Below are 99,442 nucleotides of genomic sequence, written 5' to 3'. Positions count from 1 at the left end.
CAGCCCGCCTCTTGACCGGCCGAGGGCCGGGTCGCGGAGCCCCCTTTTCGGGCCCCGGCCGCATGCTGGTGAGCCCGGACAACAGTGGAATCGACGGACACCAGCCACTCGATGTCGCCCGCCGCGTCCGCTTTCGTCTGAGCGGCCCGCAGCATGCGATCGAACGTGCCGTCCGCGGCCCACCTGCGGAAACGGGTATGCAGCGTGGCCCACGGACCATAGCGCTCGGGCACGTCCCGCCAGGCCGTCCCGGTCCGGAACTTCCACACGATCCCGTTCAGGACCCGGCGGTCGTCCAACCGCTTCCGCCCCCGCAACGACACGGGCAGCAACGGCCGAACGAACTCCCACTCGGCATCCGACAGTTCATGACGACGAATCACGACACCATGATCCACCACTGGTGATCTTTTGAAGACACTGCCTAGAGGGAGTGGAGGGCCTGTTCGAGGATCGCCGCGCCCTCCTCCGCCTCGGCGACCGTGAGCGAGAGCGGTGGCGCGATCCGCAGGGCGGTCGTGTTGTGGCCGCCGCCCTTGCCGATCAGCAGACCGCCCGCGCGGGCCGCCTCCAGGACGGCCGCCGCCGCGTCCGGGTTCGCCCGGTCGGTGCCGGGTTCGGTGAGTTCGATGGCGATCATCAGCCCCCGGCCGCGCACCTCGCGCACCGCGTCGACCCCGGCCGCCGCGGCCCGCAGCCGCTCGATGAGCAGGCCGCCGACCCGGCGGGCGTTGCCCTGGAGGTCGTGGTCGAGGAGGTAGGAGAGGTTGGCGAGCCCGGCGGCCATGGTGACCGGTGAACCACCGAAGGTCGAGATGGAGTTGGCGTCGAGACAGTTCATGATCTCGGCGCGGGCGACCACCCCGCCGATGGACATGCCGTTGCCGATGCCCTTGGCGAAGGTGAGGAGGTCCGGCGGTCCGGCCTGGCCGTGTGCCTGCCAGCCCCAGAAGTGGTCGCCGGTGCGGCCCCAGCCGGTCTGCACCTCGTCGGTGATCCACAGCACGCCGTGCCGGTCGAGGACCCGCCGGAAGGCCGCGTACAGCCCGTCGGGCGGCGAGGTGAACCCGCCGACGCCCTGGACGGGTTCGGCGATCAGCGCGGCGACGTCGCCGGTGTGCCCGAGCAGGTCCTCCAGGTCGGCGACGCACGCCTCGACGAACCGCTCGTCGGTGTACTGGGCGTACGGGCCGCGGCCCCGCACCCCGCCGTGCACGTACAGGGTGTGCAGCGGCGAGAGGCCGGTCGGCGACCAGGCGCGGTTGCCGGTGATGCCGACGGCGGAGAAGGACCGGCCGTGGTAGCTGTTGCGCATCGCGAGGATCCGGCCGGAGCGCCGGTAGCTGGTGGCCAGGAGCAGCGCGGTGTCGTTGGCCTCGGTGCCCGAGGTGGTGAAGAAGACCCGGGCGTCGGGGATGCCGGACAGCGCGGCGACCCGCTCGGCGAGCTCCACCATGGGGCGGTTGAGGTAGAGGGTGGAGGAGTGGATGATCCGCCCGGCCTGTTCGGCGACGGCCTTGGTGACCTCAGGCAGCGCGTGGGCGGTCATGGTGGTGAGGATGCCGCCGAAGAAGTCGAGGTAGCGGTTGCCGTCGGCGTCCCAGACGTACCGGCCCTCGCCGTGGGTGAGTTCGATGGGGTCGCGGTAGTAGAGGGCGACCCAGTCGGGGACGACCTTGCGGTGCCGCTCGTACAGATCGCGCATCGGCCCTGGCGCGGTCACGGCTCGACCAGCCCGTCGTACGCGTCGGGGCGCCGGTCGCGGTAGAACGCCCACTGCTGCCGTACCTGCTCGATGAGGCCGAAGTCGAGGTCGCGGACGACGAGTTCCTCGGTCTTGTCGGAGGCGACGTCGCCGACGAACCGGCCGCGCGGGTCGACGAAGTAGCTGGTGCCGTAGAAGTCGTTGTCGCCGTACTCCTCCTGGCCGACCCGGTTGATGGCGGCGACGTAGTAGCCGTTGGCGACGGCGGCCGCGGGCTGTTCCAGCTGCCAGAGGTGGCTGGACAGACTGCGCGAGGTGGCCGACGGGTTGTATACCAACTGGGCTCCGTTGAGGCCGAGTTGGCGCCAGCCCTCGGGGAAGTGGCGGTCGTAGCAGATGTAGACGCCGACCCTGCCGACGGCGGTCTCGAAGACCGGCCAGCCCGCGTTGCCCGGGCGGAAGTAGTACTTCTCCCAGAAGCCCTTGAGCTGCGGGATGTGGTGCTTGCGGTACTTGCCGAGGTACGAGCCGTCGGCGTCGATGACGGCCGCGGTGTTGTAGTAGAAGCCCGCGCCCTCGATCTCGAAGACCGGGACCACGATCACCATCCCGGTCTCCCGGGCGAGCGCGCTCATCCGGCGGACGGTCGGCCCGTCGGGCACCGGCTCGGCCCAGCGGTAGTGCTCGGGCTCCTGCACCTGGCAGAAGTAGGGGGCGTTGAACACCTCCTGGAACCCGATGACCTTCGCCCCCTGCCGGGCCGCCTCGCGGGCGTGTTCCTCATGTTTGGCGATCATCGATTCGGTGTCGCCGGTCCAGGTCGCCTGGACGAGCGCGGCGCGTACGACGGTGTTCATGAGCTGCTCCTTCGGCCCGGCGTCGATGAGCCTCTACGCCCGTAGACGCGGTGCGTAGGAGGAGAACGTAAGCCTCGTAACACCCCGGAGCAAGACCACTGCCGCGAAGCGGCGGAGTCGATCATGTTTCGTACCCGAGTGGTCCACGTCGGACACGTACCGACACGTCCGGGCGCCCGGTGGCGGGCCCGGCCCCGGCCACACCTGGCACCGGACGGCCCGCAACACCCGCAAGCGCGGCTGACCGGCCGACCGACCGGCGCCCCTCGGCCCCTCCCCCGCTTCTCAGCGCAGGCCCGCGACCCGCAGCGCGTGCAGCAGCTCGCGTTCCTTGTCCCGGGAGAGGGAGCGGGCCGCGGCGCGCAGCTCGGGGAGCAGGACCGCCGGGTCGGCGGCGGCGAGCCGGGCCGTGTCATCGGCCGTGCGGCTGCCGACGAAGGCGTCGAGCAGGGCGCGGACCTCGGCGTGCCGGGACTCCGCGCGCAGCGCCGCGCAGGCCGCCGCCAGTTCCCCGGCCGGTCGGGCCGCGCCCTGGCGGAGCAGCCGGTCGCGGTCCTCCGGGCGGCAGGCGGCGCCGAGCGCGGCCGCGACGGCGGCGAGGCGGGCGGGCGGCAGGTCGCCCGCCTCCCAGAGCAGGGTGGCCCAGTCGGCGCCGAGCCCGGCGGCGGCCAGTTCGTCGGCGAGCACCGGCAGCCAGCCGGGCGGTCCGGCGAGGGCCTCGCACAGCAGGGCGTGGGCGTCACCGCTGCGACCCTGGGCGCGCAGTCGGCGCAGCGCGTAGACGGCGTTCCCGGCGGCGCGCGCGGCCCTGGCGGCGTCCTCGGTCCCGAGCCCGCCGCCAGGACCTTCGGCGGCCGTGGCGGGGTCCGCGACCGCTCCCGCGTAGCGCGCCCCGCCGCCCCTGCGCCGCCGCACCCGCGATTCCGGCTCCCGCACCGGCTCCGGTCGCTCGGCGGCGGCTGCGGGACCGCCGTCGAGCTGGGCGAGCCGGGCGAGGCGCGCGGTCAGTTCGGCGATCCGGGCGGTGGCGCGGGCGTGGTCGTCGCGTGCCCAGGCGAGCCCCCCGTCGCCGTCGTGGGCGGGGTCCGGCCGGCCGGTGAGCTCGCGGATGCGGTCCTCGGCGTGCCGGACCTCCTCGGTCATCAGCTCGCGCCGCTCGACGAGCGCGGCGGCCCCGCCGGGCCCCCGGTCGTGGGCGGTGGCGGCGGCCTGGTGCAGGGCCCGGCCGCGTACCGCCCGCTCACCGTCCACGGGCTCGCCGAGGTCGTGGAGCAGCGACTCGGCGACGTCCCAGGGCAGGATCTCGGCGCCGTCGAAACAGGCCCGCATCCCGTCGGGGTCGCGGGCCGCGAACACGCCGTACCAGCCCTCGCCCGGTTCGAGCCGCCCGGCCAGCTCGCTGAGCCAGCCGGTGAAGGCGGCGACCGCCACCGGGAGTTGATGCACCGTCATGATCCAGCCCCTTCGCTACGGGGGCATTGGACCCTATCCGTGTTACGGGACGGCTACGTACGGTTTTCGGCCAGGGTTCTCGCCACCCGGCCGTCGGGCCCGGGTCCGGGCCCGACGGACCCCGGCTCAGCCGACGGCCGGGTCCGGGACCGGTCCCGCCGCCGGGGCGAAGTTCACCACGATGCCGGTGTGCGGGCGCTTGCCGAGCCGGGCGACCGTCGCGGGCCAGTCGATCAGCCAGTACTGCCAGGTGTACTTGCGGGACAGCAGCTTGCGCACCCGGCGCAGCTCCTCGCCGGTGACGAGCCGCGCGGTGCCCTCGGTCCGCACCGCCCCCTCGGTGATGTTGCCGCGCACGTCGCAGACGGCGGCGACCACCCGGGGGTCGCGGCGCAGCCGCTTCACCTTCCAGGAGTCGGTGCGGGTCCAGGCGTACAGCTCGGTGCCGTCGACCGCGTACCAGACCGGGGTGGCGACCCCGGTGCCGTTCTTGCGGAAGGTGGTCAGGCTGACGTAGCGGCCGTGCCGCAGTTCTTCGGGGATCGCGAGTTCTTCGGGCGTCACGAGCGCCGAGCTTACGCAGCGCTCGGATTGCTCGCGTGGGTCAGGGTCTCCCAGGCGACGAAGAGGTCGTCGGTGCCGCCGGGCCGCTGGCTGCGGGCGAGCTTCGCGGTCTGCGGCAGCTGCCGGTGCATCCGGCCCTGGAGGTGGTTGAGGGCGACCTCGACGTCCGGGCCCATGGTGCGGGTGATCCGGCCGCCGCACAGCCAGCGCGGCGGTGCCTCGCCGAGCTGGTAGCGGGAGTGGAACTCCAGGGTGGCGGCGAGCCGGTCGGCCTCCTCCTGGTAGAGGTCGAGGCCCTGGTGCCAGGCGGTCTCGGCGATGTGCGCGGTGGCGGCGAGCGAGTAGCCGATGTGCATGAGGTTGCGGCAGGTCTCCTGGCCGACGCCGTCGCGGTAGGTGCGCTGGCCGAACCAGTAGGTGGCGAGCTCGTCGGCGGTGTCGATGGTCCCGCCGGGCGGCCGTTTGGGCAGTGCGCCGTCGGAGGCGAGGTAGAAGTAGGCGGGCACCCGGGCGCGGTAGCGCCGTACCGAGTCCTCGAAGAGCGTGCGGTCCTCCAGGAACACCGCCATGCCGATGGCGGCGTCGGTCATCGCGAGTTCCCAATTGCCGTTGTAGTCGGGGACCTTGGCGGTGACGTCGGGCAGATAAGCCTTGCGCAGCATCCACTTGAAGCGCTGCACCTCGGGGCCCTTCCAGGCCGGGTAGCCCGCGTGCACGATCTCGGCGGCGCGCGCCCAGGAGGAGCCGGACCAGGCGGTCTGGAGGTCGGCGTCGTCGCGGGTGTGCTCCTTCACCGTCTTCGACCAGGCGTCCATGATCTCGACGGCCTTGTCGGCGTGCGCGCGCTCGCCGGTGACGGACCACATCAGGGCGTGGGTGTACGCGGCGATGGCGTCCTCGCGCTCGGCGACGCAGGCGTCGGTGCCCGCGTTGGAGGCGCAGGCGACGACCTTCGCGGGGTGCGGGGTGTAGTCGGGGTCCGCGTACTTGCTGGCGCTCATCTCGGCGAACGCCGACTTCCACGGTTCGCGCCCGGCGGCGACCTGGGTCCGTACGGTGGCGAGCTGGGCCCCGCCGACGACGACGCCCGGGTGCCGGAAGTGCTCGGGCGCGGTCCCGGCGGGCGGCGCGGCGGCCTGCGGCGTGCCGGACCCGCCGGAGCCGCAGCCGGTGGCGGCGGAGGCGAGCAGGAGGGTGGCGGCGAGGGCCGCGAGGGCCTTGGCCCGGCGGGGCGCGGTGCGCGCGGCCGGGGCGCCCGGGGCCCGGCGGGCGGGGGCGGGCTGCTGACGACGGTTCACGCGTCCACGGTGGGGCCGTGGGCGCGGCGCCGCATCCGGGGCTAGGCCGACGGGTCGGCGGTGCCGTACGCGTCGTACGCGTCGCGCGCCTCGCCGATCTCCTCGGTGTGGGCGCGGGCCCAGTCGCAGGCGGTGTCGAGCGGGCCGATCAGCGAGTGGCCGAGGGCGGTGAGCGCGTACTCGACGCGGGGCGGGTTCTCGTCGTGGACGGTGCGGGTGAGCAGTCCGTCGCGCTCCATGGTGCGCAGGGTCTCGGTGAGCACCTTGGGGGTGACCCGGTGCATCGGGACGCGCAGCTCGGAGAAGCGGCGCGAGCGGCCGTCCTGGAGGCAGCGCAGCACCATCGGGGTCCACTTGCCGCTGAAGACGCGGACCGGCTGCGGGCTGTCGACGCAGTCGGGGTCCGCGAAGAGGGCCGGGCTGAGCGGCGGGGCGGGGGCCTTGGCCGGTGCCGGGGCGGCGAGGAGCTGCTCGGTCATGGGTCTGACGCTAGCCCAGTACCGTTGAAGTAACCAGGGAGTCCCGTTCTACGGTCGCGCCATGGATGACACCAGGAACGACAGCGCGAACGACAGTGGGAACGACAGCGGCGAGAGCGCCGGGAACCTCAAGAACATCGTCGTCTTCGGGGCGGGCGGCCGGGTCGGCCGGGCCGCCGTGGCGGAGGCGGCGGCCCGTGGCCACCGGGTGACGGCGGTGGTCCGCGATCCGGCGCGCCACCCCGGTCTGGACGGGACGGGCTCGGGCGTGACGGTGGTACGGGGCGACGCCACGGACCCGGAATCGGTGGCCGCGCTCGCCGCCGGGCACGACGCGGCGGTGCACGCGGCGGCCCGGCTCGATCTGCCCTCCGAGGAGTACTTCACCGCCGCCGCCCGGGCGCTCGTCAGCGGCCTGACGGCGGCGGGCGTCGGCCGGCTGCTCACCCTCGGCATCGCGGCGACCCTGGAGACGGCGCCCGGGGTACGGGTGATGGACGCGCCCGAATTCCCGGCGGACTGGCGGGCGTTCGCGCAGGGGCACGTGGCCGAGTTCGCGTTGCTCACGGCCGAGGCGGGCCCGGGGCTCGACTGGCTGATGGTGGTCCCGCCGATGGATCTGAACGCGGCGGCGCCGGTGACCGGCGGCTACCGCACGGCGGTCGGCACCCTGCTGGACGGCGGGACGATCGCCCACGCCGATCTGGCCCGCGCCCTCGTGGACGAGATCGACCGGCCGCGGCACAGCCGGGTGCAGCTGGCGGTGGCGGCGGCCTGAGCCGCGTGCGGGGGGGCCGACCGCCGGCCCGGCCCGATCCGCGCGGGGGGTCGCGCGGGGAGCCTCAGGCCAGGGCGGGCGCTCAGGCCGGGGCGGGGACCAGGACGCACAGGGCCACCAGCTCGTCCATCGACAGGCCGAGGACGCCCGCGAGCGCGGCGACGGTGAAGAAGGCGGGGGTGGGGGCGCGGCCGGTCTCGATCTTGCGGAGGGTCTCCGCGGAGAGGCCGGCCGCCGCGGCGATCTCGGCCATCGAGCGTTCGCCGCGGGCCGTGCGGAGCAGCAGGCCGAGGCGTTCGCCGCGTTCGCGTTCTTCGGGGGTCAGGGGGGTGCGCACCATGGACACCATTGTAATACCGGTATAGTAATTGGCATGGTGGAGATCAAGACGGACACGGAACTGGCCCTCATGCGCGAAGCGGGCCGGGTGGTGGCGCGCGCCCTCGCGGCCGTACAGGACAAGGCGGCGCCGGGCATGACCCTGGCGGAACTGGACGACGTGGCCCGGGAGGTGCTCGACGCGGCCGGGGCCGGGTCGCCGTTCCTGGGCTACCGGCCGGACTGGGCCCCGGTGCCGTTCCCGGCCGTGGTCTGCGTCTCGGTGAACGACGCGATCGTGCACGGCGTCCCGGACCGCGGGACCCGGCTCGCCGACGGCGACCTGGTGAGCGTCGACTGCGGGGCGGTCCTGGACGGCTGGGTCGGCGACTCGGCGGTGAGCTTCACCGTCGGCCGGGCGCGGCCCGAGGACACCCGGCTGATCGGGACGGCGTACGAGGCCCTGGCGGCCGGGATCGCGGCGGCGGTGGTCGGCAACCGGATCGGCGACATCGCGCACGCCGTCGGCCGGGTCTGCCGCCGGGCGGGGTACGGCGTCGCCGACGGCTTCGGCGGCCACGGCGTGGGCCGCACCATGCACGAGGACCCGGGCGTCCCCAACGAGGGACGCCCGGGCCGGGGGATGCCGCTGCGGCACGGCATGGTGCTCGCGATCGAGCCGATGCTGCTCGGCGGTGGCCGCGACGACCACTACACGGCGCGGGACGGCTGGACCATCCGGACCCTGGACGGTTCGCGGGCCGCGCACACCGAGCACACGGTGGCGATCACGCACGACGGCCCGCGGATCCTCACCGCGCTGTAGGGCACCTACGGAATGCGCTCCCAGGGGGTGGCCGGGTGGACGACCATCGCCGAGCCGCCGCCCCTGCGGACGGTCTCGGCGGCGGCCGTCCAGCGGCCGTCGGGAAGCCGTTGCACGCCGGTCGCGGCGCCGATCTCCGGGTTCTGCCGGAAGCCGTGTCCGATGCCTTCGAGCTGGGCCCTCAACGGGCTGTTCCACAGCCCGGGTTCGAGTTCGGTGGTGGTCTGGTTGCGCTGGCTGGCGCGGGGCGCGGCGATGGCGTCGACCAGCGGCAGGCCCCGGTCGAGGAAGCCGGTGAGGGTCTGCAGGACGGTGGTGATGATGGTGGCGCCGCCCGGCGAGCCGAGCGCGAGGACCGGGCGGCCCGCCTTGTCGAGGACGATCGTCGGCGAGATCGACGAGCGCGGACGCTTGCCGGGGCCCGGCAGGTTGGGGTCGTGGACGGCCGGGCTGGCCGGGGCGAAGGAGAAGTCGGTCAGCTCGTTGTTGAGCAGGAAGCCGCGCCCGGGCACGGTGATGCCACTGCCGCCGGTGGACTCGATGGTGAGGGTGTAGGCGACGATGTTGCCCCACTTGTCGGCGACCGTCAGGTGGGTGGTGTTCTCGCCCTCGTACGTGGTGGGGGCCGCGGTCCCGCCGGTCGCGCAGCCGCCCGCCGGGCGGGCCGGGTGGCGCGGGTCGCCGGGCGCGAGCGGGCTGGTGAGCACGGCGTCGTCGCGGATCAGGCAGGCCCGCGAGTCGGCGTAGGCTTGCGAGAGCAGGCCCCGGGTGGGCACGTCCTCGAAGGCGGGGTCGCCGACCCAGCGGCCCCGGTCGGCGAACGCGATCCGGCTGGCCTCGATGTACCGGTGCAGATACCCGGCCTGCGAGGCAGCGGACAGGTCACTGCCCTCCAGGATGTTCAGCGCCTCGCCGACGCTGGTGCCGCCGGAGGACGACGGTGCCATGCCGTACACGTCCAGGCCCCGGTAGGACACCTTGGTGGGCTGGCGGCGGACGGTCCGGTACGTGGCGAGGTCGCGCTCGGTCAGATCGCCGGAGCGGACGTTGCGGGTGGCGCCGTCGCGGACCGGCGGCCGCTGCACGGTGCGCACGATGTCCCGGGCGAGCGGGCCCCGGTAGAGGGCGCCGACGCCTTCCCGGCCGAGGGTGCGGTAGGTGCGGGCCAGGTCGGGGTTCTTGAACACCGAGCCGACGACGGGCAGTTCACCCCCGGGCAGGAACAGTTCGGCCGAGGCCGGGAAGTCGCGGAACCGGGCCTCGTTGCCCGCGGTCTGCGCCCGGAAGGTGGCGTCCACGGTGAAGCCGTCGCGGGCGAGGCGCTCGGCGGGCTGGAGGAGCTGCCCGAGCGGCTTGCTGCCCCAGGCGTCGAGCGCGGCCGCCCAGGTGGCGGGGGTGCCGGGGGCGCCGACACTCCGTCCGCTGGTCATCCCCTCCTCGAACGGGATCGGCGCGCCGTTCTCCAGGAACAGTCCGGCGTCGGCGGAGGCGGGCGCGGTCTCGCGGCCGTCGATGGTCTGGACGGTACGGGTCCTGGCGTCGTAGTGGACGAAGTAACCGCCCCCGCCGATGCCGGCCGAGTAGGGCTCGGTGACGCCGAGCGCGGCGGCCACCGCCACGGCGGCGTCGACGGCGTTGCCGCCCTTGCGCAGCACCTCGATACCGGCGGCGGAGGCATCGGCGTCGACGCTGGCGACGGCCCCGCCCCAGCCGGTCGCGACCGGCACCTTCACCGGAGCCGGTGGCTTGGGTGCCGCCGTGGTGGGCGGGGCGGCGGCGACCACCGACAGCACCGTGGCGGCGACCGCCAGGACCGAGCCGTGCCGCACGGCGGAGCGCCGTAACAGAAAACGCATCCTCAACAACCTCCAGTCAACACCGGTCCGCGCAGCGTAACTTCCGCCCGCGTGATCCGTCAGGAGCGCCTTTCGATCGACCGGGTCCGTACGTCAGACGTCACCCGCATGGGCTCGAACAACCGGCCGGTCCCCCGCTAGCATGCGCGGCCATGAACGAAGACCTGCGCAATGTGGTGCTCGGGGTGCTCGCCACCGGGGTCAGCGGTGTGCTCGGCTGGCTGGCGCGCACCTATCTGTGGCGGCGTCGGCTCCGCAGGAAGCAGGCGTTCTTCGGGCTGCCCGCGCATTCCGAGTGTCTGCTGGTGGTGAACCGGGAGGCGGGCAGCGAGGGCGCGGTGCACCGCTTCGACGTGTCGGCGCTCCTGGAGCTTGCGGCGCTGGTGAAGGAGTGCGGGGCGCACGCGCAGATCGTGCAGCACGACCTGGCCCAGGTCGGCTTCGGCGACCGGACCGAGTTCTGCGTCGGCGGGCCCGGGTCGAACCGCCGGATGTCCGCCCATCTGGCGTCCCTGCTCCCGGGGTTGAGCATGAGCACGGCGCTCGAACCGGTCGAGGAACGGGGCGCGATACGGATCGGCGAGAACCGGTACGGGATGGAGCCGGGCATCAGCGAGTACGTGCTGCTGGCCCGGCTCACGGCCGGGGAGGGCGGCCGTCCGGTGTTCCTGTTCTGCGGGCAGCGGGCCATCACCAACCAGGCCGCCACCCGCTATCTGGCCCGCCATCACGAGCGGCTCGCCCGGCGCCACCGGGGCGGCTCCTTCGTCCTGCTGCTCCGGGTGGTCAACTCGCAGGCGTACGGCCCCGATGTGGTCGAGCTGGTCGCGGACGTCACCCGGCAGGCGCGGACGCCGATCGCTCCGGATGCTCACGCCAACGCGCCGACAGCGGAAGCGACTTGATGCCGTTGATGAAGTTGGACACGAGCCGTCGCGGTGGCCCGGCGAGCTCGATGTCCGTGCAGGCGTCGCGCAGTTCCTCGTGCAGCAGCCGGAGCTGGAGCCGGGCGAAATGGGCGCCGAGGCAGATGTGCGGCCCGTCGCCGAACGAGACGTGCGGGTTGGGGGTGCGGGCGAGGTCGAGCCGGTGCGGGTCGGCGAAGACGCGTTCGTCGTGGTTGGCGGAGGCGTGGAACACCACCACCTTGTCGCCCGCCCCGATGGCCTGACCGGCCAGTTCGGTGGCGTGGGCGGCGGTGCGGCGGAAGGAGAGCACCGGCGGGTGGACCCGGAGCAGTTCGTCGACGGCGCTGTCGACGCCGGTCTCGCCGCGCCACAGCGGGCCCCGCTGGTCGGGGCTCTGGGCCAGCGCGAGGACTCCGCCGGGGGCGGCGCTGCGTACCGTGTCGTTCCCGGCGACGGTCAGCAGGAAGAAGAACATCTCCAGCTCGGCGTCGTGGAGTTCGGAGGCGGCGAGCACGGTCATGATGTCGTCGGCCGGGTGGGCGCGCTTGTGGGCGGCGAGGTCGCGGGCGTAGCCGAACATCTCGGCCAGCATGGCGGGCGACCGGGGGTTGACGGGCCGGCCCTCGGCATCGAGGACGGGCGGCTCGTCGGGGTCCTGGTAGGCGATGACCCGTTCGGTCCAGGTGTGCAGCAGGCCCCGGTCGGCGGCGGGCACGCCGAGCAGGTCGGTGAGGTTGAGCAGGGCGTAGTCGTCGGTGACCGCCCGTACCAGATCGAACGCGGCGCCTGAGGGCGCCGACTCCCGTGCCGTGGCGAGGAGTTCGCGGGCGCGGACGCGGGCGGTGGCGGTGAAGCGCTCGATCCGGCCGGGGGTGAAGGCGCGGCTGACGAGCCGCCGCAGCCTGCCGTGCCCCGGCGGGTCCTGGTTGAGCATCATCCGCCGGATGAACGGCAGGTCGGCCGGGTCGGGGTCGCGGATCTGGGTGGCCCCGAGGTGCGAGGAGAACCCGGTCCCGTCCTTCAGGACCCGTACGACGTCGGCGTGCCGGGTCACCGCCCAGAAGCCGGGCCCGGCGGGCCAGCCGAGGACCGCGGGCTCGGGCTGCCAGGCGACGGGGTGGTGGTCACGGAGGACGCGGTAGCGGTCGTGCGGGACGCCGTCGGCGTAGATCCGCGGGTCGAAGACGTCGGGTGTGCCGCCCGCCTGCTCCACCGGCTCTCCCCTCGCGGAGTGAAGACGTCACCATCATGACAGGTCAGAGCCCGTTTTCGTAGGACGGAACGCACAGTTCGTACGCCTTGTCCGGGGTGGGCCGCGACTTCCAGAATCTCCCCTCGTGACGCGCTGCGGCGGCACGCCGAGGACAGGGAGACCATGCGGAAGACGGACGGGTGCACGGGGGACATGTACACGGGCGACGAGGGGAGCACGGGGGCCGAGGGTGTGGCGGACGGGTCCGTGGCGGAGGAGAGGGCCTACGGCCGGGACGCGGTGCTGCGGGCGCGGGTCCTGCTGCTCGGGTCGGGGCGGATCGGGGAGTGGCAGCGGCTCGAGGCGTACCGGGTGCTCGCGACGGTGAGTCCGAAGGCGTATCTGCCGAAGCTGGTCCACGCGCTGACCGAACACGGCTGGCTGGTGCCGCCCGGCGGGGCGAGGCTCGCGCTGCACGCGGAGGCAGCACGGGCGGCGCGGCGGCTCCCGGCACAGGCGCCGCACCGGGTGGAGCTGCTCGGACCGGCGATGGCCGCGTACGAGCAGACGCTGTCGCGGGCCGGGCGGCGGGCCGAAGCCCGGGCGCTGGCCGAGGAGTTGGCGTCGCACGGCTTCAGCGGGCGGCTCGCCGTGGTGCTCGCCGAGGAGGGGCGGTACGGGGAGGCGGCCGAGCTGACCGGGCGGGAGGCGCGGAAGGAGCTGCCGGAGCGGCCGTTCTGGGCGCTGGTGAAGTGGGCGGCGGACCTGGAAGGGGCGGGGCTGCGGGCGGAGGCCGCCGACGTGCTCGGGTCGCTGGTGGCGGAGACCCGGCGGAAGGCGGCCCAGGAGCGCACCTCCCTGTCGCTCCTGGTGTGGCTGCTCGTCCGGTCGGCCGCTCTCGACGAGGCGGCGGGCGAGGCCGGGCGCGCGGCGGCGGCCCGGCGGGAGGCGTTGGCGGTCCTCGACGAGCTGGCGGCGACGGGCGAGCCGAGGAACTGGAGCAACATCCTGTCCTGCTGGGTGACCCTGCTGCTGTGGTCGGGACGGGCGGACGAGCCGGCCCCGGCGCCGGACGCGCCGCGGCCGCCCCTCGGGCGCGACGTCCTCGACTGGTCGGACGACACATGGCGGGCCTACCAGGGCGAGCTGCCGGACCTGGCGGCGGAGGCGGAGCGGCTGCGCGCGACGGGTGCTGCTGGTGTGGCTGGTGTGGCTGGTGTGGCTGGTGTGGCACCAGGGTCGGGACGGGCGGATCTGTTCCGCCGGGTGACGCTGCGGGTCACGGCGCGCGAGGAGCGCCGGACGTACGACATCGAGAAGCCGCTGCGGCCGTACTTCGACGAGGGGGTGGCGCTGGCCCGCGCGCTGCCCGGCGACCGGCCGCGGCTGGCCCGTGCGCTTGCCGACCGGGCGATGTTCCGGGTGGCGCTGCGGACCTTCGGACCGGCGCGGGCGGACTTCGCCGAGGCGGTCGCGCTGCTCGACGCGCGGTGAACGCGGCGGGCGGCGCCCGGCCGGTGTCCCGGGCGCCGAACCGGGTGTCGGCACGGGCGTCGAACCGGGCCTCGAACCGGCCCGCGTCCCGGACGTCGCCCATGTCACACCGGACATCCCGGAAATAGTCCACATGTACGGAACCATCCGCGGCCGCGGGGACTCTCATCCCCCGTAAGAGATCGACATCGGAGGTCGTTTTTCCGTGAGCCGCATACCCGCGCCCGCCGCCCTGCTCGTCACCACGGCCCTCGCCCTCACGCTCGGCGCGTGCGGCGGCGGGGCCGCGAAGTCGGGCGGGGCCGGGGGCTCCGCCGAGGAGGCCCCGAAGACCCGGATCGCGGTCAACCTGACCGGTGAGAAGGCGAAGGCGGGCGCGCCGGTGGTGGTGACCCTGGCCGAGGGCCCGCGGCTCCAGCAGGTGACCGTGACCGACGACAAGGGCGGCACCCTGGCCGGGAAGGTCGGCGCCGACGGCAAGACGTGGACCTCCCAGCGCCCGGCCGCGCCGGGGACCTCGTACGCCGTGGAGGCGCGGGACAGCGACGGCGGCACCGCGAAGGCGGCGTTCGCGACGGCCGAGCCGGACAAGGTGAACAAGCTGAACCTCGCGCCGGGCAAGGCGTCCACGGTCGGCATCGGGCAGCCGCTGTCGATCGTCTTCGACCACCCGGTGAAGAACAAGGCCGCGGTGGAACGGCAGTTGAAGGTGACCACCTCGAACCACACCGAGGGGTCCTGGGGCTGGATGCAGGACTGGTCGGGCAAGGACCGGGTGGACTGGCGGCCCAAGGAGTACTGGAAGTCCGGCACCAAGGTGACGCTGACCGCGAACCTCAACGGGGTCGACTCGGGCGCGGCGGGCGGCTGGTTCGTGCGCGACTACGTCACGAACTTCACCGTGGGCAAGAACCAGATCGTCAAGGTGGACCTGGACAACCACCGGCTGAAGCTGGTGCGGGACGGCCAGGTGGTCAAGGACGTGGGGATGTCGGCCGGTACGCCGGGCGGCGAGAAGGCGTCCTGGCGCGGCAGGACGGTGCTGATGGCCAAGGAGGGCACGATCAACATGCGCTCCGAGACGGTCGGCCTGGGTGACGCGTACGACAAGATGGTCGACTACTCGATGCGGCTGACCTGGTCGGGGATGTACGCGCACGCGGCCCCGTGGAACGCGTCCTACTTCGGCAACGCCAACAAGAGCTCGGGCTGCATCGGCATGAGCGACGCGAACGCGAAGTGGGTGTACGACCAGGTGCAGATCGGCGACCCGTTCGAGGTCACGGGTGACGACGCCAAGGGCACCCAGGCCGTGAACAACGGGTACGGCGAGTGGAACCTGTCCTGGGACGCCTGGAAGGCGAAGAGCGCGCTGCGCTGACCCCACGGTCGCACGACTCCGCGCCGCCGCGACCGCGCGGCACCTCCGGCCCGGCCCGGCGGCCGGGGCCCGTGAGGCCCGTGCCACCACGCTTTCGCCAATCGTTACCCATGCGTAACTTACCGACCAGTTACCTCGGGTAAGCCGCTGCGCTTACCGTCGGGTCACTTTCACTGCCCCCCTTTCGCCGCTGCCCCCATCAGCGGCCCCCAGTGAGGAGTGACCCGTGCGCACAGCCCTGACCTACGCCGTCTCGGCGGCCCTCGTCGCCGGGGCGGCCTTCGGGCTCGCCCCGGCCGCCCACGCCGACACCGACGCCGACACCGCCTCCGCCTCCGGCGGCTCGCTCCGCTTCGTCGACATCGCCGGGGACGGCGGCACCGTCCTCAAGGCCAACGTCGTCACCCCGGCGGGCGCCGCCGCCGGTGCCCGCTTCCCGGTGATCGTGCTCCCCACCAGCTGGGCGGTGCCCCAGATCGAGTATCTGGCGCAGGCCAAGCAGCTCGCCGACTCCGGCTACGTCGTGGTGAGTTACAACTCGCGCGGCTTCTGGCAGTCCGGCGGCGAGATCGAGACCGCCGGCCCCAAGGACATCGCCGACGCGTCCCTCGTGATCGACTGGGCGCTCGCCCACACCCCCGCCGACCCCGACAAGGTGGGCATGGCCGGCGTCTCGTACGGGGCGGGCATCAGCCTGCTCGCGGCGGCGCACGACAAGCGGGTCAAGGCGGTCGCGGCGCTCAGCGGCTGGGCCGACCTGATCGAGTCGATCTACAGCGGCCGCACCCAGCACGTCCAGGCCGCCGGACTGCTCGGCGGCGCCGGGTACCTCACCGGCCGCCCCGGGCCCGAACTCCAGGAGATCCTGGGTGACTTCCTCTCCTCCAACCTGGACAAGGAGGACGAGATGATCGCCTGGGGGCGGGTGCGCTCCGCCGCCACCTACCTCGACGCGATCAACGCCAACAAGCCCGCGATCATGCTGGGCAACGCGTGGGGCGACACCATCTTCCCGCCCAACCAGTTCGCGAGCTTCTACGAGAAGCTGTCGGGCCCCAAGCGGCTTGAGTTCCGGCCCGGCGACCACGCCACGGCCGAGGCGACCGGTCTGCTCGGGCTGCCCAACGACACCTGGACCAGCGCCCACCGCTGGTTCGACCACTACCTCAAGGGCGCCGACAACGGCGTGGACCGCGAGCAGCCGGTCCGGCTCAAGCCGCGTTCGGACGGCGACTACGAGGGCTACCCGGACTGGAAGTCGGTCGGCGCCGACCGGCGGAAGTTCGCGCTCGCCGACACCGAACACGTCTGGGCGAACGTCGACTCGGGCGCCAACGGCGGCGTGGTGCTGCTCTCCAACCTCCTCGACCAGTTCTTCCAGGCGCCGCCCACCGCCTCCATCCCGCTGCTCCCCCGCGCCTTCGCGGCGGTCTGGCAGTCGGAGCGGTACGACACGGCGCAGCGGGTCCGCGGCACCGCGCGGCTGCACACCACGGTCACGCCGACCGCGGCGAGCGGCACCTTCGTCGCGTACGTCTACGACGTGGGCCCGCTCGGCGTCGGCAAGCTGGTCACCAACGCCCCGTACACCTTCCACGGGAAGCAGCCGGGGCGGTCGTTCGGGGTGGACCTCGATCTGTTCTCCACCGCCTACGACATCCCGGCCGGGCACCGCCTCGCGGTGGTCGTCGACACCGTCGACCCGCTGTACATCGAGCACAACCCGACCGGCGCGCAGCTGACCTTCTCCTCGCCCGCGGCCGACCCGAGTTATCTGTCGGTACCGCTGCGGACGGAGTGATCACGGCTGCTGCCGGGCGGGCAGGGCCCGTGCGGGCTGCCGCGGGGCGGGCATCGCCCCGCGGCCGTGCCGGGAGGCTACTCCCGCCCCGGCAGCAGCGTGGCCGGTTCGGCCGGAGCGACGTCGACGGCTCTTGTCTTGGGGCTGTGGCGCTCCCTTCTCGCCACCCAGGTGGCGAACCAGGACAGCAGGATGCACATGCCGATGTAGATCGGCGAGATCACCATCACCACGGGGATGAAGGGCAGGTCGTAATCGAGGTTGGAGGCGATGAGCTTGCCCGCGTGGAGGAACTCCTCGTAGGTGATGAGGTATCCGAGCGAGGTGTCCTTGAGCGCGACCACCAACTGGCTGATGATGGCCGGCAGCATGGCGCGCACCGCCTGCGGCACCAGGACGTAGGTCATCACCTGGGTCTTGCGCATCCCGAGCGCGTACGCCGCCTCCCGCTGGCCGCGGGCGACCGCGCCGATGCCGGTGCGGAAGACCTCGGCGAGCACCGAGCCGTTGTAGAGGGCGAGTCCGGCGACCAGCGCGGGCAGTGGCTGGACCTTCAGCGCCACGAAGATGAAGAAGATCATCACAAGCACGGGCATGGCGCGGAAGAACTCGACGAGCACGGTGCTGGTCCAGCGGAACACCCGGTGCTCGGAGAGCCGGCCGATGGCGAGGACGGCGCCGAGGGCGAGCGAGAGCACCGAGGCGTAGCCGAACGCCTTGAGGGTGTTGCCGAGTCCGCGGAGCAGCAGCTCCTGAATTCCCTTGTATTCGAAGGGAGTCCACTTGGTGGCGGTGAACTGGCCGGTGTCGAAGAGGAGATAGAGGACCCAGCCGACGATGCCGAGGATGACGACGGTCGAGGCGAGCCCGTAGAGCAGGTGGCGGCGGCGGGTGCGTGGTCCGGGGATGTCGTACAGCGCGGTGGAGGCGGTGGTCATCGGGCGACTCCATAGCGCTTCTCCAGGACGTGGAAGAGCGCGCTGATGGCGAGGGTGATGATGAGGTAGCCGACGGCGATCCAGACGAAGGTCCAGATGATGTTGTAGCCGAGCTCGCTCAACGTCTTGTAGGTGCCGAGGAGTTCGGTGACGCTGAACGCCCCGGCGATGGCGGAGTTCTTGGCGAGGGCGATCAGGGTGGAGCCGATCGGCGGGATCACCGAGCGGAACGCCTGCGGCAGCACCACGTCGCCGAGGGTCTGCCCGAAGGACATGCCGAGGCTGCGGGCGGCCTCGCCCTGGCCGAGCGGCACGGTGTTGATCCCGGCGCGCAGCACCTCGCAGATGAAGGCGGAGGTGTAGCAGCCGAGCGCGAGCACCGCGAACAGCTTGAAGGGCAGCACCAGTCCGAACCGGGGCAGGCCCAGCATCACCGCGAAGAACAGCAGGGTGAGCGGGGTGTTGCGGAGCACGTTGACCCAGACGGTGCCGAAGACCCGGAAGGAGCCGACCGGGGCGACCCGGAAGGAGGCCATGAGGAAGCCGAGCACCAGGGCCAGCAGGGAGGCGTAGACGGTGAGTTCGACGGTGCCGAGGAAACCCTCGCCGTAGGTGGAGAAGTTGTCGGTCAGGACGTCCATGGATGGTCGCGCTCCTTCCTCAGCTCGCCGGGTAGCGGTCGATGGCGGGCGGCGTCGGCGCGGGCACGCCGGACAGGCCGAGGGTCGCGTCGTAGGCCCGCTTCCAGTCGCCGTTCCTCTCGTGGGCGGCGATGGCGTCGTCGAGCGCGAAGCGCAGCGCGTTGTCGTCGTGCGGGACGCCGATCCCGTACGGCTCCTCGCTGAACGGCTTCCCGGCGAGCTTCAGTTCGTCGGGGACCTTGGCCGCGTACCCCATCAGGATGGTGTCGTCGGTGGTGACGGCGTCGACCTGGTAGGTGAGCAGGTTGTCGACGCAGACCGAGTAGGTGTCGTAGGCGACGAGTTCGGCCTTCGGGTAGTCCTTCTGGATGCGCTGGTACGGGGTGGAGCCCGCGGCCGAGCAGACCCGCTTGCCCGCCAGGTCCTGCGGCCCGTGGATGTCGTTCTCGTCGGTGCGGACGAGCAGCGACTGTCCGGCGAGGTAGTAGGGGCCCGCGAAGCCGACGAGCTTCTTGCGGTTGGCGTTGATGGTGTAGGTGCCGACGTAGTAGTCGATCTGGCCGTTCTGCAGGGCGGTCTCGCGGTTCGCGGAGGCGATGGTGCGGAAGCCGATCCCGGCCGGGTCGAAGCCGAGCGAGGCGGACATCATCCGGGCGATCTCGATGTCGAAGCCGGAGTAGCGGCCGGTCGCCGGGTCCTTCTCGCCCATGTAGGGCTGGTCCTCCTTCACGCCGACGACGAGGTGACCGCGGCTCTTGGCCCGCCGCCAGGTCGGCGAGTCGGGCAGGGTGAAGCCCGACTGGACCTGGTAGACGGGGAGTTGGCCGGGTTGTGGGCCCTTGACGGGCGGACTGCCCTCCTTGCCGCAGCCGGTGGCCGTGAGGGCGGCGGCGAGCAGCAGGGCGAGCGCGGCGAGGGTTCGTTTCGTTCGCTGCATGGCGTGTGCGCGGCTCCCGGTCCGGTCAGTGCTTGAGGATCTTGGACAGGAAGTCCTTGGCGCGTTCGCTGTTCGGGGCGGTGAAGAAGTCCTCGGGGGCGCGGTCCTCGACGATCTTTCCGTCGGCCATGAAGACGACCCGGTTGGCGGCGGAGCGGGCGAAGCCCATCTCGTGGGTGACGACCACCATGGTCATGCCGTCCCGGGCGAGTTGCTGCATCACCTCCAGGACCTCGTTGATCATCTCCGGGTCGAGGGCGGAGGTCGGCTCGTCGAAGAGCAGCGCCTTGGGGTCCATGGCGAGGGCGCGGGCGATGGCGACGCGCTGCTGCTGGCCGCCGGAGAGCTGGGCGGGGAACTTGTCGGCGTGGGCGGCGAGTCCGACCCGGTCGAGGAGTTCGCGGGAGCGCCGGTCGGCGTCCTCCCTCTTGCGTTTGCGGACCTTGATCTGTGCGAGGGAGACATTGGCGAGCACGGTCTTGTGCGCGAAGAGGTTGAACGACTGGAAGACCATGCCGACCTCGGCGCGGAGCCGGGCGAGGGCCTTGCCCTCCTCGGGGAGCGGCTGCCCGTCGATGCGGATGTCGCCGGACTCGACGGCCTCCAGGCGGTTCATCGCCCGGCAGAGGGTGGATTTGCCGGAGCCGGAGGGTCCGATGACCACGACGACCTCGCCTCGTCCGACGGTGAGGTCGATGTCCTGGAGGACGTGCAACGAGCCGTAGTGCTTGTTGACGCCACGCAGTTCGATCAACGGGTCGACGCCGGCCATACGCTCCCCTGCCCCTTGGGTGTCTTCGTGTGTCTTCGTGTGTCTTCGTGTGTCTTCGCTGCTGTCGAGGTCAGCGCAAACTATCCGTCCCGAAAAGGGACTTCACACCCGACACGCATGAAAGGGGGATAAGCCGTATTTACTGCCGAGGGCCGGGCAGGGTCCAGGGCGGGGGCGCGGAGCGCCGGGGCCGGGTCCGGGCCCGGGTCAGACCTCGGCGCACTCCGCGTACAGCTGGGAGAGCTCGGGCGCGCCGGTGGCGGCCCAGTCGAGCCCGGCCCCGACCACGTCGATCTCCCGGCCCGAGGGCAGCAGGACCACCGGCTGCCCGTCCGGCCGCAGCCGCCATCCGGCGCCCGGCACGGTCCGCACCAGGACGGTGCCCAGATACAGTCCGGCGTCGTTGCCGACCCAGGGCAGTTCCTCCGGGTCGTCCCGCCAGCGCGGCGGCAGCTGGTCGAGCGCCGCGAGCGAGCGCGGCGTGTCGTCGAGCGCCACCCCGGCCTCCTGGGCACGGGCGCGCAGCAGCTCGCACTCGGCGAGCAGTTCGGCGGCACCCTCCGGGTCCCGGTCGAAGACCGAGACCAGCGGGGAACGTACCGTTTCGTGCCGCTTGCGCCAGTTGTCCAGAAAAGGAATGTTCATCCGAACAGCGTCGCACCGCACCCCGGGGAGGCACCACCCGGCGCGCGGAGATCACCGGGTCGCGGCGGGGACGCCTGGGATTCCTGGGACTGGTGGGGAGAACTCAGACGTCCAGGTCGACGACGACCGGGGCATGGTCGGACGCGCCCTTGCCCTTGCGCTCCTCGCGGTCGACGTAGCTGTCCTTGACGGCGTCGGCGAACGGCTTGTTCCCGTACACCAGGTCGATGCGCATGCCCTTGTTCTTCGGGAAGCGCAGCTGGCGGTAGTCCCAGTACGTGTAGGGGTGGGCGTACTTCAGCGGGCGCGGCACCACGTCGCCGAGGCCGGTCTCACGGAGCGCGGCGAGCGCGGCCCGCTCGGGCTCGGTGACATGGGTGAGGCCCTCGAACTCGGCGATGTCCCAGACGTCGTCGTCGGTGGGCGCGATGTTGTAGTCGCCGAGGACCGCGAAGGGGCGCTCGCCCGCCGCGTCGTCGGTGACGGCCGCCCGCAGGGCGTCGAGCCACCGCAGCTTGTAGCCGTAGTGGTCGTGCTCGACCTCCCGGCCGTTCGGCACGTACACCGACCAGACGCGGACCGGGCCGCAGGTCGCCGAGATGGCGCGGGGCTCCTGCACGCCCTCGTAGTCGGGGCCGCCGGGCAGACCGGTGACGACGTCCGCGAGGCCGACCCGGGAGAGCAGGGCGACCCCGTTCCACCGGCCGGTGGCGTTGACCGCGGACTCGTAGCCCAGCTCCCGCAGGGCTTCGGCGGGGAACTGCTCGGCGGTGCACTTGGTCTCCTGGATGCACAGCACGTCGGTGCCGCTGCTCTCCAGCCAGGCCAGCAGCCGGGGCAGCCGCGCGGTGATCGAATTGACGTTCCAGGTGGCGATGCGCATGACCGCAAGCCTAGCCAAAGGGTCCGACAACGGGCCGCCACGGCGTCTCGGCGGGCCCGGTCCCCGGCGCTCGGGCGTCCCCCGCGCTCAGAATTCGGCGCTCAGCGCTCGGCGCTCAGAGTTCGGCGGTGCCGCCCGGGGCCAGCCTGCGGTGGTCGGTGCCGCCGAGCGCGCCGATCTGCCGGTCGTAGATCGGCCGGGCCAGATCGGTGAGGAGCGCGTCGTGGATGTCGTACGCGCGCACCGGCTTCACCTCGCGGACGTACTCGATCACCTCGGAGATCTTGTTCCACGGCGCCATGACCGGCAGGAACAGCGTCTCCACCGGGTGCTCGGGCACGGTCAGCGCGTCGCCGGGGTGGAAGACGGTGCCGTCGACGAGATAGCCGACGTTGGTGATCCGCGGGATGTCGGGGTGGATCACGGCGTGCAGTTCGCCGTGCACCTGGACGTCGAACCCGGCGGCGCTGAAGGTGTCGCCGTGCCCGACCGTGTGCACCCGGCCGGGGAACGCCGCCGCCAGCCGCTCGGCGACGCTCCGCAGCGTCCACACCTCGGCCGCCGGGTTCGCGTCGAGCGCGGCCCGCAGCCGACCCTCGTCGAAGTGGTCGGGGTGCTCGTGGGTGACGAGGAGGACGTCCGCGCCGAGCGCGGCGTCCTCCTCGGTGAACATCCCGGGGTCGATGACGAGCGCGCGCCCGTCCTTCTCCAGGCGGACGCAGGCGTGGGTGTTCTTCGTCAGCTTCACGCCCAGCAGCCTAGGCGGTGCGGCCTAGGGAGTGGTGTCCTCCTCGATCACCCGGGCGACGACCCCGAGGGCCCGCTCGGCGGCGGGCAGCCCGCAGTAGACCGCGGTCTGGAGCAGGATCTCGCGCAGCTCGTCGGGGCTGAGGCCGTTGCGCAGCGCGGCCCTGGTGTGGTCGGCGAGCGCCTCGTGGTGGCCGCCCGCGATCAGCACGGCGAGCGTGACGGCGCTGCGGGTGCGCCGGTCGAGGCCGTCCCTGCGCCACACCTCGCCCCAGGCGAAGCCGGTGACCAGACGCTGGAACTCGGCGCCGAACGGATCCCCGAGCGCTTCGTCGACCTGGGCGTCGCCCAGCACCTCGCGGCGCAGCTTGAGCCCGTCCTCGTACGGGTCGGTGCGCGGCTCCGGCTCCTCGGCGGGCGCCGCGGGGGCGATCTCGGCGACCGGTACGACGGGCGCGGAGACCTGCGGGACGCCGGGCGGCGGGGTGAGGGAGCCGGTGGCGTCCTGCGCGAGGGGCGCGAAGTGGTCGGCGAGCAGTTCGGTGACGGCGGCCGGCTGTTCGACCGGCGCGAGGTGGGAGGCGCCGGGGACGACGGCGAGCCGCGCGTCCGCGATCCCGGCGACCAGGGTGCGGGCCTCGGCGGGCCCGGTGACCTGGTCGTCGGCGCCGACCAGGACGAGCGCCGGGACGCCGATCCGGCCGAGGGCCTCGCGGACGTCGAAGACGGCGAGGGCTTCGCAGGCGGCGATGTAGCAGCCGGGGTCGGTGGTGCGGACCATCTGGACGGCCCAGTCGACGATGGCGGGCTGGGCGCCCGCGAAGGCCGGGGTGAACCACTGCTCGGGGGCGGTGCGGGCCATCGGCTCCAGGCCGTTGGTCCGTACGATCACCCCGCGCTGGCGGAACTCGTCGGGCGTCCCGAACCGCGGCGAGGTCGCGACGAGGGCGAGCGACGCGACCCGGTGCGGGGCCCGCAGCGCCAGATCCAGCCCGACGGCCCCACCGAGCGCGCACCCGGCGTACCCGAACCGCTGCACCCCCAGCTCGTCGAGGGTGGCGAGCAGCCGGTCCCCGAGCTCGGCGACGGACTCGGCGGACTGGGCGGGCGCGCCGCCGTGCCCCGGCAGATCGAACCGGACGACGCGCCAGGTGCGGGTCAGCTCGGGTATCTGCCGGTCCCACATGTGCCAGGTGGTCCCGAGCGAGGGCCCGAGCACCAGGACCGGTGCGTCGTCTCGCCCGTCTACGCGGTATTGGAGGGTGTTGGTCGGTGTCTCGCTCACCCGCCCACGCTCTCATACGTGGACCGCGGCCAGGGGCGGGGGTGCGTGGGCGGCCCTGGCCGTACGCTCCGGGCCGAGCGGCGCCATGTCTGTGGGGCCCGGCCGCGGCGGCCGGGCCCCACAGGGAAGGGTGGTGCCTATCCGAATGCCTTGATGGCGTTCCAGTTCAGGCCGAGGACGGTCTTGGCCGCGGCGTTGGTGTTGGTGGTCGAGGGGTAGTAGACGCTGAAGTGTCCGTCGGACGCGAAACGGGCCCAGATGTCGGGGACACCGTCCTTGTTGGTGTCCGGAATTCCGATCGCCGCCGAGATGTACCCCTCGGTCCATCCCGCGCCGTAGGCGACATCGCCGTTGAGCGAGTTGGCCGCCAGCATGAGCGAGGTCAGCTCGACACTTCCGGGGCCACCTGCGCCGGGCTTGCCGTGCCGGACGTTCATCGCGCCGCCGTCGAGGTCGCGCCAGAGCAGGTCCGGGGTGCCGTCCTTGTTGATGTCGCCGACGTTGACGATGTCACGGCGCGCCCATGCGCCGCTGTTCATGAGGGTCGCCTGCTGGAAGGTTCCACCCGTGTATCCGGACAGGAACCAGAGGGCGTTGCCCGAGCGCAGGAACAGATCAGGGAGCTTGTCACCGGTGACGTCGCCGACGGCCTTGATCTGCGTCCAGGTCGACGGAGCGGGTGCGTCGGCGGGCAGCTCGATCTCGATACGGCTGTCGACGTTGAAGGTTCCGTAGCCGTCGCCGGGGTAGAGCCAGAAGCCCCCGTCCGGGGTACGCGCGAAGAGATCGGTCGAACCATCGCCGGGGTAGACGTCCTGGTGGTGGGAGATCAGGGCCGCCTTTCCGGTGACCGGGTCGTACCAGTGCCCCGCCGGGTTGATCTTCTTGTTCTTGCCTCCGTACGAACCGGCCATACCCGCGTACAGTTCGCCACCCTCCGCCCCGGACAGGGTCTCCAGTACCCCGTTGGCGTTGATGATCACGAGATCGACGATGCCGTCGCCACCGAGGTCTCCGGGCCCGTCGGCCCGATCGCGCGGCTGGACATAGAAGATGTAGTCCGCACGGATGCTCTGATTACCGACCGCGTCGAGCGCGTACACCTGGAGGCCGTTGGGTCCGGCGTGCGGCGGCTTCAGATCCGGCACCGTGGCCACACCCTTGACCGCGTCGACGTAGCTGAAGCTCAGGCCCTCGAAGCCGTACTTGAACCGGGTGGCCTCAGGGGACGAGAACGTGATCGCCCCGACTCCTCCGAACTTCACCTCCGCCCAGGTCGCGCCGTCGGCTGTGGCGGCGGGGAACACGGCGCTCTCGACCTGAGGCTGCGACGGCGCGGACGCGTCGATGTTGATCCGGCAGGGCTCGGTGCCCGCCGGGAACCAGGTGGACACGCTGCCGGAGCTGTCCTCGGCACGCACATCCCAGGAATACGTCGCCTTGTCCACCAGTGTGGTCGACGCGATGGTGAAGGTGGCCCTGCCGCTCGAAAGACTGGTCACGAGCACACCTGCCGGTACCGCGGTGCCGGTCTTCCAGAAACGGAAGCGCAGACCCTTGAGATTCCCGTCGGCGTCGGTGGCCGAGGCGGCCAGCGTGATGTTGGTCTTGCCGACGGTCACCCCGGCGTCCGGACCGGGGTTGCACGCACCGCCGGGCGACGACGTACCACCGGTGGGCTCCTTCGGCGGCCGGTTGTAATCCACCTCCAGGGTCGCGGAGTTCGCCTTGAACTTCCGCCAGGTCTGTACATCGGACTCGCTACTGGCCCGCATGCCGAACGTGAGCGACGACCAGCCGCTGTCGGCACCCTTCTGCGCCGCGGCCCTCACGTCGAACGCTTCGTACTCGTCCGGACACGAGGTCGACCAGCCGTGGGCGAACGACTTCTTCTGGAGCAGGGTCGACCAGCTCGGCTGCGAGTTCCACGTGGTGCCGGAGGTGATGGAGCCGGTCAGATAGAACTGGAACTCCCGGGCCGTGCAGGACCAGGAATGGTTGTTCAGGACCTTGAACGCGGCACGGCTGATGGTGGCGCCCTTGAGGCTGCTGGAATAGCCCATGCGCCAGAAGGCACGCGCGGTGCCTCCGGTCGTGCTCTCATGGCCCACGCGGGCGTCGGAGGTGCCCTCGCTGAAGTTGGTGCCGTTGTAGAAACTGGTGTTCGGGTACGGCTTGTACGCGGTGGTCCACGCCTGCCAGCCGCTGGTGAGGGTCGGGTCGACGAAGACGGGGAACTGTGTTCCCGGATCGGTCAGGAGGCCCGCGGCCGCGATGTTCATGTCGATGCGTGCGGCACCGGAGCCGTCACCTTCGAGGCGCAGGTCCATCGGCTCCTGCCGGGCACCCGGCTCCATTCCGGCGAGACCGGGCAGGCTCAGCACGTCTTCGGGTGTGGCCACCGAGGACTTCGCCCGTGGCGCCTCGGACTCTGGGTCGCGGCCGCTGGAGTCCCAGGCGAACGGGGTCGGGACGGAGCCGATCTGTCGTCCTTCCTTGTCCTCGACGACGACGCGATCGACGGAGCTGTCATGGCGGAAGGTCGCGGTGGCGGAGGTCAGGCCGTACGACACCGTGCGCAGGACCGGGCTCTTGGCCGCCTCGGGAGTCTTGACGATGAGGAGCTGGGCGAAGCCGCCCTCTTCCCTGGCGACGACGAGCAGGTCCACACCGGGAAGAACCTCGGAGTAGAGCGCGCGGGGGCCGTCGAGCACGGGCACCGGCAGCGGCCCCGGCCATGAGTAGGTGATGCGGTGTCCGGAGAGCTCCACCTCGGCGAGGACGCTGTCGTCGTTCGGAATTCCCTCGGCCGACGGAGTCAGCGTCGTTCGCGCGTAGGAGCGTGCGGCACGGGAGGACGCCTGAGTTCCGTCGGCGAACCGCACGGGGTGGACCGCGTTGACCGGCGCGATGCCCAGCCCCTCGGCACCCTTGGAGCGCTTCAACGTGGTGTCGATCGGAGCCCATCGGCCGTCGGCCGTCCTCGCCCGCTGCGGCAGGGCGTGGATCTGGGTGCGCAGTTGACCGTCGGGCAGAGCCCAGGTCGTCTCGGTCGCGGTGGTGGCCGTCTCCACCAGGACCTTCTTGCCGGTGCGCATCGCCACGGCCATGGCCGAGACCTCGTCACGAGGTGCGGTGGACGCCTGCTCGGCATCGACCGGCGCCTTACCTGCGGCCGACGGTACGTCAGTGGGCCGCCAGGGCAGCAGGGCGGTGATGAGGACAGCCAGCAACAGGCCTATGGAGAGGGACAGTCGTGTGCGGGTGCGCACGAAGAAGCTGAGAGAACGAGGCACGGACACGGCGGTCTACTCCCGTGGAAACCGGTCGGATTGACGACGGCGCGGACGGCCCCGCTCGGCGAACCACGGGGCAGACGCGCCCACACGATCACATGTCCCGCACAGAACATCCACAGAGAAAGAGGTTGTGAACTCGTTACCTTGCGAAGCAGAGCGAGTGCCCATAGCCACCTTTCGGGTCGACTTCGCAACCTTTGCGCCGTCCGATTCGCGACTATCACGCATCATCACCCAAAAGCACCGAAAGATCTGCTCACGCATCTTGTCCAGTTTTATTCCGTGAGCATCATCACGGATTCTCTACATTGTCAACTCATACGTGGTTGAACAAAGCAACGCCCGTGACGGACAGTTCACGCGCGTTCGCCCGCGGTCGGGCGCGCTCAGCGGTGCCTTCGCACCGTTCTTGAGCTTTCTGTGTTCGCTTTGGGGTGGGAGTCGCCGCGTATGCGTGCTTCAGGTCCACAGTCATGGCTCGGGCGTGGGCGCCTGGTCATGACTGAGTCAGTTCGACGGCGCCGGCGGCGAAGCCGCACGGCGACCGTCCTCTTGCTGTCATCGGTTTTGACCGTTTCGACCCTCACCGGGCAAGGGTGGGCCGTCCCTGGTGACGGAATGAGCCGGACGGAATCGACAGCCCAGGTTGATCTTCCCGAGCTTCCGAAAACGAAGCCGGCGCCGCCTGACGAAGCCGGCGAAACGGATCTGATCACTCAGCCGGAGCAGGAGATCGACACCTACCAGGCGGGTGCGGTCGCCCAGTGGCCCTCAGGGCCGGGCACCGCGACCCTGAAGCCTGATATGGAGGCCGGTACCTCAGTCCCGGTGACGAATGGTCTGCCGATCGCGCTGGGTGTGCCGGAGGGTGCTGATCCGGCGTCGGTGGCCGGTGACTGGAAGGTCGACCTCGCGCCGCCGGCCACCTCGCAGGACGCGGGTGTGTCGGGTCTGGTCATGAAGGTCACGCCGCCGACGACGGTGGACCCGGCCGCCGAGGTCGCGCTGACCGTCGACACGACCGGCTTCGCCGACCTCTACGGCCCGCAGGCCGCCGACCGTTTCGGTCTGGTGCTGCTGCCGGAGTGCGTCTACTCCTCCCCGACGTCCGGTGACTGCGCCGACGACGCGGGCGCGACGACCATGTCGGGCACCGACGAGACGGCCAAGGTCGAGCGGCTGAGCTCGACCGTGGAGACCGTCCCGGCCAAGGACGCGCCGACGGACACCACCGCGGCGAAGAACTCCCCGACCCGAAAGGTCGTCACGGGCACCGTCCCGGTCGCCGGCCTGCTCGGCGAGGGCTTCACCGCCTCGTCCGGCGCGACGAAGGCGTCCTACCGTGACGGTGTGCAGCCGGTCGCGAACGCGGCGGGCGGCTCGGCGGTCGGCATGCTCGACACCGGTTCCTCGGTGCAGGGCGACTTCACGGCCTCGCCGCTGCTGTCGTCCGGTTCCTGGTCCTCCGGCTCCTCGTCGGGCGCGTTCACGTACTCGTACCAGGTGCAGACCCCGGAGACGGCCGGCGGCCTGATGCCGAAGGTCAACCTCTCCTACTCCTCGCAGTCGGTGGACGGCCGTACGTCGTCGACGAACAACCAGGCTTCGTGGATCGGTGACGGCTGGGACTACAACGCGGGTTCCATCACCCGTACCTACGCCAACTGCCGCCAGGACTCCAAGAAGGCCGGGTCCAACAACAAGGACCACAAGACCGCCGACCTGTGCTGGGGCTCGGACAACGCCACCCTCTCGCTCGGCGGCATGACCACCGAGCTGGTGTGGGACGCGGCCAAGAAGGACTGGTTCACCGCCAACGGTGACGGCTCCAAGGTCGAGCGGATCCTCGGCAAGGCCACCGGCAACGGCGCCAAGGACGGCGAGTACTGGGTCGTCACCACCAAGGACGGCACCAAGTACCACTTCGGCCTGAACAAGCTGCCGAACTGGTCCGACAACGGCACCGCCGCCGACGACCCGACCACCGACTCCGTCCTGACGGTCCCGGTCTACGGCAACCACGCGGGCGAGGACTGCTACAAGGGTCCGACCACCAACGACTGGAAGAACTCCTTCTGCACCCAGGGCTGGCGCTGGGGCCTGGACTACGTCGAGGACGTCCACGGCAACGCCATGTCGCTGTGGTGGAAGAAGGACCAGAACTTCTACGCCCGCAACTTCAACTTCAAGGACCCGGTCGTCTACGACCGCGACGGGTACCTGTCGCACATCTACTACGGCCAGCGCAAGGACAACATCTTCAGCGCCACGGCCCCGGCCCGCATCGGCTTCACCGTCGCCGAGCGCTGCTACACCGTCGGCTCGGTCACCTGCACCGACGACAACTTCAAGTCCAAGGACCCCGGCCAGTACCGGCCCTGGTTCGACACCCCGGCCGACCTGCGCTGCGAAGCGAAGAAGAAGTGCTGGAACGCGGGCCCGTCCTTCTGGACCCGCAAGCGCCTGGACAAGATCACCACCTCCGCCCAGCGCCGCACCGACACCGAAGCCCGCCAGGTCGTCGACGAGTACCAGCTCAAGCAGTCCTTCGCCGAGCTCAAGACCGGCCCCAACACCGCCCTGTGGCTGGAGTCCATCCAGCGCACCGGCTACGCCCGCAACGGCTCCACCGACGCGAGCGTGTCCCTGAACCCGGTCCGGTTCGAACCCAACATCGACGACATGCCGAACCGCGTCAAGGCGGTCAACCCGCAGCGCCCGGGCTTCTCCCGGCTGCGCATCGCGCGGGTCATCAACGAGTACGGCGGCGAGACCGCCGTCAGCTACAAGCCGATCACCGGCAAGTGCCTGTCCGGCGCGGGTCTCCCCAAGAAGACCGAGACGGCGGCCCTGAAGGCCAACTCCGAGCTGTGCTACCCGTCGTTCTGGAACCCGGACCCCGAGGTCGAGGACATCGACTGGTTCCACAAGTACGTCGTCGACAGCATCGAAGAGCTGCCCAACATCGACGGCACCTCAGGGACCCGCACCGGCTACCAGTACAAGAACGCCGGCTGGAAGCTCGCCGAGTCCGAGTTCACCAAGAAGTCGACCCGGACGTACTCGCAGTTCGCCGGCTTCGAGCAGACGACCGTCATCACGGGAGAGGACAACCAGAAGTTCTCCGCAAAGCGGACCAAGGCCGTGACGCGCTACTTCCGCGGCATGGGCGACGACGTGCCGGTGAAGGACGTCCACGGCAACGTCATCAAGACATCGGACGGCACCACCGTCTACGACCGCGAGCCCTTCGCCGGCCGCATCGCCGAAGAGCTCAGCTACACCAACGCGACGGACGCCGACACCGACTGGCTCACCCGCAGCATCACGATCCCCGAGGCCACCGAACTGGCCAAGCGGAACCGCGACGACGGCCTGACGGCGCTGAAGGCATGGCGCGTCACCGAGCCCGAGGAGGTCTCCTACACGAAGTCCTCGGGTACCAACCCCGATGACACCCGGACCGAGCGCGTCCTGCGGACGAAGACCACGTACGAGCCGACCTACGGCCTGCCCGTCCTGGTGGAGTCGCTCGGCGACACCGGCAAGACCGGCGACGAGTCCTGCACCAAGTCGGAATACCTGCACCACACGGACAAGAACCTCATCGGCCTGTCCAAGCAGGTCCTCGTCTCCCCCACCCTGTGCAAGGACGCCACCTGGTCGAACCTCGGATCGTTGACCTCGGCGGCACGCACGTCCTACGACGGCCGCGACTACGGGATGGAGCTGGCCGACGACACACTGGGCCGCGCCACCCAGTCGTACACGCTCAACGGCGAGGGCACGGACTTCCAGCCCAGCGGCAAGACCGAGTTCGACGAGGTCGGTCGTGTCATCCGGGCCACGGACCCTGACAAGAACGTCTCCACAATCACCTACGACCCGCCCGCAGGGCAGGTCTTCAAAGTCACCCAGACCAACGCGCTCGGCCACACGCAGGTCCAGGAGCTGGAGCCCGGCCGCGCCGTCGCGCTGAAGACCACGGACCCGAACGGCAGGGTGAGCGAAGCCACCTTCGACCCGCTGGGCCGACTCGTCGAAGCGTGGGCTCCCGGCAGGACTCCCTCGTCCTCGTCCGCGCCTGATTTCCGGGCGGTGTACACCATCGCCGGCGAGAAATCCGCTCCCGACCCGGAGGACGCCACCAAGCAGATCAAGATCCGCATACCGGCTTACGTATCGACCTTTGCGCGTAAGGACAAGAACCGCGTAGAACAGTCGGTCACCATCTACGACGGCCTAGGCCGCGAGCGTCAGACGCAAGAAGAGGCAACCGGTGACGGTTGGCTGATCACCGACACGCTGTACAACGGCTCCGGCGAGGTCCAGCAGACCAACAACGCCTACTTCGCCGACGAGGTGAAACCCGGCGAGCTCTTCCCTGTCGTCGCCGACACGGCCGTCCCCAACATCACGCGCTACACCTACGACGGCCTCGGCCGCGTGGTCGAGGAGATGCCCTACCTCAAGGAGGTCGTGGACACGGACACCGGCGCGTCCCAGTCCAAGCCCCAGCCCGAGCGTGCGACCCACTACGAGTACGGCCAGGACTGGTCGAAGGTCATCAACCCGCAGGGCACGTCGTCCTACCAGGTGTACACCGACGCCCTCGGGCGTACGTCCCGCGTCGACACCCTTGTGGGGCAGGACTCGAAGGTTCACACGTCGGTGTCGTATGAGTACGACGCCCGCGGTCAGCTGGTGAAGGCCACCAACTCGGCCGACAAGGAGCATCCGTGGAGCTGGGTCTACGACCACCGCGGCCGCATGGTGACCTCCGTCGACCCCGACTCGGGAACCGCCAGCACCTCTTACGACCAGTACGACCGTCCCGTCACCACGACCAACGCGCGCGGTGTCGTCGTCTGGAGCGGCTACGACAGCCTGTCTCGCCCCACGCAGCAGCGTTTGGACGGCTCGGACGGCAAACTGCTGTCGGAATACACGTACGACACCGCTCCGGGCGGCAAGGGCATGCCCGCCACCGCCACCCGCTACACGGACGAGCTGCCCTACACCCAGAAGGTCGACGGCTACACCGCCGACTACCAGCCGACGTCCACGACCCTGTCGCTGCCGCAGTCGCTCGTCGACACCTGGGGCTTCGGAAAGAACTACTCCTACACCTACAAGTACTCCGACACCGGCCAGGTGAAGGAGATGGGCCTGCCGGCAGCGGGCAGGTTCCCCGCCGAGAAGGTAGTCGTCCGGTACGACAAGGACGGGATGCCGCTCTCGGTCTCGGGCAAGGACTGGTACGGGTCGGAGACCGCGTACGACCACCACGGTCAGGTCCTGCGCTCCACCCTGGGTGCCCAGCCGTACCGGGTCTGGGCACAGAACTCGTACGACGAGGGCAGCGGTGAACTCACCGACCAGGCTGTCTACCGCGAACAGACCGGCGACAAGAGTCTGGTCGGTGGAATCCTGGTCTCGCACCGCGCATACGACTACGACCCGGCCGGCAACGTCACCTCGATCCAGGAGAAGTCCGTCGGGATCGAGGAGCGGCAGTGCTTCGCGTACGACCCGCTGGGCCAGCTCAAGTCGGCCTGGACCTCGAAGGACCAGGCACCCTGCACGAACCCGCAGAACACCGACGGCACGCTCAACGTGGCCGCCGGCAAGGACAGCTCCGGCTACTGGCAGGAGTACGAGTACGACCTCCTCGGCAACCGCACCAAACTGACCGAGAAGGACCTGTCCGGCAACACCGCCAAGGACGCCACCACCGACTACACGTACGGCAAGGGAACCGCCAAGGACCAGCCGCACACGCTGACCAGGGTGAAGCGGAAGTCCACCACCCCGGCCGGCGCGGACGTGACGGCCGAGGCCGAGCGCGTGTACGAACTGACCGGCGAGACGCGGTCGGTCACCTCTCTGCAGAACGGTGACAAGCAGGAACTGACCTGGACCTACGACGGCCAGGTCGACCGGATCACCGGTCAGGGCTCGGGCGGCAAGACCCCTTACGTGGGTCTCGGCCAGAAGTGTCTCGATCTCAAGGGGGGCCTGCCCTCGGCGGGACAGCCCATCCAGTTGTACGCCTGCAACACCTCGGTGGCACAACGGTTCACGTTCACACCCACCCCTGCCACGACGGCGGTCCCGCAGACCGACGCCGATCGCGGAACTCTCTCGGCATACGGCACCTGGTGCCTTCAGCCGACGGCCAACACCGCGGGATCCGCGGTCCAGATCCAGAAGTGCAACGGTTCGACCGCGCAGGAGCTCAAGCGCAACGCCTCCGGGCAGCTCCTGCACATGGCCTCCGGCTTGTGCCTCGCGGTACAGGGCGCGGCCAATGTGAACAGCACTCCGGTCGTGCTCGCCACGTGCGCCGCGGAGGATGCGGCCCAGCGGTGGCTGCCGCAGAACGACACCCGGCACATCTACGGCCCGGACGGCAGCCGCCTGCTCACCATCCAGGGCAAGCAGGCCACGCTGCACCTGGGTGAAGCCGAGATCACCGTCCAGGAGGGCGGCGCGCTCGTCAGCACCCAGCGCACGTACGCCGCCCCGGGTGGCGCCGTCATGCGCTACGCCAACGGCACGGGCGCGGATCTGCTCGTCGCCCAGACCGGTGACCACCAGGGCAGCGCCTATACGGAGGTCACCCTCGACAGCGCCATGAACGTCCGCGTCCGCAAGCAGGATCCGTTCGGCAACGAGCGGGCCGCGGACGCCACGGCGAAGAACGCCCAGTCTCACAAGGGATTCCTGGGCAAGACGCGCGACGACGCCTCCGGGTACACCCCGTTGGGCGCTCGTCTCTACGACCCCGTGGTCGGACGTTTCCTCTCCGCCGACCCGCTGCTCGACCTGAACGACCCGCTGCAGTCCAACGGGTACGCCTACGCGCACAACAACCCGGTGACGTTCTCCGACCCGACCGGTCTGGCGATCTCGCTGACGGCCTCGGAGCGGGCGGCGGCACTCGCGGGCGCCGGCCTGTCGGCCGCCCAGGTCGCGCAGGCACAGGCGATGCAGGGCAAGTCCCTCTCGTCCGTCATCCTGTCGATCGCCTGGTCGACGCTGCAGGACTTCATCGGCATCACCGACGCCATGCAGTGCTTCGGCGGTGACATGTGGTCGTGCGGCAGCCTGATCCTGGACGCCATTCCCTGGACCAAGCTGGGCAAGATCCCGTCGGTCCTGAAGGCGATCAACCGCACCATCGACGCCATCCAGGCGTTCAAGGCGGCCAAGAAGGCAGCCGAGGTGGTCCTCAAGGCGGCCAAGGCCGCCGAGGCCGCCGCCTTGAGAGCCAAGCAGGCCGCGATCGACCGGGCGAAGAAGGCGGCCCAGGCGGCCGCGAAAAAGGCGGCCGACGCGGCGAAGAGAACAGCCGACAAGGCGGTCCAGAAAACCAAGAAGACCGGCAACCCGGTCCAGAAGCAGGCCCAGGCCAAGGCCGCACCGAAGGTGTCCTCCGCGTCCAGCGGCAAGGGCGGCAAGAGCGGCGAAGGCAAGTCCGGCGGCAGCTCGGGCGGCTCTTCCCGCAACAAGGCCGGCAGCAGCGGCAGTGGCGACTCCGGCAAGGCCGACGGCGGCGGGGGCGAAGGCGGTTCCTGCGCCACCAACAGTTTCGTGCCCGGCACGAAGGTCCTCATGGCCGACGGCTCCACCAAGCCGATCGAGCAGGTGAAGACCGGCGACAAGGTCGTCGCGACCGACCCGAAGACCGGGGAGACCCGGATCGAGACGGTCACCGCCGAGATCAAGGGCCAGGGCCTCAAGCACCTGGTCAAGGTCACCATCGACACTGACGGCCCGGCGGGTACGAAGACGGCCGAGGTCACCGCGACGGACGGGCACCCCTTCTGGGTCCCCGAACTCCGCGAGTGGATCGACGCCAAGGACCTGAAGGCCGGCGAGTGGCTGCGCACGAGCGCGGGCACGCGGGTCCAGATCACGGCGGTCGCCCGTTGGACGGCCGGGACGGCGACGGTTCACAACCTGACGGTCGGTGACACGCACACGTACTATGTGCTGGCGGGGGCCACGCCGGTTCTCGTTCACAATGCAACGCCAGGTCAGAAGTGCGATCTGACGCTGGGTGCTGGTCCGAATGCCCGAGAGGGAGTCGGCCTGGAGAACGGTGACATTGAAGCAGATGGCGTTCGAGATCTGATCAATGAATCCGGGAATGCACATGGCTGCCACACCTGCGATGCCACGACCCCTGGCACCAAAGACGGAGATTGGATTCCAGATCACCAGCCGCCGTCCAGTCTTGTGGCCCCCGGATCTCCTCAGACGGCGTATCCCCACTGTCTGCCCTGTGCTAGGCGGCAGGGCGGGGTCGTCTCACAACTTTCACAAGGAAAGAGCAAGAAGGAATGGTAGCTAATAGCCCTGTGGTTGCATTCCTGGCAAAAATCGAGCACGGGTGCCTGATCTTGCGGGATGCGGGAAGTGACGATGACGTCAGCGACTGGGACCCGGCGTCCAGCAGCTGGTATCAAGAGGGCAGTTCACTCATCTTCGGCGTTCAGGCCAGTGTCGACGGTCCTGTCGAATGCGAGGTATGGAAGGCGGCTCCGTCTGAGGTGCTTCCGGCGAACCTCTTTGAGGTGCCACTTCCATGTCCGTCCGGGTGGCTCGTATTGCACGACCCAAACGAATACGCCCGAATGCAATTCACGGGATTCCGTGATTCTGTGATCTGTTCGGTAATGGTGGATGATCCGCAATTTCCGTCAAAGGTTCAGATCTTGCTGAGGGCGGAAGGCGAGTAGCTCTCGGCGCTCGCGGGAACGGGCGAGGTTCCAGTCGGGGGTCTCGCCAGTTTTCTATGCGGTGCGAGGGCTTCGTTCCGCTGAGGGACGTCGACCTTCCCGCGCCGTTCCGAACCGCAAAGCTGAAGCCCCGTCAGGTGCGCCCTGGCGGGGCTTCTGCATGGGGTGACGGCAGTAGTTGACGGCAACGTCAGCGGACGATGGCTCCGCACAGTGCGTCGCCGCGGGTCGGCTCGTGGCTGGCGGGACCGTCGAGCGCGGTGCTGAGGGTGTTGATGGCGTCGCGCTGGAGGCGGAGTCGGACGTGGGCGTAGACGGTGGCGGTGACGCCGATGTGGGCGTGGCCGAGGAGTTCCTTGATCACGACGAGTTCGATGCCCTGTTCCAGAAGCAGGGTCGCGGTCGAGTGCCTGAGGTCGTGGAAGCGGATGCGGCGGAGCCCCGCCTGTTTGAGGAGGCCGCGGAAGCTGCGTGTGAGGTTGGCGGGATCAAGTGGTCTCCCAGTTGATGTGCTAAATACGAGGCCGCCGTCCCTCCAGCCGGCCCCTGCCGCCTCACGTTCTCCCTCCTGATGTTCGCCGTGTTCCTTGAGCAAGAGGATGCACGCCCTGGGGAGGGCAATGCGACGTTCGGAGGCGTGGGTCTTGGTGGGCAGGGAGGTTAGACCGCTGGTCCGAGTCCGCTGAAGCGAGCGCCGGATGCTCGCCGTACCGCCGTTGAGGTCGAGGTCTTCCCAGCGCAGGCCGAGGAGTTCACCTTTACGGAGTCCGGTGCGGAGGGCGAGTTCGTAAAGCGCGTGCAGCCGGTCCTCCTGCACCGCCACAAGGAACTGCCGGGCTTCGGCCGCTGTGAGGGGCTGGAAGCGCCGGGGCCGGGGTCCAGTGGTGTTCACGTTCCGGGCGACGTTGCGGGGCAGGTCATCCTCACGGACGGCGTGTTCCAGGGCCGACTTGAGGACGGAGTGGACGTAGGCCACGGTCAGTGGCGACAACACCTTGCCGCAGCACTAGGACTTGTCCGGCCGATCATGGTTGTGGGCTGTCGGGCATGATCGGCCGGATGAGCATCATCGTGAAGTTCTTCGTGGCGCCGGACGACACGTCAGCGGCTCTGACCCTCCAAACGGGGCCGGGACGGGCATTCGAGTCGCTTTCCTTTGGGAACTTCGATCCCGAAGAGTCGGTGGTCGAGTGGGAATGCCTTCTGGTCGGCGGCAGTTTCGAGGAACTCGTCGAAGCCGGTGAGCCTCGCATCGTCGCTGGCCAGGACAATGACGGGTGCGTCGTCTTCGCGATGTCGCCTCGCCTGTCTGCTGCACTCGCGGACGCAGGGCACTCCAGGTTGCGTGGCGTCGCCGCCTCGTGGGCTCAGCTGCGCGCGGAAGATGGCGAGGCCATCGACACGGAGATTGCCGAGGCGATCGTGGCTGATCTGGCTGGTCTCGTCAGCAGCGCCCAGCGCCGGCACCAGGGCGTCTACTGCTGGGTCGCGTAGGAGTTCATGTCCGGAGCCAGATCGCGACGGCCGCCGCGGTGGCGGTGCCGAGGAAGACGTAGCCCCGTTTGTCGTAGCGCGTGGCGACCGCCCGGGACTGCTTCAAGAGGTTGATCGCCCGCTCGACGGTGTTGCGCTTCTTGTAGCGGTCCTCATCGAAGCCGGGCGGCCGTCCACCACGTGCGCCTTTGCGCAGGCGGGCCGCCTGGCTGTCGATCTTCTCCGGGATGGTGTGGCGGATTCCCCGCCGTCGCAGGTACTCGCGGATGGGCCCGTTGCTGTAAGCCTTGTCGGCCGCAAGGCTGTCCGGCTTCTTGCGTGGCCGTCCCAGGCCAGGTCTGGGCACTCGGATCTTTTCCAGGACCGGCTTGAACTGGGTGCAGTCGGCCCGTTGACCTGGAGTGACGATCAGGGACAACGGGCGGCAACGACCGTCCGCGCTCAGGTGGAGCTTGCTGGTGAACCCGCCCCGCGAGCGGCCCAGGCCCTCACCTCCAGCACCACCTCCACCAGGCGGGCAACGAGACTCTGCCACGGCATCTCGTCCTGGTGTTCCACCCCTGCGGCCCCCTTTGATCCCGGGACCGGAGGCGGATCGGTGCGGGCGCCGGCCGCATGCTGATGCGCGCGGACGATGGTGGAGTCGACCGAGAGGTCCCAGTCGATCTCGCCAGCGGCGTCGGCCGCGGCCTGGACCTGCTGGAGCAGGCGTTCCCAGGTGCCGTCGGCCGACCACAGGCGATGGCGTTCGTAGACGGTCTTCCACGGCCCGAACCGTTCGGGCAAGTCACGCCACTGCACGCCGGTTCGCACCCGGTGCAGAATCCCGTCGATCACCTGCCGGTGATCCCGCCACCTGCCACAACGCCCGTTGCTGACCGGCAGGAACGGCCGCAGCCGTTCCCACTCGGCATCACTCAGATCACCCCGCCCCATGCCCACAGGAACGACTCGGGCAAGGAGTAGTCACATGATCGACCGGACAAGTCCTAGTCGATGGCGCAGCAGCGCTGCTGGGCCTTATCCAGGCCGCGGGTGCAGCACTGACAGGTGGCGCGGAGGCGGTCGAGCAAGGTCCGCACGTCACGTGCCGTAAGCCGAGCGAGCTTCTTGGCCCCGAGTCCGGGGGTCAGGTGGAGGCGGATGCAGGTGGCGTAGCGGGTGTGGGTGTTCTCCCGCAGGTGGTGGATGGCGACGCTGTTCAGCCAGTACGTCAGGTAGTCGGCCAGGGTGCTGTCGGCCGTCGCGACGGGGAGTCCGCGGTTGCTGGCGGCGACCTTCTCTGTGAGCTTGGACAGCGCTTCCTTGCGGGTGGTGCCGTAGACGCGGACGCGCTTGCTGGTGTTGCCGGGGGCCAGCACGTACCCGGCGGCTTCCCAGCGGCCGTCCTTGCGCTGGTAGACGGTCCCGTCACCGTTGGCGCGGCTACGGCGGGACGATGCGGGGCGCGAGGTGGCCATCAGGCAGCTTCCTGGTCGAGGCGGGTACGGATGAAGTCCGTGAGGATGTGCGCGGGGATGCGACGGGCGCGACCGAGAGTGATCGAGGCGAGCTGACCGGAGCGGAGTAGGTCATAGACGGTAGAGCGGCCGAGCTGGAGGCGCGCCATCACCTGGGGGACCGTCAGCAGCTCCTGCACAGCGCTCGGGCCGCGATGGGTCATGGCGGGCGAGGCCATCAGCAGCCGCCTTCCGCCATGAACTGCCGTTCCAGTTCCCTGCGGTGCCAGACGTCGGCAGCGAGGAGTCCGGCGCCGGGGCTGTAGCCCGACCCCTGATAGGCCCAGTGGCCGACGACGAGCGTAGGCGTCGTGTCGAGGTCAGGCAGGCCGGCATGGGCGTGGGCCTGTTCGGTGCGCCAGGCACGGCGGGCGGCGCGCAGCGCGCCGAGGGTCACGGAGTAGCGGCGGGAATTGGTGGAGAAGTGGCCGCGGCATCCGAGCATGTGCGCCCACATCCAGAGCTTGAGGTCGGCGAACTCTGGCAGCCTGCCGAGATCCCAGCAGGTGCGGATCATCTGCCGCGCGTGCCGGGCGACGGAGAAGGCGGGGCAGAGGCCGAGCCTGCCCGGTGCCGGCGCACGCGTTGCACTGGAGCGGGGCTCACGTACCTCGGAGCTCGTCAGGAAAAATGCCCCCGCGGGCCCGCCACCGCGAGCAGGCACGCCCGGTCGTCCGCGCCCAGCAGGCCATCCGGAATCGTCTCGTCCGTCAGCAGCGCCCGCACCGCCCGGGCGTGCGCCCGGAAGACCGTCCTGCACGCCGCGCGTTCCGGGTGGTCGGCGTCGATCCCAAGGAGCAGCGACCGGGCTTCGTCGGCGGGGTCCACCGGTGCGGACAGTTCCGCGGCCACGATCAGGAGGCCGATCAGGTCCCGCCGGACCGGGAGGTCGGGGACGGACGCCAGGCCGAGCAGGAAGGGGAGGGCCTTCGGCATCGCGGGGCTCAGCCGGAAGGTGCCGTCCATCAGGAGGTTCTCCAGGACCGGCAGGGCGGCGGGGGCGGCCGTCGCGTCCAGGAGGGCGTGGAGCAGGGCCGGGATCGCCGGGTGTCCCGGGGCGCGCGGCCAGTCGGCGTCCGGGCTGCCCCGCAGGGCGGGGTGGTCGCTCGCGGCCCGCGCCGGCTCCGGGTGCTCGTGGAGGAACCGTACGACCGCGGCCTCCTTGGCCGCCGCGTCCGTCCCGCACATCCCCGCCGCCGCCCTGTCCTCGCGTTCCCGTGTTCCCGTGTCCGCGCGACTCTCCCCCGAGTCTGCGCCGAACGCAAACACCGCCCGATCCGCGTCAGCTCCCGCCCAGCCTGCTCACCGCCTCCCGCCACGCCGCCGTCACCGCCCCGTGGGCCTGCGCCGTGCGGGTGGCGGTCGGGCCGGTGAGGTGGAGCGGGGGGCCGATGTGGACGTGCAGGCCGGGGCGGCGGAGGGGGGCGGTGGCCAGGCCCGCGAGTTGTTTGGCCGTGCTGCCGGAGGCCAGGCGGCGGGAGCCGGCCTGGCCGACCGGGACCAGCGGGGCGCCGGTGCGGGTCACCAGCCGGGACAGGCCGGTGCGGAAGGGCTCGGGCGGGGCCTCGGCGACGTCCCTGCGGCGGGGCAGGCCGCCCTCGGCGTACAGCAGCACCACCCGGCCGTCGGCCAGTGCCGCTGCCGCGAGGTCGAGGGCGTCGGCGGCCCGGGCGCTGCCCCGGTGCACCGGGATGTGGCCCTCGCGGGTGAGCATCCGGCCCAGCCAGGGGACCCGCCAGAGCCCGGCGGTGGCGGCGATGACCGGTTCCACGCCGAGGCGGCGCAGCGCGGCGAGCACCACCACGGGGTCGGCGAGCGAGGTGTGGTTGGCGACCACGACGGTGCCGGGCGCGAAGGCCGCGGCCCGGTCCGCGCTGACGCCGAGGCGTCCCACGGCCGGAATCAGGCGGGCGGCGATACGGCTCAGCATGGCGGCGGCTCCCCCGGCGGCGATGGTGTTTCCGCCATGGTGGGGCGCGCCGGGGCGGCGGGGCATGAGTCGCCGTACTCAGCTCGCGGGCCTCACGGGGTCGTCGCGGACACCACGTACACGCGCGGGAACGCCGGGTCGGCCAGGTCGATCGTGATGTCGCTGGTCGGGCGCGGCTCCTCGCGGGTGACGGTGACGCCCGACCAGGCGGCGTCCGGGGTGAACCGCCAGCCGACGATCTCGGCGTCGCGGTCGCTCACGGTGACCGTGCCGGGCTGGAGGGCGGCGCGGCTGGTGCCGCTCTCCTCCAGGAAGGTGTCCAGGGCGCCCGCGGTGGTCGTGAACTCGACGTAGAGGCGGCTGGTCTTCCAGTTGCTGGTCTCGTAGTACGCCACGTGCCAGGCGCGGGACGGGATCGGGATCTCGTACACCCGGCGCTTCATCTGCGACGGCCAGTTGTCCTGGAGGCCGACGACGGACGACTCGCGTTCCTTGTCGCGGCCGCTGTCCCGGCTCTGCCCGGCGGAGATCAGCAGATAGCCGGCGGGCACGCCGATCAGCAGCACGATGGTGAGCAGGGTGAGGACGCGGCGGCGCAGCATCCGGCCGCGGTCCTCGGGCAGCCGCCCTTCGCGGGGCGGGGTGCGCTCGGGCGGGCCGGACTGTTCGGGTGGCACGGTCGGGTGGGGCACGGTCATGAACGGGGGTCCTCGGGCGCGGTGCGGTCGGTGCCGGTGGCCCGGTCCGTGCCGGTGGCGCGGTCGGTGGTCGCGGCGCGCAGCACCTGGGCGTAGCGGCCGTAGCGTTCGTAGCGCTCGACCCGGCGGCGATTGGCGCGGCGGAAGCGGCGGGCGACCAGCCGGGCGAGGTCGGCGGCGCCGACCATGCCCGCCTCGGGGCCGAGCTGGGCGCGGGCGATGCGGGCCTCGGGGCGGTAGCCGCGGCCGGTGAGGTGGCGGCGGAAGGCGTCCCTGGCGGGTCCGATGAGCAGGTCGTCGGCGGCCGAGACGCCGCCGCCGATGACGAAGCAGGACGGGTCGAGGGCGGCGGCGAGGTTGGCGAGGCCGACGCCGAGCCACTGGCCGATGTCCTGGAGGAGCTCGACGCACATGGCGTCGCCCTCGCGGGCCAGCTCGGTGATGAGGGGGCCGGTGATGTCGGGGACGTGGCCCTTGACCCGTTCGATCATCTCGTGGGCGACCGGGGAGTCGGCGGCGGCCAGCTCGCGGGCCTCGCGGACCAGGGCGTTGCCGGAGCTGTACTGCTCCCAGCAGCCGCGGTTGCCGCAGGGGCAGCGGTGCCCGCCGGGCACCACCTGCATATGGCCGAACTCGCCGGCGACCCCGTACTTGCCGCGCTTGACCTTGCCGTCCTCCAGGATGGCGCCGCCGATGCCGGTGCCGAGGGTGATCATGACGAGGTGGTCCTCGCCGCGTCCGGCGCCGAAGCGCCATTCGGCCCAGGCGGCGGTGTTGGCGTCGTTGTCGACCATGACGGGGACGGCGAGCCGGTCCTGGAGGGCGTCGCGCAGCGGTTCGTTGCGCCAGGCCAGGTGGGGGGCGAAGAGCACGGTGGCGCGGTCGGCGTCGACCCAGCCGGCGGCGCCGATGCCGACGGCGTGCACGTCGTGCCGGTCGGAGAGGTCGAGGACCAGCTCGACGATGGTGTCCTCGACGACCTTGGGGCTCTTGGACTTGTCGGGGGTCTCGGTGCGGAGCTTCTCCAGGATGTTGCCGTCCGCGTCGACGACCCCGGCCATCACCTTCGTACCGCCGATGTCGATGCCGACGGTCGGCACCCGGGGCGCGGTCAGGTGCGAGCGCCGTTCGCGGGTGCCGACGGTCCGCAGGACCGTGCCGCGGGCGGCGCCGCGGTGCGTCAGGTCACGGTAGGTACTCATCGGCTCGATTCTGCCAGGTGGGGTGTGAGGGGCGCGTCATGGAACGGCGGGCGGCGGCCGGATCCGGCCGCCGCCCGCCGGGCCGGGTGGTCCCCCGGACTCACGGCCCGGTGGGGCGCTCCAGCTCGTGCCGCAGGTCCTCCAGCTCGCTGCCGCCCGCCATCTGACGGGTCAGTTCGTCGAGGGTGACGGAGTCCTTGGTGTGGCTGCCGGCCATCACACCGCGCTTGAGGAGCACGAAGCGGTCACCGACCAGATACGCGTGGTGCGGGTTGTGCGTGATGAGGACCACGCCGAGGCCCTGGTCACGGGCGGCCGCCACGTACTTCAGGACCACCCCGGACTGCTTGACGCCGAGCGCGGCGGTCGGCTCGTCCAGGACGAGGACCTTGGCGCCGAAGTGGACGGCGCGGGCGATGGCGACGCACTGCCGTTCGCCGCCGGACAGGGTGCCGATCGGCTGGTCGACGTCGCGCAGGTCGATGCCCATGCGCAGCAGCGCCGTACGGGTGGTCTCGCGCATCAGCTCGACGTCGAGGCGCTTGAACGGGCCCTTGCCGCGGGTGGGCTCGGAGCCGAGGAAGAAGTTCCGCCAGACCGGCATCAGCGGGACCACGGCGAGGTCCTGGTAGACGGTGGCGATGCCCCGGTCGAGGGCGTCGCGCGGGTTGGCGAGGGTGACCTCCTCGCCCTCGATCCGGAAGGTGCCCGCGTCGTGCCGGTGCAGCCCGGCGACGATCTTGATGAGGGTCGACTTGCCGGCGCCGTTGTCGCCGAGCACGCAGGAGATCTCCCCCGCGTTGACCTCCAGGGACACCCCTTCGAGGGCGCGGATGTTGCCGTAGTACTTGCTGACGTCGTCCAGCTCGACGAGCGGCACGGCGGGCCGCTCCGCGTCGGTCACGGTGATCGCCTCGTGGGTCACTTGGTCGCCTCCACGCGCTTGCGGATCCAGGCGTTCAGGAGGGTCGCGAGCAGCAGCATGGCGCCCAGGAAGAACTTGAACCAGTCCGGGTTCCACTCCGCGTACACGATGCCCTTGCCGGTCATGCCGAAGATGAAGGCGCCGACCGCGGAACCGATGGCGGAGCCGTATCCGCCGGTGATCAGACAGCCGCCGATGACGGCCGCGATGATGTAGATCAGCTCGTTGCCGACGCCCTCGCCGGACTGCACCACGTCGAACGAGAACAGCAGGTGCTGGCCGGAGATCCAGGCGCAGAAGGCCACGCCCAGATAGAGGCCGATCTTGGTCTTGAAGACCGGGACGCCGACCGCGCGGGCCGCGTCGGCGCCGCCGCCGACCGCGAAGATCCAGTTGCCGAAGCGGGTGCGCAGCAGGACCCAGGTGGCGACGGCGACGAGCGCCAGCCACCACAGGATGGTGACCTTGAGCTCGACGCCGCCGACGGTCCAGCTGGACGCGAAGAGCTTGCGGGCGGACGGGAAGCCCTCCATGTCGGCGATCGACTTGGTGGACACGGTGCCGCTGATCAGCTTGGTGAAGCCGAGGTTCAGTCCGGTCAGCATCAGGAAGGTGCCGAGCGTGATGATGAAGCTCGGGAGTTTGGTGCGGGTCAGCATGAAGCCGTTGAACGCGCCGATGGCGAGGGTGACGAGCAGCGAGACGCCGACGCCGACCCACACGTTGGCGGTCAGCTGGTAGCTGACCATCGACGACACCAGCGCCGAGCTGGTGACGAGGACGCCCGCCGAGAGGTCGAACTCGCCGCCGATCATGAGCAGCGCGACCGGCACGGCCATGATGCCGATGGTGGAGGCCGCGTACAGCACGGTGCCGAGGCTGGAGGCGCGCAGGAAGCTGTCGGCGACCACCGAGAAGAACACGAAGACGGCGACCGCGCCGACCACCGAGCCCAGCTCGGGGCGGGCCAGCAGCTTCTTCAGCGGCGAGGTGCGCAGGAGCCGCTCGTCGACGTGGTCGAGGCCGTCCGATGGCGGCGACACGGATCCGGGTCCGGTGGTCATCGGGTACCCCGCTCCGTGTACTGCAGCAGCGCGCCCGCCTGGTCCTTGGTGATGATCTGCGGGCCGGTGAGGACCGGCTTGCCGCCGCCGAGGACGTCCGCGTTGTAGCGGTAGAGCCAGAGCAGGTCGACCGCCTCGTAGCCCTGGAGGTAGGGCTGCTGGTCGACGGCGAAGCCGAGGGTGCCCGCCTGCAGGGCGGTGGCGACCTTGGCGTTGAGGTCGAAGGTGTCGATCTCGGCCTTGCTGCCCGCGGACTTCTTGGCCTGCACGGCGGCGTCCGCGAACGGCGCGCCGAGGGTCACGACGGCGTCGATGGACGGGTCGGACTGGAGCTTGGCGAGGATCGACGCCTGGACGTCGGGCATGTTGGTGCCGTCGACGTACAGGTTCTGCAGGTCGCCGCCGAAGGTCTTCTTCGCTCCGGCGCAGCGCTGCTCGTGGCCCACGTTGCCCTGCTCGTGCAGGACGCAGACGGCCTTCTTGCGGCCGCGCTTGTCCAGCTCGTCGCCGACGGCCTCACCGGCCACCGTCTCGTCCTGGCCGATGTGGGTGAGCGCGCCGAACGCCTTGGACAGGTCGGCGCCCGAGTTCACCGTGATCACCGGGATACCGGCCTTCACGGCCTTCTCCACGGACGCCTTCATCGCGTCGGGCTTGGCGAGGGTGACGATGATGCCGTCGACCTTCTTCGCCACGTACGAGTCGATCAGCTGGGCCTGCTGCTGCGCCTCGTCGCTGTGCGCGTACAGGAAATTGATGTTGTCCTTGACCGCGGCCTGCTTGGCGCCGTTCTGGACGATGTCCCAGAACGTGTCACCATCGCCCGAGTGGGTGACCATGGCGAAGGTCCAGCGCGGGGTGTCGACGGCCGCCCGGCCCTGGGCGGCGGCCGCCTTGCGGGCGTCCTCCGCGCGCTTGCCGCCGGTGCTGCTGCATCCCGCGAGCGCGGCGGTCAGCGCCACCGCGAGCACGGCGCCGACGGCCGCGCGTACCCCTGTAGGAACCCTGGTCACGAGGCCGTGCCCTCCTTTGTGTCCTTCTGCGTGCATTGCAGTATCGGTCATGGGGGTCGTGCCGATCTCCAGCGGGGCCTACCCGCGGCCCAGCAACTGGAACTCGAAGGAGTAACGGGACGCCCGGTAGAGGTGCGCGCCGTACTCCACCGGGCGGCCGGTGGCGTCGAAGGTGACCCGCTCCATGGTGAGCAGCGGGGCGCCGTCCGGCTCGTCGAGCAGGGCCGCCTCGGCGGGCTCGGCGGCCCGGGCGCCGACGGTCTGCCGGGCGCTGTGCAGGACGGTCCCGGCGGCACGGAGCAGCCGGTAGAGGCCGGTGGCCGCGAGCCGGTGGTCGGCGCCGTCGTCCCCGGCGGCCCGCCCGGAACCGGTCTCGGGGCCGGTCTCCGGGTCGGTCTCCGGGTCGGGGGTGAGCAGGCCGAGCGGAAGGTGGTTGCGCAGATAAGCGAGCGGCTCGCCGTGCGCGGACCGCAGCCGCTCCAGACGGCGTACGAGGGTCCCCTCGGGCAGTCCGAGGGCGGCGGCGACGGCCGGGTCCGCCGGTTCGGTGCGGTCGGCGAGAACCCGGGTCGCCGGGCGCTGTCCGGCCGCGTCGAGGTCGTCGTACAGGCTGCTCAGCTCCAGCGGGCGGCGGACCCGGCTGTGCACCACCTGGGTGCCCACGCCCCGGCGGCGGACCAGGAGGCCCTGGTCGACGAGCGACTGGATGGCCTGCCGGACGGTCGGCCGGGACACGCCGAGGCGTCCTGCGAGCTCGATCTCGTTGCCGAGCAGGGTGCCCGGCGGCAGCGCGCCGCCCGCGACGGCCGCCTCCAGGCGGCGGGCCAGCTGGTACCAGAGCGGCACGGGACTCGACCGGTCCACGGTCAGCTCGGGGTGGGCGGAGGGCTCGGACACCCACGGGAGGGTAGTCCCGGGGGCGGGAGACCGGAAGGCGTCCGACCGGGATCAGGTCCTGATGTCCGGACAATTCCTTGACACGGCCTCCGCCGCGCACGACGGTGGGGCCATGCGGATCGGACTGGTCGGGACGGGACGGATCGGCGGATTCCACGCGGGGGTGCTCGCGCGGCACCCGGCGGTGGCGGAGCTGGTCCTGGCGGACGCCGACGGCGAGCGGGCGGCCCGGACGGCCGGGGCGCTGGGCGCGGAGGCGGCGCCCAGCGTGCCGGACCTGTTCACCCGCCACGCGCTCGACGCGGTGGTGATCGCGTCGGCGACCGCCGCGCACGCCGAGCTGATCGAGCGGGCGGCGGCGGCCGGGCTCCCGGCGTTCTGCGAGAAGCCGATCGCGCTCGACGTGCCGGGCACGCTGCGCGCCCTCGCGGCGGTGGCGGCGGCCGGTACCGAGCTCCAGCTCGGCTTCATGCGCCGCTTCGACGCCGGGTACCTGGCCGCCCGGGAGGCCGCCCTGGACGGCCGGCTCGGCCGCCTGCACACCGTACGGACGGCGAGCTCGGACCCGGCGCCGCCGCCCGCCGCGTATCTGCCGCTGTCCGGCGGCCTGTTCCGCGACTGCATGGTGCACGACCTCGACATGGTGCGCTGGGTGACCGGGCGCGAGGTCGTCGAGGTGTACGCGACGGGGTCGGACGCGGGGCCCGCGATGTTCCGCGAGGCGGACGACGTGGACACGGCGGCGGCGCTGCTCACCCTGGACGACGGCACCCTGGTGACGGCGACCGCGACCCGCTGCAACGGCGCCGGGTACGACGTGCGGATGGAGCTGGCCGGTGAGCTGGCGCAGCTCGCGGTCGGCCTGGACGAGCGCACGCCGCTGGAGTCCCTGGAACCGATGGGCCCGCCGCCGCCCGGCAAGCCCTGGTCGGGTTTCCTCGAGCGGTTCGCCCCGGCGTACGAGGCGGAGCTGGACGCGTTCGTACGGCTGGTGCGCGGCGAGGGCCCGAACCCGTGCGACGGCGTGGAGGCGCTGGCCGCGCTGCGGGTCGCCGAGGCGTGCGAACGCTCGCGGCGCGAGCGGCGCCCGGTGCGCCTCGCGGAGATCCCGGGGGCCTGAGAGCGGCCCGCCCCCGCTGTCCTGCCCCCCCGGGAGCTCGGGACCCCCGTCTCACCAGACGACGGGGAGCTCGCGGGTGCCGCGGATGAGGATGCCGGGGAGCCAGGTGTACGGCTCCGTCGCAGGGTCGAGGGCAAGCCGGGGGAAACGTTCCAGCAGGGAACGGATCGCCACCTTGGCCTCCAGGCGGGCCAGCGGGGCGCCCAGGCAGTAGTGGATGCCGTGGCCGAAGGCGAGGTGGCCGCGCGGGTCGCGCCGGGTGTCGAAGCGTTCGGGGTCCGCGAAGCGGGCCGGGTCGTGTCCGGCGGCGGCCAGGCCGACGAGGACCACGGAGCCCGCCGGGACGGCCGTACCGGCCAGGTCGACGTCCTCGGCGGCGAACCGGTAGGTGGCCGTCTCGACCGGTCCGTCGTACCGCAGGCTCTCCTCGATGACCTGGTCGAGCAGGCCGAAGTCCGCGCGCAGCGCGGCCAGTTGTTCGGGGTGGCCGAGCAGCAGCCGGACGGTGGTGGCGATCAGGTTGACCGTGGTCTCGTGGCCCGCGACGAGCAACAGGAAGGCGAGGGCGCGCAGTTCGGACAGGGCGAGGCGGTCGCCGTCCTCGGCGCGGGTGGCGATGAGCGCGGACAGCAGGTCGTCCTGGGGTCCGGCGGCCCGCTTGTCCTCGATGAGCGCGTCGAGGTAGCCGCCGAAGCCGTCGAAGACCTCCCGTTCGCTGAGCGCGCCGGTCGGCGCGACGGCCTCGTTCGACCAGGCGCGGAAGGTGTCGCGGTCGGCGGTGGGGACGCCGAGGAGTTCACAGATGACGGTGATGGGCAGCGGGAAGGCGAACGCGTCGACGAGATCGGCCCGCCCCGCCCCCGCCGTCCGGCCTGGCTCCCCGGACTGCCCGGAATTCCCGGGCTCCCCCGCCTTCCCGGCGGCCATCGCGTCGAGCAGTTCGTCCGTGAGCTCCTGGACGCGGGGCCGCAGCGCCTCCACCCGGCGTACGGTGAACTCGCCCGCGACCAGCTTGCGCAGCCGGGTGTGGTCGGGCGGGTCGACCCCGAGCAGGTTGCGCCCGATGACCTCGAACTCCAGCGGCACGAAGCCGGTGACGGCGGTGACGTCCTTGACGAGCCGCGGGTCGACGAGGGCGGCGCGGGCCTCCTCGTGACCGACGATCAGCCAGGCGGGCACGCCCTCGGGGGTGAGTATCTCGTGGACGGGGCCGGAGGCTCGCAGGGCGGCGTAGTACGGGTACGGGTTCGCGGTGAAGTCCGCGCCGTAGGCGCTCAGATCGATGACCGACATCGCTCCAGGCTAGAACGGGCGGCCGAACGGCGACAGGCCGCCGGACCGGCAGCGCAGCCGACCCCACGGCCGGCCGCGTGTCGGCCCCAGGGGCTCTCCTACCGGCCGTCCGGGCCGTCGAGGAGGTCCGCGTCGTGCACCAGGAGGGCGATCTGCACCCGGTTGTTGAGGTCGAGCTTGGCCAGGATGCGGGAGACATGGGTCTTGACGGTGGGGACGCTCATGTAGAGGGCGGCGGCGATCTCGGCGTTGGAGCGGCCCTCGCCGACGGCGACGGCGACCTCGCGTTCGCGGTCGGCGAGCAGCGCCAGGCGGGCGGCGGCCCGGGTGCGCCGGTTCGGTTCCTGCGGGCTGCCGGTGGGGCCCGCCGTGGTGGAGACGTGGCTCATCAGCTGGCGGGTGACGGCGGGCGAGAGCACCGGGTCGCCCGCGGCGACCCGGCGCACGGCGGCGACGATCTCGGCGGGCGGGGTGTCCTTGAGCACGAACCCGGCGGCCCCGGCGCGCAGCGCCCGCAGCACCTGTTCGTCGGCGTGGAAGGTGGTGAGCACGACGACCTCGGGCGCGCCGGGGCGGGCGCGCAGCCGCTCGGTGGCGGTGAGGCCGTCGGTCCCGGGCATCCGGATGTCCATCAGGACGACGTCGGGGGCGAGCCGGTCGACGAGTTCGGGGACCTGGTCGCCGTCGGCGCCCTCGCCGACGATCTCGATGTCGTCGGCGCCGCCGAGCATCAGGGCGAGGCCCGCGCGGACCAGGGGGTCGTCGTCGACGAGGAGCAGCCGGATGGTGGTCATGCGGGCCACGGTAGCCAGGCGTGGAGCGCGAAGCCGCCGTCGGGGTCGGCGCCGTGCGTCATCCGGCCCCCGGCGAGGGTGGCGCGTTCGGTGAGTCCGATGAGGCCCTGGCCCGAGCCGGGCACGGGCGGGACGGGTCCGGCGGGGGCCGGGTTGTGGACGTCGACGGTGAGGCCGTCGCCGCGCCGGCCGCGCACGGTGACGGTGACCTCGGCGCCGGGGGCGTGCTTGCGGGCGTTGGTGAGGGCTTCCTGGGCGATCCGGTAGACGGTACGGCCGGTGGCGACGGGCACGGTGTCCGGGTCGGTGACGGTGGAGTCGAGGACGACCTTCATGCCCGCCTCGCGGACCTCGTCGATGAGGCTGTCGAGGGTGGCGAGGGTGGGCTGGGGGCGGTCCTCGGCGCCCTCGTCGGGGGAGCGCAGCACGCCGATGATCTGGCGCAGGTCCTGCAGCGCCTCGTGCGAGGAGTCGCGGATGACCCCGGCGGCGCGGGCGATCTGCTCGGGCGGGGCGTCGGGCCGGAACTCCAGGGCGCCCGCGTGCACGCTGAGCAGGGTGAGCCGGTGGGCGAGCACGTCGTGCATCTCGCGGGCGATGGCCTCGCGGGCCAGCTGCTGGGCCTGCTGGGCGCGCAGCTCGGCCTCGGCCTCGGCGCGCACGGCCCGGTCGCGGAGCGCCTCGACGAGCTGGCGGCGGGAGCGGACGAGCATGCCCCAGGCGGTGACCAGGAGGATGAGGACGGTGCCGATGCCGATGTTGAGGACGGGGGCGGTGGTGGGGTCGGGGCGCAGGAACGCCTGGGCGACGGAGGAGGCGACGGCGAGCAGCCCGATCCAGGCGATCTCGCGGAACGGGCGGCGGACGGCCACGCTGAACAGGGCGCCGAGCAGGGCGCCGCCCGCGGTGGGGGCGACCAGGTTGACCACGGCGAGGGTGACGGCGAGCCCGACGGGCCAGCGGCGGCGCAGCCAGAGGGCGCAGCAGGCGAGTCCGCCCGCGATCTGGTCGGCGAAGGAGACGATCTCGCTGTTGTACTGGGAGCTGGCCTCGGCGGCGAGCAGTCCGACGAACGCGGCGAGCAGGAACAGGGTGGTGTCGACGATCCAGTCCCGCACGGTACGGCGCGGCGGCCGCTCGGCCCGGGCCGGCCGGCCGGCTCCGGCGGCCTCGACCAGGTGGGAGGGGAGCAGCCAGGTGTGCCACTCCGGGCGTGCCGTACGTGTCATACGGGAAATGTACGCAGGCGGCGGGCGGTCGCGCGGCAGGCGGAGGGCGGCCCGATACCAAAGTCGCGGGGGACGAGACTTCCGTCGTACGGGGTGTCCCGGGGTGCGATACCGGTGGCCGACGCGCTGCGGGGGCCGGTGGATCATGCTCGTGCCATGAAGAGGTTCATGGAGGTCACGGGGTTCCTGCTGACGGTCTTCGGGGTGTGCGGCATCGTCCGCGAGCTCACCGACGGCTGGTTCCGGCTGATGGGGGTGACGCATTTCCTGACGGACAACGTCTGGTTCCTGAAGGAGCACGCCTTGTTCGCGAACATCGTGATCGCGGCGCTGGGCTTCGCGGTGATGGTGATGTCGGACCGGGTGAAGAAGTGAGGGACTGAGGCGCCCGGGGGCGTACGGCGGGGCGGGCGGGGCGAGAGAAGGGACGGGGGTCCGGCTCTCGCCCCGCTCCGTTCCGCCTTACGTCGTCTCGACGGCGCGCCGCCCCCACGCCGTACCGGCGAGGACGAGGGCGGCGCCCGCGAGGCCGAGGACGCCGAGCCGGTCGCCGGCCAGGGCGATGCCCGCGGCGGCGGCCCACAGGGGTTCGGTGCCGAGCAGCAGGCTGACCCGGGACGGGGAGGTGCGGCGGACGGCCCACATCTGCACGAAGAACGCGAAGAGCGTGCAGAACACGGCGAGGAACAGCAGCCCGGCCCACTCGACGGGACCGAAGTCCCGGGCGACCGCCCAAGGGGAGGCGCCGGTGCCGGGCAGGGCGACGAGGACCGCGAACACGGCGACGGCGGAGCCGAGTTGGACGGTGGTGAGGGACAGCGCGTCGGCGCCCTGGACGGCCTTGATCCGGGACATGGCGAGGACGTGCACCGTACGGGCGAGGGCGGCGAGCAGCATCAGCAGGTCGCCCGCGGACGGTGTGGTGAAGCCGCCGCCCTGGGTGAGCAGCACGACGCCGCCGACGGAGAGCGCGGCGGCGGCCAGGAAGGCGCGGGGCGGCCGGGTGCGGGTGAGGGCCGCCTCGGCGAGCGGCGTGAAGATCATGGTGAGGCTGATGATGAGGCCCGCGTTGGTGGCGGACGTGTGCACCACCCCGTACGTCTCCAGGACGAAGATCCCGGCGAGGATCAGGCCGAGCGTCCCGGCCCCGCGCCACTGCGCCGCGTCGAGCGCGCGCAGTCGGCGCCATCCTGCCGCGACGAGCACGGGCAGGACGACGGCGAAGCGCAGCACCAGGACGGCGAGCACGGTGTGGGCGGTGGTGATGCCCTTGGCGGCGAGGTAGCTGGCTCCCCAGACCACCGCGACGAGCAGCACGGGCAGATCGGTGAGCCAGGCGCGGCGCGGGGCGCCGAGGGGCATGGGGGCGGCGAGCGACGACGACATCACGGCTCCAGCTCATCCGGTTTCGGGGGTGGGTGGAGACGTCGACGGCTCGCACACGGGGGAAGGTGATCACCGTAACGGTCGTGGCCGGTGGTGGCTACACCCTTCCGCCATGCGGTCGGCCCGGGCGGTCGGTCAGTCGAAGGTGCCGAACTTCGGGCGGCCCACCCGCTCGTACGTCTGGATCGTCACGCCCGACCGGGTGGGGCGGGAGTGGCTGAGCGAGAAGGCGGTCGGCGTCGCGCCCTCCGCGAAGAAGCGGTAGCCCTTGCCGAGCACCACCGGCACGGTGATCAGGTTGAGGGTGTCGATCAGGTCGTGGTCGAGCAGCGTGCGGGCCAGCAGGGCGCTGCCGTGCAGCTGGATCTCGCCGTCGAGCCGCTCCTTGAGCGCGGTCACGTCCGCGACGGCGTCGCCGAGCACGGTGGTGGTGGGCCAGTCCGCGTCGGTCAGGGTGGTGGAGACGACGTACTTGGGCAGCGCGTTGAGCTGGCGCGCGATGAGGTTGTCCGGGTCGGTCTGCTTCGGCCAGTACCCGGCGAAGATCTCGTACGTGTGCCGTCCGAGCAGGAACGCGGTGGGCCGCCGGAAGACCTCGTCCATGAACGTGTCGAAGCCTTCGTCGAAGTACGGGAAGACCCAACCGCCGAGGTCGAAGCCGTCCCTGCGGTCCTCGTCCGGGCCGCCGGGCCCCTGGTGGACGCCGTCGAGGGAGAGGAACTGGGTGAGGCTCAGGGTGGCCATGACGGTTTCCCTTCTCTGTTGTGACCATCGTGTCTCACCTCTGCAGACCGCGCCGCGCGGCGGAACTCATCGGTCCCCGCCGCTCCCCTTCCCTGGCGCTCGCCCGGTGATCACCTCGCCGTCCGATTCCCGCCAGCGATCCCCCTTCCGCCCGACTTTTATTGAACACGCAACCACAAGTGTGGTGAACGGATGAGCGAGGGAGATCGAGATGTCCACGATGAGCGGCAAGGCGGTTCTGGTCACCGGCGGCAGCCGGGGTATCGGCGCGGCGACCGTGGTCCGGCTGGCCGAGGAGGGTGCGGACGTCGCTTTCACGTATGTACGGGAGGAGGAGCGGGCCCGTGAGGTCGCGGCGCGGGTCGCGGCGGCGGGCGGCAAGGCGTGGCCGCTGCGCGCGGACGCGGCGGACGCCGGGGACGCGGCGGGTGCGGTGGAGTGGGCGGCGGACGCGATGGGGCGGCTCGACGTGCTGGTCAACAACGCGGGCGTCGGTGTGCTCGGCCCGCTGGAGGCGTTGACGCTCGCCGATGTGGACCGGGTGCTCGCGGTGAACGTCCGCGCGGTGTTCCTGGCGGCGCAGGCGGCCGCGGCGCGGATGCCGGAGGGCGGCCGGATCATCACGGTCGGCACCTGCATGACGCAGCGCGTGCCGGGTCCCGGCGGGACGCTGTACGCGATGAGCAAGGCGGCCCTGATGGGTCTGAACCGGGCGCTGGCGCGGGAGTTGGGCGAGCGGGGCATCACGGCGAACGTGGTCCACCCGGGTCCGATCGACACGGATCTGAACCCGGCGGACGGCCCGTTCGCGGCGGGCCAGCGGGCGTTGACGGCGCTTGGCCGGTTCGGTGCGCCGTCGGAGGTGGCGGCGATGATCGCGTACCTGGCGGGGCCGGGGGCAGCGTATGTGACGGGCGCCGAGTTCTCGGTGGACGGCGGCCACGCGGCCTGACCGACCTCATGGTGCCTGGTGCGCCGTCTTTCGCCGCGAGGAACGAGCGAGCCCCAAAAAAGAGGGCGCACCGGTGCTGTCGGGCGGTGCGCCCTCTGGGGTGGGCGGGGTGTCGTTTACCCGCCCAGTTCCTGGTGGCGGGCGGTGAGGCGCGCCGTGCCCGTTTCGGTGAGGGAGCCGTAGAGGCGGAGGCGGGAGATGCCGCCGTCGGGGTAGATGTCGATGCGGACGCGGGCGCCGGTGACGGGGGTGTCGAGGACGAAGCGGTGGTTGGTGTCGGGCTGGAGGCGGGTCCTGGGGAGGATCTCGGTCCAGTTGTCGCTGTCTTCGGCGGCTACGGAGAGGGCGGCCCAGCCGGCGCTGTTGCCCTTGAGGTAGGCGGTGTCGATTTCGACGGCGCGGATCTCGGCTTCGGCGGCGAGGCTGTAGCGGATCCAGTCGTTGCCCTTGTCGCGGCGGCGGCGGGTTTCCCAGCCGTCGTCCATTTTGCGGGAGCGGCCGGGCTGGATGGTGTTGGTGGCCGGGGAGTAGAAGCGGTCGGAGGCGTCTTCGACCTGGCCGCCGTTCTCGAGTGCGGCGAGGTCGAAGGTGCCGAGGACGGCGAGCCAGCGCGGGTCGGGGGCGACTTCGCCGTGGACGCGGAGGCGGGCGATGCCGCCGTCGGGGTGCTGGTTGACGCGGAGGTGGGTGAAGCGCTGTTCGATGTCGACGGCGAAGCCGTTGGCGGCGTGGCCGCCGACGGCGGTGCGCGGGACGAGGGTGGTCCATTTGACGTCGTCGGCGAGGAGGTCCTCGGGGGAGGGCGAGCCGTTGACGGAGGTGGCTTCGACGGACACGGCCTGCGGGTAGTTGCCGCGGAAGTGGGCGGTGTCGACGATGATGCCGCGGATGACTCCGGGGGCGCCGAGGCGGACGAGGGCCCAGTCGTGGTCGTCGTCGGTGGGGTGGGGCTGGGCGGCGGAGATGCCGCGGCGGCGGCGGGTCTCCCAGCCGTCCATGATCTTGCCCTTGTGGCCGAAGTGCTCGGGGTCGAATTCGGCGGCTTCGGGCTTGAGGAGGTTCTCGCGCTCGGCGAAGAACTCGTCGTTGGCGGCGATGACGCCCGCGCCGAGGCGGCGGTCGGCGAGGTCGGCGTACTGGGTGAAGGGGAAGTCCGCGGTGCGGTAGTCGGCGTAGGGGTCGCCGCCGCCGTAGGGGCTCGCGTCTCCGGTGAAGCTGGGTATGGCGGACACGTCAGTTGTTCCTTTCGAGGAGGCGGCCGGTGGGCGGGGTGAGGGTGCCGCGGTGGTGGATGCGTTCGCCGCGCAGCCAGGTGGAGGTGACGACGCCGTGGAGGGTTTTGCCCGCGTAGGCGGTGACGCGGTTGCGGTGCTGGAGTTCGGCGGGGTCGACGGTGAAGGTGGCGTCGGGGTCGAGGACGGCGAAGTCGGCGTCGCGGCCGGGTTCGATGGCGCCCTTGGTGGTGAGTCCGGCGAGGCGGGCGGGGCCTTCGGACATCCAGCGGACGATGTCGGTGAGGTCGTGGCCGCGGCGGCGGGCTTCGGTCCAGATGGCGGGGAGGCCGAGCTGGAGGGAGGAGATGCCGCCCCAGGCGGAGGCGAAGTCGCCGGTCTTGAGGTCGGCGGTGGACGGCGAGTGGTCGGAGACGATCGCGTCGATGACGCCGTCGGCGAGGCCCTGCCAGAGGAGGTCCTGGTTGGCCGCTTCGCGGATGGGCGGGCAGCATTTGAATTCGGTGGCGCCGTCGGGGACTTCCTCGGCGGTGAGGGTGAGGAAGTGGGGGCAGGACTCGACGGTGATGCGGATGCCTTCGGCCTTGGCGGCGGCGATGAGCGGCAGGGCGTCGGAGGAGGAGAGGTGGAGCACGTGGACGCGGGCGGAGAGCCGTCGGGCCTGGTCGATGAGGTTCTCGATGGCGGTGTTCTCGGCGACGCGGGGCCGGGAGGCGAGGAAGTCGGCGTATTTGGCGCCGGGGGTCTGGGGGGCGGCGTCGAGCTCGTGGGGGTCCTCGGCGTGGACGATCATGAGGCCGTCGAAGTCGGCGATCTCGGCGAGGGAGGCGGCGAGCTGGTCCTGGTCGAGCTGGGGGAATTCGTCGACGCCGGACGGCGACAGGAAGCACTTGAAGCCGAAGACTCCGGCGTCGTGCAGGGGGCGCAGGTCCTTGACGTTGTCGGGGAGGGCGCCGCCCCAGAAGCCGGTGTCGACGTGGGCCTTGGGGCGGGCGACGTCCTGCTTGACGCGCAGGTGGTCGACGGTGGTGGTGGGCGGCAGGGAGTTGAGCGGCATGTCGAGGAGGGTGGTGATGCCGCCGGCGGCCGCGGCGCGGGTGGCGGTCCAGAAGCCTTCCCATTCGGTGCGGCCGGGGTCGTTGACGTGGACGTGGGTGTCGACGAGGCCGGGCATGACGACGTCGTCGCCGACGTCTTCGAGCCGGGCCGTGGCCGGTACCTCGGCGTCGTACGGCAGTACCGCCACGATCGTGCCGTCGGACACGGCCACCGACGCGGCGCGGGTGCCCTCGGGCGTGATCACTCGCGTCGAACGCAGGACCAGATTGACGTCCACCCGTACCCCTTCTCCCTGGCTCCGGTCGCACGAGGCTTCCACGAAGCAGAATTTCAACGAACTGTTGAAGGAGTCTGCGTCCGCGACGACATGTCGTCAAGGGCATGTTTCACGGACCGGACCCTGGCGCCGTCCCGCACCCTCCCAGCATGGACGCCGGAGGGCGGCGCGCCACAGGGCCGCTTGGATGTTTCCATGAAGTGGAATGTGAATTTCGTACAGTAGAACGTAGCTCCGCACATGCGGGGCGGACCACGACCGGCAGGGGCGGCCGCCGACAACGGACAAACACCCCCCTGACCGGCCAGAACGCCGGGCCCTCGGCCGTGTGCCCGGCCCGGCGGCCCGGTAGTCTGCTGCCTTGCCCGCCTGCCCCGAAAGGACCGTTGACGTGCCGACGTCCAGCGCCAGCACCACCGACGCCGCCAAGCCCGCCGCCGCGAGCGGTGGCGTCCAGTCCCTCGAGCGTGCCTTCGACCTCCTGGAGCGGATGGCCGACGCGGGCGGCGAGGTCGGGCTGAGTGAGCTCTCCGCCAGCAGCGGCCTGCCGCTGCCCACCATCCACCGCCTGATGCGCACCCTCGTGGCCTGCGGCTATGTCCGCCAGCAGCCCAACCGGCGGTACGCGCTCGGCCCGCGCCTGATCCGGCTCGGCGAGTCCGCGTCCCGGCTGCTCGGCACCTGGGCCCGGCCGTATCTGGCCCGGCTCGTCGAGGAGACCGGCGAGACCGCGAACATGGCGCTGCTCGACGGCGACGAGATCGTGTACGTCGCCCAGGTGCCGTCCAAGCACTCGATGCGCATGTTCACCGAGGTCGGCCGCCGGGTGCTGCCGCACTCCACCGGTGTCGGCAAGGCGCTGCTCGCGCACACCCCCGCCGACGAGGTGCGGGCGCTGCTCGCCCGTACCGGCATGCCCGCCGCCACCGAGAAGACCATCACCACGCCCGACGGCTTCCTCGACGCGCTGACGGTGGTGCGCGAGACGGGCTACGCGGTCGACGACAACGAGCAGGAGATAGGGGTCCGCTGCCTCGCGGTGCCGGTGCCCAACTCCCCCACCGCGGCGGCCATCTCGATCTCCGGCCCGGCGGGCCGGGTCACCGAGGCGGCCACCGAGAAGATCGTGCCGATCCTGCACCAGGTCGCCGAGGAGCTGTCGGCGGCGCTCGCGAACACGGCGGGCAACGGCGGCCAGGCATGACGCCGGGGGCCTGAAGCCCTCGGGGGCCCGTGCCCCCGCCCGTACGAGAAATGCCCATACGGAAAGGGCGCCCGCAGCCGTCACCGGTTCCGGGCGCCCTTTCCGTACGACGTCCGTACGAGGGGCTCAGACGGGCGCGTGCGCGCCGATCCGGCCGTCCCGTACCGTCACCGTCCGGTCGGCCCGCCCCAGGTGGGTGCGGTCGTGGGTGACCAGGACGGTCGCCGTGCCGCGGTCGCGGGTGAGTCCGGCGATGAGTTCCATGACGGCCGCGCCGCGCTCGTGGTCGAGGGCGCTGGTGGGCTCGTCGACGAGGAGCACGGACGGCTCGTTCATCAGGGCCCTGGCGATGTTGACGCGCTGGCGCTGGCCACCGGAGAGCTGGTGGGGACGGCGGTGCGCCTGGGCGGCGAGGCCGACGGAGTCGAGCAGGGCGGCGGCCCGGTCGCGGGCGGCGCGGCTCGCCCCGCCGGACAGCTGGGCCATCACCTGGAGCTGTTCGAGCGCGGTGAGCGAGGGCAGCAGGTTGGGCTGCTGGAACACCAGGCCGATGTGCTCGCGGCGCAGCCGGGCCTTGCCCGCCCGGTCGAGGGTGCCGGTGTCCAGGCCCGCGACGACGACCCGGCCGCTGTCGGGGGTGACCAGGGTCGCGGCGACCGCGAGCAGGCTGGACTTGCCGGAGCCGGACGGTCCGACGACGGCGGTGAGGGTTCCGGCGGGTACGTCGAGGGAGACCGCGTCGAGGGCGGTGAGCCGTCCCTCGCCGTCGGGGTAGGTCAGTGTGACGTCTTCGAGCAGCAGGCTCATCGGGCGCTCCCGAGGGCGGTCAGGGGGTCGACGGCGGTGATCCGCCGGATGGACAGGGCGGCGCCGAGCACCCCGAGCACGATGATCACGGCGGCCGGGCCGAGCACGGTGAGCGGCTGGAGCACGAAGGGCACGTCGCCGCCGCTGATCAGGGCGCCGATCCCGACGGCGATGCCGGTGCCGAGCAGGGTGCCCGCGGTGAGCATGACGACGGCCTGCCCGAGGGCCTCCTTGAGGAGGTACGGGGTGGAGGCGCCGAGCGCCTTGAGCACGGCCACGTCGGCGCTGCGCTGGATGGTCCAGACGGTGAAGAAGGCGCCTATGACCAGGGCGGAGATGGCGAAGAGGAAGCCGCGCATCATCTGCAGCGAGCCGTTCTCGGCCTGGTAGGACCCTATGGCGGTGAGGGCTCCGTCGACGGTCCTGGCCTCGGTGCCGAGGGCCTTGTCCCCGGCCGCCCAGTCGGCGCCGGAGCCGCTGAGCGCGATGACGGTGGCCTGTTCCTCGGTGGTGGTGCCGTTGTGCCCGAGCTTCTGCCAGTCGTCGAGCGAGGTCCACACGACGGGCGTGTGGCTGTACGAGGCGTCCCCGGCGACCGCGGAGACGGTGGCGTCCAGGGTGCCGAGCCGGACCCGGTCGCCGGTGGCGGCGTCGAGTTCCTTCGCGGCGGACTCGGAGAGGATGACCTGGCCGGGCCCGAGCCGGCCGGTGCCGCTGCTGCCGGGCCCGGCGGGCGCGGTCTCAGGGGCGAGGCCCGCGCCCGGCTCCGTACCGAAGGCGGAGAGGGCTGCGGTGCGGTCGCCCGCGGTGGCGTTGAGGGTGCGGATGCCCAGCGGCTCGGCGCCGGTCACGCCGGGGCGCTTCGCCCAGTCGGTCCACTGCTTCTCGGTGACCGTCGAGTTGGTGAAGGACACCGACTGACCGGCGGGCGGCGCCGCGAAGGCGAGCCGGTCGGCCGGCAGGCCGGTGATCGCCGAGATGTTCTCGCGGGCGAGCCCGGCGGTCAGTCCCGAAAGCAGTCCGACGAGCAGGGTGATCAGCACGATCACGGTGCCCATCAGGGTGAATCGCCCCTTGGCGAATCTCAGGTCTCTCCATGCCACGAACATGGGGCCAAGCCTGCGGGGCGAGGCGGCCCCTCGGCATCGCGCCACGGATGGCCTGGTATTCAAACTTTCGATGGAGTCCGGATTGTCCGGTGCGGCCGGTGGGCCCGCCTACCCTGGACGGGTCATGGATCCCCGTTCCCTCACCCCCGCCCTTCGCGCGCTGCGGCTCTGCGTCCATCTGCTGATGGCGGGCCTGCTCGCGCTCGCCGCGCTGCGCGCGCATTCCGTCGCTGGCGTCGTCGCCGCCGTGGCCTGCGGCGGCGTGTACGCGGCCGGTTCGCTGCTGCCCTCGGTCCGCTCGTCCCGGCGCGGGGCGGCCCTCTGGCTCGGCGCGCTGTGCCTGAGCTGGCTGGTGCTGCTCTGGGTGACACCGGAGGGCCTGTGGATCGCGTTCCCGCTGTACTTCCTCCAGTTGCATCTGCTGCCGGTGCGCTGGTCGCTGCCGGCCGTGGCGCTCACGGCGGGCGCGGCGATCCTGTCGTACGTGGGGCACGGCGCCGCGCTCAATCCGGGGGTGTTCATCGGGCCGCTGCTCGGCGCCGCGGTCGCGGTGGCGACGGTGCTCGGCTATCAGGCGCTGTACCGGGAGAGCGAGCGGCGCAAGCTGCTGATCGACGAGCTGATCGCGACCCGTGCGGAGCTGGCGGCCGCCGAGCGGCACGCGGGGACGCTGGCGGAGCGGGAGCGGCTGGCCCGGGAGATCCACGACACCCTGGCGCAGGGCCTGTCGTCGATCCAGCTGCTGTTGCGGGCGGCGGAGCGGGCGCTGCCGGACGGGTCGCCCGCCGCCGGGCACATCGAGGAGGCCCGGCGGGCGGCGCAGGACAACCTGGCCGAGGCGCGCCGGTTCGTGCGGGCGCTGACGCCGCCGGACCTGGAGCACGGTTCGCTGGCGGGCGCCCTTGAGCGGCTGTGCGGGACGGCGGGGCCGACGGGGCCGCGGGTGCGGTTCTCGGTGAGCGGGACTCCGGTGGAGCTGCCGACGCCGTACGAGGTGGCGCTGCTGCGGATCGCGCAGTCGGCGCTCGCGAACACGGTGCGGCACGCGGGGGCGGAGCGGGCCGAGATCACGCTGTCGTTCATGGGTGGCTCGGTGACCCTGGACGTCGTGGACGACGGGAAGGGCTTCGAGCCGGGCGCGGTGCGGCCTTCGTCGGCGGAGGGCGGTTTCGGGCTGCCCGCGATGCGTTCGCGGGCGGAGTCGCTCGGCGGTTCGTTCACGGTGGAGTCGGCGCCGGGGCAGGGCGCGGCGGTGGCGGTGTCGCTCCCGCTGCCGACGGCGCCGACGCCTTCGCCGGGCGCAGGCGGCCCCGGCCCCTGATCCCCGCCGGTCCGGTCGGTCCGGTCGGTCCGGTCGGTCCGGTCCACCGATCCCCCGCCCCGCCCCGCCGTTCCCGTACCGCCCGTCCCCGCCACTCCCAGGGAGCCCCCGCCATGCCGATCCGTCTCCTCCTCGCCGACGACCACCCGGTGGTACGGGCCGGCCTGCGCGCCGTCCTCGACACGGAGCCGGACTTCGAGGTGGTCGCCGAGGCGGCCACCGCCGAGCGCGCGGTGGAGCGGGCCGCCGAAGGGGGTGTGGACGTGGTCCTGATGGACCTCCAGTTCGGTGCCGGGATGCACGGCTCGGAGGCCGCGGCGGCGATCACCGCCGTGCCGGGCGCGCCCCGGGTCCTGGTGCTCACCACGTACGACTCCGACGCGGACATCCTGGCGGCGGTCGAGGCGGGTGCCTCCGGCTATCTCCTGAAGGACGCGCCGCCGGAGGAGCTGGCGGCGGCGGTCCGTACGGCGGCGGCGGGTCAGTCGGCGCTGGCCCCGGCGGTCGCGCACCGGCTGATGGACCGGATGCGGACCCCGGCGGAGGCGCTGACCCGCCGTGAGCTGGAGGTCCTCCAGCTGGTCGGCGAGGGCCTGTCCAACCAGCAGATCAGCAAGGCGCTGTTCCTCAGCCAGGCGACGGTGAAGTCCCATCTGGTGCACATCTTCGCCAAGCTGGGCGTCGACTCGCGCACGGCGGCGGTGGCGGCGGCGACGGCGCGCCGGCTGATCCGGCGCTGATCCGCCCCTCATCCGCGACTCGTCCGACGCGGACCGGGCGGTCTGGCGGGGTCCGCTCAGCCGGCGTCCGTCGGCGGCTCGGACCGGGGCGGGCCGAAGAGTTCGACGGCGTGGCGGACCTGGGCGAGGGCCGGGGCGAGGGCGCTGACCGAGCCGGTGGCGCCCGCGATCAGGAGCAGGGCGCGGCGCAGGCGGCGGATGTCGGGGGCGCCGCTGACGGCCATCGCGTCGAGGGCGGCGAGTTCGTCGTCGGCGATGGCGCGGTCGGGGAAGTCGGCGCGGTGGCCGGCCAGCTCGCGGCGCAGCCGGGACACGGCGGCCCGCAGTTCGGCCACCCTGGGGTCCACGCCCTCGCCGGTCACTCGCCTCTGCCCCACGCTTCGCAACATGGTCCGTCCCCCCGGTCGGGCGCCCTTCGGTCTTTCGCCCGGCAGCGGTCGGGCGCCGGGCCGCGGGTCAGTCAACACCTCCGCGCGCCCGGCGCGCCAGCGGCCGGACGCAAAGTTCAGGCATCCGTGTCATGGCCTCGATGAGGTATGCAGTGCTCATGACTCATGAGACTCAGGAACCCCTGGTGGCCGGTCTGCTGCTGGCCGCGGGCGGTGGCCGGCGGCTCGGCGGGCGGCCGAAGGCGCTGCTGTCGCACCGGGGCCGGCCGCTGGTGGAGTTCGCGGTGCGGCAGTTGCGCGAGGGCGGCTGCGAGGTGGTGCACGTGGTGCTCGGCGCGTCGGCGGAGCGGGTCCGGGCGGAGGCCGAGCTGCCGGGCTGTGTGCTGGTGGACAACCCGGACTGGGCGGCGGGGATGGGTTCGTCGCTGCGGGCCGGTCTCGCCTCGCTGCGGGCCGCCGCCGTGCCGGTGGACGCCGCTCTGGTGTCGCTCGTGGACCAGCCGGGGATCGGCGCGCGGGCGGTGGCCCGGGTGCGCGCCGCGTACGGCTCGCGCGAGGCGCTTGCGGCGGCCTCGTACGACGGTCGTCGCGGCCATCCGGTGCTGTTCGGCGCGGACCGCTGGGCGGGGATCGCGGCGGGTGCGGTCGGGGACCGGGGTGCGCGGGACTACCTGGCGGCGCACCGGGATGCGATCACGCTGGTGGACTGTTCGGATGTGGCCGAGCCGTACGACATCGACACGGAGGCGGACTTGGTGCACCTGGAGTGAATGCCGTGGCACCGAGCGCCACGTTCTGTCGTGCCAAAGAATCTCGACATCAACAATCCATTGAACTTCCACCATGAGGAAACTAGTATCCACTGATCAGAAGCGCCTGATCCCTCGTGACGGCGCTCCCGGCCGTATCCCGGCGCCGGTGGCACTGCGTGCCGCCTGACGACGCCCGGCGGCCGGGGTGGCACCGCCCGTGAAGTCCGCTGAAGGAAGTGACAGTTCATGTCCGCACCAGCGCCGTCCTCCCTGGTCGTCGTCGAAGCCGAGCCCCTGCCGCGCCAGGAGGAGGTGCTCACCGACGCGGCCCTCGCCTTCGTGGCGGAGCTGCACCGGCGGTTCACCCCGCGCCGGGACGAGCTGCTCGCCCGCCGTGCCGAGCGCCGCGCCGAGATCGCCCGTACCTCCACCCTGGACTTCCTGCCGGAGACCGCGGCGGTGCGCGCCGACGACTCCTGGAAGGTCGCGCCCGCCCCGGCGGCGCTGAACGACCGCCGGGTCGAGATCACGGGTCCGACGGACCGCAAGATGACGATCAACGCGCTGAACTCCGGCGCCAAGGTGTGGCTCGCGGACTTCGAGGACGCCTCGGCCCCCACCTGGGAGAACGTGGTCCTCGGTCAGGTCAACCTGATCGACGCCTACGCCCGGAACATCGACTTCACGGACCCGCGCTCGGGCAAGTCGTACGCCCTGAAGCCCGCGGACGAGCTCGCCACGGTCGTCATGCGCCCGCGCGGCTGGCACCTGGAGGAGCGTCACCTGACCGTCGAGGGCCGCCCGGTGCCCGGCGCGCTCGTCGACTTCGGCCTGTACTTCTTCCACAACGCGCAGCGCCTGATCGACCTCGGCAAGGGCCCGTACTTCTACCTGCCGAAGACCGAGTCGCACCTGGAGGCCCGCCTCTGGAACGAGATCTTCGTCTTCGCCCAGGACCACGTCGGCATCCCGCAGGGCACCGTCCGCGCCACCGTGCTGATCGAGACGATCACGGCCGCGTACGAGATGGAGGAGATCCTCTACGAGCTCCGCGACCACGCCGCGGGCCTGAACGCGGGCCGCTGGGACTACCTGTTCTCGATCGTCAAGAACTTCCGTGACGGCGGGCAGAAGTTCGTGCTGCCGGACCGCAACGCGGTCACCATGACGGCCCCGTTCATGCGCGCGTACACCGAACTCCTGGTCCGCACCTGCCACAAGCGCGGCGCGCACGCGATCGGCGGCATGGCGGCCTTCATCCCGTCCCGCAAGGACGCCGAGGTCAACAAGGTCGCCTTCGAGAAGGTCAAGGCCGACAAGGACCGCGAGGCGGGCGACGGTTTCGACGGCTCCTGGGTCGCCCACCCGGACCTGGTGCCGATCGCGATGGCCTCCTTCGACGCGGTGCTCGGCGCCAAGCCGAACCAGAAGGACCGGCTGCGCGAGGACGTCTCGGTGGCCCCCGGTGACCTGATCGCCATCGACTCGCTGCACGCGTCGCCCACCTACGACGGGCTGCGCAACGCCGTCCAGGTCGGCATCCGTTACATCGAGGCGTGGCTGCGCGGCCTCGGCGCCGTCGCCATCTTCAACCTGATGGAGGACGCGGCCACCGCCGAGATCTCGCGCTCGCAGATCTGGCAGTGGATCAACGCCGAGGTCGTCTTCGAGAACGGCGAGCGGGCCACCCCCGAGCTCGCCCGCAAGGTCGCCGCCGAGGAACTGGCCGCGATCCGCGAGGAGATCGGCGCGGACGCCTTCGCGGCCGGGAAGTGGCAGCAGGCCCACGACCTCCTGCTGCACGTCTCCCTCGACGCCGACTACGCGGACTTCCTCACCCTGCCCGCGTACGAGCAGCTGGTCGGCTGACCCGCACAGCCAGCCGACCGACGGGCCGTGACCGGCCGTCCGACCGGCCCCCGCCCCCGGTGCGCGCACAGCGCCCGGGGGCGGGGGCCGTTCCGCGTCCGAAAACGGATGTACGGGGTCCGGGTGCGCACCCCATGGCTCCGGCCCGGCCCTTCACCGTTCGCTCCCGTTTCGCTCCGTGGTGTTTCACAGGACACGTGACGCAACCGCAATGCGCGGCTACCTAGCGGTAACAACTCCGGACGTGCGAGATTCCGCCGTGCCACCGGCCGGCGGCTGCCCCCACGTCCTCGCGTACAACGTCGTACGCACACCGCCAGGAGCATTGTCATGTCTTCGTCACGTCGTCGCGCCTCGCGCGGACTGCTCCCCCTCGGCCTGGCCGCCGGTCTCCTCTCACTGGCCCTGGCCGCCCCCTCCCCCGCCGCCGCCTCGCCCGCCTCGCCCGCCTCTCCCGGGACCGGACCCACCGCCGTGGTCAGCATGGGCGACAGCTACATCTCCGGCGAGGCCGGCCGCTGGCAGGGCAACAGCCTGACCAACAGCGGCAACCGCAACGGCACCGACCGCGCCTGGACGGGCGGCGGTTACGACCCGGCCAAGGTGTACGGCACCACCGCGGGCGGCTGTCACCGCTCGGACTCCGCCGAGATCCGCGGCGCGGGCCCGATCGCCGACCGGACCATCAACCTCGCCTGCTCCGGGGCCACCACGAAGAACGTCTTCCGCGCCGCCAGCGGCGGCGTCGCCCTCAAGGGCGAGGCCCCGCAGGCCGACCAGCTCGCGGCCGTCGCCGCCGCCAACGACGTCAAGCTGATCGTGCTCTCGATCGGCGGCAACGACCTCGGCTTCGCCGACATCATCGAGGAGTGCGCCTACGACTTCGTGCTGTGGGGCTCCTACTGCTACGACGACCAGCAGGAGGTGGTGAACGGGAAGATCGACACGGCGATGGCCGACGTCGGCCGCTCGCTCGACGAGATCCGCGCGGTGATGCGCAACGCCGGGTACGCCGACTCCGCGTACCGGATCGTGCTCCAGTCGTACCCGTCGCCGATCCCGCGCGGCGCCGAGAACCGCTACCCGCAGAGCGACTGGAGCCGCTACAACACCGGCGGCTGCCCGTTCTGGAACCGCGACTCCGACTGGGCCCGCGACACCCTGGTCCCGCAGATCGCGAACCGCCTCAAGGGCGTCGCGACCGCCAAGGGCGCCCAGTTCCTCGACCTGCGCGACATGCTCCAGGGCCGCGAGGTGTGCGCGAAGGCCAGCAAGCTGGTGAGCTCGGCCGTTCCGGCGTCGGCGACGACGAGCGAGTGGGCGCGCTGGATCGACAACAACGAGACCCAGGGCCTGGTCCAGGAGTCCATGCACCCCAACTACTTCGGCCAGACCGCGCTCGGCCGCTGCCTGGCGCTGGTGTACGCGCGCCCGACCGGCGACTTCAGCTGCCGGAACACGGCGGGCGCGGGGACCTCGGGGATGTACCTGACGAACGCGAGCTGAGCCCGTACGGGGTGTCCCTCAGCGCTTACGGGGTGTCGGGGACGTGGATCCCCAGGGGCCGGAGGACCCGGGCCGCCTGGTGCGGGTCGGCGGCCGTCATCGTGGCGACCAGGGCCGCCGATCCGCCCGGCCAGTCCGCCGCCGCCCGGTCGAAGGCGGTACGGCGGGACTCCAGCGGGCCCTTCTTCGCGGGCAGAGCGTCGAGCAGCCGCAGGGCCCGCGCGGCGGGCGGCACCGCCGCCGGGTCGGTCCGCTCGCCCCGCTCGCGCAGCGCCTGTTCGGCATGGGCCCCGGCCAGGGGATCGGTGACGGTGGCGCGCAGTACGCCGGTGGGCGCCGCCCGCCAGTCGAACAGATCCAGCAGGGCGCGGGTGGCGGCGGCGTCGGGGGTACCGGCGTTGACGGTGCCGACGGCGGCGACGACCTCACCCCAGGCGGTCTCGGGGTCGGCCGGCCGGGAAACGGCGCCTCGGCCGTTCAGGTGCCGGGCGAGCGCCCAGTGCGCGACGGCCGGGGGCCAGGCCGACGCGGCGGCGACCAGGGTGGCCGCGTCCCAGTCGGCCACCTCGGCCTCGTCGGGCACGGCGACCCCGCGCACCGCGAGCAGATACCGGACCACGGCGGTCCCTGCCGGGGTCAGTCCGAAGGCGTCCCCGGAGCGCCGGACCAGGCCGGTCGCGGCCAGCCGGTCGACGACGGCGGCGAGTTCACGGGCGGGCCCGTCGAGTCGGGCCCGGTCGGTGTCGGTGAGGCCCGGAATGCCGAGCAGCCGGGCGAGCTCGGTCACGGTCGGCGTGGTGTAGCCGGGCGAGGCGGGCGGCGGAAGCGCGACGGGCGCGTCCTCCAGGGCCGGATCGACGGTCCAGTCCTCGAACTCGGCGGCGCGCCGGGCGACCGAGTCGCCGCGGCAGCCGCGCTGGTAGAGCGTGTAGAGCAGGTGGGCGGCCTCGCTGCCGTACGGGTTGGGGGCGGGGGCGTCGGCGAGTTCGTCGACGGTTTCGGCGAGCCGGTCGGCCTCGTGCTCCAGGTCGGGGACGTCGGTGCCGGGAGCCGTCCCCGGGTCCGTCTCCGGGGGCGTCTCCGGGGGCGGCAGCGGGGCCGAGGGGTCGCCGTAGTAGTCGAGGTGCTCGTCGAGCAGGGCGTCGGCGAGGACCAGATGGGGGAAGTCGTCGGGCCCGGGCGCGAGGTGCGCGTACGGCCCCGTCAGGCCCTCGGCGAGGCCCGCCGCCGTCCACCGGTCGAGCAGCGCGGCGGCCACCGTCCCGATGCCCTGCGCCACGTCGTGGTCGCCGAGCAGCGGCCCGGCGGCCGGTGCCCGCTCCGCGTCCCGTACGTACGCCCTGGTCAGCACCTCCGCGAGGACCACGTCGGCGACGGCGGTACGGCCCATGAGGTCGGCCCCGCGCATCCCGTCGGGCAGCGGCGGCCGGTCCTGCCGGGCGAGCCAGGCCCGGACGGCCTCGGGGTCGTCCGGGTCGGTGCCGTCGGCGCGCAGCAGCTGGCCGTACCAGCGCGGCCAGGTGAGGTTCCCCGGGTCGGCCATGGCCCGGGCGAAGTCGTCGCCGTTCTCCGCGAGGACGGCCTCGACCCGCTGCGACAGGCCGCCGTCGAACCGCGCGGCGAGGCTGCGCAGCACCGCCGGATAGGCGGCGAGGTCGGCGGGCGCGGCGCTCACGAACGCGGGCAGGTCCTCGACCAGGAGCAGCTTCACCAGGGCGGGGGCAGGCTCCGGCAGGCCGCTGCCCCGGTCGGCCCCGCGCAGCGCGAGCAGACTCAGCACGGCGTCCGCGGCCCGGCCCGCTCCCGGCGCCCGGAACTCGGGGTGCGCCGCCAGGAACGCGTCCAGACCGGTGTTGGTGAGAACGATCTCGGCCACGTTCTCCAGCGTAGTTCGCGCGGGGGCGGTGTGCCGGGCGCCGCCTTCAGGCCCTTCAGACGGTCGTGACCGTGCAGGGCGCCGAGAAGTCGCCCCAGGTGCCGTCGGGCAGCTTGGCGCGCAGGGTGACGACGTAGCGGACGCCGGGGGTGGCCGGGACGGTGAGGGTGTAGTGGACGGGGCCCGCGCCCGGATCCGCGCCCCAGACGATCGTGGTGGCGAAGCGTCCGTTCAGGTGGAGTTCGTGCTCCTTGACGGGCCCGGTGGTGGTGCGCGGCGGGGTCCAGGTGAGGGTGAGCGTGCCCTTGGCGGCCTTGGCGGAGACGCCGGTGGGCGCGGTGGCGGGGCGGTCGCCGGGGACGCCGGGGGTGGTGAGGTCGACGGCGCCGGAGTCGGGCGAGGAGTTCTCGGCGGCGTCGCGGGCCCGGACGGTGAAGGTGTAGGCGGTGGCCGGGCGCAGGCCGGTGACCCGGGTGGCGGTGGCGGTGCCCGGCACGGTGTGGATGCGGGAACCGGACTGGTAGACGTCGTACGCGGTGACCCGGGTGTCGTCCCGGGCGGGGCGCCAGCTGAGCGCGGCGGCGTCGGGGCCCGCCGGGGTGACGCGCAGGGCGGTGGGCCGGGTGGGGAGTGTGCGGTCCTCGGCCGTGGCGACGGGGGTGGTGGCGGTGACGGCCGGGCTGTCCGCCGAGCGGTTCCCGGCGGCGTCGCGGGCCCGGACGGTGAAGGTGTGGGCGGTGCCGGGGGCGAGTCCGGTGATGTCGGTCATCAGGGTGGTGCCGGGGAGTTCCTTCACCGGGCGGCCCGCCTGGAGGACGGTGTAGCCGGTGACGGCCCGGTCGTCGGTGGCCGGGCTCCACATGACGTGGACGGTGGTCGCGCTGCCCGCGATGGCGGTGACGCCGGTGGGGGTGGTGGGCGGCCGGGTGTCACGGGCGGCCTCGGCGGTGCCGCCACAGCCGGAGAGGGCCGCGAGCGCGGCGAGTGCCGTGAGGGTGGCGAGCGCGGTGCGCGCGGCGCGGGCGCGCGGGGAGGGGGTCGGCGGGGGGTTCAACAGGGGTGCGGTGAGGGGGCGTTGCATGGGGGGTGCCTCCGTCCCGTAAAGGTCCAGACCTATATGGCACAGCGGGGCGGGCGGGGACAAGGGGGCGGACCGGGGCGGTGGTCAGGAGGCGTTGCCGGAGGGCGCTGTCGGGGGCGTTGTCAGTGGGGTGCGCTTCACTGGATTCATCACTCTCCGTAGTCGATTCTGGGGGAATCATGACGGACCGTACGACGTATGTGTCGCTGGCCGGGCTGCGCCGCCGGGGCTGGAGCGACGCCATGGTCGACACCCTGCTCGGGCAGGCCGATGTGCAGGGCCGGGACCCGCGGCGAATGTCGCCGGGCCCGGTGCGGCTGTATCTGCTGGCCCGCGTCGAAGCGGTGGAGCGGACGCCGGAGTTCACCGGCTCGGCGGGGGCGGCCGGGGTCGCCGGGCGCGGTTCGGCGATGGTCGGCAGAGCCGCGGAGAACCGGCGCAGGGCTGTCCTCGCGGCGGTCCGCGCCGAGCCCATCGAGGTGCCCCGGCTCGCCGGGCCCGAGCTGGAGCGGCGCGCGGTGCGCCACCGGCATCTGCTCGGCGCCCGGGGCCCGGGCGCCGTCGCGGCGGGCGCGATGGTCCGCTGGCAGGTCGGCTATCTGTGCCACGCCCTCGCGCGGTACGAGACGCTGCTCGACGGGCTGTACGGCGACATCGGCCGCGCCGAGGCCGAGCGGCTGCTGCGCCGCCGGGTGTACGAGGCGATCGCGGCGGCCTATCCCCACCTGGCCCGGGAGTGCGGGCGGCGGCTGGAGGCGGAGCGGTGAGGGCGGGTCAGCGCGGCCCGCGTGCGCCCGGGCCCGGGCCGCGCAGCCGGGCGGCCACGGCGCGGCAGGCGGCCGGGACCGGGGCGACGACCGGTACGGCGATCCGGGCCCGCAGAGCCTCCGCGGCCTCGCCGAGCGGGCCGCCGCCGATGACGACGGCCTCGGCCCCGTCCCGTACGACACAGGCGCGGGCGGCGGCGGTCAGCGCGGCGAGCAGGGCCTCGGGGCGGGCGGCGAAGAGGTGCGGGTCGCCGCTGGTGAAGCGGGCGCCGGTGTACCGGTCGGCGAGGCCGAGCCGGGCGACCTGGGCGGCGAGCGAGGCGTCGAGCAGCGGGGTGGTGGTGGCGATGCCGAACCGCCGCCCGCCGAGTGCGGCTTCGGCGAGCGCCGCCTCACCGATGCCGACGACGGGGGCGCCGGCCGGGAGGGCGGCGGTCCGGCCGGACAGCAGGGCGCGCAGATCGGCCGCGCCGGGGTCGCCGAAGGCGCCGACGATCAGGGCGGCGGCGCCCCCGGGTGCGGCCAGGGCCTCGGTTCCCGCGCGGACCACATGGATCGCGGCGGCGGCCAGGGCGGTGGGTTCGACGAGCATCGGCGGCCCGTCGGCGACGGTGGCGCCCCGGACCCGCAGGCCGGTGCCGGCGAGCGCCCGGCGGGCGAGGGCGGTCATCATCCGGGTCGTCGCGGCCGAGGTGTTGGGGTTGATCAGGACGACGGCCGGCCGGGCGGCGGCGCCCGGGCCCGTGCTCCTGCCCCTGCTGCTGCCCCTGCTTCCGCTGGTACGGGTCGTCATGGGCGGGCTCCGGTCCGCTGGTTCCGCCGGGGCACGGCGGATGCCCCGGGCCGCGCGGCGGGCGCGCGGACCGGGGCTGCCGGGAGCGGGGGCGGGTGGTTCAGTGGACGTGCGCCGCCTTGGCGGACGCGGTGTCCGAGATCTCGCCGCCCGGCTCCATGGGCGCGGTCACCGTGTCGTCGTCCCGGCGCCTGCCGAGGTGGTTGAAGACCAGGTTGAGCACGACGGCGGCGACACAGCCGGTGGAGATGCCGGAGTCCAGGATGATCTTCGCCGTCTCGGGGAAGGCGTGGTAGAACTCCGGCTTGGTGATCGGGATGATGCCGACGGCCAGCGAGACGGCGACGATCAGGACGTTGTTGTCCTTCTCCAGACCGGCCTTGACCAGTGTCTGGATGCCGCTGGCGGCGACCGAGCCGAAGAGGACGACGCCCGCGCCGCCGAGCACCGGCCGGGGCACCACCGAGATCAGCGAGGCGGCCACCGGCGACAGGCCCATCAGGACCAGGAAGCCGCCGCCGCAGGCGACGACGAAGCGGCTGCGGATCCTGGTCATCGCGACCAGGCCGATGTTCTGGGCGAACGCGCTGCACATGAAGCCGTTGAAGAGCGGGCTGAGCGCGGAGCCGAGGGTGTCGGCGCGCAGTCCGGCGGCGATGGTCTTCTCGTCGGCGGGCCGTTCGACGATCTCGCCGAGCGCCAGCATGTCGGCGGTCGACTCGGTCATCGACACCAGCATGACGACGCACATCGAGATGATCGCGGCGAGCGCGAACTGCGGGGCGCCGAAGTGGAACGGGGTGGGGAAGCCGATGATGTCGGCCTCCTTCACCGGGGTGAAGTCGGCGACGCCGAAGGGTATGGCGATGACCGTGCCGAGGACGAGGCCGACCAGGACGGCGACCTGCTTGAGGAAGCCGCGGGTGAAGCGGCGCAGCAGCAGGACGACGACCAGGGTGATCCCGGCGAGCGACAGATAGGTGGTCGAACCGTAGTCGGTGGCCTTGGGGTTGGGGCCCTGGGCCCAGCCGAAGGCGACCGGCAGCAGCGAGACGCCGATCAGGGTGATGACGGAGCCGGTGACCACCGGCGGGAAGAAGCGCACCAGTCTGGAGAACCAGGGTGCGGCGATGAAGCCGAGCACTCCGGCGACGATGATCGCGCCGAAGATCACGGGCAGTGCGTCGCTCTTGTCCTTGGTGGTGTCGACGATGGCGAGCATCGGGGCGACACCGGCGAAGGTGACGCCGTTGACGAACGGCAGCCGGGCGCCGATCTTCCAGACGCCGAGGGTCTGCAGGAAGGTGGCGAGCCCCGCGGTGAAGAGGCTGGCGCCGGTGAGGAACGTGAGTTCGACCCCGGAGAGGCCCACGGCCGCTCCGACGATCAGGGGCGGGGCCACGACTCCCGCGTACATGGCGGCCACGTGCTGGAGGCCGCTCGTGAGCATCTTCAGTGGGGGCAGGGTTTCGTCGACCGGATGCTTGGTCCGGTCGCCGTCCTGGTCGGAGCCTGCGTGTGCATTGCGAACCTGGGGCTTGGCGGCCACTGCGGTCCTCCGGTCGGGTACACGTCGGCGGAGACGTGGGTGTCAGGGAGGTGGTGCGATGCGGTGCGAGGTGCGAGAGGTGCGGCTCTGTGCGAGGTGCTGACGTGCGACGCGCTGACGTGCGGCGTGCGAGGAAACGCGGTGATGCGGCCCGCGGGGCGGGAGGGGGCCCGCGGGGGGACGGTGGTCCGGTGGGGGTGCGGACGTCGGTGCACCGTTCCGGGGGGTGGCGTACGGCTCTTGCGTACGCGCACCCCCCGGCCCGGCACCCGCGGACCCCGCTCGGGTCCACGGGTGACCGACCGAGGGCCGTCCCCCTCGGTCGGACTCCTTGGGGAGGACTCAGCCCTGGGCCGCGATGCGGGCCAGACGCTGGGCCTCCGACCGCGCGTCACGCGCGATCTGGTCCTCGTCGGCGGTCAGCAGTCGGTTGTTCTCGACGATCTGCTTGCCGTTGACGAAGGAGGCGGTGACCGGTGCCGCCGCGCCGAAGACGATGGCGGTGACCGGGTCTGCGATCGAGGAGTGGCCGAGGCCGTCGATCTTCCAGAGGACGAAGTCGGCGAGCTTGCCCGCCTCCAGGGAGCCGATGTTGTCGGCACGGCCGAGGACCTGCGCACCGCCGTAGGTGCCGAGGCGCAGGGCCTGGCGGGCGTTGAGCGCGGCCTCGCGGTGGGCGCCGAGGCGGTTGATGAGGAGCGCGTTGCGGAGCTCGGTGTGGAGTTCGCCCGACTCGTTGGAGGCGGTGCCGTCGACGCCGAGGCCGACGGGTACGCCCGCCTTCAGCATGTCGGGGACACGGGCGATGCCCGCGGCGAGCCGCGCGTTGGACGAAGGACAGTGCGCGACACCGGTCTTGGTGCGGGCGAAGGCCGCGATGTCGGAGTCGTTCATGTGGACGCAGTGCGCCATCCACACGTCCTCGCCGAGGAAGCCGGTGGACTCGAAGTAGTCGGTCGGGCCCATGCCGAACAGCTCGTGGCAGAACTTCTCCTCCTCCACGGTCTCCGAGCCGTGGGTGTGCATCCGCACGCCGAGCCGGCGGCCGAGGGCGGCGCCCTCGCGCAGCAGCTCGGTGGAGATGGAGAAGGGCGAGCAGGGCGCGACGGCGACCTGGGTCATCGCGTCGAAGGAGGCGTCGTGGTACTTGCGCACCGTCTCCTCGGTGGCGCTGAGCGCGCCCTCGGTGGTCTCGACGGCGAAGTCCGGCGGCAGGCCGCCGTCCTTCTCGCTGCGGTCCATGGAGCCGCGGGCGAGGGTGAAGCGGACGCCCATGTCGGCGGCGGCGCCGATGATGGCGCCGGACAGGTCGCCGGAGCCCTGCGGGTAGACGTAGTGGTGGTCCATGGCGGTGGTGACACCGCCGCGGGCCATCATGGCCAGCGAGCCCTGGGCGGCGACGCGGACCATCGACTCGTCGATGCGGGCCCAGGTCGGGTAGAGCGCGACCAGCCAGTTGAAGAGGTTGTGGTCGGTCGCGAGACCGCGGGTGATCCACTGGTAGAAGTGGTGGTGGGTGTTGACCAGACCCGGCGTGATCAGATGCCCGGTGGCATCGATCCGGCGGACCACGTTCTCCAGACCCTCGGGCGCTCGGCCGGCGCCCAGGGACTCGATCTTGTTTCCGGCGACGACGAGGTAGCCGGTGGCGTACTCGGTGTCGTTCGAGTCCACGGTGGCGATCGCCGCGTTCTCGATGACGATCCGCTGGGGGGCTGCCGAAGGTGCTGCCATGGCGGTGCTTCCTTCAATACAGGAGGGATGATCGGGCACGGCAGGACCCTAGGAGGATTTGAGTGCCGGAGCCGTCTGACGGGTCCGGGTGCCGAGATGGTGGAAGAAAAGGTTCAGCACGACGGCGACGAGTGCGCCCGCACTGATGCCGGAGCCGAGCACGGTCTGTGCCCAGGCGGGGAATCCGGCGTAGAAGGTGGGGGCCGCGAGCGGGATGATGCCCGCGCCGAGCGCGACCGCCACCAGGATGATGTTGGAGCTGTCGTCGAGACCGGCTTCCGACAGGGTGCGGATGCCGCTGACGGCGATGGAACCGAAGAGCACGATGCCCGCGCCGCCGAGGACCGGCATCGGGACGAGCGAGACGACCGCGCCGAGCACCGGGAAGGCACCGAGGACGAGCAGGGCGCCACCGGCGACGGCGACCACATAGCGGCTGCGCACCCGGGTCAGCGAGACGACGCCGACGTTCTGGGCGAAGGCCGAGGTGGGGAAGCCGCCGAAGACGGGACCGATCAGGGTGGCGATGCCGTCGGTGCGCAGGCCGCGGGTGATGGTGCGGCCGTCGGTGCGGCGCTCGCAGATCTCACCGAGGGCGAGCATGCCGGCGCTGGACTCGGTCATCAGGACCAGCATCACGATGCACAGGGAGAGGATCGCGGCGGGCTGGAACTCGGGGGCGCCGAAGGCGAAGGGGGTGGGCAGCGCGGCGACCGGCGCCTCCTTCATCGCGGAGAAGTCCGCCATGCCGAAGGGGATCGCGGCGAGCGTGCCGATGAAGAGGCCGAGGAGCAGGGCGATCTGCTTGACGAAGCCCTTGCCGAAGCGCTGGAAGAGCAGGATGACGACGAGCGTGAACGCGGCGAGCGTCAGGTACTTCATGGCGCCGAAGTCGGCGGCGTGCTTGTCGCCGCCCTGGGCCCAGCCGACCGGGACGGGCATCAGGGTCACCCCGATGAGGGTGATGACGACGCCGGTGACGAGCGGCGGGAAGAAGCGGAGCAGCCGGCCGAAGAAGGGTCCGACGGCGAGGCAGAAGACTCCGGCGACCATCACCGCGCCGTAGATGGCGGGGAGCTGGTGGCCTTTGGCGCTGTTCTCGGCGATGGCGAGGACGGGCGTGATGCCCGCCGACGAGGCGGCGTTGACGAACGGCAGCCGGTTTCCGGCGAAGCGGCCGAGGCCGAGGGTCTGCAGGATGGTGGCGCAGCCGGCGATGAGCAGGCTGGCGGCGATGAGCCGGGTCATTCCGGCGGTGTCCAGGCCGACGGCCTGGCCGATGATGAGCGGAGGGGTGACGACCCCGGCGTACATCGCGGCGATGTGCTGGAGAGCGGCGGGGACGAGCCGCGAGGCGGGGAGTTTCTCGTCCACCGGGTGGCAGGCGGCCGGGGCCGCGGCGGTGGACGGGGTGGAACACGGGCCTTCGGCTGTCGCCGGCCCCTTTGCAGGCTGTGCCATGGAAGTTCCCTCCGGTCTGGTGGGCCCCCCGCCCGACTGCGGGGCGGGCGGGGGGCCACTCAGTGCCGCTTAGAGGTTGGTCATGTCCACCGGGATCTGCGCGGTGGCGCCGTCCCGCAGGACGGTGGCCTCGATGAGGCCGTACATCCGGTCGGCGGCGTAGTAGACCTCGTTGTCGTTCTTCAGGCCGAAGGGCTCGAGGTCGACGAGGAAGTGGTGCTTGTTCGGCAGCGAGAAGCGGACCTCGTCGATCTCCGCGCGGTGGTTGATGATCCGCGTGGCCATCTGGTACAGGGTCTGCTGCAGGGAGTACGAGTACGTCTCCGAGAAGGCTTCGAGCATGTGCTTGCGGGTCTGCTCGTAGGACCGCTCCCAGTTCGGCATGCGCTGGTCGTCGTCGGTCCAGTTGAACCGCCAGCGGCCGGACACCTGGGTGGCCAGGATGCGGTCGTACGCCTCCTGGAGGGTGGTGTACTGGTCCTTGATGTAGCCCCAGAACTCCGAGTTGGTGGAGTTCATGACGACCAGGTCCTTGAGGCCGGAGATGACCTCCCACTTCTCACCGTCGTAGGTGATCTGCGAGACGCGGGTCTCCTGGCCCTGGCGGACGAACGAGTGGTTGACCTCGTCCGAGCCGATGAACTTGGAGTTGGCGTCGGAGCTGGCGATCCGCTCCCAGGAGTACTCCTCGATCCGGATCCGGGCCCGCTTGATGGGCTCCTGGCTCGTCACGAAGTGGCGGGCGAGGTGGATGCCGAACTGTTCGGCGGACTCGATGCCGTACTCCTTGGCGAACGCGAAGATGGTGTTCTTCGTCGTGTCGGTGGGGAGGCAGTGGGCGTTGGAGCCGGTGAGGTGCACGTCGTCGAGGTCGCCGGAGAGGGCGACGGAGACGTTCAGGTCCTTGATGTGGTGCGTTCCGCCGTCGCGCGTGATCTTGACGACGCGGTTCTCTGCTTTGCCGTACTGGTTCTGGCCGAGAATCGTGGGCATGTCTGCTAGCTCCCTCGGTAAACGGAGTAGCCGAACGGGTTGAGCAGCAGCGGTACGTGGTAGTGCTCGCCCGGCACGACGGCGAACGTGATCGCCACCTCCGGGAAGAACGCTCCGGTCGCACCGCTGTCCCGATTCGCGGGGGCGTCCTGCTGCGCCTCGGCTTGCTTGTTCTGCTTGCTCAGGAAGTACGCCTCGGTCTCGAAGTCGAGGCGCACGTGGGTGGTGCCCTCCGGCAGGGCCGGGAGGTCCTTGCAGCGTCCGTCCGCGTCGGTGGCGGAGCCGCCCAGGGCGACCCACGCGGCACCGGAGCCGGCGCGGGCGGAGAGGGCGATGGAGACGCCCTCGGCCGGCCGGCCGACGCTGGTGTCCAGGATGTGGGTGGACACCGAGGCCGTGGTGTCGGTGCTCATGAGTTCTCTTCCTCGGTGGTCTCGACGAGACGGGTCAGACGGATGCGGTTGATCTTGCCGAGTTCGGTGCGGACGATCTGCCGCTCCTGCTCGGGCGAGTTCCCGATCCGCTCGCGGATCGCGTCGCGCATCTGCTCGCCGGTCCTGCCGGTGGCGCAGATGAGGAAGACATGACCGAACGTGTCCTGGTAGGCCAGGTTGAGATCGAGCATCTCGGCCTTGAGCGCGGCGGAGGCGTCGGCCATCCCGCTCTGCTCGCGGGAGGAGGTCGGGTCCCCTTCCTTCGGACGACCGATCGGCGGGTGTCCCGCCATCGCCTCGGCGAGGTCCTCCGCGGTCAGCTCGGCCGTGGCGGCGTCGCTGGCCTGGAAGAGGGCTTCGGCACCGGCGAACGGGCGCTGGGCGAGAACCTTCCGCCCCCACACCGAACTCGTGCACACCTCGTGCAGGGCGGCGAGCGCGTCGCCTTCCGCCGAGGTGTTGAACCGGGTGAGACCCGGAGTCGTACCTGAAGTCACGGGATGCCTCCGTGGCTGTTTTTCGCTGTGCTTCGAACGGGCTGCGGATAGCTAACGCCCTCCGCAACAGCACGTCAACACTTTGTTGAAAACTCGGCCACACAAAAGCCGCCGCCCTGACATCTGGGCGACGGCTCCTGGTGAGACGGCCTGCGCGAAATGATCAACTAGCCGTTCTTGGGGGCCTTTTCCCTGTTCAGGGCGGTCTCCCGGTTCAGGTAGTTGTACACGGTGAAGCGGCTGACACCAAGGGCGCCGGCCACCGTCTCGACCCCATGGCGCACCGAGAAGGCACCGCGTGCCTCCAGGATCCGCACCACTTCCTGCTTGGTCCGCCGGTCCAGCTCGGACAGCGGCATCCCGTGCCGTCTTTCCATGGCGGCCAGAATGTGGTCCAGGGATTCGGACAGCTGCGGCAGCCGTACGGCGAGCACGTCCTCGCCCTCCCAGGCGAGCACCACGTCGTCCGGCTGGGCCTGCTCGGGCACCAGCAGCTCGGCGCCCATCGCGTCGACCAGCGGCTTCACCGCCGCGACCAAGGGATGCTCGGTCATCTTTCCCCCTCACCGGTCCCGTCCGCCCCAGCGGCTCCGGCGACCCCACCGATCACATTGACCTGGAGCGAGACGCGGGTCGCGCCGGCCGCCAGGGACTTCCGCAGCAGCTCGTCCACGGCCGTGAGCACCGCGTCGGAGGCGCCTTCCGCCGTATTGCCGAAGGGGCCCACATCCACCGCGTCCAGTTCGGCCGACTGGATGACCTCACGTGCCACGACCGCGTGCGCCGGCGCCTCGTCGAGGTCGAACGGCTCGGTCGTGAACTCCACTCTCAAACGCACCATGCCCCCACGCTACGGCCCGGTTCCGGCCATGGGGAGCCCCGGACCTGCGGGGACCTCTTGACAACTCGGCCACCGCGCTTGCAACATTCCGTCAGACAGAAAGTTACTTCCGCAATACGGAAGGAGCGCCGCCCCTCATGGCCCGCTTCTCAGTAGGCGCCGGCACGGACCAGCGCTTCGATGTGAACCTGTCGATCCTCTTCACGGAACTCCCGCTCCTGGAGCGCCCCGCGGCCGCCGCCGCGGCGGGCTTCACCGCGGTCGAGCTGTGGTGGCCCTGGATCGACACCGCCACCCCCGACCAGAGCGAGCTCGACGCCCTCAAGAAGGCTCTTGAGGACGCCGGCACCCAGCTCGTCGGCCTGAACTTCTACGCCGGACAGCTGCCGGGCCCGGACCGCGGCGCGGTCTCCGTGCCGGGCGAGGAGTCCGAGCGCTTCAAGGCCAACATCGACGTCGCCGCGGACTTCGCCGCCTCGGTGGGCTGCACGGCGCTCAACGCGCTGTACGGCAACCGCGTCGAGGGCGTGGACCCGGCCGTCCAGGACGAGCTCGCCCTGGCGAACCTGGTCGTCGCCGCCCGCGCGGCCGACCGGGTCGGTGCGATCCTGCTGATCGAGACCCTCAACAAGCCGGAGTCGCCGCTCTACCCGCTGGTGAGCGCCCCCGCCGCGATCGAGGTCGTCGACAAGGTCAACGCGGCCACCGGACTCGGCAACGCCAAGTTCCTGCTCGACATCTACCACCTGGCCATGAACGGCGAGGACGTCAGCCAGGTCATCGCCGCCTACGCGGACAAGACCGGCCACGTGCAGATCGCCGACATGCCGGGCCGTGGCGCCCCGGGCACCGGCGAGCTCCCCCTGGAGGAGCTGATCGGCGAACTGCGGAAGGCCGGTTACGACGGCTTCGTGGGCCTGGAGTACAAGGCCGCCGACGCGGCCGCGTCCTTCGAATGGCTGCCCGCCGAGGCCCGCGCGGCGCGCTGATCCTCACTCCCCTCCCCGTATTACCTTGTTTTGAGAGGCACCCTCATGAGCAACTCCCCTCGCCCCACGATCGCGTGGATCGGCCTCGGCATCATGGGCTCGCCCATGTCCGAGAACCTGATCAAGGCCGGTTACCCGGTCACCGGCTTCACCCTGGAGCAGGACAAGCTCGACCGCCTCGCCGCCGCCGGCGGCACCGCGGCCGGCTCGATCGCTGAGGCCGTCAAGGACGCCGACGTGATCATCACGATGGTGCCCGCCTCCCCGCAGGTCGAGGCGATCTCCTACGGCCCCGCGGGCATCCTGGAGAACGCGAAGTCCGGCGCGCTGATCATCGACATGTCGTCGATCACCCCGCAGACCTCCGTGGACCTCGCGAAGAACGCCAAGGAGAAGGGCATCCGCGTCATCGACGCCCCCGTCTCCGGCGGCGAGGCCGGTGCCATCGAGGCCGTCCTGTCGATCATGGTGGGTGGCGAGCAGGCCGACTTCGACGAGGCCCTGCCGATCCTGGAGGCGCTCGGCAAGACGATCGTCCTCTGTGGCCCGCACGGCTCCGGCCAGACGGTGAAGGCCGCCAACCAGCTGATCGTCGCCGTCAACATCCAGGCGTGCGCCGAGGCCGTGGTCTTCCTGGAGAAGTCCGGCGTGGACCTCAACGCCGCGCTCGACGTCCTCAACGGCGGTCTGGCCGGTTCCACCGTGCTGACCCGCAAGAAGGACAACTTCCTGAACCGGGACTTCAAGCCCGGCTTCCGGATCGACCTGCACCACAAGGACATGGGCATCGTCACCGACGCCGCCCGCAACGTCGGCGCGGCCCTCCCGGTCGGCGCCGTGGTCGCCCAGCTCGTCGCCTCCCTGCGCGCCCAGGGCGACGGCGGCCTCGACCACTCGGCCCTGCTGCGCGCCGTCGAGCGCCTCTCCGGCCAGCAGGTCTGAGCCCGGCCTGAGCCCGGTCCGGCCCTGACGGGCCGGTCCCGTCCCCCGTCTCACCCACGGGGCCCAGATTTCCGGACGGCGGCGGCGCTGACACCTGTCCTGTCGCGCCCAGGCGTCGTCGCCGTCCGGAACACCACTCTTCTTTTTCAACAAACTGTTGACGTTGTTCGCCGGGCGTACTTACGCTCCAGAACATTCCAGCAAGTCAGCAGTGCAGCTCACGGAAGGTCGACCCGACGAACATGGCAAAGCGCGTGCTTACCACCGAGTCCGGCGCCCCGGTCGCCGACAACCAGAACTCCGCCACCGCCGGTGTCGGTGGCCCCCTGCTCCTCCAGGACCAGCACCTCCTCGAGAAGCTCGCGCGCTTCAACCGTGAGCGCATCCCGGAGCGTGTCGTGCACGCCCGCGGCTCCGGTGCCTACGGCCACTTCGAGGTGACCGACGACGTCACCGCGTACACGAAGGCCGCCTTCCTGTCCGAGGTCGGCAAGAAGACCGAGCTGTTCCTGCGCTTCTCCACCGTCGCCGACTCGCTCGGCGGCGCGGACGCGGTGCGCGACCCGCGCGGCTTCGCGGTGAAGTTCTACACCGAGGAGGGCAACTACGACCTCGTCGGCAACAACACCCCGGTGTTCTTCATCAAGGACCCGATCAAGTTCCCCGACTTCATCCACTCCCAGAAGCGCGACCCCTTCACGGGCAAGCAGGAGGCGGACAACGTCTGGGACTTCTGGGCCCACGCCCCCGAGGCCACCCACCAGGTGACCTGGCTGTTCGGCGACCGCGGCATCCCCGCCTCGTACCGCCACATGAACGGCTACGGCTCGCACACCTACCAGTGGACCAACGAGGCGGGCGAAGCCTTCTTCGTCAAGTACCACTTCAAGACGAACCAGGGTATCCGCAGCCTCTCCGCCGAGCAGGGCGCCGAGCTCGTCGGCAAGGACGCCAACTCGCACCAGACCGACCTGCTGCAGTCCATCGAGCGCGGCGTCGCCCCGTCCTGGACCCTGTACGTGCAGGTCATGCCGGCCGCCGAGGCCGTCGAGTACCGCTTCAACCCGTTCGACCTCACCAAGGTGTGGCCGCACAGCGACTACCCGCTGCAGCGGGTGGGCCGTCTGGTCCTCGACCGCAACCCGGACAACGTCTTCGCCGAGGTCGAGCAGGCCGCGTTCTCCCCGAACAACTTCGTCCCGGGCATCGGCCCGTCGCCGGACAAGATGCTCCAGGGCCGCCTGTTCGCCTACGCCGACGCCCACCGCTACCGCCTCGGTGTCAACCACACCCAGCTCGCGGTGAACGCGCCGAAGGCGGCCGTGGCCGACAACTACGGCCGGGACGGCTTCATGGCCACCCGCAACGGTGCGCGCCACGACAAGAACTACGAGCCCAACTCGTACTCCGGCCCGGCGCAGACCGACACCCCGCTCTCCGCCCCGCTCGCGGTGCACGGCTGGACCGGCACCCACGCGGCCCCGGAGCACACCAAGGACGACGACTTCTTCCAGGCCGGTGAGCTCTTCCGCCTCATGTCCGAGGACGAGAAGGCCCGCCTGGTGTCCAACCTCGCCGGCAGCCTCTCGCAGGTCGCCCGGGAGGACATCGTGGAGAAGAACCTCGCCCACTTCGCCGCCGCCGACCCCGAGTACGGCCGGCGCGTCGCGGAGGCCGTCCGCGCCCTGCGCGAGGACTAGTCTCCCGACTCCGAGACTGCGTACGGAAGCTGACGGGAGGTCAGTGGAGGTACGCAGTCCGGGACGCCGGCCCGGATGAGGGGTGGTCGGCGGCCCGGACAGCGTGAGGACCGCGGTGGCGACGAGCCAGTGCGGTGGTAAGGGTCCGCGACCCCCTTCCTGACCTGAAGGAAGGGACCCGTCGCGACACCCGTCGCCGCCACCGCGGTCCCAACGCCCCCCTTCTCGCACGGAAGGGGGCCAGACTCCGCCCGGCGGCGCGAACGTCCTGTCGCGCCAGCCTCGCACCGTCGGGCGGGCACAACGAGAGCGCGGAACCAGGTTTACGGTCCCTGGTTCCGCGCTCTTTTTTCATGCCCCGGCTCATTCCACCGGCTCACGCCACCGGTTCATGCCCCTGGCCAGGAGCGCGGTGACCGTCAGCGAGCAGGCGGCGAGCAGGCCCATCGCCGCCCCGGGTGAGGTGAGTTGGGCGAGTCCGCCCGCGAGCGCCGCGCTCACGCCCTGCAGCGCGAGCATCCCCGAGGTGTGCAGACCGAGCGCGTGACCGCTCAGCCCGTCCGGCACCAGCGCCGTCAACCGCTCCTGGTGCAGCAGGCTCGCCGCGTAGCCGACGGCGGAGACCGCGACCGCGACGACCGCGAGCGCCAGTCCGGGACGCAGCGCGAACAGCAGGTACGGGGCGGCGAGGAGGGCCTGCAGCGGCGCCGCGAGCCGCCCCCGCCACCGCGCCGGTACGAAGCGCCCGACCGCGATGTCCCCGGCCAGCATGCCCAGGGCGGCGCAGGCGAACAGCAGCCCGGCGCGCTCGGGGGCGTACGGCACGAACAGCGACTCGCAGCCCACGACCAGGCCGTTCGGCACCCACAGCGCGAGATAGACCCAGCGCCGGGCGGGCGAGGACCACAGGACCGCGTTGGTGCGCCAGGTCTCGGCGGGCGACGGCCGGCCGGTGGCGCGCGGCGGGCGCCCGGTGAGCCCGGCGCGTGCCACCAGGGCCGCCGTCAGGTACAGCGCGGCACCGGCCGCGAGCGTCCCGCGCGGCGAGAGCAGGGCGAGCAGCAGTCCGCCGGTCGCGAATCCGGCTATCTGGCAGCCGCCGACGGTCGTGTTGAGCATCGAGCGGCCCAGCAGATACCGCTCGCGCGGCAGCACCTCGTTCAGGAGCCCGTAGCGCGCTCCCCCGCCGACCGATCCGGCGAGACCTTGCAGGAAGAGGATCGCGAAGACGACGCCGACCGGGAGTCCGGGCACGGTCTGCGCGGCCGTCCCCGCGGCGAACACCAGCGCCACCCCGGACAGTGCCGCCCGCGGCGGCAGCCGGTCGGCGGCCGACAACAGGAAGGCAGCGCCGACCAGTTGGGCGAGCGCCGGACCGAACATGGCGAGCGCGGAGAGCAGCGGGGAGCCGGTGGACCGGTAGACGAGGGTGGCGAGGCCGAGCCCGGCCACGGTCTGCGCGGCGGCGTGCGCGGCGCCGGAGAGGAAGAGCGGCGTGAAGTCGGGGATCCGGAAGAGGTCCCGGTAGCCGAAGGGAGCGGGCGTGGTGGCGGGAGCGGGCATGGCGGCAGGGGCGGAGGCGGGTTCGGGCATGCGCCGGAGTCTGCGGGAGCGCCCGGGCCGGGCGTTATTGTTTCGCGGTACGGCGAAACATCCGCGCACGGGACAGCCGCGCGGGGCAGGCGAACGAGGCGGGGGGCGGGTCCGGTGGGCTGGTGGCGGATCGGTGCGGACTCGCTGGCCAGCGGCCGTTTCGTGATCTCGCCGCTGACCGAGACCGTCGCCGCCCTCAAGACCCTGCACACGGCCCGCGCCGGGCACCCCGGCGAGCGCGCCTGGCTCGGCACGCACCTGCCCGGCTACCGGGCCCGGCTCGCCGCCGACCCGCTGGACGCGCTGCTCGTCCGTACCGCGATCGGGCGCACCTGGAACGCCGACTTCCTGACCCCGACACCGCTGGGCGAGGGCGAGGCGTCCTTCGAGGACGAGGTCGTGGCGGTCCGCGCCACCGAACCGGCCGCCGCTGTCGAGCAGTTGGCCCTGTCGGCGGACGGCCCGGTGCCGGAGCCGCTGCGCACGGCGAACGATCTGCCGGACCGGCTCGCCCGGGTGCTGGCCTGGGTGTGGCGGGAGACGGTGCTGCCCGACTGGCCGCGCCGCCGCCGGGTCCTGGAGGCGGACATCGCCGCCAGGACCGCCCGGCTGGCCAGGGACGGCTGGGCGACGACGCTCGACGAGCTGTGTCCGGGGCGGACCCGCTGGCTCGGTGAGGGCCGTCTGCAGGTCAACGTCCGTGACCACCCGCCGCGTTCGGTGGACGGCGGACGGCTGCTCCTGGTCCCGGTGACCCCGGCGAACGGCTGGGTGAGCTGGGCGGGCAACGCACGCTTCGCGCTGGTCTACCCGTGCGCGGGCGCGCTCGCCGACGACTCCGCCCCGGCGGCGCCCGAGGCCCTGCGGACGCTGCTCGGCCGGGGCCGCGCCGGGGTCCTCGTACGCCTCGAATCCCCCACGTCCACCAGTCAGTTGGTGGCGCTGACCGGGCAGGGCCTGGGGTCGGTGGGACGGCACCTGAAGGTGCTGCTCGACGCCGGACTCGTACGGCGCAGGCGGGCCGGGCGGTCCGTCCTGTACGACCGTACGGAGGCGGGCACGGCGCTGGTACGGGCGGCCGGGAGCGGACGCCCGTAGGCGCCGGGGGCCACCGGGGCCACCGGGGCCATCAGAAGCCCAGGGGGCACAGGAGGCACAGGGGAAGGCCCCCGTCCCGGTGCTCTCGGGACGGGGGCCTCGCCTGGCTCCATCGGCCGGTGATCAGACCTGCAGGGCCTTGATCGCGGTGGGCGCGTGGGCGGGCTCGGTGGCCAGCTCCTCGAACTCGGTGACGTCGCTCATGTCGACGGTCTTGCTCATCGCGATGTTGGTGATGCGCTCCAGGATCGCCTCGACGACGACCGGGACCTGGAACTCGACGGCCATCTTCTTGGCCTGCTCCAGGGCCTCGCCCAGCTGGTCCGGGTCGGTGACGCGGATCGCCTTGACGCCCAGGCCCTCGGCGACCTTGACGTGGTCGACGCCGTAGACGCCGATCTCCGGGGTGTTGATGTTCTCGAACTCGAGGTTGACCTCGAAGTTGATGCCCAGACCGCCCTGCGCCTGGCGGATCAGGCCCAGGTAGGCGTTGTTCACCAGGACGTGGACGTAGGGGACCTTGTGCTGGGCGGCGACCGCCAGCTCCTCGATCATGAACTGGAAGTCGTAGTCGCCGGAGAGCGCGACGACCGGGGTCTCCGGGTCGGCGGTGGCGACGCCGATGGCAGCCGGGATGGTCCAGCCGAGCGGGCCCGCCTGGCCGCAGTTGATCCAGTGGCGCGGCTTGTAGACGTGCAGGAACTGCGCGGCCGCGATCTGCGAGAGACCGATGGTGGTGACATACCGGGTGTCCGGGCCGAACGCCTTGTTCATCTCCTCGTAGACGCGCTGCGGCTTCATGGGGATGTTGTCGAAGTGCGTGCGGCGCTGGAGGGTGGCCTTGCGCTCCTGCGCGGAGGCGGCCCAGGCGGAGAAGTCGGGCAGCTTGCCCGCGGCCTTCAGCTCCTTGGCGACCTCGATGAAGAGCTCGAGGGCGACCTTGGCGTCGGAGGCGATGCCGAAGTCCGGGGCGAAGATCTTGCCCAGCTGGGTGGGCTCGATGTCGACGTGGACGAACTTGCGGCCCTTGGTGTAGGCGTCCAGGTTGTAGCCGGTGTGACGGTTGGCCCAGCGGTTGCCGATGCCGAGGACGAGGTCCGACTCCAGGAAGGTCGCGTTGCCGTAGCGGTGCGCGGTCTGGACGCCGACCATGCCGGCCGCCAGCTCGTGGTCGTCCGGGATGGTGCCCCAGCCCATCAGGGTGGAGATGACCGGGATGCCGGTCAGCTCGGCGAACTCGACAAGCAGGTCGGAGGCGTCGGCGTTGATGATGCCGCCACCGGCGACGATCAGCGGACGCTCGGACTCCAGGAGGAAGTTGAGCGCCTTCGCGGCCTGGGCGCGGGTCGCGGACGGCTTGTAGACCGGCAGCGGCTCGTAGGTCTCCGGGTCGAACTCGATCTCGGTGAGCTGGACGTCGATCGGCAGGTCGATGAGGACCGGGCCGGGACGGCCGGAGCGCATCAGGTGGAACGCCTGCTGGAAGACGCCGGGGACCTGGGCGGCCTCCAGGACGGTGGTCGCGGCCTTGGTGACCGGCTTGGCGATGTTCGCGATGTCGATGGCCTGGAAGTCCTCCTTGTGGAGCTTCGAGACCGGGGCCTGGCCGGTGATGCACAGGATCGGGATCGAGTCGGCGATCGCCGAGTACAGGCCGGTGATCATGTCCGTCCCGGCGGGGCCCGAGGTGCCGATGCAGACACCGATGTTGCCGGCCTTGGCCCGGGTGTAGCCCTCGGCCATGTGGGACGCGCCCTCGACGTGGCGGGCCAGCGTGTGGCTGATCCCGCCGACGTTCTTGAGCTCGCGGTAGAAGGGGTTGATCGCCGCGCCGGGCACACCGAACGCGTTGGTGACGCCTTCGCGCTTGAGGATCTCAACGGCCGCTGCGGCGGCGGTCATACGAGGCATGGGAGTGCTCCTGCTTCGGGGCCTGGACGGGCTTTGTTTCCATAATGCGGAAGTACTGTTCTGCTATGTGGAAGCAATGTAAGTGGGGGGCCGGAAAGGCGTCAAGGGCCGACCTGGCTGAGCCGCACCCGGGCGGTCCCGCGCGGGCCCGCGTTGGCCGAAGTTCCTCCCCTTGACGTCCCGATTGGTGGACGATGGGCACGCACGACGCGGAGGGGGTTCCAGGTGGCTGAGTCGGTACAGGTGCGCTGTCCGGAGTGCCTCCGCACCTTGCGGTACGCGGCACCCGCCTTCCCCTGCTCCTGCGGCGTCCCGGTGGCCCCACCGGTGATCCCAGGCGCGACCGCGGTGCCCGTCACCCACCGCAACTGGTCCGAGGAGTGGGTCACCGTCCACTGCCCGTCCTGCGCCCGCGCCTCGGACTGGCCGCACCCGGAGGTCGGCTGCCCCTGCGGGGCGGTGCTGCGGGTGCCGGTGGCGGCGACCGGGCCGGGCGCGGCGGGACCGCCTCCGGGGGTGGCCGATGCGGGTGGAGCAGTGGATTCCGGGGGCGCTGGGGCCGCTGGGGACACCGGGGACGTACGGCACGGTCCCGAGGCACACGGTTCTGGTGCGCACGGTTCTGGTGCGCACGGGGCGGTACGGGAGTCGGTGCCCGAGCCCCGGTCGGCCCACCCGGCCGTCGGCCCGCACCCGGATTTCCCGGCCGCCGGACCGGATCCCGCCCCGGATCCCGCCCCGCCCGCGCCGCCCTCGGGGTTCCTGCGGCGCCACCCGGCCCCGCCGCCCGCACCGCCGGGGCCCCCGGCCGCCGCGGCGGCGACGGCCCGTACGGCGTTCCGGCCGGTCACGATCAGGACCACCCGGGACGCGGTCGCCGCGTCCGCCGGATATCTGCGCTGGCTGGGCTTCCGTGACGTGGTCCAGCCGGAGGAGCGGTCCGCGTCGGCGGTGGACCTGCGGGGCCCGGGCCTGGTGGCCCAGGTGGACCCGAGCACCCGCCCGACCGGGCTGCGGGCGGTCGAGTGCCTGTGGCTGAACGGTCTCAGCGGCGCGGCGGTGAGCGTCTACTTCTCCCTGGCCGGGTACACGCCGGAGGCGCACGAGCGGGCCGACGGTCTCGGCATCCCGCTGTTCGTGCTCGACCTCACCGGCACCCCGCAGCCCGTGAACGGTCCGGCGGGCGAACTGCTCGCCGAAGGAGCGCCCTGACGGCTCCCCGGACACTTCCCGGCAACTCCCGGGGAAAGCACCTCACGATTTCGGCCATTCGCGCGTGACGACCGCCGCTCCCGAGGGCACAACACCTACGGGGGTGGGCATCATGCCAACGGGGATGTGGTGGTTCCTCGCGGCCTCGGCCGCTCAACTCGGCTGTGCGGCCGTGCTGTTGCGCGCGCGCAGCCCGGAGCGTCCGGAGCTGGCGCCGCAGGAACTGGCCCTGCTGCGCGGGGGTTCGCGGGCGGCCGTGGTGGTGGCGCTCGTGGCGCTCCACCAGCGGGGCGCGGTGGCGGCGGGCCGCCGGGGGACGATTCGCGCCAACGGGGGCGCCGGGCGCACCCGTGATCCGCTGCAGCTCGGTGTGCACCGCTCGCTCCAGCGGGCCCTGACGCTGCGGCTGCTCGCCGGCCGGCCCAAGGCCCGGCAGGCGCTCGACGCGCTGCGTACGGAGCTGGCCCTGACGGGTCTGCTGCGGCCACCGGGACGGCTGCGCGCCGCCCGGACGCTCCTTGCCTGCGTACCGCTGACGGTGGGCGCGGGCCTCCTGGCGACCGGCGCGTCGGGCGGTGCCCTGGCCCTCGCGGGCGTCCCGGTCCTCGCCGCCGCCGCACTCCTCTGCGTGCCCCCGACCACCCGGGCCGCCCACCGCCTCCTCACCACCCTCCGCGCCCGCCACCCGCTCCCCGCCCACCGCCACCTGGTCACCGACCCGCGTGACGTCCTGCTCTACATCGCCCTGTACGGCGACCCCGCGCTCACCCTGTTCGTGCCGCACTTCTCCCGGGACGGCGGCCTGCTGGGACGCCACGGGTCGGCGGAGGACGGGTACGCGGCGGGGCGGAGCGTCTCGGACAGCCCCGGCTTCGGCTGTTCGGGGGCGGCGCCGGACTGACGCCGGACCGAAGGGGGCGGCGGCGCCGGGGGGGGCGCCCGGCCTCCGTCCGGCACGGCCAGGCCCCACCCACGGCCGGCCGGTCGGCCGGCCGTCGGCAACCGGCCAACCCGGCCGCCCGGCGGCACCCGCCGTCCGCCCCGGGCCGCGCTCGCGCCGCCCGCCGCGTCATACTGGCGTATGCGCATCCGAGTGGCCGCACCGGCCGAACTCCCCCTGCTCCAGGACATCGAACGCGCCGCGGGCGAGGCATTCCGACTGCTCGGGATGACGGAGATCGCCGACGACGAGCCCCTTCCGCTGGACGTCCTGGAGAGCTACCGGCAGGCGGGACGCGCCTGGGTGGCGGTGGACGAGCGGGACGAGCAGGACGAGCGAGCCGATCGGGACGGCCGGCCGGTGGCGTACCTCCTGGTCGACCTCGTCGACGGGGCCGCCCACATCGAGCAGGTGTCGGTGCATCCGGACGCCGCCCGGCGGGGCGTCGGGCGGGCGCTGATCAGCCATCTGGCGCGCCGCGCGCGGGCCGAGGGGCTGACGGCGCTGACGTTGACGACCTTCGCCGAGGTGCCCTGGAACGCCCCCTACTACGCCCGGCTCGGCTTCCGCCGCCTCGACGCGGACGACCCCGCGCTGACCGCCGGGCTGCGCGAGATCAGCCGGGCCGAAGCGGCGCACGGACTCGCCGCCTGGCCCCGCGTCTGCATGCGCCTCGACCTGGACCTGGACCTGGACCTGGACCTCGATCTTGGTCTGGGTCTCGAACCGGACCGGGACCTGGGCCTCGCACCGGGCCTGACCGGCACCGAGCCGGAGGCCGCGGACCCGGCGCAGGTCACGGCGCCGGTCCCGGCAGCGGTACCGGCCGCCACGCCCGGTACGGGACGGGTCACCCCACCCCGTACCGCTCCCGCAACTCCACCTTCCGCACCTTCCCGCTGACCGTCATCGGGAACTCCGTGAGGATCTCGACCCGGCGCGGGATCTTGTAGTGCGCGAGCCGGTCGCGGCAGAAGTCGGTGACGTCCGCGAGGGTGGGCGGGTCGGCCGGGTCGCGCGGGATCACACAGGCCAGGATCTCCTCGCCGTAGCGGGCGTCCGGCACGCCCACCACCTGCACGTCGGCGATCTTGGCGTGCCCGTACAGGAACTCCTCGATCTCGCGCGGATAGACGTTCTCGCCGCCCCGGATGATCATGTCCTTGATCCGGCCGACGATCTGCACGTAGCCGTCCTCGCGGAGCACCGCGAGGTCGCCGGTGTGCATCCAGCGGCCCGGGTCGATCGCCTCGGCGGTCTTCGCGGGCTCCTCCCAGTAGCCGAGCATCACGCTGTAGCCGCGGGTGCACAGTTCGCCCGCCGTGCCGCGCGGCACGGTGAGGCCGGTCGCCGGGTCGACGACCTTGACCTCGACGTGCGGCAGCACCCGGCCGACCGTGCCGGTGCGCCGCTCCAGGTCGTCGTCGCGGCGGGTCTGGGTGGAGACCGGTGAGGTCTCCGTCATGCCGTAACAGATCGACACCTCCGCCATGTTCATCTCGGCGACGACCCGCTTCATCACCTCCACCGGGCACGGCGAGCCCGCCATGATGCCGGTGCGGAGGGTGGACAGGTCGTACGTGGCGAAGTCCGGCAGGTTGAGCTCGGCGATGAACATCGTCGGCACCCCGTAGAGCGAGGTGCAGCGCTCCTCCTGGACCGCGCGCAGGGTCGCGGCCGGGTCGAAGGAGGCGGCCGGGATCACGATGCAGGCGCCGTGCGAGGTGGCGGCGAGGTTGCCCATCACCATGCCGAAGCAGTGGTAGAAGGGCACCGGCACACAGATCCGGTCCTGCTCGGTGTAGGCGATCATCTCGCCCACGAAATAACCGTTGTTGAGGATGTTGTGGTGGGAGAGCGTGGCCCCCTTCGGGAAGCCCGTGGTGCCCGAGGTGTACTGGATGTTGACCGGCTCGTCGCAGGAGAGTTCCGGGCGTCCGACGCCCCCCGCGCCCTGCGGAGCCGTACGGGCGAGGAGCTGCTCCCAGCCGGGGTCGCCGAAGTAGACGGTCTCCCGCAACTGCGGGCAGGACGGCGCCACTTGCTCGACCATCGCCCGGTAGTCGCTGGTCTTGTGGCGCAGCGAGGCGAACAGCAGCGAGATCCCGGCCTGTCGGAGCACGTACTCCAACTCGTGGGCGCGGTAGGCCGGGTTGATGTTCACCATGATGGCGCCGATGCGCGCGGTGGCGTACTGCACGAGCACCCACTCGGCGCAGTTGACCGCCCAGATGCCGACCCGGTCGCCCTTGGTGATCCCGCTGCCGAGCAGCGCGTCCGCCAGCCGGTCGACGTCGGCGCCGAATCGCGCGTACGTCCAGCGTCGTCCGGTCGGCACGTCGACCAGGGCCTCGCGTTCGGGCCAGGCGGCGACGGCGCGGTCGAGGTTGGCCCCGATGGTGTCGCCGAGCAGCGGGGTGCCGGACACGCCGTGCGCGTACGAGGGCCGGGCGGCCAGGGTCGGGGCGGGGGTGGCGGTCGGGATCGGGCTCGGGGTCGGGGTGGGGACGGGGGTCATGTGAGGTCGCCTTCCGTGTACTCGGTGCCGGTGTCGCCCGCGGCGGTCAGCTTGCGCAGTTCCACCCGGCGGATCTTGCCGGAGACGGTCTTCGGCAGGTCGGCGAACTCGATCCGGCGGATCCGCTTGTACGGTGCCAGCACCTCGCGCGAGTGGGCGAAGAGCGCCTTCGCGGTGTCGGGCCCCGGCTCCCAGCCCGCCGCGAGCACCACGTACGCCTTCGGCACGGCGAGCCGCAGCGGGTCGGGCGCCGGGACGACGGCCGCCTCCGCCACCGCCTCGTGCTCCAGGAGCGCGCTCTCCAGCTCGAACGGACTGATCTTGTAGTCACTGGCCTTGAACACGTCGTCGGCCCGGCCGACGTACGTGATGTAGCCGTCGGCGTCGCGCGCGCCGATGTCGCCGGTGCGGTAGTAGCCGCCCGCCATCGCCTCGGCCGTACGCTCCGGGTCGCCGTGGTAGCCGGTCATCAGCCCCACCGGGGCACCCGACCGGCCACCGGTGAGGTCGAGGCAGATCTCGCCCTCGTCGACGTCGGGAGTGCCGCTCACCGGGTCGACCAGGGTCACCCGGAAGCCGGGGCTCGGCCGCCCCATCGAGCCTTCCTTGAGGCGCTGACCAGGACTGTTGGAGACCTGCACGGCGGTCTCGGTCTGTCCGAAGCCGTCCCGGATGGTGACGCCCCAGGCGCGCCGGACGCTCTCGATCACCTCGGGGTTCAGCGGTTCACCGGCCGCGACGACCTCCCGGGGCGGGGTGCGGAGCTGCCCGAGGTCGGCCTGGATCAGCATCCGCCACACGGTGGGCGGGGCGCAGAAGCTGGTCACGCCGTGCCGGTCCATCTCGGCCATCAGCCGGGCCGGGTCGAAGCGCGTGTAGTTGTGGATGAAGACGGTGGCCTCGGCGTTCCACGGCGCGAAGAGGTTGGACCAGGCGTGCTTGGCCCAGCCGGGCGAGGAGATGTTGAGGTGCACGTCGCCGGGCTTGAGGCCGATCCAGTACATGGTGGCCAGGTGGCCGATGGGGTACGAGGTGTGGGTGTGCTCGACGAGCTTGGGGCGGGCTGTGGTGCCGGAGGTGAAGTAGAGCATCAGCGGCTCGTCGGCGCGGGTGACGTCGAGGGGCCGGAACACCGGGGACGCGTGATCGGCGTCGCCGTAGGAGAGCCAGTCGCCGCCGGAGCCCTCACCCGAGCCCTCAGCCGAGCCCTCAGCGGAATCTTCGCCGGAGCCCGCTCCGGAGCCTTCGCCGACCTGGATGCCGATGTAGTCGCCGGGGACCTCGTCGAACTTGGCGACGTCCTCGGCGCGCGCGATCACGTACCGCGCGCGGCCGCGCTCGACGCGGTCGCGCAGGTCGGCGGGGCCGAGGAGGGGGGTGGCGGGGATGACGACGGCGCGCAGCTTCATCGCGGCGAGCATGGTCTCCCACAGCTCGACCTGGTTGCCGAGCATGACGATGATCCGGTCGCCGGGCCGGACGCCCCAGGAGAGCAGCCAGTTGGCGACCAGGTCGGAGCGGGCGGACATCTCGGCGAAGCTGACCTTCGCCTCGGTGCCGTCCTCCTCGACGATGTGCAGCGCGGTCCTGTCGTTGCCGGCCGCGATGACGTCGAACCATTCCAGGGCCCAGTTGAACTGCTCGGGGCGGGGCCAGCTGAAGCCCGCGTACGCCGTGTCGTAGTCCTCGCGGTGCGCGAGCAGGAAGTCACGGGCGGCCCGGAAGCGCGCGGTGGCCTCGGTGGCGCCGGGCGGGTCGATCGTCTCGTGCACCGGATACCCCGCGTCCTCGGGCTCCCCCGACTCCCCCGGCTCTCCCGACTCCGCCGATTCCGCCGATTCGGCCAGTTCCTCCGACGGCTCCGACGCGCTCGTTTCGGTCATGCGTCCTCGTCTCCCTGACTCTCCTCGTTGCGGGACCGGTCCCGGACATCGTGTAATCGGTGACCCAGGTCTCACCACCCCCGTTCGGGGGGAGACCCCGCGCGGCGAGGTGGAGGAACGGTGCCCGAGCACGTCGAGTCGCACCCTGCGGCGCCGCCTACCGGGGCGGCTCCGGAGGCGCTGAGCGAAGCGCTGGTGCGGCTGCGGCGGGGTACCGGGCTGCCGGTGGTCTTCGGCGGGCTGCTCCCGGCGGACGGCGGAGAGCTGCGCATCGCGGAGCTGAACGGGACGGTGACGGTGGCACTCAGCGGGTTGACGGTGTCCCGCGGATCCGGTCTCGGCGGCAAGTGCCTCGCCCTGTCCCGCCCGTGCGCGGTCACCGACTACCCGTCCGCCCGGCACATCACCCACGAGTACGACGGCGCGGTGACGGCCGAGGGGCTGCGCTCGGTGATCGCGGTCCCGGTGGTGGTCCGACGGCAGGTGCGCGGGGTGCTGTACGGGGCGCTGCGCGACGCCCTGCCGATCGGCGAGCGGGTCTTCGACGCGGCGGCGGCCGCCGCGCGGGACGTCGAGCAGGCCCTGGCCGTACGCGACGAGGCGCACCGGCTCGTGTCCGAGCGGGAGGAACTGCGGCGCGCGTACGGGGAGTTGCGCGAGCTGGCACCCCGGGTGCCGGACCCGGAGCTGCGGGCCAGGCTGCTCGCGGTGTGCGGGCGGCTCGAGTCGGCCGCGGGCGCGGGGGCGACCCGTACCCCTCGGGTGGCGCTCACCCCGCGCGAGACGGACGTGCTCGCGGCGGTGGCGTCGGGGGCGACGAACGCGGTGGTGGCGGGGCGGCTCGGGCTGCGCCCGGAGACGGTGAAGGGCTATCTGCGCTCGGCGATGCGCAAGCTCGGCGCGCACACCCGTCTGGAGGCGGTGGTGGCGGCGCGCCGGGCGGGCGCGCTGCTCTGAACCGGGGCGGCGCGTGTTCGGTCCGTCGTGTGTTCAGTCCGTCGCGCGGAAGCCGATGTCGTACGGGAGTCCCGGCCGTCCGAGCAGGCGCAGCGTGCGGTCGGCCTCGGCGGTGAGCTCGGTGCGCTGGGCGCGGGTGAGCCGGCCGAAGGGTTCGAGGGTGACGGTGGTGCGGTCCTTGGCCTCGTCGAGCCACCAGAGCCCGGCGACGAAGCCGTCGACGAGGAAGACCCGGTGGGACTGGTTGACGGTCCAGGTGCGGGCGCGGTGCTCGGCGGAGACGACCCGGGTGCGGTCGGCGTGGGAGAGGAGCAGGTTGTCGAACTCGGGCAGCAGGCGCGGCGGCGCGGGCGTGTCCTCGGCGGGGCGGGGTGCGTCGGGGAGGTCGAAGAGCTCGGTGTCGTGCTCGTCGCGGAAGACGAGGAGCTGGGGGCGGAGCCGCTCGAAAGCGGCCTTGAGCCGGGTCAGGCCGCACCAGGACTGCATGTCCTTGACCGACGCGGGGCCGAAGGCGGCGAGGTAGCGCAGGACGGTGGCGTCGAGGTCGGCGGCCATCGCCTCGGGGGCGTCGTCGGCGTACCCGAACCACCGGACGGCCGAGGTCAGGGCCACCTGGCCGCTGCGTCCCCACAGGCCGCGCGGGGTGGCCTGGACCATGGGCAGGAGGCAGCGGGCGGCGATGGTGAGGGCCAGCGGGTCGGCGTCGGGCCACGTCTGGAGCAGTCGCTCGCGCAGTGCCTTGGGGGGCTGGGGCGCCTCGGCGACGAGGTCGGCGGTGAGCGCGGTGAGCTGGTCGAGGTCGACGCCGGTCAGGCCCTTCCGGAACATGCTCAGCTCGCGGTCGAGGGCGCCGTGCTGGACGAGCCGGCGCAGGGAGACGGCGTCCGCGGCGGTGTGGGTGTGCACGGTGGAGCGGAGCGAGGCGAGCCGGCCGACCTTGCGGGACGCCATGAGGGCGGAGAGGTCGTCGGGGGTGAAGCCGTCGAGCCGGGCGGCGAGGGCGTAGTACGGGGGCTTGGTGTTCTGCGCCTGGAGGCCGACGAGGTGGTGGACGGCCTGCTCGGCGGTGAGGGCGGCGGGGCGCAGCAGGAGCTGGCGGTCGAGGGTGGCGCGGTTGAGGGCGCGGGTGGTGAGGAGCGGGGCGGTGGGCATGGGGCCAGGGTAGTGAGGGTTGCGGACAGGTTGTGTCCGCAATACGGGCCCGCGCCTCGGGTCCGGCCCCCGGCGCCGCCGAGGGTGCCCGCCCGGGGTGCGCCGGACGCCCCGATCGTCCGAAAACGTATCCTTCGAGGACGACGCGTACGAACACGGCATGGGTGCACTCCCGCCCCCACCGCCCCAGCCGGAGGAGACCGACCGATGTCCGACCGCCGCCCGCGCCCCACCTGGCGCCGCGCCCAGGGGCACCCGGCCGCCGCCTCGTCGTCCGCTCCGCCCGCCGGACCGCCCTCGGGTCCCGATGCCGGGCCGGCCGCCGGGTCGGGCGCGGCGGGCGGCGCGCCGCGCCCGAGCGTGGTGCAGGCGACGCTGTACCGGGACGGCAGGCGGGTCTCCTCCCCGGCGACGCTCGCGGAAACCTTCCGCCAGCTGCGCGAGCACCCCGACGGCATGGCCTGGATCGGCCTGCACCGCCCGACGGAGTCCGAACTCCACTCGCTCGCCGCCGAGTTCGACCTCCACGAGCTCGCGGTCGAGGACGCGATGGAGGCCCATCAGCGGCCGAAGCTGGAGCGGTACGGCGAGACCCTGTTCGTGGTCCTGCGTGCGGCCCGCTATCTGGACGCCCAGGAGGAGGTCGACTTCGGCGAGCTCCATGTCTTCGTGGGCCCGGACTTCGTCATCACGGTCCGCCACGGCGCGGCCCCCGACCTCTCGGCGGTCCGCCGCCGCATGGAACAGGACCCGGACCTGCTCCGGCTGGGCCCGGAGGCGGTCCTGTACGCGATCCTGGACGCGGTCGTCGACGGCTACGCGCCGGTGGTCGCGGGCGTCCAGAACGACATCGACGAGATCGAGACCGAGGTCTTCAGCGGCGACCCCGCGGTGTCCCGCCGCATCTACGAACTCTCCCGCGAAATGGTCGAGTTCCAGCGCGCCACCCGCCCTCTGGTCGGCATGCTCCACGGCCTCATGGCGGGCTTCGCCAAGTACGGCACCGACGAGGAACTCCAGCGCTACCTCCGCGACGTGGCGGACCACGTCACCCACACCAGCGAACGCGTCGACGGCTTCCGCCAGGCCCTGACGGAGATCCTCACGGTCAACGGCACCCTGGTCACCCAGCAACAGAACGCGGAGATGCGGGCGTTGGCGGAGGCGGGCTTCGAACAGAACGAGGAGATCAAGAAGATCTCCTCGTGGGCGGCCATCCTCTTCGCCCCGACCCTGGTCGGCACGATCTACGGCATGAACTTCGACAACATGCCGGAGCTGCACTGGGCGGGCGGGTATCCGTTCGCGGTGCTGCTGATGGCGGTGGTGTGTGTGAGCCTGTACCTGGTGTTCAAGAAGAAGGACTGGCTGTAGGCCCCCGCCCGTTTCAGCCCGCCGGGGCGCCGCGGACGACGACGAGCGAGCCCTCGTAGGTCGGTCGGGTGCGCAGGTGGCCGAAGCGTTCGTCCCAGGCGCCCGAGGCGAGGTCGCGGCGGAGGGTGCGGTCGAAGTGTTCCCGGGTGGCGTCGTCGACGAAGCTCCAGGCGGAGCACGCCTGTCGGGCGGCCGGGTCGAGGAGCAGTTCGGGGCGGCCGTAGTACGCCTCGTTGAAGCCGTCGGTGCAGTCGAAGGGGATCGGAACGGCCTCGACCTGGACGGTGCCGCCCAGCGCGTCCGCGATCTCGTCGAGGGGCGGGTAGCGGAGGGCCTCGGTGTCGAGCACGGCGGGAGCGTACTCGTACAGCCAGAAGTCGCGGACGGCGGTGGGATCGCAGGTGAGGATCACCACGGGCCCGCTGGTCACGCGGCGCATCTCCCGCAGACCAGCCTCGACGTCGCTCCACTGGTGGACGCTGAACAGGGTCATCGAGGCGTCGAAGGAGCCGTCGGCGAAGGGGAGGTTCTCCGCGACGGCGTCGACGGCCGGCTGGAGTCCGTCGGGGCGCTGGGCCCGCATGGAGGCCGACGGTTCGACGGCGGTCACCGCGCCGCCGACGTTCTCGTACGACCCGGCGCCGGCGCCGACGTTGAGGACGGTCCGGCTGTCCCCCAGAGCTCTGGCGATGAAGCGGGCGATGCGTCCGTCCGGGCGGCGGTAGGCGGAGTAGCCGGAGCCGATGGTGCCGTAGTCGACGTCGCCGGCGCTGCCGTCGTGGGTACGTGTCGTCATCTGTCTGACCTCGCCTCGTGAGCAGGAACGGCACATACGGGTACGTCCGCCACGTCACCCGTATCGACATATTGCATCTGCAAGAGGGAACGCACAATGGCCCTCCTGAATACCTGGACTATTAGCCGTTCAGATACGCATCCGTGGTTTGGAGGTGTCGACGGCGGAAGGGTGCGGCGCGCGTCATCCGGACAGCCTGGCGCGGGCCAGGAAGTGGCCTGCGGCGTCCTCGTACTCGTCCAGCCGCCAGCCCGCCGCCGCCAGCGCGGGGCGGAGGTTGTCCTCGGCGAGCAGGTCGCCGGGATCGAGGGGACGGCCGTGGCGGGCCGCCCGCTCGGCCCGGCCCGAAGGATGGAACAGCAGCAGGACCGCTCCGGGGGCTCCGACGCGAGCCCATTCGACGAGGGCGGCGCCCGGGGCGGGAAGGTGGTCGAGGAGACCCGCCGAGAAGATCCCGCGCACCGAACGCCCCGGCAGGGGCAGGCGGTTGCAGTCGGCGGCCAGCAACAGCCCGTGGTTCCCCCGCCCGTACCTGGCGGCCGAGGCCAGCATGGCCTGGGTGACGTCGATGCCCAGCACCCGCCCTCCGGGTCCCGCCTGCTCGCTCAGCGCGGGCATCGCACGTCCCGTCCCGCAGCCGAGGTCCAGCAGGAGGCCGCCCGGCGCCACCCGCATCCGCGCCACCGCGGCGGCGTACGCGGGGTTCTGATGGGCGAAGCGCTCTTCCCAGGCATCGGCGCGGCCGGTGAAGAACGCGCGGGTGGCGGTGTGTTCGGCGCGGGCCGCCACCAGGGCGGCGAACCGGCGCAGGAGCGCTTCGCCCCAGGGGCCGAGTCGCGTCGGGGTGAGGAACCTGATGCCCCAGGCGCTGCTCCCCAGGCGGAACGCCTGGGGAGCGGAGCCGGTGCACGTGGCCAGCGCGACGGCGCCGGGCGGGCCCGCGAAGCCGGTGAAGGAGTCGGCCGCGGGACCGAACGCGGGAAGCGGACCGCTGCCCGCGAGGAGCGGGTCGCGGTCGGCCGACGTGGTGAGCGTGACGGGGCCTCGGGCGGGCGAGACGCCCAGACCCTTCCCCGTTCCCGTTTCCGTTCCGGTTTCCGTTCCCGCCCCCGTTCCGGTTCCGTGGCCGGACGGGTCGGCGAGGCGGGCCGCGCCCGGGCCGAGGGCGAGGACGGGGACGTCCGCCGCCAGTGCGGCACGCAGCAGGGCGCCTTCTCCCGCGGCCGGTGACGTCGGCGCGGACAGCACGATCACTCCGTCGACTCCGTCGAGGCCGGTCACGGGCGGCGCGCCGGCCTCGCTGTGCCGGACGGCCAGACCCGCCGCGGCGAGGACGTCGTCCACCCCCCGCGAGTCCGCCACCGCCGGGTCCCGCACCACGACCACCGCCATCGCCGTCTCCTCGCGTTCGAGCCACCTCGCATGTCATCGATGGCATCCGTGGCAAGAATGCGACTTTCAGCACGCATGTGCCAGAGGGTGCATGTGCGGCCGCCCTCGGGGGCCGGTCCGGACATCTCAGCCCGGGGGCCGCAAAGGGCCCCTGCGCGCAACACACCGCGATCAGCGCGCAGGGCCCTTCCGGCCGACCGGCCGAACACGGCGAGAGCCACTCATCCGCCTCGGCACCGGCAGGAGCCAGTCAAGCAGTCCCCGACGTCCGGACGCGATTGGATCCAGGCACAGAAAACGACCTTCCCGCGAGGGGTCGTTACAGTGGATCATCCAAGAGGTGGAGAGGCCGAATCGGGGCACATCTGCCAGGTGAGTGCGGGATGGCATCTCGCTGATGCTGTCAGCTGACACCGTCCCGGGAGAACGGAGACGGAAGGAGCGCGAGATCCCCCTCCCCTGCCCTTCCAGACCCTCCCCATCCCCGCCCGGCGGCGCGACTCTCGGCGGTTCGACGCCCGACCCGTGCTGAACGCGAGCCCCTCGCGTCCGTTCGGCTGGTGGATGAGACGTGGGTCGCCTCGTGTGATTCCCGTTCCGGTAGCGTCGAAAGGGACGAAGCAGGTCACAGAGGTGACACTGCGCTTTCCG

The 99,442-nt window shown here is 72.0% G+C and carries 82 protein-coding genes and 5 pseudogenes; 27 read left to right on the top strand and 60 right to left on the bottom strand.

Annotated elements, in window-relative coordinates; all coding sequences use genetic code 11:
* The 7 genes and pseudogenes from ACIPXM_RS09370 to ACIPXM_RS09340 all read right to left on the bottom strand — a co-directional run.
* Positions 1 to 383: pseudogene (locus ACIPXM_RS09370) on the bottom strand (IS5 family transposase); the annotation flags it as partial.
* A 41-nt stretch (positions 384 to 424) separates the two neighbouring features.
* Positions 425 to 1,705: an aspartate aminotransferase family protein gene (locus ACIPXM_RS09365; RefSeq protein WP_401653712.1), complete on the bottom strand. Its 1,281-nt coding sequence runs from the start codon at positions 1,703 to 1,705 to the stop codon at positions 425 to 427.
* 14 nt (positions 1,706 to 1,719) lie between these two features.
* Entirely contained in the window at positions 1,720 to 2,562 is an 843-nt protein-coding gene (locus tag ACIPXM_RS09360) for a nitrilase-related carbon-nitrogen hydrolase (protein ID WP_401653637.1), read from the bottom strand.
* Between the two features lie 285 nt (positions 2,563 to 2,847).
* Entirely contained in the window at positions 2,848 to 4,014 is a 1,167-nt protein-coding gene (locus tag ACIPXM_RS09355; protein ID WP_401653635.1) for a UL36 very large tegument protein, read from the bottom strand.
* Between the two features lie 126 nt (positions 4,015 to 4,140).
* A complete protein-coding gene (locus ACIPXM_RS09350) occupies positions 4,141 to 4,578 on the bottom strand; it encodes a PPOX class F420-dependent oxidoreductase (RefSeq protein ID WP_401653633.1) in 438 nt (145 codons plus the stop codon).
* 11 nt (positions 4,579 to 4,589) lie between these two features.
* Positions 4,590 to 5,768: an alginate lyase family protein gene (locus ACIPXM_RS09345; RefSeq protein ID WP_401653710.1), complete on the bottom strand. Its 1,179-nt coding sequence runs from the start codon at positions 5,766 to 5,768 to the stop codon at positions 4,590 to 4,592.
* A gap of 149 nt (positions 5,769 to 5,917) precedes the next feature.
* Positions 5,918 to 6,355, bottom strand: a complete 438-nt coding sequence (locus tag ACIPXM_RS09340; RefSeq protein ID WP_401653631.1) for a winged helix-turn-helix transcriptional regulator — start codon at positions 6,353 to 6,355, stop codon at positions 5,918 to 5,920.
* Between the two features lie 61 nt (positions 6,356 to 6,416).
* Here ACIPXM_RS09340 and ACIPXM_RS09335 point away from each other — a divergent pair, with 61 nt between their 5' ends.
* The gene (locus ACIPXM_RS09335) at positions 6,417 to 7,133 is read left to right on the top strand and encodes an NAD(P)-dependent oxidoreductase (protein WP_401653629.1); all 717 of its coding nucleotides are present in this window, start codon (positions 6,417 to 6,419) and stop codon (positions 7,131 to 7,133) included.
* Positions 7,134 to 7,215: 82 nt separating this feature from the next.
* On the opposite strand, the gene ACIPXM_RS09330 is transcribed toward ACIPXM_RS09335, so the two are convergent.
* Positions 7,216 to 7,473 (bottom strand): helix-turn-helix domain-containing protein, encoded by a 258-nt coding sequence (locus tag ACIPXM_RS09330; RefSeq protein WP_401653627.1) that lies wholly within the window; start codon positions 7,471 to 7,473, stop codon positions 7,216 to 7,218.
* A 33-nt stretch (positions 7,474 to 7,506) separates the two neighbouring features.
* On the opposite strand from ACIPXM_RS09330, the gene map reads away from it, so the two are divergent.
* Positions 7,507 to 8,277 (top strand): type I methionyl aminopeptidase, encoded by a 771-nt coding sequence (map, locus tag ACIPXM_RS09325; protein ID WP_401653625.1) that lies wholly within the window; start codon positions 7,507 to 7,509, stop codon positions 8,275 to 8,277.
* Positions 8,278 to 8,282: 5 nt separating this feature from the next.
* Here map and ggt read toward each other — a convergent pair whose 3' ends face one another.
* A complete protein-coding gene (ggt, locus tag ACIPXM_RS09320; protein WP_401653623.1) occupies positions 8,283 to 10,133 on the bottom strand; it encodes a gamma-glutamyltransferase in 1,851 nt (616 codons plus the stop codon).
* 152 nt (positions 10,134 to 10,285) lie between these two features.
* Here ggt and ACIPXM_RS09315 point away from each other — a divergent pair, with 152 nt between their 5' ends.
* Entirely contained in the window at positions 10,286 to 11,038 is a 753-nt protein-coding gene (locus tag ACIPXM_RS09315) for a hypothetical protein (protein ID WP_401653621.1), read from the top strand.
* Here the strand turns inward: ACIPXM_RS09315 and ACIPXM_RS09310 are convergent.
* On the bottom strand, positions 10,968 to 12,254 hold the full coding sequence (locus ACIPXM_RS09310; RefSeq protein WP_401653619.1) for a cytochrome P450: 1,287 nt from the start codon (positions 12,252 to 12,254) through the stop codon (positions 10,968 to 10,970). The two genes, ACIPXM_RS09315 and ACIPXM_RS09310, sit on opposite strands and share 71 nt — an antisense overlap.
* A gap of 246 nt (positions 12,255 to 12,500) precedes the next feature.
* Here ACIPXM_RS09310 and ACIPXM_RS09305 point away from each other — a divergent pair, with 246 nt between their 5' ends.
* The 3 genes from ACIPXM_RS09305 to ACIPXM_RS09295 all read left to right on the top strand — a co-directional run bounded on the left by ACIPXM_RS09305 (position 12,501) and on the right by ACIPXM_RS09295 (position 16,909).
* Positions 12,501 to 13,727: a hypothetical protein gene (locus ACIPXM_RS09305; RefSeq protein ID WP_401653617.1), complete on the top strand. Its 1,227-nt coding sequence runs from the start codon at positions 12,501 to 12,503 to the stop codon at positions 13,725 to 13,727.
* Between the two features lie 205 nt (positions 13,728 to 13,932).
* Positions 13,933 to 15,108: an Ig-like domain-containing protein gene (locus ACIPXM_RS09300; protein WP_401653615.1), complete on the top strand. Its 1,176-nt coding sequence runs from the start codon at positions 13,933 to 13,935 to the stop codon at positions 15,106 to 15,108.
* 226 nt (positions 15,109 to 15,334) lie between these two features.
* Positions 15,335 to 16,909, top strand: a complete 1,575-nt coding sequence (locus tag ACIPXM_RS09295; RefSeq protein WP_401653613.1) for an alpha/beta fold hydrolase — start codon at positions 15,335 to 15,337, stop codon at positions 16,907 to 16,909.
* Between the two features lie 77 nt (positions 16,910 to 16,986).
* Here the strand turns inward: ACIPXM_RS09295 and ACIPXM_RS09290 are convergent, their stop codons facing one another.
* The 9 genes from ACIPXM_RS09290 to ACIPXM_RS09250 all read right to left on the bottom strand — a co-directional run bounded on the left by ACIPXM_RS09290 (position 16,987) and on the right by ACIPXM_RS09250 (position 27,059).
* Positions 16,987 to 17,847 carry an amino acid ABC transporter permease gene (locus ACIPXM_RS09290; RefSeq protein WP_401653611.1) on the bottom strand — a complete coding sequence of 287 codons (861 nt, stop codon included), beginning with the start codon at positions 17,845 to 17,847 and terminating at the stop codon, positions 16,987 to 16,989.
* The gene (locus tag ACIPXM_RS09285) at positions 17,844 to 18,488 is read right to left on the bottom strand and encodes an amino acid ABC transporter permease (protein WP_401653609.1); all 645 of its coding nucleotides are present in this window, start codon (positions 18,486 to 18,488) and stop codon (positions 17,844 to 17,846) included. Before ACIPXM_RS09285 ends, ACIPXM_RS09290 begins: the two co-directional genes overlap by 4 nt.
* Positions 18,489 to 18,507: 19 nt before the next feature.
* Positions 18,508 to 19,425: a glutamate ABC transporter substrate-binding protein gene (locus tag ACIPXM_RS09280; RefSeq protein ID WP_401653607.1), complete on the bottom strand. Its 918-nt coding sequence runs from the start codon at positions 19,423 to 19,425 to the stop codon at positions 18,508 to 18,510.
* A gap of 25 nt (positions 19,426 to 19,450) precedes the next feature.
* On the bottom strand, positions 19,451 to 20,197 hold the full coding sequence (locus ACIPXM_RS09275; protein ID WP_401653605.1) for an amino acid ABC transporter ATP-binding protein: 747 nt from the start codon (positions 20,195 to 20,197) through the stop codon (positions 19,451 to 19,453).
* A 207-nt stretch (positions 20,198 to 20,404) separates the two neighbouring features.
* Positions 20,405 to 20,842 (bottom strand): DUF6278 family protein, encoded by a 438-nt coding sequence (locus ACIPXM_RS09270; RefSeq protein WP_401653603.1) that lies wholly within the window; start codon positions 20,840 to 20,842, stop codon positions 20,405 to 20,407.
* A gap of 103 nt (positions 20,843 to 20,945) precedes the next feature.
* Complete coding sequence (locus ACIPXM_RS09265; RefSeq protein ID WP_401653601.1) at positions 20,946 to 21,725, bottom strand: exodeoxyribonuclease III; 780 nt, start codon at positions 21,723 to 21,725, stop codon at positions 20,946 to 20,948.
* 115 nt (positions 21,726 to 21,840) lie between these two features.
* Entirely contained in the window at positions 21,841 to 22,473 is a 633-nt protein-coding gene (locus ACIPXM_RS09260) for an MBL fold metallo-hydrolase (RefSeq protein ID WP_401653598.1), read from the bottom strand.
* Positions 22,474 to 22,497: 24 nt separating this feature from the next.
* On the bottom strand, positions 22,498 to 23,757 hold the full coding sequence (locus ACIPXM_RS09255) for an alpha/beta fold hydrolase (protein ID WP_401653596.1): 1,260 nt from the start codon (positions 23,755 to 23,757) through the stop codon (positions 22,498 to 22,500).
* A 137-nt stretch (positions 23,758 to 23,894) separates the two neighbouring features.
* Positions 23,895 to 27,059 carry an FG-GAP-like repeat-containing protein gene (locus ACIPXM_RS09250; RefSeq protein ID WP_401653594.1) on the bottom strand — a complete coding sequence of 1,055 codons (3,165 nt, stop codon included), beginning with the start codon at positions 27,057 to 27,059 and terminating at the stop codon, positions 23,895 to 23,897.
* 495 nt (positions 27,060 to 27,554) lie between these two features.
* Here ACIPXM_RS09250 and ACIPXM_RS09245 point away from each other — a divergent pair, with 495 nt between their 5' ends.
* Positions 27,555 to 35,411 carry a ricin-type beta-trefoil lectin domain protein gene (locus ACIPXM_RS09245; protein ID WP_401653592.1) on the top strand — a complete coding sequence of 2,619 codons (7,857 nt, stop codon included), beginning with the start codon at positions 27,555 to 27,557 and terminating at the stop codon, positions 35,409 to 35,411.
* A 582-nt stretch (positions 35,412 to 35,993) separates the two neighbouring features.
* Here the strand turns inward: ACIPXM_RS09245 and ACIPXM_RS09240 are convergent.
* Positions 35,994 to 36,809: pseudogene (locus ACIPXM_RS09240) on the bottom strand (tyrosine-type recombinase/integrase); the annotation flags it as partial.
* A 53-nt stretch (positions 36,810 to 36,862) separates the two neighbouring features.
* Between ACIPXM_RS09240 and ACIPXM_RS09235 the strand changes: the two are divergent.
* A complete protein-coding gene (locus ACIPXM_RS09235; protein WP_401653590.1) occupies positions 36,863 to 37,297 on the top strand; it encodes a hypothetical protein in 435 nt (144 codons plus the stop codon).
* A 4-nt stretch (positions 37,298 to 37,301) separates the two neighbouring features.
* Here the strand turns inward: ACIPXM_RS09235 and ACIPXM_RS09230 are convergent.
* From ACIPXM_RS09230 to ACIPXM_RS09175, 12 genes and pseudogenes are all read right to left on the bottom strand, one after another.
* Positions 37,302 to 38,233, bottom strand: a protein-coding gene (locus ACIPXM_RS09230) for an IS5 family transposase (RefSeq protein WP_401653588.1) whose coding sequence is annotated in 2 segments (ribosomal slippage) — positions 37,302 to 37,895 and positions 37,898 to 38,233 — 930 coding nt in all. Because the reading frame shifts where the segments join, the coding sequence is not laid out codon by codon here.
* 59 nt (positions 38,234 to 38,292) lie between these two features.
* Positions 38,293 to 38,757: pseudogene (locus ACIPXM_RS09225) on the bottom strand (site-specific integrase); the annotation flags it as partial.
* Positions 38,757 to 38,975 carry a helix-turn-helix domain-containing protein gene (locus ACIPXM_RS09220; protein ID WP_401653586.1) on the bottom strand — a complete coding sequence of 73 codons (219 nt, stop codon included), beginning with the start codon at positions 38,973 to 38,975 and terminating at the stop codon, positions 38,757 to 38,759. The pseudogene ACIPXM_RS09225 and the gene ACIPXM_RS09220, both read right to left, overlap by 1 nt.
* Positions 38,975 to 39,395 (bottom strand): annotated as a pseudogene (locus ACIPXM_RS09215) (replication initiator); the annotation flags it as partial. The pseudogene ACIPXM_RS09215 and the gene ACIPXM_RS09220, both read right to left, overlap by 1 nt.
* Positions 39,396 to 39,417: 22 nt before the next feature.
* The gene (locus ACIPXM_RS09210; RefSeq protein ID WP_401653584.1) at positions 39,418 to 39,984 is read right to left on the bottom strand and encodes a hypothetical protein; all 567 of its coding nucleotides are present in this window, start codon (positions 39,982 to 39,984) and stop codon (positions 39,418 to 39,420) included.
* A gap of 94 nt (positions 39,985 to 40,078) precedes the next feature.
* A complete protein-coding gene (locus ACIPXM_RS09205) occupies positions 40,079 to 40,726 on the bottom strand; it encodes a lysophospholipid acyltransferase family protein (RefSeq protein ID WP_401653582.1) in 648 nt (215 codons plus the stop codon).
* 92 nt (positions 40,727 to 40,818) lie between these two features.
* On the bottom strand, positions 40,819 to 41,424 hold the full coding sequence (locus tag ACIPXM_RS09200; RefSeq protein WP_401653580.1) for a hypothetical protein: 606 nt from the start codon (positions 41,422 to 41,424) through the stop codon (positions 40,819 to 40,821).
* On the bottom strand, positions 41,421 to 42,626 hold the full coding sequence (locus ACIPXM_RS09195; RefSeq protein ID WP_401653578.1) for an ROK family glucokinase: 1,206 nt from the start codon (positions 42,624 to 42,626) through the stop codon (positions 41,421 to 41,423). Before ACIPXM_RS09195 ends, ACIPXM_RS09200 begins: the two co-directional genes overlap by 4 nt.
* A gap of 100 nt (positions 42,627 to 42,726) precedes the next feature.
* Positions 42,727 to 43,536, bottom strand: a complete 810-nt coding sequence (locus ACIPXM_RS09190) for an ATP-binding cassette domain-containing protein (RefSeq protein WP_401653708.1) — start codon at positions 43,534 to 43,536, stop codon at positions 42,727 to 42,729.
* Between the two features lie 11 nt (positions 43,537 to 43,547).
* Positions 43,548 to 44,615, bottom strand: a complete 1,068-nt coding sequence (locus ACIPXM_RS09185; RefSeq protein ID WP_401653576.1) for an ABC transporter permease — start codon at positions 44,613 to 44,615, stop codon at positions 43,548 to 43,550.
* Positions 44,612 to 45,628, bottom strand: coding sequence for a sugar ABC transporter substrate-binding protein (locus ACIPXM_RS09180; protein WP_401653574.1), 1,017 nt, complete (start codon positions 45,626 to 45,628; stop codon positions 44,612 to 44,614). The genes ACIPXM_RS09185 and ACIPXM_RS09180 overlap by 4 nt, the downstream gene beginning before the upstream one ends.
* Positions 45,629 to 45,706: 78 nt before the next feature.
* Positions 45,707 to 46,525: a GntR family transcriptional regulator gene (locus tag ACIPXM_RS09175; RefSeq protein WP_401653572.1), complete on the bottom strand. Its 819-nt coding sequence runs from the start codon at positions 46,523 to 46,525 to the stop codon at positions 45,707 to 45,709.
* A 112-nt stretch (positions 46,526 to 46,637) separates the two neighbouring features.
* Between ACIPXM_RS09175 and ACIPXM_RS09170 the strand changes: the two genes are divergently transcribed.
* The gene (locus ACIPXM_RS09170) at positions 46,638 to 47,645 is read left to right on the top strand and encodes a Gfo/Idh/MocA family oxidoreductase (protein ID WP_401653569.1); all 1,008 of its coding nucleotides are present in this window, start codon (positions 46,638 to 46,640) and stop codon (positions 47,643 to 47,645) included.
* A gap of 51 nt (positions 47,646 to 47,696) precedes the next feature.
* Here ACIPXM_RS09170 and ACIPXM_RS09165 read toward each other — a convergent pair whose 3' ends face one another.
* From ACIPXM_RS09165 to ACIPXM_RS09155, 3 genes are all read right to left on the bottom strand, one after another.
* A complete protein-coding gene (locus ACIPXM_RS09165) occupies positions 47,697 to 48,938 on the bottom strand; it encodes a cytochrome P450 (protein WP_401653567.1) in 1,242 nt (413 codons plus the stop codon).
* Between the two features lie 98 nt (positions 48,939 to 49,036).
* Positions 49,037 to 49,732 carry a response regulator gene (locus ACIPXM_RS09160; RefSeq protein WP_401653565.1) on the bottom strand — a complete coding sequence of 232 codons (696 nt, stop codon included), beginning with the start codon at positions 49,730 to 49,732 and terminating at the stop codon, positions 49,037 to 49,039.
* A complete protein-coding gene (locus tag ACIPXM_RS09155) occupies positions 49,729 to 50,961 on the bottom strand; it encodes a sensor histidine kinase (protein WP_401653563.1) in 1,233 nt (410 codons plus the stop codon). Before ACIPXM_RS09155 ends, ACIPXM_RS09160 begins: the two co-directional genes overlap by 4 nt.
* A 156-nt stretch (positions 50,962 to 51,117) precedes the next feature.
* On the opposite strand from ACIPXM_RS09155, the gene ACIPXM_RS09150 reads away from it, so the two are divergent.
* Positions 51,118 to 51,336, top strand: coding sequence for a hypothetical protein (locus tag ACIPXM_RS09150; RefSeq protein ID WP_401653561.1), 219 nt, complete (start codon positions 51,118 to 51,120; stop codon positions 51,334 to 51,336).
* 87 nt (positions 51,337 to 51,423) lie between these two features.
* Here ACIPXM_RS09150 and ACIPXM_RS09145 read toward each other — a convergent pair whose 3' ends face one another.
* Together ACIPXM_RS09145 and ACIPXM_RS09140 are read right to left on the bottom strand one after the other, a co-directional pair.
* Positions 51,424 to 52,347: a DMT family transporter gene (locus ACIPXM_RS09145; RefSeq protein WP_401653559.1), complete on the bottom strand. Its 924-nt coding sequence runs from the start codon at positions 52,345 to 52,347 to the stop codon at positions 51,424 to 51,426.
* A gap of 135 nt (positions 52,348 to 52,482) precedes the next feature.
* A complete protein-coding gene (locus tag ACIPXM_RS09140) occupies positions 52,483 to 53,091 on the bottom strand; it encodes a dihydrofolate reductase family protein (protein WP_401653557.1) in 609 nt (202 codons plus the stop codon).
* Between the two features lie 211 nt (positions 53,092 to 53,302).
* Here ACIPXM_RS09140 and ACIPXM_RS09135 point away from each other — a divergent pair, with 211 nt between their 5' ends.
* The gene (locus ACIPXM_RS09135) at positions 53,303 to 54,043 is read left to right on the top strand and encodes an SDR family oxidoreductase (protein ID WP_401653555.1); all 741 of its coding nucleotides are present in this window, start codon (positions 53,303 to 53,305) and stop codon (positions 54,041 to 54,043) included.
* A gap of 116 nt (positions 54,044 to 54,159) precedes the next feature.
* Here ACIPXM_RS09135 and alc read toward each other — a convergent pair whose 3' ends face one another.
* Together alc and allB are read right to left on the bottom strand one after the other, a co-directional pair.
* The gene (gene alc / locus ACIPXM_RS09130; protein WP_401653553.1) at positions 54,160 to 55,275 is read right to left on the bottom strand and encodes an allantoicase; all 1,116 of its coding nucleotides are present in this window, start codon (positions 55,273 to 55,275) and stop codon (positions 54,160 to 54,162) included.
* A 1-nt stretch (position 55,276) separates the two neighbouring features.
* Positions 55,277 to 56,611: an allantoinase AllB gene (gene allB / locus ACIPXM_RS09125; protein ID WP_401653551.1), complete on the bottom strand. Its 1,335-nt coding sequence runs from the start codon at positions 56,609 to 56,611 to the stop codon at positions 55,277 to 55,279.
* A 391-nt stretch (positions 56,612 to 57,002) separates the two neighbouring features.
* Here allB and ACIPXM_RS09120 point away from each other — a divergent pair, with 391 nt between their 5' ends.
* Positions 57,003 to 57,815 (top strand): IclR family transcriptional regulator, encoded by an 813-nt coding sequence (locus ACIPXM_RS09120; RefSeq protein ID WP_401653548.1) that lies wholly within the window; start codon positions 57,003 to 57,005, stop codon positions 57,813 to 57,815.
* A 126-nt stretch (positions 57,816 to 57,941) separates the two neighbouring features.
* Here the strand turns inward: ACIPXM_RS09120 and ACIPXM_RS09115 are convergent, their stop codons facing one another.
* Together ACIPXM_RS09115 and ACIPXM_RS09110 are read right to left on the bottom strand one after the other, a co-directional pair.
* Positions 57,942 to 58,622, bottom strand: a complete 681-nt coding sequence (locus ACIPXM_RS09115; RefSeq protein ID WP_401653546.1) for an ABC transporter ATP-binding protein — start codon at positions 58,620 to 58,622, stop codon at positions 57,942 to 57,944.
* A complete protein-coding gene (locus tag ACIPXM_RS09110; RefSeq protein ID WP_401653544.1) occupies positions 58,619 to 59,731 on the bottom strand; it encodes an ABC transporter permease in 1,113 nt (370 codons plus the stop codon). The genes ACIPXM_RS09115 and ACIPXM_RS09110 overlap by 4 nt, the downstream gene beginning before the upstream one ends.
* Positions 59,732 to 59,855: 124 nt before the next feature.
* Between ACIPXM_RS09110 and ACIPXM_RS09105 the strand changes: the two genes are divergently transcribed.
* Positions 59,856 to 61,052 carry a sensor histidine kinase gene (locus ACIPXM_RS09105; RefSeq protein WP_401653542.1) on the top strand — a complete coding sequence of 399 codons (1,197 nt, stop codon included), beginning with the start codon at positions 59,856 to 59,858 and terminating at the stop codon, positions 61,050 to 61,052.
* A 113-nt stretch (positions 61,053 to 61,165) separates the two neighbouring features.
* On the top strand, positions 61,166 to 61,792 hold the full coding sequence (locus tag ACIPXM_RS09100; protein WP_401653540.1) for a response regulator: 627 nt from the start codon (positions 61,166 to 61,168) through the stop codon (positions 61,790 to 61,792).
* A 56-nt stretch (positions 61,793 to 61,848) separates the two neighbouring features.
* Here ACIPXM_RS09100 and ACIPXM_RS09095 read toward each other — a convergent pair whose 3' ends face one another.
* Positions 61,849 to 62,181 carry a DUF5955 family protein gene (locus ACIPXM_RS09095; RefSeq protein WP_401653538.1) on the bottom strand — a complete coding sequence of 111 codons (333 nt, stop codon included), beginning with the start codon at positions 62,179 to 62,181 and terminating at the stop codon, positions 61,849 to 61,851.
* A gap of 158 nt (positions 62,182 to 62,339) precedes the next feature.
* On the opposite strand from ACIPXM_RS09095, the gene ACIPXM_RS09090 reads away from it, so the two are divergent.
* From ACIPXM_RS09090 to ACIPXM_RS09080, 3 genes are all read left to right on the top strand, one after another.
* Positions 62,340 to 62,951 (top strand): NTP transferase domain-containing protein, encoded by a 612-nt coding sequence (locus ACIPXM_RS09090; RefSeq protein WP_401653535.1) that lies wholly within the window; start codon positions 62,340 to 62,342, stop codon positions 62,949 to 62,951.
* Between the two features lie 228 nt (positions 62,952 to 63,179).
* A complete protein-coding gene (aceB, locus tag ACIPXM_RS09085) occupies positions 63,180 to 64,802 on the top strand; it encodes a malate synthase A (protein WP_401653533.1) in 1,623 nt (540 codons plus the stop codon).
* Between the two features lie 330 nt (positions 64,803 to 65,132).
* Positions 65,133 to 66,308, top strand: a complete 1,176-nt coding sequence (locus ACIPXM_RS09080) for a GDSL-type esterase/lipase family protein (protein ID WP_401653531.1) — start codon at positions 65,133 to 65,135, stop codon at positions 66,306 to 66,308.
* Positions 66,309 to 66,333: 25 nt separating this feature from the next.
* Here ACIPXM_RS09080 and ACIPXM_RS09075 read toward each other — a convergent pair whose 3' ends face one another.
* Positions 66,334 to 68,184 (bottom strand): hypothetical protein, encoded by a 1,851-nt coding sequence (locus ACIPXM_RS09075; RefSeq protein ID WP_401653529.1) that lies wholly within the window; start codon positions 68,182 to 68,184, stop codon positions 66,334 to 66,336.
* A gap of 55 nt (positions 68,185 to 68,239) precedes the next feature.
* The gene (locus ACIPXM_RS09070; protein WP_401653527.1) at positions 68,240 to 69,265 is read right to left on the bottom strand and encodes a fibronectin type III domain-containing protein; all 1,026 of its coding nucleotides are present in this window, start codon (positions 69,263 to 69,265) and stop codon (positions 68,240 to 68,242) included.
* 179 nt (positions 69,266 to 69,444) lie between these two features.
* On the opposite strand from ACIPXM_RS09070, the gene ACIPXM_RS09065 reads away from it, so the two are divergent.
* Positions 69,445 to 70,032 (top strand): hypothetical protein, encoded by a 588-nt coding sequence (locus ACIPXM_RS09065; RefSeq protein WP_401653525.1) that lies wholly within the window; start codon positions 69,445 to 69,447, stop codon positions 70,030 to 70,032.
* Between the two features lie 7 nt (positions 70,033 to 70,039).
* On the opposite strand, the gene ACIPXM_RS09060 is transcribed toward ACIPXM_RS09065, so the two are convergent.
* The 9 genes from ACIPXM_RS09060 to ACIPXM_RS09020 form a co-directional block, all read right to left on the bottom strand.
* Entirely contained in the window at positions 70,040 to 70,825 is a 786-nt protein-coding gene (locus ACIPXM_RS09060; protein ID WP_401653524.1) for an aspartate/glutamate racemase family protein, read from the bottom strand.
* A 100-nt stretch (positions 70,826 to 70,925) separates the two neighbouring features.
* Complete coding sequence (locus ACIPXM_RS09055; protein ID WP_401653706.1) at positions 70,926 to 72,275, bottom strand: nucleobase:cation symporter-2 family protein; 1,350 nt, start codon at positions 72,273 to 72,275, stop codon at positions 70,926 to 70,928.
* A gap of 441 nt (positions 72,276 to 72,716) precedes the next feature.
* Positions 72,717 to 74,108, bottom strand: coding sequence for an 8-oxoguanine deaminase (locus ACIPXM_RS09050; protein ID WP_401653522.1), 1,392 nt, complete (start codon positions 74,106 to 74,108; stop codon positions 72,717 to 72,719).
* A 48-nt stretch (positions 74,109 to 74,156) separates the two neighbouring features.
* Positions 74,157 to 75,569 (bottom strand): nucleobase:cation symporter-2 family protein, encoded by a 1,413-nt coding sequence (locus ACIPXM_RS09045; protein ID WP_401653520.1) that lies wholly within the window; start codon positions 75,567 to 75,569, stop codon positions 74,157 to 74,159.
* A 69-nt stretch (positions 75,570 to 75,638) separates the two neighbouring features.
* Entirely contained in the window at positions 75,639 to 76,562 is a 924-nt protein-coding gene (gene pucL / locus ACIPXM_RS09040; RefSeq protein WP_401653518.1) for a factor-independent urate hydroxylase, read from the bottom strand.
* Positions 76,563 to 76,567: 5 nt separating this feature from the next.
* Positions 76,568 to 76,975 (bottom strand): hydroxyisourate hydrolase, encoded by a 408-nt coding sequence (gene uraH / locus ACIPXM_RS09035; RefSeq protein ID WP_401653516.1) that lies wholly within the window; start codon positions 76,973 to 76,975, stop codon positions 76,568 to 76,570.
* Positions 76,972 to 77,493 (bottom strand): 2-oxo-4-hydroxy-4-carboxy-5-ureidoimidazoline decarboxylase, encoded by a 522-nt coding sequence (gene uraD / locus ACIPXM_RS09030; RefSeq protein WP_401653514.1) that lies wholly within the window; start codon positions 77,491 to 77,493, stop codon positions 76,972 to 76,974. Before uraD ends, uraH begins: the two co-directional genes overlap by 4 nt.
* A 167-nt stretch (positions 77,494 to 77,660) precedes the next feature.
* The gene (locus tag ACIPXM_RS09025; RefSeq protein ID WP_401653512.1) at positions 77,661 to 78,047 is read right to left on the bottom strand and encodes a helix-turn-helix domain-containing protein; all 387 of its coding nucleotides are present in this window, start codon (positions 78,045 to 78,047) and stop codon (positions 77,661 to 77,663) included.
* Positions 78,044 to 78,331, bottom strand: coding sequence for a hypothetical protein (locus ACIPXM_RS09020; RefSeq protein WP_401653704.1), 288 nt, complete (start codon positions 78,329 to 78,331; stop codon positions 78,044 to 78,046). The genes ACIPXM_RS09025 and ACIPXM_RS09020 overlap by 4 nt, the downstream gene beginning before the upstream one ends.
* A gap of 140 nt (positions 78,332 to 78,471) precedes the next feature.
* Between ACIPXM_RS09020 and ACIPXM_RS09015 the strand changes: the two genes are divergently transcribed.
* The 3 genes from ACIPXM_RS09015 (at position 78,472) to ACIPXM_RS09005 (ending at position 81,965) form a co-directional block, all read left to right on the top strand.
* Positions 78,472 to 79,323, top strand: coding sequence for a TIM barrel protein (locus ACIPXM_RS09015; protein WP_401653510.1), 852 nt, complete (start codon positions 78,472 to 78,474; stop codon positions 79,321 to 79,323).
* Positions 79,324 to 79,368: 45 nt separating this feature from the next.
* Positions 79,369 to 80,265, top strand: a complete 897-nt coding sequence (locus ACIPXM_RS09010) for a 2-hydroxy-3-oxopropionate reductase (RefSeq protein WP_401653508.1) — start codon at positions 79,369 to 79,371, stop codon at positions 80,263 to 80,265.
* A gap of 242 nt (positions 80,266 to 80,507) precedes the next feature.
* Positions 80,508 to 81,965, top strand: coding sequence for a catalase (locus tag ACIPXM_RS09005; protein WP_401653506.1), 1,458 nt, complete (start codon positions 80,508 to 80,510; stop codon positions 81,963 to 81,965).
* Positions 81,966 to 82,328: 363 nt separating this feature from the next.
* Here the strand turns inward: ACIPXM_RS09005 and ACIPXM_RS09000 are convergent, their stop codons facing one another.
* On the bottom strand, positions 82,329 to 83,528 hold the full coding sequence (locus tag ACIPXM_RS09000; RefSeq protein ID WP_401653703.1) for an MFS transporter: 1,200 nt from the start codon (positions 83,526 to 83,528) through the stop codon (positions 82,329 to 82,331).
* 144 nt (positions 83,529 to 83,672) lie between these two features.
* Between ACIPXM_RS09000 and ACIPXM_RS08995 the strand changes: the two genes are divergently transcribed.
* On the top strand, positions 83,673 to 84,656 hold the full coding sequence (locus ACIPXM_RS08995) for an ArsR family transcriptional regulator (RefSeq protein WP_401653504.1): 984 nt from the start codon (positions 83,673 to 83,675) through the stop codon (positions 84,654 to 84,656).
* A gap of 123 nt (positions 84,657 to 84,779) precedes the next feature.
* Here ACIPXM_RS08995 and gcl read toward each other — a convergent pair whose 3' ends face one another.
* Complete coding sequence (gcl, locus tag ACIPXM_RS08990) at positions 84,780 to 86,567, bottom strand: glyoxylate carboligase (RefSeq protein WP_401653502.1); 1,788 nt, start codon at positions 86,565 to 86,567, stop codon at positions 84,780 to 84,782.
* A gap of 348 nt (positions 86,568 to 86,915) precedes the next feature.
* Between gcl and ACIPXM_RS08985 the strand changes: the two genes are divergently transcribed.
* The 3 genes and pseudogenes from ACIPXM_RS08985 to ACIPXM_RS08975 form a co-directional block, all read left to right on the top strand.
* Positions 86,916 to 87,779: a hypothetical protein gene (locus ACIPXM_RS08985; protein WP_401653500.1), complete on the top strand. Its 864-nt coding sequence runs from the start codon at positions 86,916 to 86,918 to the stop codon at positions 87,777 to 87,779.
* Between the two features lie 112 nt (positions 87,780 to 87,891).
* Positions 87,892 to 88,680, top strand: a complete 789-nt coding sequence (locus ACIPXM_RS08980; protein ID WP_401653498.1) for a TIGR04222 domain-containing membrane protein — start codon at positions 87,892 to 87,894, stop codon at positions 88,678 to 88,680.
* 180 nt (positions 88,681 to 88,860) lie between these two features.
* A pseudogene (locus ACIPXM_RS08975) lies at positions 88,861 to 89,400 on the top strand (GNAT family N-acetyltransferase); the annotation flags it as partial.
* Positions 89,401 to 89,569: 169 nt separating this feature from the next.
* On the opposite strand, the gene ACIPXM_RS08970 reads toward ACIPXM_RS08975, so the two are convergent.
* Positions 89,570 to 91,237: an AMP-binding protein gene (locus ACIPXM_RS08970; protein ID WP_401653496.1), complete on the bottom strand. Its 1,668-nt coding sequence runs from the start codon at positions 91,235 to 91,237 to the stop codon at positions 89,570 to 89,572.
* Positions 91,234 to 93,120: an AMP-binding protein gene (locus ACIPXM_RS08965; RefSeq protein ID WP_401653494.1), complete on the bottom strand. Its 1,887-nt coding sequence runs from the start codon at positions 93,118 to 93,120 to the stop codon at positions 91,234 to 91,236. Before ACIPXM_RS08965 ends, ACIPXM_RS08970 begins: the two co-directional genes overlap by 4 nt.
* Positions 93,121 to 93,240: 120 nt before the next feature.
* Between ACIPXM_RS08965 and ACIPXM_RS08960 the strand changes: the two genes are divergently transcribed.
* Entirely contained in the window at positions 93,241 to 94,077 is an 837-nt protein-coding gene (locus ACIPXM_RS08960; protein ID WP_401653493.1) for a LuxR C-terminal-related transcriptional regulator, read from the top strand.
* Between the two features lie 33 nt (positions 94,078 to 94,110).
* Here ACIPXM_RS08960 and ACIPXM_RS08955 read toward each other — a convergent pair whose 3' ends face one another.
* The gene (locus ACIPXM_RS08955) at positions 94,111 to 95,229 is read right to left on the bottom strand and encodes a winged helix DNA-binding domain-containing protein (protein ID WP_401653491.1); all 1,119 of its coding nucleotides are present in this window, start codon (positions 95,227 to 95,229) and stop codon (positions 94,111 to 94,113) included.
* 207 nt (positions 95,230 to 95,436) lie between these two features.
* Here ACIPXM_RS08955 and ACIPXM_RS08950 point away from each other — a divergent pair, with 207 nt between their 5' ends.
* Complete coding sequence (locus tag ACIPXM_RS08950) at positions 95,437 to 96,603, top strand: magnesium and cobalt transport protein CorA (RefSeq protein WP_401653489.1); 1,167 nt, start codon at positions 95,437 to 95,439, stop codon at positions 96,601 to 96,603.
* Positions 96,604 to 96,616: 13 nt separating this feature from the next.
* Here the strand turns inward: ACIPXM_RS08950 and ACIPXM_RS08945 are convergent, their stop codons facing one another.
* Both ACIPXM_RS08945 and ACIPXM_RS08940 read right to left on the bottom strand, forming a co-directional pair.
* Entirely contained in the window at positions 96,617 to 97,399 is a 783-nt protein-coding gene (locus ACIPXM_RS08945; RefSeq protein WP_401653487.1) for a class I SAM-dependent methyltransferase, read from the bottom strand.
* Between the two features lie 183 nt (positions 97,400 to 97,582).
* Complete coding sequence (locus tag ACIPXM_RS08940) at positions 97,583 to 98,791, bottom strand: methyltransferase domain-containing protein (RefSeq protein ID WP_401653485.1); 1,209 nt, start codon at positions 98,789 to 98,791, stop codon at positions 97,583 to 97,585.
* Positions 98,792 to 99,442 lie beyond the last annotated feature (651 nt).

Origin of the sequence: Streptomyces sp. NPDC090025 (assembly GCF_044748125.1) — a bacterium.
GTDB lineage: Bacteria > Actinomycetota > Actinomycetes > Streptomycetales > Streptomycetaceae > Streptomyces.
Note: the sequence above shows the minus strand (reverse complement) of the source record. Positions and strands in the feature narration are given on the sequence as shown.

Excerpts from the sequence above, each read along its gene's own strand:
- ACIPXM_RS09275 (WP_401653605.1), bottom strand. The coding sequence starts at position 20,197 with ATGGCCGGCGTCGACCCGTTGATCGAACTGCGTGGCGTCAACAAGCAC.
- ACIPXM_RS09090 (WP_401653535.1), top strand. The coding sequence starts at position 62,340 with ATGACTCATGAGACTCAGGAACCCCTGGTGGCCGGTCTGCTGCTGGCC.
- ACIPXM_RS09160 (WP_401653565.1), bottom strand. The coding sequence starts at position 49,732 with ATGACCACCATCCGGCTGCTCCTCGTCGACGACGACCCCCTGGTCCGC.
- uraH (WP_401653516.1), bottom strand. The coding sequence starts at position 76,975 with ATGAGCACCGACACCACGGCCTCGGTGTCCACCCACATCCTGGACACC.
- ACIPXM_RS09195 (WP_401653578.1), bottom strand. The coding sequence starts at position 42,626 with ATGAGTACCTACCGTGACCTGACGCACCGCGGCGCCGCCCGCGGCACG.
- ACIPXM_RS09335 (WP_401653629.1), top strand. The coding sequence starts at position 6,417 with ATGGATGACACCAGGAACGACAGCGCGAACGACAGTGGGAACGACAGC.
- ACIPXM_RS09100 (WP_401653540.1), top strand. The coding sequence starts at position 61,166 with ATGCCGATCCGTCTCCTCCTCGCCGACGACCACCCGGTGGTACGGGCC.
- ACIPXM_RS09200 (WP_401653580.1), bottom strand. The coding sequence starts at position 41,424 with ATGACCGTGCCCCACCCGACCGTGCCACCCGAACAGTCCGGCCCGCCC.
- ACIPXM_RS09280 (WP_401653607.1), bottom strand. The coding sequence starts at position 19,425 with ATGCAGCGAACGAAACGAACCCTCGCCGCGCTCGCCCTGCTGCTCGCC.
- ACIPXM_RS09055 (WP_401653706.1), bottom strand. The coding sequence starts at position 72,275 with ATGCTCACGAGCGGCCTCCAGCACGTGGCCGCCATGTACGCGGGAGTC.
- ACIPXM_RS09270 (WP_401653603.1), bottom strand. The coding sequence starts at position 20,842 with ATGAACATTCCTTTTCTGGACAACTGGCGCAAGCGGCACGAAACGGTA.
- ACIPXM_RS09080 (WP_401653531.1), top strand. The coding sequence starts at position 65,133 with ATGTCTTCGTCACGTCGTCGCGCCTCGCGCGGACTGCTCCCCCTCGGC.
- ACIPXM_RS08945 (WP_401653487.1), bottom strand. The coding sequence starts at position 97,399 with ATGACGACACGTACCCACGACGGCAGCGCCGGCGACGTCGACTACGGC.
- ACIPXM_RS09115 (WP_401653546.1), bottom strand. The coding sequence starts at position 58,622 with ATGAGCCTGCTGCTCGAAGACGTCACACTGACCTACCCCGACGGCGAG.
- ACIPXM_RS09140 (WP_401653557.1), bottom strand. The coding sequence starts at position 53,091 with ATGGCCACCCTGAGCCTCACCCAGTTCCTCTCCCTCGACGGCGTCCAC.
- ACIPXM_RS09000 (WP_401653703.1), bottom strand. The coding sequence starts at position 83,528 with ATGCCCGCTCCCGCCACCACGCCCGCTCCCTTCGGCTACCGGGACCTC.
- ACIPXM_RS09315 (WP_401653621.1), top strand. The coding sequence starts at position 10,286 with ATGAACGAAGACCTGCGCAATGTGGTGCTCGGGGTGCTCGCCACCGGG.
- ACIPXM_RS08940 (WP_401653485.1), bottom strand. The coding sequence starts at position 98,791 with ATGGCGGTGGTCGTGGTGCGGGACCCGGCGGTGGCGGACTCGCGGGGG.
- ggt (WP_401653623.1), bottom strand. The coding sequence starts at position 10,133 with ATGCGTTTTCTGTTACGGCGCTCCGCCGTGCGGCACGGCTCGGTCCTG.
- aceB (WP_401653533.1), top strand. The coding sequence starts at position 63,180 with ATGTCCGCACCAGCGCCGTCCTCCCTGGTCGTCGTCGAAGCCGAGCCC.
- ACIPXM_RS09165 (WP_401653567.1), bottom strand. The coding sequence starts at position 48,938 with ATGTCGGTCATCGATCTGAGCGCCTACGGCGCGGACTTCACCGCGAAC.
- ACIPXM_RS09105 (WP_401653542.1), top strand. The coding sequence starts at position 59,856 with ATGGATCCCCGTTCCCTCACCCCCGCCCTTCGCGCGCTGCGGCTCTGC.
- ACIPXM_RS09265 (WP_401653601.1), bottom strand. The coding sequence starts at position 21,725 with ATGCGCATCGCCACCTGGAACGTCAATTCGATCACCGCGCGGCTGCCC.
- ACIPXM_RS09025 (WP_401653512.1), bottom strand. The coding sequence starts at position 78,047 with ATGACCGAGCATCCCTTGGTCGCGGCGGTGAAGCCGCTGGTCGACGCG.
- ACIPXM_RS09205 (WP_401653582.1), bottom strand. The coding sequence starts at position 40,726 with ATGCTGAGCCGTATCGCCGCCCGCCTGATTCCGGCCGTGGGACGCCTC.
- ACIPXM_RS09010 (WP_401653508.1), top strand. The coding sequence starts at position 79,369 with ATGAGCAACTCCCCTCGCCCCACGATCGCGTGGATCGGCCTCGGCATC.
- gcl (WP_401653502.1), bottom strand. The coding sequence starts at position 86,567 with ATGCCTCGTATGACCGCCGCCGCAGCGGCCGTTGAGATCCTCAAGCGC.
- ACIPXM_RS09360 (WP_401653637.1), bottom strand. The coding sequence starts at position 2,562 with ATGAACACCGTCGTACGCGCCGCGCTCGTCCAGGCGACCTGGACCGGC.
- ACIPXM_RS09050 (WP_401653522.1), bottom strand. The coding sequence starts at position 74,108 with ATGGCAGCACCTTCGGCAGCCCCCCAGCGGATCGTCATCGAGAACGCG.
- ACIPXM_RS08950 (WP_401653489.1), top strand. The coding sequence starts at position 95,437 with ATGTCCGACCGCCGCCCGCGCCCCACCTGGCGCCGCGCCCAGGGGCAC.
- ACIPXM_RS08980 (WP_401653498.1), top strand. The coding sequence starts at position 87,892 with ATGCCAACGGGGATGTGGTGGTTCCTCGCGGCCTCGGCCGCTCAACTC.
- ACIPXM_RS09135 (WP_401653555.1), top strand. The coding sequence starts at position 53,303 with ATGTCCACGATGAGCGGCAAGGCGGTTCTGGTCACCGGCGGCAGCCGG.
- ACIPXM_RS09365 (WP_401653712.1), bottom strand. The coding sequence starts at position 1,705 with ATGCGCGATCTGTACGAGCGGCACCGCAAGGTCGTCCCCGACTGGGTC.
- ACIPXM_RS09150 (WP_401653561.1), top strand. The coding sequence starts at position 51,118 with ATGAAGAGGTTCATGGAGGTCACGGGGTTCCTGCTGACGGTCTTCGGG.
- ACIPXM_RS09245 (WP_401653592.1), top strand. The coding sequence starts at position 27,555 with ATGACTGAGTCAGTTCGACGGCGCCGGCGGCGAAGCCGCACGGCGACC.
- ACIPXM_RS09170 (WP_401653569.1), top strand. The coding sequence starts at position 46,638 with ATGCGGATCGGACTGGTCGGGACGGGACGGATCGGCGGATTCCACGCG.
- ACIPXM_RS09005 (WP_401653506.1), top strand. The coding sequence starts at position 80,508 with ATGGCAAAGCGCGTGCTTACCACCGAGTCCGGCGCCCCGGTCGCCGAC.
- ACIPXM_RS09095 (WP_401653538.1), bottom strand. The coding sequence starts at position 62,181 with ATGTTGCGAAGCGTGGGGCAGAGGCGAGTGACCGGCGAGGGCGTGGAC.
- pucL (WP_401653518.1), bottom strand. The coding sequence starts at position 76,562 with ATGCCCACGATTCTCGGCCAGAACCAGTACGGCAAAGCAGAGAACCGC.
- ACIPXM_RS09235 (WP_401653590.1), top strand. The coding sequence starts at position 36,863 with ATGAGCATCATCGTGAAGTTCTTCGTGGCGCCGGACGACACGTCAGCG.
- ACIPXM_RS09330 (WP_401653627.1), bottom strand. The coding sequence starts at position 7,473 with ATGGTGCGCACCCCCCTGACCCCCGAAGAACGCGAACGCGGCGAACGC.
- map (WP_401653625.1), top strand. The coding sequence starts at position 7,507 with ATGGTGGAGATCAAGACGGACACGGAACTGGCCCTCATGCGCGAAGCG.
- ACIPXM_RS09110 (WP_401653544.1), bottom strand. The coding sequence starts at position 59,731 with ATGTTCGTGGCATGGAGAGACCTGAGATTCGCCAAGGGGCGATTCACC.
- ACIPXM_RS09220 (WP_401653586.1), bottom strand. The coding sequence starts at position 38,975 with ATGGCCTCGCCCGCCATGACCCATCGCGGCCCGAGCGCTGTGCAGGAG.
- ACIPXM_RS09070 (WP_401653527.1), bottom strand. The coding sequence starts at position 69,265 with ATGCAACGCCCCCTCACCGCACCCCTGTTGAACCCCCCGCCGACCCCC.
- ACIPXM_RS09015 (WP_401653510.1), top strand. The coding sequence starts at position 78,472 with ATGGCCCGCTTCTCAGTAGGCGCCGGCACGGACCAGCGCTTCGATGTG.
- ACIPXM_RS09060 (WP_401653524.1), bottom strand. The coding sequence starts at position 70,825 with ATGACGACCCGTACCAGCGGAAGCAGGGGCAGCAGCAGGGGCAGGAGC.
- ACIPXM_RS08970 (WP_401653496.1), bottom strand. The coding sequence starts at position 91,237 with ATGACCCCCGTCCCCACCCCGACCCCGAGCCCGATCCCGACCGCCACC.
- ACIPXM_RS08965 (WP_401653494.1), bottom strand. The coding sequence starts at position 93,120 with ATGACCGAAACGAGCGCGTCGGAGCCGTCGGAGGAACTGGCCGAATCG.
- ACIPXM_RS09145 (WP_401653559.1), bottom strand. The coding sequence starts at position 52,347 with ATGTCGTCGTCGCTCGCCGCCCCCATGCCCCTCGGCGCCCCGCGCCGC.
- ACIPXM_RS09340 (WP_401653631.1), bottom strand. The coding sequence starts at position 6,355 with ATGACCGAGCAGCTCCTCGCCGCCCCGGCACCGGCCAAGGCCCCCGCC.
- ACIPXM_RS09065 (WP_401653525.1), top strand. The coding sequence starts at position 69,445 with ATGACGGACCGTACGACGTATGTGTCGCTGGCCGGGCTGCGCCGCCGG.
- ACIPXM_RS09155 (WP_401653563.1), bottom strand. The coding sequence starts at position 50,961 with ATGACACGTACGGCACGCCCGGAGTGGCACACCTGGCTGCTCCCCTCC.
- ACIPXM_RS09210 (WP_401653584.1), bottom strand. The coding sequence starts at position 39,984 with ATGTGCGGGACGGACGCGGCGGCCAAGGAGGCCGCGGTCGTACGGTTC.
- ACIPXM_RS09045 (WP_401653520.1), bottom strand. The coding sequence starts at position 75,569 with ATGGCACAGCCTGCAAAGGGGCCGGCGACAGCCGAAGGCCCGTGTTCC.
- ACIPXM_RS09355 (WP_401653635.1), bottom strand. The coding sequence starts at position 4,014 with ATGACGGTGCATCAACTCCCGGTGGCGGTCGCCGCCTTCACCGGCTGG.
- ACIPXM_RS09285 (WP_401653609.1), bottom strand. The coding sequence starts at position 18,488 with ATGGACGTCCTGACCGACAACTTCTCCACCTACGGCGAGGGTTTCCTC.
- ACIPXM_RS09185 (WP_401653576.1), bottom strand. The coding sequence starts at position 44,615 with ATGACCACCGGACCCGGATCCGTGTCGCCGCCATCGGACGGCCTCGAC.
- ACIPXM_RS08955 (WP_401653491.1), bottom strand. The coding sequence starts at position 95,229 with ATGCCCACCGCCCCGCTCCTCACCACCCGCGCCCTCAACCGCGCCACC.
- ACIPXM_RS09290 (WP_401653611.1), bottom strand. The coding sequence starts at position 17,847 with ATGACCACCGCCTCCACCGCGCTGTACGACATCCCCGGACCACGCACC.